The sequence below is a fragment of the Cryobacterium sp. PH31-AA6 genome (genome assembly GCF_030063195.1).
Lineage (GTDB): Bacteria > Actinomycetota > Actinomycetes > Actinomycetales > Microbacteriaceae > Cryobacterium.
This window is the reverse complement of sequence record NZ_JASISS010000007.1, coordinates 1-94278: the sequence shown is the minus strand read 5'-3', so window position 1 is coordinate 94278 and position 94278 is coordinate 1. Positions and strand designations below refer to the sequence as shown.

87 protein-coding genes and 1 pseudogene are annotated in these 94278 nt (G+C 68.0%); 24 read left to right on the top strand and 64 right to left on the bottom strand.

From position 1 onward, the window contains the following. The 8 genes and pseudogenes from QMG61_RS07580 to QMG61_RS07545 form a co-directional block, all read right to left on the bottom strand. Positions 1–421: pseudogene (locus QMG61_RS07580) on the bottom strand (hypothetical protein); the annotation flags it as partial. Continuing rightward, positions 418–1146, bottom strand: a complete 729-nt coding sequence (locus QMG61_RS07575; RefSeq protein ID WP_283493733.1) for a helix-hairpin-helix domain-containing protein — start codon at positions 1144–1146, stop codon at positions 418–420. The gene QMG61_RS07575 and the pseudogene QMG61_RS07580, both read right to left, overlap by 4 nt. Before the next feature lie 104 nt (positions 1147–1250). After that, complete coding sequence (gene leuS, locus QMG61_RS07570) at positions 1251–3833, bottom strand: leucine--tRNA ligase (RefSeq protein ID WP_283493732.1); 2583 nt, start codon at positions 3831–3833, stop codon at positions 1251–1253. A 71-nt stretch (positions 3834–3904) separates the two neighbouring features. Then, entirely contained in the window at positions 3905–5413 is a 1509-nt protein-coding gene (locus QMG61_RS07565; RefSeq protein WP_283493731.1) for an anthranilate synthase component I family protein, read from the bottom strand. Positions 5414–5462: 49 nt separating this feature from the next. After that, complete coding sequence (cydC, locus tag QMG61_RS07560) at positions 5463–7130, bottom strand: thiol reductant ABC exporter subunit CydC (protein ID WP_283493730.1); 1668 nt, start codon at positions 7128–7130, stop codon at positions 5463–5465. Continuing rightward, positions 7123–8766, bottom strand: coding sequence for a thiol reductant ABC exporter subunit CydD (gene cydD, locus QMG61_RS07555; protein ID WP_283493729.1), 1644 nt, complete (start codon positions 8764–8766; stop codon positions 7123–7125). Before cydD ends, cydC begins: the two co-directional genes overlap by 8 nt. 59 nt (positions 8767–8825) lie before the next feature. After that, on the bottom strand, positions 8826–9830 hold the full coding sequence (gene cydB / locus QMG61_RS07550; RefSeq protein WP_283493728.1) for a cytochrome d ubiquinol oxidase subunit II: 1005 nt from the start codon (positions 9828–9830) through the stop codon (positions 8826–8828). A 9-nt stretch (positions 9831–9839) separates the two neighbouring features. After that, positions 9840–11252: a cytochrome ubiquinol oxidase subunit I gene (locus QMG61_RS07545; RefSeq protein ID WP_283493727.1), complete on the bottom strand. Its 1413-nt coding sequence runs from the start codon at positions 11250–11252 to the stop codon at positions 9840–9842. A gap of 93 nt (positions 11253–11345) precedes the next feature. On the opposite strand from QMG61_RS07545, the gene QMG61_RS07540 reads away from it, so the two are divergent. Beyond that, complete coding sequence (locus QMG61_RS07540; RefSeq protein WP_283493726.1) at positions 11346–11741, top strand: BlaI/MecI/CopY family transcriptional regulator; 396 nt, start codon at positions 11346–11348, stop codon at positions 11739–11741. 16 nt (positions 11742–11757) lie between these two features. Next, the gene (locus QMG61_RS07535; RefSeq protein ID WP_283493725.1) at positions 11758–12705 is read left to right on the top strand and encodes a M56 family metallopeptidase; all 948 of its coding nucleotides are present in this window, start codon (positions 11758–11760) and stop codon (positions 12703–12705) included. 82 nt (positions 12706–12787) lie between these two features. Here QMG61_RS07535 and QMG61_RS07530 read toward each other — a convergent pair whose 3' ends face one another. The 5 genes from QMG61_RS07530 to QMG61_RS07510 form a co-directional block, all read right to left on the bottom strand. Beyond that, a complete protein-coding gene (locus QMG61_RS07530; RefSeq protein ID WP_283493724.1) occupies positions 12788–13714 on the bottom strand; it encodes an ABC transporter substrate-binding protein in 927 nt (308 codons plus the stop codon). Then, entirely contained in the window at positions 13714–14454 is a 741-nt protein-coding gene (locus tag QMG61_RS07525; RefSeq protein WP_283493723.1) for an ABC transporter permease, read from the bottom strand. Before QMG61_RS07525 ends, QMG61_RS07530 begins: the two co-directional genes overlap by 1 nt. Beyond that, the gene (locus QMG61_RS07520) at positions 14451–15113 is read right to left on the bottom strand and encodes an ABC transporter permease (RefSeq protein ID WP_283493722.1); all 663 of its coding nucleotides are present in this window, start codon (positions 15111–15113) and stop codon (positions 14451–14453) included. Before QMG61_RS07520 ends, QMG61_RS07525 begins: the two co-directional genes overlap by 4 nt. Beyond that, positions 15110–15955: an ABC transporter ATP-binding protein gene (locus QMG61_RS07515; protein WP_283493721.1), complete on the bottom strand. Its 846-nt coding sequence runs from the start codon at positions 15953–15955 to the stop codon at positions 15110–15112. The genes QMG61_RS07520 and QMG61_RS07515 overlap by 4 nt, the downstream gene beginning before the upstream one ends. A 141-nt stretch (positions 15956–16096) precedes the next feature. After that, positions 16097–16762, bottom strand: coding sequence for a TetR family transcriptional regulator (locus tag QMG61_RS07510; protein WP_283493720.1), 666 nt, complete (start codon positions 16760–16762; stop codon positions 16097–16099). A gap of 172 nt (positions 16763–16934) precedes the next feature. Here QMG61_RS07510 and QMG61_RS07505 point away from each other — a divergent pair, with 172 nt between their 5' ends. Continuing rightward, positions 16935–17966 (top strand): App1 family protein phosphatidate phosphatase, encoded by a 1032-nt coding sequence (locus tag QMG61_RS07505; RefSeq protein WP_283493782.1) that lies wholly within the window; start codon positions 16935–16937, stop codon positions 17964–17966. A gap of 21 nt (positions 17967–17987) precedes the next feature. On the opposite strand, the gene QMG61_RS07500 is transcribed toward QMG61_RS07505, so the two are convergent. Genes QMG61_RS07500 through hisD form a run of 3 tightly spaced genes read right to left on the bottom strand, consistent with a single transcriptional unit; the run spans position 17988 to position 20850 of the window. After that, positions 17988–19034: a quinone-dependent dihydroorotate dehydrogenase gene (locus tag QMG61_RS07500; protein ID WP_283493719.1), complete on the bottom strand. Its 1047-nt coding sequence runs from the start codon at positions 19032–19034 to the stop codon at positions 17988–17990. A gap of 3 nt (positions 19035–19037) precedes the next feature. Next, on the bottom strand, positions 19038–19520 hold the full coding sequence (gene nrdR, locus QMG61_RS07495; protein WP_283493718.1) for a transcriptional regulator NrdR: 483 nt from the start codon (positions 19518–19520) through the stop codon (positions 19038–19040). Between the two features lie 10 nt (positions 19521–19530). Beyond that, on the bottom strand, positions 19531–20850 hold the full coding sequence (gene hisD, locus QMG61_RS07490; RefSeq protein ID WP_283493717.1) for a histidinol dehydrogenase: 1320 nt from the start codon (positions 20848–20850) through the stop codon (positions 19531–19533). Between the two features lie 74 nt (positions 20851–20924). Here hisD and QMG61_RS07485 point away from each other — a divergent pair, with 74 nt between their 5' ends. After that, positions 20925–21470 (top strand): flavin reductase family protein, encoded by a 546-nt coding sequence (locus tag QMG61_RS07485; protein WP_283493716.1) that lies wholly within the window; start codon positions 20925–20927, stop codon positions 21468–21470. On the opposite strand, the gene QMG61_RS07480 is transcribed toward QMG61_RS07485, so the two are convergent. The 22 genes from QMG61_RS07480 to QMG61_RS07375 form a co-directional block, all read right to left on the bottom strand. Then, a complete protein-coding gene (locus tag QMG61_RS07480) occupies positions 21443–22225 on the bottom strand; it encodes a lysophospholipid acyltransferase family protein (protein WP_283493715.1) in 783 nt (260 codons plus the stop codon). The two genes, QMG61_RS07485 and QMG61_RS07480, sit on opposite strands and share 28 nt — an antisense overlap. A gap of 22 nt (positions 22226–22247) precedes the next feature. Beyond that, positions 22248–25715 (bottom strand): DNA polymerase III subunit alpha, encoded by a 3468-nt coding sequence (gene dnaE, locus QMG61_RS07475; RefSeq protein WP_502847019.1) that lies wholly within the window; start codon positions 25713–25715, stop codon positions 22248–22250. A gap of 106 nt (positions 25716–25821) precedes the next feature. Next, complete coding sequence (locus QMG61_RS07470; protein ID WP_283493713.1) at positions 25822–26742, bottom strand: RluA family pseudouridine synthase; 921 nt, start codon at positions 26740–26742, stop codon at positions 25822–25824. Positions 26743–26749: 7 nt separating this feature from the next. Beyond that, entirely contained in the window at positions 26750–27331 is a 582-nt protein-coding gene (lspA, locus tag QMG61_RS07465; RefSeq protein ID WP_283493712.1) for a signal peptidase II, read from the bottom strand. Beyond that, positions 27321–27977 (bottom strand): DivIVA domain-containing protein, encoded by a 657-nt coding sequence (locus tag QMG61_RS07460; RefSeq protein WP_283493711.1) that lies wholly within the window; start codon positions 27975–27977, stop codon positions 27321–27323. Before QMG61_RS07460 ends, lspA begins: the two co-directional genes overlap by 11 nt. Positions 27978–28117: 140 nt before the next feature. Beyond that, on the bottom strand, positions 28118–28420 hold the full coding sequence (locus QMG61_RS07455; protein ID WP_283493710.1) for a YggT family protein: 303 nt from the start codon (positions 28418–28420) through the stop codon (positions 28118–28120). An 8-nt stretch (positions 28421–28428) separates the two neighbouring features. Continuing rightward, the gene (locus tag QMG61_RS07450) at positions 28429–28968 is read right to left on the bottom strand and encodes a cell division protein SepF (RefSeq protein ID WP_283493709.1); all 540 of its coding nucleotides are present in this window, start codon (positions 28966–28968) and stop codon (positions 28429–28431) included. A 35-nt stretch (positions 28969–29003) separates the two neighbouring features. Further along, positions 29004–29711 (bottom strand): YggS family pyridoxal phosphate-dependent enzyme, encoded by a 708-nt coding sequence (locus QMG61_RS07445; protein WP_283493708.1) that lies wholly within the window; start codon positions 29709–29711, stop codon positions 29004–29006. A gap of 15 nt (positions 29712–29726) precedes the next feature. Next, positions 29727–30911 carry a cell division protein FtsZ gene (ftsZ, locus tag QMG61_RS07440; RefSeq protein ID WP_283493707.1) on the bottom strand — a complete coding sequence of 395 codons (1185 nt, stop codon included), beginning with the start codon at positions 30909–30911 and terminating at the stop codon, positions 29727–29729. A gap of 129 nt (positions 30912–31040) precedes the next feature. After that, the gene (locus QMG61_RS07435; RefSeq protein ID WP_283493706.1) at positions 31041–32102 is read right to left on the bottom strand and encodes a cell division protein FtsQ/DivIB; all 1062 of its coding nucleotides are present in this window, start codon (positions 32100–32102) and stop codon (positions 31041–31043) included. A gap of 13 nt (positions 32103–32115) precedes the next feature. Next, positions 32116–33513, bottom strand: coding sequence for a UDP-N-acetylmuramate--L-alanine ligase (gene murC / locus QMG61_RS07430; protein WP_283493705.1), 1398 nt, complete (start codon positions 33511–33513; stop codon positions 32116–32118). 92 nt (positions 33514–33605) lie between these two features. After that, positions 33606–34676 (bottom strand): UDP-N-acetylglucosamine--N-acetylmuramyl-(pentapeptide) pyrophosphoryl-undecaprenol N-acetylglucosamine transferase, encoded by a 1071-nt coding sequence (locus QMG61_RS07425; protein ID WP_283493704.1) that lies wholly within the window; start codon positions 34674–34676, stop codon positions 33606–33608. 4 nt (positions 34677–34680) lie between these two features. Next, positions 34681–35982, bottom strand: a complete 1302-nt coding sequence (ftsW, locus tag QMG61_RS07420; RefSeq protein WP_283493703.1) for a putative lipid II flippase FtsW — start codon at positions 35980–35982, stop codon at positions 34681–34683. Next, a complete protein-coding gene (murD, locus tag QMG61_RS07415; RefSeq protein WP_502847017.1) occupies positions 35951–37492 on the bottom strand; it encodes a UDP-N-acetylmuramoyl-L-alanine--D-glutamate ligase in 1542 nt (513 codons plus the stop codon). Before murD ends, ftsW begins: the two co-directional genes overlap by 32 nt. Continuing rightward, the gene (gene mraY, locus QMG61_RS07410) at positions 37468–38568 is read right to left on the bottom strand and encodes a phospho-N-acetylmuramoyl-pentapeptide-transferase (protein WP_283493701.1); all 1101 of its coding nucleotides are present in this window, start codon (positions 38566–38568) and stop codon (positions 37468–37470) included. The genes murD and mraY overlap by 25 nt, the downstream gene beginning before the upstream one ends. Then, complete coding sequence (locus tag QMG61_RS07405) at positions 38565–39977, bottom strand: UDP-N-acetylmuramoyl-tripeptide--D-alanyl-D-alanine ligase (RefSeq protein ID WP_283493700.1); 1413 nt, start codon at positions 39975–39977, stop codon at positions 38565–38567. The genes mraY and QMG61_RS07405 overlap by 4 nt, the downstream gene beginning before the upstream one ends. Continuing rightward, the gene (locus tag QMG61_RS07400) at positions 39978–41522 is read right to left on the bottom strand and encodes a Mur ligase family protein (protein WP_283493699.1); all 1545 of its coding nucleotides are present in this window, start codon (positions 41520–41522) and stop codon (positions 39978–39980) included. Positions 41523–41534: 12 nt separating this feature from the next. Next, entirely contained in the window at positions 41535–43313 is a 1779-nt protein-coding gene (locus QMG61_RS07395; RefSeq protein ID WP_283493698.1) for a peptidoglycan D,D-transpeptidase FtsI family protein, read from the bottom strand. Between the two features lie 70 nt (positions 43314–43383). After that, positions 43384–43986: a cell division protein FtsL gene (gene ftsL, locus QMG61_RS07390; RefSeq protein WP_283493697.1), complete on the bottom strand. Its 603-nt coding sequence runs from the start codon at positions 43984–43986 to the stop codon at positions 43384–43386. After that, positions 43983–44936: a 16S rRNA (cytosine(1402)-N(4))-methyltransferase RsmH gene (gene rsmH / locus QMG61_RS07385; protein WP_283493696.1), complete on the bottom strand. Its 954-nt coding sequence runs from the start codon at positions 44934–44936 to the stop codon at positions 43983–43985. Before rsmH ends, ftsL begins: the two co-directional genes overlap by 4 nt. A 101-nt stretch (positions 44937–45037) precedes the next feature. Next, positions 45038–45469: a division/cell wall cluster transcriptional repressor MraZ gene (mraZ, locus tag QMG61_RS07380; protein WP_283493695.1), complete on the bottom strand. Its 432-nt coding sequence runs from the start codon at positions 45467–45469 to the stop codon at positions 45038–45040. Positions 45470–45778: 309 nt separating this feature from the next. Beyond that, the gene (locus QMG61_RS07375) at positions 45779–46150 is read right to left on the bottom strand and encodes an SCO2097 family morphological protein (protein ID WP_283493694.1); all 372 of its coding nucleotides are present in this window, start codon (positions 46148–46150) and stop codon (positions 45779–45781) included. A 72-nt stretch (positions 46151–46222) separates the two neighbouring features. Between QMG61_RS07375 and QMG61_RS07370 the strand changes: the two genes are divergently transcribed. After that, positions 46223–47353 carry a polyprenyl synthetase family protein gene (locus tag QMG61_RS07370; RefSeq protein ID WP_283493693.1) on the top strand — a complete coding sequence of 377 codons (1131 nt, stop codon included), beginning with the start codon at positions 46223–46225 and terminating at the stop codon, positions 47351–47353. Positions 47354–47387: 34 nt separating this feature from the next. Here QMG61_RS07370 and QMG61_RS07365 read toward each other — a convergent pair whose 3' ends face one another. Further along, positions 47388–47747: an Rv2175c family DNA-binding protein gene (locus QMG61_RS07365; RefSeq protein WP_283493692.1), complete on the bottom strand. Its 360-nt coding sequence runs from the start codon at positions 47745–47747 to the stop codon at positions 47388–47390. A gap of 163 nt (positions 47748–47910) precedes the next feature. On the opposite strand from QMG61_RS07365, the gene QMG61_RS07360 reads away from it, so the two are divergent. Together QMG61_RS07360 and pknB are read left to right on the top strand one after the other, a co-directional pair. Continuing rightward, positions 47911–49233 (top strand): LysM peptidoglycan-binding domain-containing protein, encoded by a 1323-nt coding sequence (locus QMG61_RS07360; RefSeq protein WP_283493691.1) that lies wholly within the window; start codon positions 47911–47913, stop codon positions 49231–49233. A 67-nt stretch (positions 49234–49300) separates the two neighbouring features. Beyond that, entirely contained in the window at positions 49301–51241 is a 1941-nt protein-coding gene (pknB, locus tag QMG61_RS07355) for a Stk1 family PASTA domain-containing Ser/Thr kinase (protein ID WP_283493690.1), read from the top strand. Positions 51242–51319: 78 nt separating this feature from the next. On the opposite strand, the gene QMG61_RS07350 is transcribed toward pknB, so the two are convergent. The 3 genes from QMG61_RS07350 to QMG61_RS07340 all read right to left on the bottom strand — a co-directional run bounded on the left by QMG61_RS07350 (position 51320) and on the right by QMG61_RS07340 (position 54462). Beyond that, positions 51320–52648, bottom strand: a complete 1329-nt coding sequence (locus QMG61_RS07350) for a class II 3-deoxy-7-phosphoheptulonate synthase (RefSeq protein WP_283493689.1) — start codon at positions 52646–52648, stop codon at positions 51320–51322. 149 nt (positions 52649–52797) lie between these two features. Continuing rightward, positions 52798–53487 (bottom strand): lysophospholipid acyltransferase family protein, encoded by a 690-nt coding sequence (locus QMG61_RS07345; RefSeq protein ID WP_283493688.1) that lies wholly within the window; start codon positions 53485–53487, stop codon positions 52798–52800. 27 nt (positions 53488–53514) lie between these two features. Further along, positions 53515–54462 (bottom strand): ROK family glucokinase, encoded by a 948-nt coding sequence (locus QMG61_RS07340; protein ID WP_283493687.1) that lies wholly within the window; start codon positions 54460–54462, stop codon positions 53515–53517. Between the two features lie 176 nt (positions 54463–54638). On the opposite strand from QMG61_RS07340, the gene QMG61_RS07335 reads away from it, so the two are divergent. Then, positions 54639–56471 (top strand): AMP-dependent synthetase/ligase, encoded by a 1833-nt coding sequence (locus QMG61_RS07335; RefSeq protein ID WP_283493686.1) that lies wholly within the window; start codon positions 54639–54641, stop codon positions 56469–56471. Positions 56472–56484: 13 nt separating this feature from the next. On the opposite strand, the gene QMG61_RS07330 is transcribed toward QMG61_RS07335, so the two are convergent. The 3 genes from QMG61_RS07330 to QMG61_RS07320 all read right to left on the bottom strand — a co-directional run bounded on the left by QMG61_RS07330 (position 56485) and on the right by QMG61_RS07320 (position 61919). Continuing rightward, the gene (locus tag QMG61_RS07330; RefSeq protein ID WP_283493685.1) at positions 56485–56976 is read right to left on the bottom strand and encodes a peptide deformylase; all 492 of its coding nucleotides are present in this window, start codon (positions 56974–56976) and stop codon (positions 56485–56487) included. Between the two features lie 77 nt (positions 56977–57053). Continuing rightward, positions 57054–58478 (bottom strand): MinD/ParA family ATP-binding protein, encoded by a 1425-nt coding sequence (locus QMG61_RS07325; protein ID WP_283493684.1) that lies wholly within the window; start codon positions 58476–58478, stop codon positions 57054–57056. A 36-nt stretch (positions 58479–58514) separates the two neighbouring features. Further along, on the bottom strand, positions 58515–61919 hold the full coding sequence (locus QMG61_RS07320; RefSeq protein ID WP_283493683.1) for a pyruvate carboxylase: 3405 nt from the start codon (positions 61917–61919) through the stop codon (positions 58515–58517). A gap of 77 nt (positions 61920–61996) precedes the next feature. Here QMG61_RS07320 and QMG61_RS07315 point away from each other — a divergent pair, with 77 nt between their 5' ends. Further along, positions 61997–62803 carry a ParA family protein gene (locus QMG61_RS07315; RefSeq protein WP_283493682.1) on the top strand — a complete coding sequence of 269 codons (807 nt, stop codon included), beginning with the start codon at positions 61997–61999 and terminating at the stop codon, positions 62801–62803. Between the two features lie 57 nt (positions 62804–62860). Here QMG61_RS07315 and QMG61_RS07310 read toward each other — a convergent pair whose 3' ends face one another. The 5 genes from QMG61_RS07310 to ku all read right to left on the bottom strand — a co-directional run bounded on the left by QMG61_RS07310 (position 62861) and on the right by ku (position 66316). Beyond that, a complete protein-coding gene (locus QMG61_RS07310; protein WP_283493681.1) occupies positions 62861–63412 on the bottom strand; it encodes a MerR family transcriptional regulator in 552 nt (183 codons plus the stop codon). Between the two features lie 174 nt (positions 63413–63586). Beyond that, positions 63587–64285, bottom strand: a complete 699-nt coding sequence (gene ftsR, locus QMG61_RS07305; protein WP_283493680.1) for a transcriptional regulator FtsR — start codon at positions 64283–64285, stop codon at positions 63587–63589. Then, positions 64285–64698 (bottom strand): FHA domain-containing protein, encoded by a 414-nt coding sequence (locus QMG61_RS07300; RefSeq protein ID WP_283493781.1) that lies wholly within the window; start codon positions 64696–64698, stop codon positions 64285–64287. Before QMG61_RS07300 ends, ftsR begins: the two co-directional genes overlap by 1 nt. 85 nt (positions 64699–64783) lie before the next feature. Further along, positions 64784–65401: a CDP-alcohol phosphatidyltransferase family protein gene (locus tag QMG61_RS07295; protein WP_283493679.1), complete on the bottom strand. Its 618-nt coding sequence runs from the start codon at positions 65399–65401 to the stop codon at positions 64784–64786. 48 nt (positions 65402–65449) lie between these two features. After that, positions 65450–66316: a non-homologous end joining protein Ku gene (gene ku / locus QMG61_RS07290; RefSeq protein WP_283493678.1), complete on the bottom strand. Its 867-nt coding sequence runs from the start codon at positions 66314–66316 to the stop codon at positions 65450–65452. Positions 66317–66384: 68 nt separating this feature from the next. Between ku and QMG61_RS07285 the strand changes: the two genes are divergently transcribed. Further along, on the top strand, positions 66385–68865 hold the full coding sequence (locus tag QMG61_RS07285) for an ATP-dependent DNA ligase (protein WP_283493677.1): 2481 nt from the start codon (positions 66385–66387) through the stop codon (positions 68863–68865). Positions 68866–68875: 10 nt separating this feature from the next. Here the strand turns inward: QMG61_RS07285 and QMG61_RS07280 are convergent, their stop codons facing one another. The 9 genes from QMG61_RS07280 to QMG61_RS07240 form a co-directional block, all read right to left on the bottom strand. Next, positions 68876–69385: a hypothetical protein gene (locus QMG61_RS07280; protein WP_283493676.1), complete on the bottom strand. Its 510-nt coding sequence runs from the start codon at positions 69383–69385 to the stop codon at positions 68876–68878. Then, positions 69382–69870, bottom strand: coding sequence for an NUDIX domain-containing protein (locus tag QMG61_RS07275; protein ID WP_283493675.1), 489 nt, complete (start codon positions 69868–69870; stop codon positions 69382–69384). The genes QMG61_RS07280 and QMG61_RS07275 overlap by 4 nt, the downstream gene beginning before the upstream one ends. Before the next feature lie 69 nt (positions 69871–69939). After that, positions 69940–70197 (bottom strand): acyl carrier protein, encoded by a 258-nt coding sequence (locus QMG61_RS07270; protein ID WP_283493674.1) that lies wholly within the window; start codon positions 70195–70197, stop codon positions 69940–69942. Next, positions 70194–71615, bottom strand: coding sequence for a dihydrolipoamide acetyltransferase family protein (locus QMG61_RS07265; RefSeq protein ID WP_283493673.1), 1422 nt, complete (start codon positions 71613–71615; stop codon positions 70194–70196). Before QMG61_RS07265 ends, QMG61_RS07270 begins: the two co-directional genes overlap by 4 nt. After that, the gene (locus QMG61_RS07260; RefSeq protein ID WP_283493672.1) at positions 71608–72588 is read right to left on the bottom strand and encodes an alpha-ketoacid dehydrogenase subunit beta; all 981 of its coding nucleotides are present in this window, start codon (positions 72586–72588) and stop codon (positions 71608–71610) included. Before QMG61_RS07260 ends, QMG61_RS07265 begins: the two co-directional genes overlap by 8 nt. Beyond that, the gene (gene pdhA, locus QMG61_RS07255) at positions 72585–73553 is read right to left on the bottom strand and encodes a pyruvate dehydrogenase (acetyl-transferring) E1 component subunit alpha (RefSeq protein WP_283493671.1); all 969 of its coding nucleotides are present in this window, start codon (positions 73551–73553) and stop codon (positions 72585–72587) included. The genes QMG61_RS07260 and pdhA overlap by 4 nt, the downstream gene beginning before the upstream one ends. Then, positions 73550–75355, bottom strand: coding sequence for an acetate--CoA ligase (gene acsA, locus QMG61_RS07250; RefSeq protein WP_283493670.1), 1806 nt, complete (start codon positions 75353–75355; stop codon positions 73550–73552). The genes pdhA and acsA overlap by 4 nt, the downstream gene beginning before the upstream one ends. 101 nt (positions 75356–75456) lie before the next feature. Further along, positions 75457–75954 (bottom strand): hypothetical protein, encoded by a 498-nt coding sequence (locus QMG61_RS07245; protein ID WP_283493669.1) that lies wholly within the window; start codon positions 75952–75954, stop codon positions 75457–75459. Between the two features lie 133 nt (positions 75955–76087). Further along, the gene (locus QMG61_RS07240; protein WP_283493668.1) at positions 76088–76477 is read right to left on the bottom strand and encodes a hypothetical protein; all 390 of its coding nucleotides are present in this window, start codon (positions 76475–76477) and stop codon (positions 76088–76090) included. A gap of 56 nt (positions 76478–76533) precedes the next feature. Between QMG61_RS07240 and QMG61_RS07235 the strand changes: the two genes are divergently transcribed. Further along, positions 76534–77196, top strand: coding sequence for a thermonuclease family protein (locus tag QMG61_RS07235; RefSeq protein WP_283493667.1), 663 nt, complete (start codon positions 76534–76536; stop codon positions 77194–77196). 31 nt (positions 77197–77227) lie between these two features. Here the strand turns inward: QMG61_RS07235 and QMG61_RS07230 are convergent, their stop codons facing one another. Both QMG61_RS07230 and QMG61_RS07225 read right to left on the bottom strand, forming a co-directional pair. Next, complete coding sequence (locus QMG61_RS07230; protein WP_283493666.1) at positions 77228–77755, bottom strand: adenine phosphoribosyltransferase; 528 nt, start codon at positions 77753–77755, stop codon at positions 77228–77230. A gap of 4 nt (positions 77756–77759) precedes the next feature. After that, a complete protein-coding gene (locus tag QMG61_RS07225) occupies positions 77760–78317 on the bottom strand; it encodes a MarR family winged helix-turn-helix transcriptional regulator (protein ID WP_283493665.1) in 558 nt (185 codons plus the stop codon). A 92-nt stretch (positions 78318–78409) separates the two neighbouring features. On the opposite strand from QMG61_RS07225, the gene idi reads away from it, so the two are divergent. The 8 genes from idi to QMG61_RS07185 are packed head-to-tail and all read left to right on the top strand — an operon-like array spanning position 78410 to position 84510. Continuing rightward, positions 78410–78949, top strand: a complete 540-nt coding sequence (idi, locus tag QMG61_RS07220) for an isopentenyl-diphosphate Delta-isomerase (RefSeq protein ID WP_283493664.1) — start codon at positions 78410–78412, stop codon at positions 78947–78949. Continuing rightward, complete coding sequence (locus QMG61_RS07215) at positions 78942–79988, top strand: polyprenyl synthetase family protein (RefSeq protein ID WP_283493663.1); 1047 nt, start codon at positions 78942–78944, stop codon at positions 79986–79988. The genes idi and QMG61_RS07215 overlap by 8 nt, the downstream gene beginning before the upstream one ends. Further along, positions 79985–80878, top strand: a complete 894-nt coding sequence (locus QMG61_RS07210) for a phytoene/squalene synthase family protein (RefSeq protein WP_283493662.1) — start codon at positions 79985–79987, stop codon at positions 80876–80878. The genes QMG61_RS07215 and QMG61_RS07210 overlap by 4 nt, the downstream gene beginning before the upstream one ends. After that, complete coding sequence (gene crtI, locus QMG61_RS07205) at positions 80875–82533, top strand: phytoene desaturase family protein (RefSeq protein ID WP_283493661.1); 1659 nt, start codon at positions 80875–80877, stop codon at positions 82531–82533. The genes QMG61_RS07210 and crtI overlap by 4 nt, the downstream gene beginning before the upstream one ends. Continuing rightward, complete coding sequence (locus QMG61_RS07200; protein WP_283493660.1) at positions 82530–82868, top strand: lycopene cyclase domain-containing protein; 339 nt, start codon at positions 82530–82532, stop codon at positions 82866–82868. Before crtI ends, QMG61_RS07200 begins: the two co-directional genes overlap by 4 nt. Beyond that, positions 82865–83170 (top strand): lycopene cyclase domain-containing protein, encoded by a 306-nt coding sequence (locus tag QMG61_RS07195; RefSeq protein ID WP_283493659.1) that lies wholly within the window; start codon positions 82865–82867, stop codon positions 83168–83170. Before QMG61_RS07200 ends, QMG61_RS07195 begins: the two co-directional genes overlap by 4 nt. Then, on the top strand, positions 83163–84062 hold the full coding sequence (locus tag QMG61_RS07190) for a prenyltransferase (protein ID WP_283493658.1): 900 nt from the start codon (positions 83163–83165) through the stop codon (positions 84060–84062). Before QMG61_RS07195 ends, QMG61_RS07190 begins: the two co-directional genes overlap by 8 nt. A gap of 28 nt (positions 84063–84090) precedes the next feature. After that, complete coding sequence (locus tag QMG61_RS07185) at positions 84091–84510, top strand: RNA-binding S4 domain-containing protein (RefSeq protein WP_283493657.1); 420 nt, start codon at positions 84091–84093, stop codon at positions 84508–84510. A 27-nt stretch (positions 84511–84537) separates the two neighbouring features. On the opposite strand, the gene QMG61_RS07180 is transcribed toward QMG61_RS07185, so the two are convergent. The 3 genes from QMG61_RS07180 to QMG61_RS07170 form a co-directional block, all read right to left on the bottom strand. After that, positions 84538–85980 carry a phytoene desaturase family protein gene (locus QMG61_RS07180; protein ID WP_283493656.1) on the bottom strand — a complete coding sequence of 481 codons (1443 nt, stop codon included), beginning with the start codon at positions 85978–85980 and terminating at the stop codon, positions 84538–84540. After that, positions 85973–87412: a lipase maturation factor family protein gene (locus QMG61_RS07175; protein WP_283493655.1), complete on the bottom strand. Its 1440-nt coding sequence runs from the start codon at positions 87410–87412 to the stop codon at positions 85973–85975. The genes QMG61_RS07180 and QMG61_RS07175 overlap by 8 nt, the downstream gene beginning before the upstream one ends. A 96-nt stretch (positions 87413–87508) precedes the next feature. Further along, positions 87509–88504, bottom strand: a complete 996-nt coding sequence (locus tag QMG61_RS07170; RefSeq protein WP_283493654.1) for an LVIVD repeat-containing protein — start codon at positions 88502–88504, stop codon at positions 87509–87511. Positions 88505–88715: 211 nt separating this feature from the next. Between QMG61_RS07170 and QMG61_RS07165 the strand changes: the two genes are divergently transcribed. The 5 genes from QMG61_RS07165 (at position 88716) to QMG61_RS07145 (ending at position 93980) form a co-directional block, all read left to right on the top strand. Next, the gene (locus QMG61_RS07165; RefSeq protein WP_283493653.1) at positions 88716–89741 is read left to right on the top strand and encodes a LacI family DNA-binding transcriptional regulator; all 1026 of its coding nucleotides are present in this window, start codon (positions 88716–88718) and stop codon (positions 89739–89741) included. Between the two features lie 66 nt (positions 89742–89807). Further along, positions 89808–91112, top strand: a complete 1305-nt coding sequence (locus tag QMG61_RS07160; protein WP_283493652.1) for an extracellular solute-binding protein — start codon at positions 89808–89810, stop codon at positions 91110–91112. Between the two features lie 8 nt (positions 91113–91120). Next, positions 91121–92077, top strand: coding sequence for a carbohydrate ABC transporter permease (locus QMG61_RS07155; RefSeq protein ID WP_283493651.1), 957 nt, complete (start codon positions 91121–91123; stop codon positions 92075–92077). Then, positions 92074–92907: a carbohydrate ABC transporter permease gene (locus QMG61_RS07150; protein WP_283493650.1), complete on the top strand. Its 834-nt coding sequence runs from the start codon at positions 92074–92076 to the stop codon at positions 92905–92907. Before QMG61_RS07155 ends, QMG61_RS07150 begins: the two co-directional genes overlap by 4 nt. 2 nt (positions 92908–92909) lie before the next feature. Further along, positions 92910–93980 carry a glycoside hydrolase family 130 protein gene (locus QMG61_RS07145; protein WP_283493649.1) on the top strand — a complete coding sequence of 357 codons (1071 nt, stop codon included), beginning with the start codon at positions 92910–92912 and terminating at the stop codon, positions 93978–93980. The last annotated feature ends 298 nt before the right edge of the window (positions 93981–94278 follow it).

Below are 94278 nucleotides of genomic sequence, written 5' to 3'. Positions count from 1 at the left end.
CAGGCACGGCGAGCTCGGTGAGCGAGCCACGGAACCGCACCCGGCTGGAGCCGAGTTGCGAGCCGCCGCCGAACGAAGCGGTCTCCACCGGACTCGACAACACCGTGAGCGTCGCGGTGACCACGGCGTGCCTGGCCGCGGCGTCCCTAACTACGTCCGGCAGGCGTGCCGGCGCGGCCACGGCGACCGCGGCGGCCACGAGGGCCGCCCCGGCGCAGCACAGTGCCACCTGCGTCAGTGCACTCCGGGTCAGCGCGGATCCTCCGGACCGCCGCGGCAGGAGCGCGAGGGTGGCCAGAGCCGCTCCTGCGGGCCACAGCACCAGCTGGCTGACCGTCGACCAGTCCGGCGCGCCGCTCAGCAGCCAGGCAGCCGCCCAGGCCGACACCGCCGCACCGGCCAGACGCAGGTCGAGGATCATGTGGTGATCAGATCCTTGAGGCCGTCGAAGGTCTTGTCGCCGATCCCGGTGACGCTGCGCAGGTCGTCCACGGTCGCGAAGTGCCCGTTCGCCTCACGGAAATCAATGATCCGCTGGGCCATCATCGGCCCGATCCGCGGGAGGGTTTCCAATTCAGCAACGGTGGCGGTGTTCAGATTCACCTTCTGGCCAGAGGCGACGCCACTCCCCTGCCCTGATGCCTGCGGTGCGACGGGCGGCACCTCACCCAGCTGCGGGAGGTAGAGCTGTTCCCCGTCGCTGAGCCGCCTGGCCAGGTTGGCGCCGGCCGGGTCGGCCGCCTCGGTCAACCCGCCGGCCGCCGCAACGGCGTCGATCACCCGGGCACCGGCACCGAGTTCGAACAGCCCCGGTCGGCGAACCGCCCCAAGCACGTGCACGAGAATGATCGCGCCCGTCGACGAGGCCGGGTCGGACGAGGCCGGGTCGGACGAGGCCGGGTCGGTCCAGGCCGGGTCGGACGAGGCCGCGCCATTCGACGACGCCCCGAACCGGTCCGTCCCGCCCGGGGTGATCACCCGGTGAGTGGCCTGCCCGCCGACGGCCGAGAGCACAACGGCCGTGGCCAGGGCCGCGATGAGCAGCACCACCGCGGCGCCAACCCCGATCCGCATCCGGGCGCCCCGGCCGGGGCCCGCCGACCTGGACAGGCTCGCGAGCGCCGCTTCACCGGGATCAGGCTCCATCCGGGCAGGCTAGGTCGCCCGGAGCGGTTTCCCGGCGGGGCGAGACCCTATCGGTGCGCCGGGACGGGACCCGTCCGCTGTGGAGGTGAGGCGGCCCCGCCCGATCAGACCGGGCGCGTGACGATGCTGACCAGCTTCGGTGCCCGCACGATCACATTCACGATCTCCCGCGTTCCGATCGCTTTGACGACCGGCGCGGAGACTCGGGCCAGGCGTTCAAGGTCCTCGCCGGAGATCTTCGGCGAAATCTCGAGGCGTTCCCGTACCTTGCCGTCGACCTGCACTACCGCGGTCACGGACTCCTCCACAAGAAGGGTCTGGTCGGCCTTGCGCCACTGGGCGAGGGCCACACACGGTTGGTAGCCGAGCCGCTGCCACATGTCTTCCGCCGTGTACGGCGCGAACAGGTTCAGCGCCATCGCGGTGACCTCGGCGGCCTCCCGCACGGCGCCGTCGGCGGGACCGGCCCCCGTGTCGATGACCTTGCGGGTGGCGTTGACGAGTTCCATCAGCCGCGCGACGACCACGTTGAACTTGAACGCTTCGATCAGACCGGGCGCGTCGGCGAGGAACCGATGGGTGACCCGGCGCAGGCCGGCATCGCCCGACTTCCAGTCGATGTCGGGAGCGCTCGTGACGTCCCTGGCCACCCGCCAGGCCCGGGCGAGGAACTTCGCGGAGCCGACGGGCGAGACATCCGCCCAGTCGATGTCGTCCTCGGGCGGGCCGGCGAAGGCCATCGTCAGGCGCACGGCGTCGACGCCGAACCGGTCGACCTCCTCCGTGAAGTAGACCAGGTTTCCCTTGCTCTTGGACATCTTGGCGCCATCGAGGATGACCATGCCCTGGTTGAGCAGGGCGGTGAAGGGTTCCGTGAACGAGACGTAGCCGAGGTCGAAGAGCACCTTGGTCATGAACCGGGCGTAGAGCAGGTGCAGGATGGCGTGTTCGACGCCGCCGACATACTGGTCGACCGGCGCCCACTTCTCGGCGTCTTTCGGGTCGAACGCCCGCGTGTCGTCGTTCGGGTTGAGGAACCGGAGGAAGTACCAGGAGCTGTCGACGAAGGTGTCCATGGTGTCGGCGTCGCGGCGCGCCGGGGTTCCGTCGATCGGGTTGGGCACGTTGACCCAGTCGGTCGCGCCGCCCAGGGGCGAGGTTCCCTTGGGTTTGAGGTCGAGGCCGTCGGTCGGTGGCAGCAGCACGGGCAGCTGGTCTTCCGGAACCGGGATCTCGGTGCCGTCCGCACCGTGGATGATCGGGATCGGGGTGCCCCAATAGCGTTGGCGGGAGATCAGCCAGTCGCGGAGGCGGTAATTCTTGGCGGCCCGGCCGGTGCCGTCGGCGGTCAGCTGGTCGATGATGCGCTTGATTGCGGTGCTCTTGCTCAGCCCATCGAGGGCTCCCGAATTGATCAGGCGGCCCTCGCCGGCCAGGGCGACACCGGTGGTGGCCGGGTCGAGCGTGGGGAGCTCCTCGGTTCCGTCGATCATTTCCTGGGTGATCACGGGGATCATCCCCGTGACCGGCGCCGTGGTGTCGACGACGACGATCACGGGCAGGTCGAAGCGGCGCGCGAAGTCGAGGTCGCGCTGGTCGTGCGCGGGGACGGCCATCACGGCGCCGTGACCGTAGTCGGCGAGCACGTAGTCCGCGGCCCAGATCGGCAACCGTTCGCCGTTGACCGGGTTGATCGCGTAGCGCTCGAGGAACACACCGGTCTTCTCACGGTCCGTGGACTGGCGTTCGATCTCGGTGCTGTTCTGCACCTGGACCAGGTACTCCTGGAACCGGGCCTTCACCTCTGGCGAGGAGTCGGCGACCAGCTCGGCGGCCAGGTCTGCGTCGGGGGCGACAACCATGAAGGTCGCGCCGAAGAGGGTGTCCGGCCGGGTCGTGAACACACTGACCCGCTCCTCGCGACCCTCGATCACGAAGTCGACGTCGGCCCCGATCGAGCGGCCGATCCAGTTTCGCTGCATGTTCAGCACCTTGGCCGGCCAGGCGCCCTCGAGCTGGTTGAGGTCATCGAGCAGGCGGTCGGCGTAGTCGGTGATCTTGAAGTACCACTGGGTGAGCTTCTTCTTGACCACGACGGCGCCGCTGCGCTCCGACGTGCCGTCGGCGAGCACCTGCTCGTTGGCGAGCACGGTCTGGTCTACCGGGTCCCAGTTGACCCAGCTGTCCTTGCGGTAGGCCAGGCCCTTCTTGTAGAGCTGGAGGAACAGCCACTGGTTCCACTTGTAGTACTCGGGATCGCTCGTGTGCAGTTCGCGGGACCAGTCGAAGGAGGCCGCGTAGAGCTTCATGCTCTTCTTCTGCTGCGCGATGTTGTCGTAGGTCCAGCCGCGGGGGTCGATGCCGCGCTTGATCGCCGCGTTCTCGGCGGGCAGGCCGAAGGAGTCCCAGCCGATCGGGTGCAGCACGTTGAAGCCCTGCTGGCGCCAGTACCGGGCGACGATGTCGCCGAGGGCGTAGACCTCGGCGTGGCCCATGTGCAGGTCGCCGGAGGGATAGGGGAACATGTCGAGCACGTACTTGCGCGGTCGCTTGTCGTCGGGGTCGTCCGTGCGGAAGGGCTCGAGCTCTTCCCAGATCGGCTGCCATTTGGCCTGAATCGCGGCGAAATCGTAGATTTCTTCGTCGCGGTGGGCGCCGGTGGGCGTGTGGTCGTGCTCGTGTGCCACGTGACTCTCTTCGTTGCGGTGGGGGTGCGCCGTCTCAGGCCGCTGGGCGCCCGCAGGCGTCGTCCAGGCTTCTAGGTTACTAAACCCTGGCCGGCCGGCGTTGCGGGCGGAGTTTTCGAGGCCCAGAGCACGTCGAGCAGGGCCGCGGCCTTGATTCGGGTCTCCTCGAGTTCTTCGGCCGGGTCGGACAGGGCGGTGATGCCGCCGCCGGTGCCGATGGACGCGCCGTCCGCTCCGATCACGATGCTGCGGATGACCATGGCCAGGTCGACGGCGCCGTCGAAGCCGAAGTAGCCGAAGGCTCCCGAGTAGATCCCGCGTGGTCCGGCCTCGAGACGGTCGAGGATGCCCATGGCGCTCGGTTTGGGCACGCCGGTCATCGATCCGGCCGGGAAACAGGATTCCACGGCGTCTATTCCGGTCAGTCCGGCAGCGAGGCGGGCCTCCACCGTGCTGACCAGCTGGTGCACGTGGGCGTAGCTTTCCACGTCGAGCAGCTGGGTCACCGCCACGGAGCCGAGCCGGGCGATCCGGCCCAGATCGTTGCGCATCAAGTCGACGATCATCAGGTTCTCGGCGCGTTCCTTGCCGCTGGTCTCCAGCTCGAGGCGAAGCGCCAGGTCGCGGGCCACCCCGGTCGATCGGCGCCGGGTGCCCTTGATCGGCCGGGTGCTGACCCGGCCGGTGCGGGAGACGGTGAGGAACTGCTCCGGTGACGCGCTGAGCAGGGCGAGCTCGCCGAACCGGAGCAGGCCGCCGTGGTGGCTGGGGCTTCCCGCCCGGAGTTGGAGGTAGGCCTCGACCGGGTCAGGGTGCGCGGCGACGCGGATCTCGTTGGTGAGACACAGCTGGTAGGCGTCGCCCGCCGTAATCGACGACTGACAGCGCCGGATCAGGTCCACGTAGCCGGCCGGGTCGTGCCGCCAGCTCGCCGGGAGCCGTGGTTCCCCGGTCGGCGCCGAGGTCAGCAGGGGAACCGGGGCCGCGGATGCCTCGGCCGCCAGCAGGGCGGCGAGAACCTCGTCCGCCCACTCGGCGGTTTCCTGAGCGGACGTCCCCGGGGCTGCACGCTCGAGCAGGGTGACGGTGCGCGCGGCATGGTCGAATTCGATCGCCCGGTCGACCTGCAGGAGTGCGGCATCCGGGTACCGGGAGGCGTGTACCGGCGCGCCGACGGTCTGCGCGCCGAGTTCGTAGCCGAGCCAGCCGACCCAGCCGAGCCGGAAGCCGCCGGCGGCCGGGGCATCCGCGTCCCCGTCGGATTCCTCGTCCAGCCCAGCACCCTCGGCCGCCGCGAGGTCTTCCCTGAGGAACTCGAAGATCGTCTCCGGAATGGTCGTGATGCCCGCCGGCGCAGCGACATCGGCGCCGGGAAACGACACGGTGACGGTGCCATCCGGCACCGACGCGGTCACGAAACGGGAGCCGGCATCCGCGGCGCCGAGGTAGCTGAAGCCGTGCTCGGCGGCGACGCCGGCGTCCAGCCAGAACGAGTGGGTATTCGCCCGGTGGAGGGTGAGGTAGACGAAGGACGGGTCCCACCAGCCGGGCAGGGGGAAACGTCGGAGTGGTGCGGGCACGCCACCAGCCTAGGTGGGAAGGACGCCTGCGGCATGCCGCGGGCGGCGACTATCCCCCGAGGGTCACCCGTGCGGTGATCAGTGCGTCCGGCACACTCGTATGGGAGATGAGCAGTACCGCCCGGCCGTCCTCGGCGGCCGTGGTCAGGATGTCCCGGACGAGCCGGTCGCCCTGTTCCTCGTCTACGTTCGCGGTGGGCTCGTCGACCACGAGCACCGGGAAGTCAGCCAGGAGCGCCCTGGCCAGGGCGATTCGCTGGGCCTGCCCGCCCGAGACCAGCGCGCCTCGCTCGCCGACCCGCGCATCCAGTCCGCCCCGCGCCGTCGCCCACTCGGCCAGGCCGACGCGATCGATCACGGCCAACAGGTCCTCGTCGGTCGCGGTGTCCCTGGCGAAGAGCAGGTTCTGCCGGATGCTGTCGTCGAAGAGCCAGGGCCGCTGCTCGCAGAGCCCGACCACCGAGCGCACCTCCGTCTGGGGCAGCAGTCGCGCCTCGACCCCGCCGAGCGTGTACGACCCGGAGTAGTCGAGAAAACGCACCAGGGTCTGCGCCAGGGTGGTCTTGCCCGACCCGCTCGGCCCGGCCAGGTGAACCCGGTCGCCGGGGGCCAGACGCAGGGAGACGCCGGTGACCGCGGGGGCATCCGCTCCCGGCCAGCTTGCGCCGAGGTCGGTCAGTTCCAGGACGGTCGCGCCGTTCCGCGCGGCCGGGCGGTCGACGTGAATCTGATCGGGAATCTCAACCGGGATTTCGCCAGGGACCTCCGCCGGCACGGCCGTCGCAACGCGTTCGGCGCTGGATCGAACCTCACGCCAGGCGCCGAGGGCGGCCGGCACCGCGCCGAACACCTCGAAGACGGCCATCGGCACAAGCACGATCACGGCAAATGCGGGGCCTGCCAGTACCGGGATGCCGGCCACCAGGGCGGCAACCGTGGCGACGCCCGCGAACAGGGACAGCACGGCCCCCTGAACGCCGACGCCCAGGGACCGGCGAAGGGTCGCCCTCCGGAGCAGTTCGTCGGCCCGTCGGACGGCGGCCAGGCGGGCCGGCAACGCGCCGAACGCGGTGAGCACATCGAGGTTCTCGACGACCTCCAGCACCTGGCCGGTGAGGCTGCCGCGGAGTGGAGCGAGCTCGCGCTCTGCCCTGGCAGCGAGCAGCCCCGATCCGAGCGTGCCGAGCAGCCCGGCGACGACGAGGCTGAGCAGCAGGGTGAGTCCGGCCAGGGGCTGCACGCTCCACACGCCGATCACGCTCACGGCGGCGACGATGCCGGCGGTCGCCAACGGCTGGACGACCCGCAACGGCAGGTCCTGCAGGGCATCCACGTCACGTACGAGTCGGCTGAGCAGCTCGCCCCTGCCGGTGTCGGCGAGCCCCGCCGGAGCCAGCGGAACAATCCGGGAGAACACCCCGACGCGGAGGAGGGAAAGCTGACGGAAGGCGGCGTCATGGCTGGTCAGCCGGTCCAGGTACCGGAACGCGGACCGGCCGAGGGCGAACGCCCGGACGCCGACGACGGCCATCGACAGATAGAGGATGGGCGGCTGTTCCGCAGCCCGGGTGATCAGCCAGGCTGAGGTCGCCAGCAGCGCCACCGCACAGACCGCGCTGGCAACGCCGGCCGCGAGCCCGGGCAGAAACCAGCGCGCCCGCGGCTGCGCCAGTCGAAGGATCGCCAGGGTGGCGCGCCGGATACGGGCCTCAGACATGGGCCGCCTCGCCGAGGTCGACGACCTGGTCTGCGGCGCCCTGCAGCACGGGTCGGTGGCTCACCACGATCACGATGTGCCCCTCGGCGGCGAGTCGGCGAAGCCCGGAGACGAGGTGACCCTCGGCTTCGGGGTCCAGGGCGGAGCTGGGCTCGTCGAGCACGAGAACGTTGCAGCCGTGCAGCCGGGTTCGGTAGATTGCCCGCGCGGCCGCCACCCGTTGCGCCTGTCCTCCGGAAAGGCCGTCTCCGTTGACGCCGAGCCGGGTCTCCGGGTCCAGGTCGCCTGCGCCGGCATCCCTGAGCGAGAGGCGCACCAGTGCCGGGTCAGCGGCCGACTCCCCCAGGGCGATATTGTCGGCGATCGTGCCGGCCAGCAGGCCGGGGCGCTGACCCGCCCAGGCCAGCCAGGGGCGCGGGGTGCCGGCGGTGACCGTGCACTCGCCGAGGCTGATCGTGCCGTCGAACGGCACGAACCCCTGCAGCGCGGCGATCAGCGTCGACTTGCCGGCCCCGCTCGCACCACGGATGACCGTGAGCCGGCCGGGAGGGAAAACGGCCGAGAGCTCCGGGCCGGGCACGGCGGCCGGCCGGCGCACGCTGACCCGGTCGAAACGCAGTGCGGCCGTCGCGGCGATCGTGGCAGGGTCCGGGGCGGAGGCTACGGTGGTGCCGAACCCGCCTGGCTCCGCGTCGAGGATCGCGAAGACGTCCTCCGCGACGGCCAGCCCGTCGGCCGCAGCGTGGAACTGTGCGCCGACCTGCCGCACCGGGAGGAAGGCTTCCGGGGCGAGCAGCAGCACGAACAATCCGACGCCGAGTTGCAGGGAACCGTCGACCAGGCGCAGGCCGACCGACACCGCGACGAGGGCGACGGAGAGGCTGGCGCCGAGCTCGAGCACGAAACCGCTGAGGAACGAGACCCGCAGCACCTTCATTGTGCGGCCCCGGTAATCCTCCGTGATGGCGCGCAGCCGGTCGGACTGGCGCGACTCCCGGCCGAAGATCTTGAGCGTGGCGAGCCCGCCGACGAGATCGAGGAAGCCGACGCCGAGTCGCTGCAGCGCGTCCCACTGCGCACGTTGCACGGCCTGCGTCGCCTGGCCGATCAGCACCATGAACAGGGGGATGAAGGGCAGCACCACGATCACGGTGATCCCGCTCGGCAGGTCCTGCCAGAGCATCACCAGTACCAGGATCGGGGTGGCGATTCCGGCCAGGAGCAGCTGGGGCAGGTACCGTGCGAAGTAGTTGTCGAGGGCGTCGAGGCCCTGCCCGACCAGGGTGGCCACGCCGGCGCTCTGCCTGGCCGCCAGCCAGTCGGGGCCGCGCTCGGCGAGGCGCTCGAGCACCCGGGCGCGCAGCTGGCTCTTGACCGATGCGGCACCGCGGCTTGCGGCCACCTCAAGCAGCCAGACCAGAACCGCCCTGGCGACGATCACCGCGGCCAGGGCGCCGATCGTCGGCGCGAGCTCGGCCGGGTCCCGCCCCAGCACGGCGAGGCTGATCGTCTGGCTGAGCAGCCAGGCGAATGCCACGACGACGAGAGTCTGCGCGAGGCCGAGCACGGCCCCGACCAGCAGGAACCAGCGTGCGGCGGAGGCATAGCGGAGAAGCCGAGGGTCGAGGGGTCGCATTGACGATTCGTTGGTTTGGTCGGAGGCGGTTGGTTGGCGGCGGCTGGTCGGAGGCCGGGCTAGTGCGTGGCGGCTTCGATGGTGCCGCGGCTGACCCGCTTGCGCAACACCCAGTAGGTCCAGCCCTGGTAGAGGAAGATGACCGGGGCCGCGATCAGGGCGGTCCAGCTCATCACCTGCAGGGTGTACGGGGTCGACGAGGCGTTCGCGATCGTCAGACTGTTCGCCGGGTCGTTGCTGGCCGGCATCACGTCGGGGAACAGGGAGGCGAAGAGGGTGAGCACGGCCAGTCCGATCGTGACGGCCATCAGCGTGAACGCCCAGCCTTCCGAGCCCCGGAGGTTCATGAGGAACGATCCGATCAGGGCGACGGCGGCCAGCGCGGCGAACACTGCGGTGAACAGGCTGCCGAAGGCGAGCACCGTCCAGAGCAGGAACGAGGCCGCAACGACGATCGTGATGAGCCCTGACCGCACGGCGAGTTTCCTGGCCCGCTCGCGAATGTCCCCCTCGGTCTTCAGCGACACGAAGACGATCCCGTGGGTGAAGAAGAGCAGCAGGGTGGTGACCCCGCCGAGCAGGGCGTACGGGTTGAGCAGGTCGAAGAAGCTGCCGATGTAGTTGTGCGCGGCGTCGAGCCGCACGCCCTGCACGACGTTGGCGAAGGCGACGCCCCAGAGCAGGGCGGGCACGGCGCTGCCGACCACGATCATGCCGTCGAACCACTTCTTCCACTCGGATTCCGGCCGCTGGTGCCGGTATTCGAACGACACCCCGCGCACGATGAGTGCGAGCAGGATCAGGAGCAGGGCGAGGTAGAAACCGCTGAACATGGTCGCGTACCACTCGGGGAACGCCGCGAACAGGGAGGCTCCGGCCACGATCACCCAGGTCTCGTTGAGGTCCCAGACCGGTCCGATGGTGTTGATCAGCACCCGGCGGTCGGTGTCATCGCGGCCGAGGAAGGGAAGCGACATGCCGACACCGAAGTCGAACCCGTCGAGCACGAAATAGCCGATGAACATCGCCGCGATGATCCAGAACCAGAGGATGTTGAGTTCCATCAGATGCTCCTAGTAGATCGTGACACGTTGGGGGGTTTCACCGGTGAGCGGATCGGGTACCGGGGCATCCTCAGGGCCCTGCTGGACCGCGCGGAGGATCAGCCGGAACTCCACCACGGCGAGAACGCCGTAGATCAGGGTGAACGCGATCAGGGAGATCAGGATCTCGAGGCCGGAGACGTTCGGTGACACCCCGGACTCCGTCTTCAACAGCCCGAAGACGAGCCAGGGTTGCCGCCCCATCTCGGTGAAGATCCAGCCGACGCTCATCGACGCGAGCGAGAACGGGAAGGACCAGATCGCGACCTTCCAGACCCAGGTGGCCGTCGGGGTCCGACCGCCGCGGGTGAGCCAGAGGCCGACGACGGCGACGAGGATGTGCGCGATGCCGAGGCCGATCATCCAGCGGAACGCCCAGTAGGTGATCCAAATGGTCGGGGTGTAGTCGCCGGGGCCGTAGAGCCCCACATACTGCGCCTGGAGGTTGTTGATGCCTTCGACGGTGCCGTCGAGGGTGTGGGTCGACAGGAAGGACAACAGGTACGGGATCCGCACGGAGAACAGTTCGCTCACGCCATCCGGCGTGCCGAGGGTGAAGATCGAGAAGGATGCGTCCGCGCCGGTCGCCGTCTTGTACATCGCCTCGGCCGCGGCCATCTTCATCGGCTGGGCGGCGGTCATGGCCAGGCTCAGGGAATCGCCGAAGAAGGTGGTGAGCGCGCCGGAGATGACCATCATCCACATCCCGAACTTGAGCGCGGGGCGCATGGTGTCGGCGTGCTGCTTGCGGTACAGGTGCCAGGCCGCAACGGAGATGATCAGCCCTGCCGACACCATGAACGAGGCGAAGATCGTGTGCGGAAAGGACGCGAGCGCGATCGGGTTCGTCAGCAGCTCGCCGATGTCGGTGAGTTCTGCCCGTCCCCTGGTCTCATTGATTCGGAACGCGATCGGGTTCTGCATGAACGCATTGGCGGCGAGGATGAAGTAGGCCGACGCGATCGAACCCACCGCGGTGAGCCAGATCGTGGCGAGGTGCAGCCCCCGGGGAAGCTTGTCCCAGCCGAAGATCCAGAGTCCGATGAAGGTGGCCTCGAGGAAGAACGCCACAATGCCCTCGAAGGCGAGCGGCGCCCCGAAGACGTCGCCGACGAACCGCGAATAGGTGGACCAGTTCATGCCGAACTGGAACTCCTGCACGATCCCGGTCACGACGCCCATGGCGAAATTGATCAGGAAGATCTTGCCGAAGAAATGGGTGAGCTGAAGGTACCTTGCCTTGTCCGTGCGCACCCAGACGGACTGGAAGATCGCGACGGTCAGGGCGAGCCCGATGGTGAGCGGGACGAAGAGGAAGTGGTACACCGTCGTCAGGCCGAATTGCCACCTCGACAGGAGTAAGGGATCCAGCCATTCGTTCATGCGTCCTCCAGGCAACTGCTCTTCTACGGTACGTAGAAGACTACACTTCTACACAACGTAGAACATGTCGGTGAGCGGCGGTAAACTGCCGCCATGGGTAATCTCGGTGTGCTTGAGCGTTTGCTGATGGACGTGCTCTGGGAGTCCGGCCAGTCGCTGCCCGCGAACGAGTTGCGCGACCGTTTGCTCTCCCCGGCTGCCGCGGCGGCAAGCAGCAAGCCCCTGGCCACGACCACGGTGCTCACGGTGTTGTCCCGGCTCGAGAAGAAGGGCTTCGTCACCCGGGACCGCGACAGCCGTCCGCACCTGTACCGGGCGGTGACGACCCGGGCCGAACACACCGCGGAACTGATGCATGAGGCCCTCGGTTCCGCGCCGGACCGCCAGGCCGCGTTGGCCCGCTTCATCGGCAACGTCAGCCCGCAGGAGGCCGACAGCCTGCGTCGCCTGCTCAGCGTCTCAACAACCGGCGATCGATCGGGCTCGTGAGAACCCGACCAACGCGATGCCAGGCGCCGTGCCGGCGGCCGCGCTAGCCCTCTCGGCCCTGGCCGTCGCCCTGGCCTGGCCCCTGCCGATCCTGCTCTCCCGCGCCAGGTGGCCGGCCCGCTCCCCTGCGCTCGCGCTGGTTCTCTGGCAGTCGATCGCCCTGGCCGGAGGACTGTCGATGATCGGGGCGTTGCTCGGCTTCGGTCTGCTCGGCTTCGGGGCGAACCCGCTCGACGGCATCCGCTCCCTCACCGGCAACCTCGACGCTGCGGCGGTCCCGGCCCCGTTCGTGCACGTCTTCGCCCTGGCCGCAGCTCTGCTGCTCGCCGGGCACCTGCTGCTCAATCTGGCGGCCACCTTCCTCCGCGCCGAGGTGCAGCGGCGCCGTCACCACCACCTGGTCGCCCTGCTGAGCGAGCCCCTGGCCGATCGCCCCGGCACCCGCGTGATCGACAGTGCGGCCCCGGTGGCGTACTGCCTTCCCGGTGCGTTGACGTCGGCCACCGTGTTGTCCAGGGGGCTGCTCACGCTGCTCGACGCCGACCAGCTCCGGGCGGTGGTGGCCCACGAACGTGCGCATCTTCTGCAACGCCATCACCTCGTGCTGCTCGCGTTCAAATCCTGGCGCAGCGCACTGCCCTGGTTCCCGATCGCGACCCGCGCCGAAACCGCCGTGGGGCTCCTGGTGGAGATGCTCGCCGACGACCAGGCCAGGCGGCAGGTCGACGACCGCACCCTCGCGATGGCGATCGCGCTGGTCGGCTCGGCACCCGGTCCGACCGGTTCAGACGATGCCCCGGATGCCACCTCATTCGCCTGGCCCGATCATCCGTTCGACCTGCTGACCCCGCGCCTGCGCAGACTGGTCGTGGCCACCCCGAGGCTGGCCGCGCACCAGAGCCTCGGCGTTCTCGCGGCGGCGGCGGGTCTGCTCGCCCTGCCTACCCTGCTCCTGCTCGGCTGACCGCGCACGCAAACGGCGGACACTCCCCCGCGTCTGCTGGGAATGTCCGCCGTCGCTCATGCTGGTGCGGGACGAGCCTGGCCTAGAAGAGCTTGGCCTGTTCCAGCCAACCGGCCGCGATGGCCTTCGCGGATTTCTGGTCGTTGACGCTTTCCGCGTTGAGGCTGACGAGGTCCTCGGCACTCAGGGCCGCGCTGACCTTGTTGAGCACTGCGGCGGCCTTGTCGTCGACCTTCTCCGACACGACGGGAACGACGTTGTCGGGGAAGAACAGCCCGTCGGGGTCGGTCAGGGCAACGAGGTTGTCCGACTTGATGTTCGGGCTGGCGGTGTAGATGTTCGCCAGCTGGATGTCACCGTCGACGAGGGCCTTGACGGTGAGCGGCCCGCCGCCGTCCTCGACCGGCTTGAAGCCGACGACGTCGATGCCGTATTTCTCCTTGAGCGCGGTCGGCCCGTACGGCCGGGTCTCGAGTTCGGAGTTTCCGCCGACCGTGATCGGCTCGGTGACGTTCTTCAGCGACGCCACGTCGGTGAGGTTGTACTTGTCGGCGAACGCCTGCGTGACGGTCCAGGAGTTCTGGTCGGTCGCGGCCGCCCGGTCGAGGACGCGCAGCCCGGAGGGAAGAACCTTCTCCAGTTCGGCGTAGGTCTCGTCGGCGGTGCCCCCGGCAGCGGTCTTCTCAAGCGCCTGCAGGAGACTGCCCGTGTATTCGGGGAAGACGTCGATCTTGCCGCCCGTGATCTCGGGCAGGTAGACCTCGCGCTGGCCGATCCGGAACTGCCGGTCGACCGTGATGCCGTTGGCCTCGAGGGCCTGGGCGTAGATCTCGGCGATGATTTCGTTGGAGTAGTAGTCCTGGGACCCGACCACGATGGTCTGCGAGTCGGCCGACGACGTACTTCCGGTGTCCAGCGGATCACTGGACGCACACCCTGCAAGGGCTACGACGGCCCCAACCGCGACCGCGGCGATTGCCGCGAGCCGGCCTCTTTTCACTGTGAACATTAGCGGTTTCCTTTCGTGATGGCGGATTCCATCCCCGGGCGAGGTCTGGCTGACCTGGCCCGGTCGACTGGGAGGCGGCTCGTTGCGACGCCGCGGGGGACCACGATCCTCTGGATCATGGCGAAGATACCCTCGAGCGCGAGGGCGAGGACGACGACGAGAATCGAACCGCCGAGCATCTGGGCGTAGTCGCGGGTTTTCAGGCCGGAGAACAGGTAGCGGCCGAGGCCGAAGTCCGCCACATAGGCGGCGAGGGTGGCGGTCGCCACGACCTGCAGCGCTGCGGAGCGGAGTCCGCCGATCAGGAGCGGAAGACCCAGGGGAATCTCGACCTGGCCGAGAATCTGCGCCTCGGACATCCCCACCGCCCGCGCGGCGTCGATCGCACCCCGGTCGATGGCCTCGAACCCGGCGTACGCGCCGGCCAGGATCGGCGGGATCGCCAGCACGGTGAGGGCGACGTACGGCGCGCCGAGGCCGATGCCGATCCAGAGCGCAACCAGCGTCAACAGGCCGAGGGTCGGGATGGCGCGCAGTCCACCCGAGACGGCAACGGCCAGGCCGCGTCCCCGCCCGGTGTGCCCGATTGCGAAGCCGAACGGGATGGCGATGGCGGACGCCACCACCAGGGTCAGGAAGGTGAAGCCGAGGTGCTCAAGCACCCGCCCGGGGATGGCGCCGGCGCCGGTATAGTTCGCCGCGTCGAGGATCCAGGCGATCGCAGCACCGAAAATGGTCACGTGGCCGTCTCCACCTTGCTCGTCTTCCGCAGCCTGGTCCAGGGAAGCGCTATCCGTCCCGCGGCGACCAGCGCCCCGTCCAGGAGGAGTGCCAACAGCACGGTCGCGACGATCCCGGCAATGATCTCGGCCTGGATGCCGCGCTGGAAGCCGTCGGTGAAGAGCGAGCCGAGGCTCTGCGCCCCGATGACGGCGCCGACCGTGGCCAGGCTCACGGTGCTCACCGCGACGACTCGCAGCCCGGCGAGCAGCACCGGACCGGCGAGCGGGAGCTCCACCTGCCAGAAGTTGGTCCAGGTCGAGAATCCCACGGCGACCGCCGAGCGCTGCACGTCGACGTCAACGGATGCGAGTCCGTCGGCGACCACCCGCACCATCAGCGCAACGCCGTAGATGGTCAGGGCGATCACCAGGTTGAGCGGGGACCGGAGGGTGGTGCCGACGAGCGCGGGCAGCACGATGAACATCGGGAACGAGGGGATCGCATAGAGCAGTCCGCTCGCGGTGAGGATCACGCCCCGGCTGAGCCGGTAGCGGTTGGCGAGCCAGCCGAGCGGCAGGGCGATCACAAAGCTGAGAATAATCGGGGGCACGCTGAGGATGAGATGGTCAATGGTCCGGTCCCAGATCAGGTCCAGATTCGTCCAGGCCCAGTTCACGGGGTGACCCTCGCCTGCCCGGGGACGGCATCGCCGACGAGCACCCCGGCCAGGCGCCCGTCGCTGTCGACGAGAACGTCCCTGCCGTCGCTCCGTTCGACGTGCAGGGCACGCTTGCCGCGGTCGGCGCCGACGAAACTGGCCACGAAGTCGTTTGCCGGGTTGGCGAGGATATCGGCCGGCGAGCCGATCTGCGCGATCCGTCCGCCCTCCTGCAGGATGACGACCTGGTCGCCGAGCAGGAATGCCTCGTCGACATCATGGGTGACGAAGACCACGGTCTTGCCGAGCTCGGTCTGCAACCGGATGAGTTCCTGCTGCAGCTCCGCCCGCACGATCGGGTCCACGGCGCCGAACGGCTCGTCCATCAGCAGGATGTTCGGGTTGACCGCGAGGCCCCTCGCCACGCCGACGCGCTGCTGCTGCCCGCCGGAGAGCTGGCTCGGATACCTGTCGGCCAGCGCGCGGTCCAGGCCGACGGTGTCGAGCAGGGCCAGGGCGTCCGCCCTGGCCGTCTTCCGCGGCACGCCGCGCAGCAGGGGCACCGTCGCGACGTTGTCGACCACCTTCCGGTGCGGGAGCAGTCCGGAGTTCTGCATCACGTAGCCGATGCTGCGGCGCAACTTCACCGGTTCGAGGGACGCAATGTCGACGTCGTCGATCTCGATCGCCCCGGAGGTGGGATCCACCATCCGGTTGATCATCCGCAGCAGCGTCGTCTTACCCGATCCGGAGGACCCGACGAGTACCGTCGTCCGGTGCGAGGGAATCGTGAGGCTGAAGTCATCGACGGCCAGGGTGCCATCCGGGAACTGTTTGCTCACCGAGCGGAACTCAATCATAGAAGTGGCTCATTCCTCGCCTGAAGTCGGATCAACACGTGCCAGAGGCTTAACCCAATCATTCTTCGTCGCCGAACGGCGCATTGGAGTGAAGATAGTTATCCGCTGAGGGCGAAACGAGGCCGGGGGACGAACCCGGGATCACACCGCGACGACGCTCGGTCCGTAGTAGCCGACCAGGTAGTCGTGCATGACCCTGCGGCACTCCGCGATGAAGCGTTCGTCACCGTTCGGAGTGGTCTGGAATGCGCGCGAGAGGATCGAGTCCGCCATCTCGACGGCCACCTCGAGCCGGAATATCAGGTCGGCGCCGCCGGTCAGACCGAATTCCTCGGCGAGCACACCCGCCAGCTGACGGGCGAAGTACCCCGACTGGAGGTCCTCGCTGCCGCTGACCGGCGTGCGCTCCCGGTCGGCGAAGTGAACGATCCGAAAGCCGGCCTCCGAGCGGTAGAGGTCGACGAAGGCCGTGATGGCACAGTCAACGGCGTCCCACCACGTCTCAGGTCCGCTGGTTTTCAGCTGGTCGACCACGCGCTGACGGAACCGCATGACCGCGCGCTCGCGCAGGGCCTGCAACACCGCCACCCGGTCGGGGTAATACCGGTAAACGGTGCCGATTGACGCCCCCGCGCGTTCCGCAACCATCGCGGTCGTGATGCGGTCGAACCCCACCTCGTCCACGACGACGGCGGCTGCATCGAGCAGCCCTGACAGACGCGCCGTGCTGCGCTGCTGGGTGGGTTCGATCCGCGCCTGCTGGCCCAACACGACAGGATCCCCACCGAAAAGGTCACTAAGTGACACTTGTCCTCCTTGAAGTAAGCCCCAATTCTATGTTGCTGAGTCCGGCTCGAAATGCCAGCGACCGGCCTGATCCCCGGATTGGGGTCACTTCACGCCGCCGGTCCGGGCGCATGCCAGACTAGAGGCTGTGCCGAAGTCATCCCGTATACCGACCGCAGGCACCCCTGCGATGATGATGCATCGCGCCGCACGCATCGAGGACTGGCTGCACGGGACCCGTGAAGGGTTCGCCCGCAAGCGCGGCTACCTGCCGACCGTCATCCCGTACACCGGCTACGGCTCAACCGGATGGGTACGAATCCTCTGCCGCGTACTGCTGTCCAAACCGGCCAGGCCGGGCAAGTCGGTCGGCACCCGACGTCGTCGCTGGCGTTCCGAACGGCGCGACGCCGGCATCCGCGGCTGGCGCAGCTTCACGAGCGTGCCCGTCAACGACGTGACCGTGACCATTGAGATCAACGGGCAGGTGCACCGGGTGCAGGCGGACCGCGGCGGAGTCGTCGACACCGTCGTGCGGGTTGACCTGGCTCCCGGCTGGCAGGTGGCGCGGCTGCACACGGAGGCGTCGGCTCCGGTTGAGGCACCGCTCTTCATCGTCGCCCCGTCGGTTCACCACGGGATCATCTCCGACGTGGACGACACCGTCATGGTCACGACGCTCCCCCGCCCCCTGTTGGCCGCCTGGAACACATTCGTGCTCGACGAGCACGCCCGGGTACCCACCCCGGGAATGGCCGTGCTGCTCGACCGGCTGACGGCCACCGCCGACGGGGCCCCGATGATCTACCTCTCGACCGGCGCCTGGAACGTGGCTCCCACCCTGACCCGGTTCCTCTCCCGGAATCTCTATCCCGCCGGGGCGCTGCTGCTCACGGACTGGGGTCCGACCCACGACCGCTGGTTCCGGAGCGGGCGCGAACACAAGCGCGCCAACCTGCGCAGGCTCGCCCAGGAGTTCCCGGATATCCGCTGGATCCTGATCGGTGACGACGGCCAACACGATGAGGCCATTTACGGCGAATTTCAGCGAGACTTCCCTGGCAGCGTCGATACCGTCCTGATCAGGCAGCTCTCGCCCAGCGAGGCCGTCCTGGCCGGTCGCAGGGTCAAGGACGCCGTCGACGAGAGACACGATCCCCGTTGGATCTACGGGCCGGACGGGTCCAGTCTCGCCGCTCAGCTGGCCGCACAGGGCCGGCTCTAGCCGCCCAAGGGGCGATCGCCCTCAGGATCGTGCGGCGTCCCGTGAGCGGATCCGGTCGAGCCCGCGGTTGATCTGGCGAGCCCAGAGCGGGCCTCGGTAGAGGAACGCGGTGTAGCCCTGAACGAGCGTCGCCCCTTCCGCCAACCGCTCGGCGACCTGCTCGGCCGTCTCGACTCCGCCGACCGAGATCAGGCACAGTTCCCGGGGCACCGTGGCCCGGATCAGGCGCAGCACGGCGAGGGAACGCAGGTGCAGCGGAGCGCCGGACAACCCGCCGGCCCCGGCGGCGGCGACCGTCGCGGGATCGGTGACCAGTCCGTCGCGGGAGATGGTCGTGTTCGTCGCGATGATGCCGTCGAGGCCGAGCTCGACCACGAGCTCCGCGATCCGCGTCACCTCGTCGTCGCTCAGGTCGGGGGCGATCTTCACCAGCAGCGGCGTGCCCGCGGCCTCGGTCTTGACCGCGCGAAGCAGCGGCGCCAGCTGGTCGAGCTCCTGGAGTCCCCGCAGTCCCGGCGTGTTGGGAGAACTCACGTTGACGACCAGGTAGTCGGCCAGGGGCGCGAGGAGCGCGGCGCTGGCCAGGTAATCGGCGGTGGCATCCTCGACCGCCGTCACGCGGCTCTTGCCGATGTTGATCCCGAGCACGGGACGGCCCGGCACGGCGCGCACCCGGGCCAGGCGGACCTGGGCGGCCAGGGCTCCGTCGTTGTTGAACCCCATCCGGTTGATCACGGCACGGTCAGCGATCAGGCGGAAAAGCCGCGGTTTCGGATTTCCCGGTTGGGCGACGGCCGTGATCGTGCCGACCTCGACGTGGCCGAACCCGAGCTGGCCGAGACCGATCACGGCCTTACCGTCCTTGTCGAAACCGGCGGCAAGGCCGAACGGAGTGTCGAAGTGAAGGCCGAGAGTATCGACGCCCTGGTCCGTCGCCGGGGCGGTGAACCGGCGAACCAGACGCCCGAAGCCGAGGGCGGGCAATGCCCGAATCACGGTGAAGGCGAGGTGGTGCGCACGCTCGGGGTCGAGCCGGGAGAGAACGGCCGTGAAGAAGATGCGATACACGGGTCAGAGCTCCGCCTGGCCGGCCGACGCCGTGCCGTCGACGTGCCCGGTGCGCAGCTGGGCGATGGCGCTCTCGAAGTCTTCGAGCGAATCAAAGCCCTGGTAGACACTGGCGAAACGCAGGTAGGCGACCTCGTCGAGGTCGCGCAGCGGCGGCAGGATCGCCAGACCGATGTCGTTCGCGTCGACCTGCGATGCCCCGGTCTGCCGGATGGTCTCCTCCACCTTCTGGGCGAGCATGGCGAGGTCGGAATCCGTCACCGGCCGCCCCTGGCACGCCTTCCGCACGCCGGACACGATCTTGTCCCGGCTGAACGGCTCGACGACGCCGCTGCGCTTGATGATGTTGAGGCTCGCGGTCTCGGTGGTGCTGAACCTGCGCCCGCACTCCGGGCATTGGCGGCGACGGCGAATCGAGAGTCCGTCGTCGCTGGTGCGCGAGTCGATGACTCTGGAGTCCGGGTGGCGACAGAACGGGCAGAACATTTGGCCAAGCCTACCGTTCCGCGTCGGGGTGGAACCGGGCGATCACGGCGTCGCCGTGAGCGGGCAGCGCCTCGGCCGCCGACAGGGCAGCGATGTGTCCGGCGACGGCGAGCAGCGCCTCCCGGCTGTAGTCGATGACCTGCTGGGGACGGAGGAAGGTGTAGGCGCCCAGCCCCGAGGAGAAGCGAGCCTGGCCCCCGGTCGGCAGCACGTGGTTGGAGCCGGCCACGTAGTCGCCGAGGCTGACCGGGGAGTACGGGCCGAGAAAGATGGCTCCCGCGTTGTCGATGAGGGCGAGCACGGCCTGGGGGTCTTCGGTCTGGATCTCCAGGTGTTCCGGTCCGAACGCGTTGCTGAACGCGGCGGCCGCGGCCAGATCGTCGACGAGCACGATCGCGGACTGCCGCCCGGACAGCGAGGCGATCACCCGGGCGCTGTGTGTCGTCGTCGTCGCCAGTTCGGCCAGGCGCAGGGTCACGGCATCCGCCAACGCCACGGAGTCGGTGACGAGCACGGCCGCAGCCAGCTCATCGTGTTCGGCCTGGCTGACCAGGTCGGCCGCCACGAGCAGTGGGTCGGCCGCCGCATCCGCGATCACGAGGATGTCGGTCGGGCCGGCCTCAGAGTCGATCCCGGTCACGCCGCGAACAAGCCGTTTGGCGGCGGCGACGTAGACATTGCCGGGGCCGGTGACAAGCTGGACCGGGTCGAGTCCGAGCCCGGGGACCCCGTAGGCGAAGGCACCGATGGCCCCCGCGCCGCCCATCGCGTAGATTTCGTGCACGCCGAGCAGCCCGGCTACGGCGAGGATCGTGGGGTGCACCCGTCCACCGAAATCGCTCTGCGGCGGCGACGCGAGGGCGAGCGACGTCACTCCGGCAACCTGGGCCGGCACGACATTCATGACGACGCTGGACGGGTACACGGCCTTGCCGCCGGGAACATAGAGCCCGACACGGCTGACCGGCTGCCAGCGCTGGGTGATGACGGCGCCGTCGGCGATCGTGGTCGTCACCAGCGGCGGCACCTGCGCCGAACTGGCGATCCGCACCCGGCGGATGGTCTCTTCGATGGCCGCGCGCACGTCGGGGTCGAGCCCGGCCACCGCCTCGGCGATGTCGGTTGCCGGCACCCGCACGTGCGCGGGGCGGACCCGGTCGAGGCGTTCGGCCTGATCGAGCAGTGCGGCCTCTCCCCTGGCGCGCACGTCGTCGATCAGGGTGGCTGCGACATCGCTGGCGACGGTCACGCTGGTGAGGGCGCGCGGCACGGCGGCCAGCAAGTCGGCGGGGGTGGGCCTGGTGCCCCGAAGGTCAATTCTCTGGATCATGTCTGACCAGCCTAGCGATCAACGACAGCGTTCACGGGAATAGGCTGGTTGACGAGGAGCTTGATTCAAACAGCATGAACGACATCAACACACCAGAGACCACCGCCGCTCCAGCCCTGGAGGGCGACCCGAACGCGCCACAGGATCTCGCGGCCTTCAAACACGCGTTTCGACGCCACGCCGCCGGGGTCTCCGTGATCACGTCGCTTCGACCGGACGGCACCCCCGTCGGGTTCACCGCCACGTCCCTGGCCTCCCTCTCGTCGGTGCCGCCGCTGGCCACGTTCAACATGGCGCGTTCGGCCAGTACCTGGTCGGCCATCGCCGGGAACGACCGGGTGGTGATCCACCTGCTCGGGGCGCGCAACCGCGCCCTCGCGCAGAAGCTGTCAGGGCCGCAGGAGCAGAGATTCATCGGCGACCATTGGACGCCCGGCCCGCACGGTCTCCCGGTGCTCTCTGGTGTGACGTCCTGGATGGTCGGACGGATCGTCGAGCGTGTGCTCGTGCACAACAGTGCCGTCGTGATCGTGCAGATCGAGGAGGGCGGCATGGGCGAGAACGACGACGCGCTGCTCTACCATGAGCGCGCCTATCGGGTGCCGGGCGCCGAACTCTGATCGTCGCGGCGCCGTTGGCGTTCGGCCTCGACGATGGCGGCCTCCTCCGGTGTCGGAGCGCTGCCGCCGAGGTGCCTGGGCTGCCACCACGCGCCCGTGCCGTCCTCCGGGTAGCGCGCCTGGAGGCCATCGACGAGGGTCTGCAGGGTGGCGTGCAATTTCAGGGTGAGCTGCTGCGCGTCCACATCGGCCGACACGGCGATCGGCTCACCGATGGCGACCTCGATCGGCGCCCCGAACGCTTCCCGGAGGGTCGGCTTCCGGTTCTTGGTGAGCAGGCGATGCCCACCCCAGACCGCGATCGGCACGATGGGAACCCCGGCCTCCGCCGCCATCCGGATCGCCCCGGATTTCAGTGACCGCACCGTGAAGGATGCGTTCACGCCGCCCTCGGGGAACACCCCGAGCATCTCGCCGGCGCGCAGGGCGGCCACGGCCTGGACATACGCCTCGGCCCCGGCCTTCATGTCCACGGAGATGTGCCGCATCCCGCGTAACAGCCACCCGACGACGGGCTTGGCGAAGGCGCCCTTCTTGGCCAGGAAGCGGATGTGTCGCCGATTGTGCCGCCAGGTCATCCACTCGACCAGGGCGAAGTCGGCGTAACCGAAGTGGGTGATCGCCAGGACGGCTCCCCCGGTGTCGGGGAGATTGGCGAACCCGGTGACCGCCGGCTTGAGTCGCAGCAGACCGAAGACGGAACGCCCGACCGAGATGGCGGTGCTGTAGATCGGTTCTCTGGCTTGCCTTGTCATGGCTAAAGGCTACAACGCGGCGTCAGGTCAGGCAGTACGGTCCGAGCAGACTCTTCAATTCTCCGAACAGGTCGGCGCTGATCGTGATCCGGAACGGTAGCTCGAACACGCGAGCCGTCGTGCCCTTGACGAGTTTCAGCCGCACCTCGGAGCTGCCGCCGTGTCTGCCGAGCACCTCCCCGAGTGCGGTGACGGTGTCGGTCGTCGCCCGAGCCTCGGCCAGTGTGATGGCCAGCGGTCCGGATTCGGAGGCCTGGCCCAGCTCGGGAGCGAAAATGCTGTAGGCGTGCAGGTTCATCCCGTCGTCCCGCAGGCTCACCCGGCCGCGCACGACGACGATCGAGTCGCTGATCAGGTCGGGGGCGAACTCCTGGTAGGCCTTCCCCATGAACATGACGGCGATTTCCCCGCCGAAATCCTCGACCTGGATGATGCCGTACTGGTTGCCTGATTTCTTCGCGATCCGGTGCTGCACGCCCGTGATCAGACCCGCGACGGTGACGGTGTCCGCATCCTGGGTCTGGTCCGACGCCATCAGATCGACGATCGTGGTGCTGGCGTGCTTGGCCAGCGGGATCTCGAGTCCCGCCAGCGGGTGGTCGGAGACGTAGAGGCCGAGCATGTCGCGCTCGAAGGCGAGCTTCTCCTTCTTGCTCCACTCCGGCCGGTCGGGGACCTGCTCGGTCTCCTGCGGGTCGTCGAACAGGCTGTCGAAGTCAAAGCCGACCATGCCGTGCTCTTCGTCGCGTTTGATCTTCACGGCGGACTCCACGGCGGCCTCGTGGATTTCGACCATTCCACGCCTGGTCGCGCCGAGCGAGTCGAAAGCACCCGCCTTGATCAGAGATTCGACCGTGCGCTTGTTGGCGACGGGGATCGGCACCTTACGCAGGAAGTCGTGGAACGATTCGAACGCGCCCTTCTCCGTGCGGGCCGCGCGGATGGCGTCGACCACGTTGAAGCCGACGTTGCGCACGGCGCCCATTCCGAACCGGATGTCGGTGCCGACGGCGGCGAAGTAGCCGATCGACTCGTTCACGTCGGGCGGCAGCACCTGGATGCCCATCCGGCGGCACTCGTTGAGGTAGAGGGCGAGCTTGTCCCTGGAGTCGCCGACGCTGGTCAGCAGCGCGGCCATGTACTCGGCCGGGTACTTGGCCTTGAGGTACGCGGTCCAGTAGGACAGCACGCCGTAGGCGGCGGAGTGGGCCTTGTTGAAGGCGTAGTCGGAGAACGGCAGCAGGATGTCCCAGACGGTCTTCACGGCGTCCATGGAATACCCATTGGCGACCATTCCACCGGAGAAGCCCTCGAACTGCTTGTCCAGCTCGGATTTCTTCTTCTTGCCCATCGCTCGCCGGAGGAGGTCGGCCTGGCCGAGCGAGAACCCGGCCAGTTTCTGAGCGATCGACATGACCTGCTCCTGATACACGATCAGGCCGTAGGTGGTGCCGATGACGTCCCTCAGCGCCTCTTCCAGTTCCGGGTGGATCGGCACGATCTCCTGCTGCCCGGTCTTGCGCAGCGCGTAGTTGGTGTGCGAGTTGGCGCCCATGGGGCCGGGCCGGTACAGGGCGATGACCGCAGAGATGTCTTCGAAGTTGTCCGGTTTCATGAGTCGCAGCAGCGCCCGCATCGGTCCACCGTCGAGTTGGAAAACGCCGAGGGTGTCGCCGCGGGCGAGCAACTCGTAGGCTGCCGGGTCTTCCAGGCCGAGTTCTTCGAGCACGGGCCGGTGACCGCGGTTCACGGCGATGTTGTCGAGGGTGTCGTCGATGATGGTGAGGTTTCGCAGCCCCAGGAAGTCCATCTTGATCAGGCCGAGGGCCTCGGATGCCGGGTAGTCGAACTGGGTGACGACCTGCCCGTCGGCCTCGCGCTTCATGATCGGGATGATGTCGATCAAGGGGTCGGAGCTCATGATCACGCCGGCCGCGTGCACGCCCCACTGGCGTTTGAGGTTCTCGAGGCCGAGGGCGGTGTCGAAGACCGTGCGGGCTTCCGGGTCGGATTCGATCACCGCACGGAAGTCGGCCGCTTCGCGGTAGCGGGCGTGATCCTTGTCGAACATGCCCGTCAGGGGCACATCCTTGCCCATGATGGCCGGCGGCATGGCCTTGGTGAGCTTGTCACCCATGCCGAACGGGAATCCGAGCACCCGGGAGGCGTCCTTGAGGGCCTGCTTCGCCTTGATCGTGCCGTAGGTGACGATCTGCGCGACGCGCTCCTCGCCGTACTTCTCGGTGACGTAGTGAATGACCTCGCCGCGGCGGCGCTCATCGAAGTCCACATCGAAGTCGGGCATGGAGACACGGTCGGGGTTCAGGAACCGTTCGAAGATCAGTCCGTGCACGAGCGGATCGAGGTCGGTGATTCCCATCGCGTAGGCGACCATCGAGCCTGCGCCTGACCCACGGCCGGGCCCGACCCGGATCCCCTGTTTCTTGGCCCACATGATGAAGTCGGCCACGACCAGGAAGTAGCCGGGGAAGCCCATCTGGATGATGATCCCGATCTCGTAGTCGGCGCGCTTGCGCACGTCGTCCGGGATGCCGTTCGGGTAGCGCTTGGCCAGCCCGATCTCGTTCTCTTTGACGAACCAGCTCTCCTCGTTCTCCCCCTCCGGGCACGGGAACCGGGGCATGTAGTTCGCCTGGGTGTTGAACTCGACCTGGCAGCGTTCCGCGATCAGCAACGTGTTGTCGCACGATTCGGGATGGTCGCGGAAGAGGTGTCGCATCTGCGCGGCGGTCTTGAGGTAGAACTCGTTGGAGTCGAACTTGAACCGGTTCGGGTCGTCCAGGGTCGAGGCCGACTGCACGCAGAGCAGGGCGGCATGGGCCGTCGCGTCGTGGGCGTGGGTGTAGTGCAGGTCATTGCTCGCCACGAGCGGGAGGCCCAGTTCTCCGGCGAGCTTGAGCAGGTCCGTCATGGTGCGGCGCTCGATGTCGATGCCGTGGTCCATGATTTCGCAGAAGAAGTTCTCCTTGCCGAAAATGTCCTGGAAGTCGCCGGCGGCCTTTTTCGCTTCTTCGTACTGGCCGAGGCGGAGCCGGGTCTGCACCTCGCCGCCGACGCATCCGGTTGTGCCGATCAGGCCCCCGGAGAATTGCGACAGCAACTCCCGGTCCATCCGGGGTTTGAAGTAGTAGCCCTCCAGGCTGGCCTTGGACGAAAGCCGAAACAGGTTGTGCATGCCGGCCGTGGTCTCGGAGAGGAGGGTCATGTGCGTGTATGACCCGGCGCCGCCGACGTCGTCGCGATTCTGACCGTTGGTGCCCCAACGCACCCTGGTCTTGTCACGACGGTCGGTTCCCGGCGTGATGTACGCCTCGGTGCCGATGATCGGCTTGATCCCGGCCTCGGTCGCGGTGCGCCAGAAATCGAACGCCCCGAACATATTGCCGTGGTCGGTGATGGCGACCGCGGGCATCTCCTGCTCGATGGCGGCGTTGATCAGCGGTTTGACGCGCGCGGCACCATCGAGCATCGAATACTCGCTGTGCACGTGCAGGTGCACGAACGAATCCTTCGATCCACCCGACTTATTCTGAGGGGACAAAACGGCTCCGAGGTGTTGAAATGGGCGCTACAGGTCAGGCGTCACGCAGCACGTCGAGGGCGTGCGCGAGGTCGGCCGGGTAGTCGGCGTTGAAGGTGACCCACTCGCGTGAGTCGGGGTGGGAAAAAGCGAGTTGCTTCGCGTGCAGCCACTGCCTGGTCAGACCGAGCCTGGCGGTGATCGACGGGTCCGCGCCGTACATGGCGTCGCCGACGCACGGATGCCGCTGGGCGGCCATGTGTACCCGGATCTGGTGGGTGCGCCCGGTCTCCAGGTGCACCTCCAGCAGGGACGCCGACCGGAACGCCTCGAGGGTCTCATAGTGGGTGATGGAGTCCTTGCCACCGGCGACCACGGCGAATTTCCAGTCGGACCGAGGGTGACGGCCGAGAGGGGCGTCGATCGTTCCGGCAAGCGGGTCAGGGTGCCCCTGGACGACCGCGTGATAGATCTTCTCGACCTCCCGGTCGTGGAAGGCCCGTTTGAGGGCGGTGTACGCCGCTTCCGACTTGGCGACCACCATCAGTCCGCTGGTGCCGACGTCCAGGCGGTGCACGATGCCGGCCCGTTCCGCGGCGCCGGAGGTCGCGATCCGGTAACCGGCGGCCGAGAGGGCGCCGAGCACTGTCGGACCGGTCCAGCCGACGCTGGGGTGCGCGGCCACGCCGGACGGTTTGTTGACGACGACGATGCTCTCGTCATCGTGCACGATCGTGAGGTTCGGAACCGGGATCGGCACGATGGTGAGCGCCTCGCGCGGCTGCCAGTTGACCTCGAGCCAGGCTCCGCCGTGCAGGCGGTCCGACTTCCCGACGACGGCACCGTTCAGGGCCACCCCGCCGGCCTCGGCAACCTCGGCGGCGAAGCTGCGGGAGAAACCGAACAACTTGGCAATGCCGGCGTCGACGCGAACACCGTCGAGGCCGTCGGGAAGGGGAAGGGAGCGTGTTTCCATGGCTGAGTCAGGGTGCTAACTGGGTGGGGGTGGATGCCGGTGCGTCCGGGGTCTTCGGGGCGGCTGGATCTGGTGTGACCGCGCGACGACCGTCGAGACCGATTCCCCGGATGGTGAGCCACATGAAGATGATCATGCTCGTCACGATCGACATGTCCGCGACGTTGTAGATGGCCGGGATCAGCCAGGGGGTCGAGATGAAGTCGACCACGTGCCCGAGCCCGAAGGACGGCTCCCGAAGCAGGCGGTCCGTCAGGTTCCCGAGCACGCCGCCCAGCAGGAGTCCGAAGACCAGTCCCCAGGCGAGGGAACGGATGCGCCCGGCGAACCAGACGATGAACGCCACCACGGCGACCGCGATGATCGAGAAGATCCACGTCATCCCCGTTGCCAGGGAAAACGCCGCGCCCGGGTTCCGAACGAAGTGCCACTGGAGCACGTCATTCAGAACCCGGACGGTCACGCCCTCGGTGAGTCCGGAGACTACGAGGTACTTGCTGATTTGATCCAGCGCATAGATGCCCAGCGCGACAAGGGCCAAAACGATGAGCGCGCTGGAACGCTTCTTCGCTCGGTCCTTAGGCGCCAAAGCCCTGGAAGCTCGGCTTCGGTGCGTTGCCCGAGTCGCTGCCGGCGTTCGCGCCGACCGGGGAGGTGGCGTCGAGGTCGCGCAGCTGGCTCTCGATGTAGCTCTTCAGCTTGAGGCGGTATTCGCGTTCGAAGGTGCGCAGCTCGTCGATCTTGTTCTCGAGAACGGAGCGTTCCTTGTCGAGCACATTGAGCTGGGCGCGCTGCTTGGCCTCGGCCTCGGCGACCAGACGGGCCGCGGTGGCGTGTCCCTCGGCGATGAGTGCATCGCGCTTCTCGACACCCTCCTTGACGTGCTCCTCGTGCAGGCGGCGAGCCAGCTGGAGCAGGTTGGTGGTGCCAGCGGTCTCGTCGACCGGCTCGGCGATCGCGGAGGCGACCGGCGCTGCGACCGGCGCTGCGACGGGAGCCGGGGTGGGCTCTGGTGCAACTTCGGGTGCCTTGACGGCCTCGGCCAGGACAACGGGCTCAGCCGCTCCGCCACCGGCGGACACGCGAGCACGGAGCTCCTCGTTTTCCGCGGTCAGGCGACGCAATTCGACAACAACCTCATCGAGGAAGTCGTCTACTTCATCCTGATCGTATCCTTCGCGGAACTTCGTCGACTGAAACCGCTTGTTGACTACATCTTCCGGAGTTAGCGCCATGGCTTCCCACCCTTAAAACTTGAGTTTGCGAACATTCTGATGTCGTTCTACCAACGTACCAAGGACCGACCCATGTCGCTCCGCGTCGGCCCGGCACGTCACCGATCAAGAATACATGCCCCGACCGTGGCGAGCAGTATTTAGAGCCGGACGAGCGCCCCGGCGATCCACATTCCCACGATCACACAGAGCATCGTGAGGCTCCAGCCGAAATCGAAGGCGACGGGACCGAGTCGAAGCGGCGGCATGATCCGGCGGAAGAAACGCACCGGCGGGTCCGTGATCGAGTAGACGAACTCGACGAGCACGAGCAGGAACCCGGTCGGACGCCAGGCGCGATTGACGCTGCGAACGAGGTCGACGATGAAACGACCCCACATGACGAAGAAATACAACAGCAGTGCGTAATACGCGACCGTGCCAAGGAATGAAACGACGAACACGGGCGGGTCTACGACTGCGCGAAGAACGACGCCTCGGCGTCAGGCTCTTCACCCGCGTTGTCTCCGGAGACAACGACATGGGACGGGGAGAGCAGGAACACCTTTGCCGTGACGCGCTCAATCTTTCCGTACAGCCCCTGGGACAGGCCACTGGCGAAGTCGATCAGGCGCCGCGCATCCGCATCGCTCATCTGCGACAGGTTGATGATGACCGGAATGCCGTCGCGGAAGGACTCGGCGATCGCCTGAGCGTCCTTGTACTGGCGCGGGTGGACGGTGAGGATTTCATTCATTTCTGAGGCAGCCACATTCTTGGGAGCGGAGGTCTTGCGCAACGGCGTCACCGGTGCACGGCCGGCCGAGCCGTGGACGGCGCTGGAGTGCGTCGAACCGGAGGCGGCGGAGTGGGGTGCGGCGGTCTTCGGTGCGGCGGAGTGCGCCACAGCGGAGTTCGAATTGGCGACCGGGGCAGCCGCAGGCGCCTCGTATTCCAGTTCTTCGTCTGCCAGGCCCAGGTAAACCATGGTTTTCTTGAGCGGGTTGGACATCTCGACCTCCGTGTTGGTGATACTACGTGTTCAGATTAACCGAGTACCGGGCGATTCCCGGTGATTGCGGTGCCAATTCGTAGGTGTGTCGCCCCTTCGCGGATCGCCTCCGGGTAGTCCTGGGACATCCCCATCGACAGAAACGTCGCGCCGGGCGCGGTGAGCCTCGCGCGCTCGCCGAGCTCGCGCACCCGGCCGAACGCGCGGCGGGGTTCGACCCCGAGCGGAGCCACGGCCATCAGCCCGAGCAGCCGCAGCCCTTCGGTGGCCTGGACCCGTTCGACGAGGCCATCGAGGTCCTGGGGCTGCGCGCCGCCGCGGGCCGGATCGTCCGTCAGGTTCACCTGCACGAAGCAGTCGACCGTGGACTCCTCTGAGCGCAGGGCATCGGCCAGGCTCACCCTGTCCACGGAGTGGATGACCTGCGCGTACGCCCTCACCTGCCTGGCCTTCTTGCCCTGCACCTGGCCGACGAAGTGCCAGGTCAGGCCGAGCGAGGCCAGGGCCGCGGCCTTGGCCTGGGCCTCCTGATGCCGGTTCTCGCCGACATCGTGTACGCCGAGGGAGTGCAGCTCCTCGATCAGCGAGACCGGGTGGAACTTGGTCACGACGATCGTGGTGATGTCACCTGGCTCCCGGCCGGCCGAGGCCGCGGCCTCCGCGACCCGGCCCCGCACGAGTGCGAGGCGTTCCCGGAGGCCCGACGGGATCGGGCCCTCCTGGGCCGCGTCCGGGTCGTTCATCGCTCTGCAGTCGACTTACTTGAGGAAGTCGGGGATGTCCAGGTCGTCCGGGTCCTCCTCGAACGCCGGGTCGGCCACGGCTGCGCCGGGCTCGACGCCGGACCAGACAGAGGATCCGGCTGCGTCACCGACCTCGTACTGACCCGAGTCACTGCCGATGGATGCCCCGCCGGCCGCCCCGGACACGCCGGCCGCAACGCCGGCGGCAACGAGGTCCGCGCGGCGGACCTCGACCGCCTTGGCGCCCGGTTCGCCGCCGTCGAAGCCCGCGGCGATGACGGTGACCCGCACCTCGTCACCGAGGGTGTCGTCGATGACCGCACCGAAGATGATGTTGGCCTCGGGGTGCACAGCTTCCTGCACAAGCCGGGCGGCATCGTTGATCTCGAAGATGCCCAGGTTGGAGCCGCCCTGGATCGAGAGCAGCACGCCGTGTGCGCCGTCGATCGAGGCTTCCAGGAGCGGGGAGGCCACCGCGAGCTCCGCGGCCTTGATGGCGCGGTCGGCACCGCGGGAGGAACCGATGCCCATCAGAGCCGAGCCGGCACCCTGCATGACCGACTTGACGTCGGCGAAGTCGAGGTTGATCAGGCCGGGAGTGGTGATCAGGTCGGTGATGCCCTGAACGCCGGCGAGGAGAACCTGGTCAGCGGTCGCGAACGCCTCGAGCATGCTGATCCCGCGGTCGCTGATTTCCAGCAGACGATCGTTCGGGACGACGATGAGGGTGTCGACCTCGTTCTTGAGCGACGCCACGCCGGCCTCGGCCTGGGCCTGGCGACGCTTGCCCTCGAAACCGAAGGGCTTGGTGACGACACCGATGGTGAGCGCGCCGATCGACTTGGCGATCCGGGCCACGACGGGGGCGCCGCCGGTTCCGGTTCCACCGCCCTCGCCCGCAGTGACGAAGACCATGTCCGCGCCGGCCAGGGCCTCTTCGATCTCCTCGGCGTGATCCTCGGCGGCACGGCGGCCGACCTCGGGGTCCGCTCCGGCGCCGAGCCCGCGGGTGAGGTCGCGACCGACGTCGAGCTTGACGTCGGCGTCGCTCATCAGCAGTGCCTGGGCGTCCGTATTAATGGCGATGAACTCGACCCCACGGAGGCCAAGCTCGATCATGCGGTTGACGGCGTTGACACCGCCGCCACCGATTCCAACAACCTTGATGACTGCGAGGTAATTCTGATTTGTTGTTGACACGTCCGGCCTCCGGTGGAACTCTAAACCTTTACTCGAAGTTTAAAGTTATGCTGAGTATGCAATTCCTGATTTCGAAGTTATGCGCCAGTTCCCGCCGTTCGGGGAGGCGCGCCCGCGTGTCGCGAAAAGTCAGCGCAGAACGGCGCTGTCCGGCGAGGACACGTCGTATTCGCCGACGCTGCCGACCGGGTGGCTGACGACCAGCGCCGCCAGCACCACGGCCTTGTAATCCGATTTCTCTGCGCTGCCCCAGACGACGCGCGCGCCCCCGACCAGGGTGAGGGTGACGTCGTCCACCGTGGCCGCGGTCACGGTGTCCAGCTGACTGCGGATGCCCTCCGGCAGCGCGGTGACGACGGCCGCGGCGGCCCGGAAGCCCGGGCTCCCGGCTCCGGCCCGCGCCTGGATCGTGGCGTACCCCGCCGGGCGTTCGGCTCCACTCTGGATGACGACGCCGGCCGCGTCGACCAGGTCGAAGCCGGCCGGGGTGACGACGGCGCCGATCGGCTCACGTTCGATGATCCGCACCACCAGGGTTCCCGGGGGTCGGCTCTCGGTGACGTAGCTGCGAATCAGGGTGAACTGCGAGAGTTCAGTTTTGACCAGGGAGAAATCGACGAGCGGAAGCGGAGTGCCCAATTGTTCGCCGAGCGCGGCCTGGATCTGATCGGCCGGAACACGGCTGGCGCCGACGACCTCGATGGTCTTCAACGCCATCAGGGGCGAATACACGCCGACCAGGACGAACGCGGCCAGGGTCGCCGCCACTCCGAGGGAGGCGAACCAGATGTTGCGCCGACGGCGTGACCGCCAGGTGAACCGGCGCACCTCCTCGCGCTCGTAAAGCTTGCGGGCGCGGCGGGCGGCGCGGAACTTCCGACGTGCGCCGGCCGGGGTGAGCGGCGTCGCCGTGGCCGGAGTGTCGGCGGTGGCCGGAGTGTCGGGGGTGGCCGGCGCCTGGCGCGGAGGTCGCAGCGGCCGGACCGGTGCGATGGTGCTGGTGGTGGCCGTCTGAACGGCCGTGGGCAGCGCGATCGGCTCAGTCGAGGTGTCGTCAGGTCCACGGGTGGGAGCGGCCGACCTGGCCGAGCGGCGCCCGCCGCGGCCCGCCGGCTTTGCCGACTTTGCCGACGAACCGGCGGATTCCGGTGTCGGGGCCGTCGGCTGGTCGAAGCCCTGGGGACGCCTCATGCCGACGTGCGGGTCATCCGCGGGCCGCTTCGAGCGAGCCGAGCAGCTGGGGAACGATGCGGTACACGTCACCGCAGCCGAGGGTGACGACGAAGTCGCCGTCTCGTGCGATCGAGGCCACGTAGTCGGCCGCTTCCTGCCAGTCCGGTACGTAGGCCACGTGGGAGGGATCCTGGAATTTCTCGGAGACGAGCGCGCCGGTGACTCCCGGCTCGGGGTCTTCACGCGCCCCGTAGACGCCGAGCACGACGGTCTGGTCGGCGAACTTCTCGAGGGTGTCGGCGAATTCGCGGGCGAACAGGCGGGTGCGGCTGTACAGGTGCGGCTGGTGCACGGCGATGATGCGTCCCTCACCGACCACGGTGCGTGCGGCGGCGAGTGCCGCCGCCACCTCGGTGGGGTGGTGCGCGTAGTCGTCGTAGACGCTGACTCCGTTGACGGTGCCGTGCAGTTCGAAGCGGCGTTCGGTGCCGCCGAACTCGGAGATTGCCGCGAGGGAGGCCGCCGGCTCGAAGCCCAGGCCGACGAGCACCGCGAAGGCGCCTGCCGCGTTGACGGCATTGTGGCGTCCGGGGATCCGGAGCGCGGTGAAGTAGTCCAACCCGTCCCAGGCCACGCCGAAACTCACCGGACCGTCGGTGACCATGGAGTGCACCCGGACGTCGGCATCCGCGGCCTCGCCGAAGGTGATGATCCGCTTGCCCTCGAGCTTGCCGGTGACGCTGACGGCCCCGTCATCGTCCGAGGAGATGACGACGAAGTCCGTCGCATTCTGGGCGAATTCCACGAAGGCGGCCTCGAACGCCTCGAGGGAACCGTAGTGGTCGAGGTGATCAGGGTCGACGTTGGTGACGAGGGCGACGCCCGTGTTGTAGAGCAGGAATGACCCGTCCGATTCGTCCGCCTCGACGACGAAGAGGTCGTCGGTGCCGCTGGCCGCCGACACGCCGAGCGATTCGATCACTCCGCCGTTGACGAAGCTGGGGTGCCGGCCGATGCCGAGCAGCCCGGTCACGATCATGCCGGTGGAGGTGGTCTTGCCGTGCGCGCCGGCGACGGCGACCAGGCGGTGCTTCTGGACCAGCCAGGCGAGGGCCTGCGACCGGTGCAGCACCGGGAGCCCGCGTTCCCTGGCCAGCACGTACTCGGGGTTGTCCTGCCAGAGCGCCCCGGTGACCACCAGACTGTCCGCTGCACCGACGTTCTCGGCGGCATGGCCGATAGCGATGCGCGCGCCCAGGGCACGCAGGGCGAGGACGTTGGCCGACTCGCGGACATCCGACCCGGTCACGGTGTGGCCCGCGTCGATGAACAGGCGTGCGATCCCGCTCATCCCCGACCCGCCGATGCCCACGAAGTGCACCGTGCCGAGGTCCTGGGGAATGGTGAGGTTCAGGTCGGGCTTGATCACGATTGCTGCGCTCTTCTCGGTTGGAGACAAATGCTCGGTGTGCGGGAACTACGTTACGCGCCACCGCCGCCGAATGCCGGATTGACTGCGGTTCAGTGGAGGGCGGAGTGGATGAAGTCGACCATCCTGGCCGATCCGTCCCTGCCGCCGACGGATGCCGCGGCGACGCCCATCCGCGCGACTCGCGCGCGGTCCGTCAGGACGGTCAGCAGCTCTCCCCGCACCCACTCGGGGACGAAATCCGCGTCGTCGACGAGGATCCCTCCCCCGGCCTTGACGACGTCGGCCGCGTTGAAACGCTGCTCCCCGTTGCCGACCGGGTAGGGGACGTAGACCGCGGGGACCCCCAGGGCGCTGAGCTCGCAGACCGTGCCCGCCCCGGCCCGCGAGATCGCGAAGTCCGCCGCCGACAGGGCGAGGTCCATCCGGTCGCAGTAGGCGATCATCCGGTAGTGCTCCAGTCCCGGGTCGCTCACCTCGGACTTCTCCCCCGTGATGTGAAGCAGCTGCCAGCCTGCCTCGATCAGCGCGGGTGCCGTCTGGACGACCGTGTTGTTCAACCGCCGGGCGCCGAGCGAACCGCCGGTGACGAGGAGGGTGGGCCTGGCCGCATCAAGGCCGAAGAACTCCAGCGCCTCCACGCGTGATGCGCCCCGGTCGAGGTTCTCGATCTCCGGGCGCAGCGGCATGCCGACGACCTGGGCGTTGCGGATCCGGGTGCCGCGGAAGGCCACGCCGACGAAGCGGGTGAACCAGGCTCCGAGCCGGTTGGCCAGTCCCGCCCTGAAGTTGGCCTCGTGGATCACGATCGGCACGCCGGCCCGGCGTGCGGCCAGGTAGGCGGGGGTGGAGACGTAGCCGCCGAACCCGACGACCACGTCGACCTCGCGGGCGCGGATCAGGTCGGTCAGGGTGCCGACGGCGCGGTTCAGGCGGCCGAAAAAGGTCAGGGCCTGCCGGTTAGGGCGTCGAGGGAACGGCAGCCGCGGCACGATCACGAGCTCGTAGCCGCGGGCCGGGACCAGCCTGGACTCGAGGCCCTCGCTGGTTCCGAGCACGATCACGACGGCGTCGGGCTCCCGACTCCTGATCGTGTCCGCGACCGCGAGCAGCGGATTGACGTGGCCGGCTGTACCGCCGCCGGCGAGCAGATAGGTGGTCACCGGATCACTCGTTCTCTTCGATGTGGGCTGCGGCATGCTCGTGTTCACCGCGGGCGAACGAGAGCACGATCCCGATCGCGACGAGGGTCGACAGTAACGCCGTGCCGCCGGCTGAGACGAGGGGTAGCGGGACGCCCAGGACCGGGAAGACGCCGAGCACGACGCCGATGTTCACCATCGCCTGGCCGATCACCCAGACCATGACGGCCGCCGTGGAGACCCTGGCCTGCAGGGTCTGGCTGGTGTGCATGATCCGGATGAACGCGAAGGCCAGCAGGATGAACATGCACAGGACGACGATGGCCCCGATCAGGCCGAGCTCCTCGCCGATGATCGCGAAGATGTAGTCGTTGTCGGCTGCGGGCAGCCAGGACCATTTCGCCTTGGAGTTGCCGAGGCCGACGCCGAAGATCCCGCCGTTGGCCAGGGCCCAGGTGCCGTGCAGCGGCTGCCAGCAGGCCGCCGAAATAGTGCCGTCCGCGGCGTCGCAACCGGTGCCGAGGAAGCTCATGATCCGGGTCATCCGGTTCGAGCTCGAGATCGCGACGAGCACGGCCAGGAGCGCACCCACTCCGAGCGGGAGGGCCAGCATCCGCAGGCGCACCCCGGCGTAGAAGAGGGCGCCGAAGAGGATCCCAGCCATGATCATCACGGTGCCGAGGTCACCGCCGATCATCACCAGGAGCACGGCACCGCCGCCGACCCCGAACACCGGGATGTACACGTGCCGCCAGTCGTCGAGCCGGTCCTTCTTCTGGGACAGGATCATGCCCAGCCAGACCACGAGCGCCAGCTTGATCGCCTCGGACGGCTGGAACTGGATTCCGCCGAGGGACAGCCAGTTCGTGTTCCCGGCCACGGTGATGCCCAGCGGCGTGAAGACGACCAGGCACTGCATCAGGCCGGAGATCACGAGCATCGGCCAGGCGACCCGCTGCCAGAATTTCAGCGGCAGCCGACTGACGACGAGCAGCAGGGGCACCCCGATCAGGGCGAACCCGCCCTGGCGCAGCACGGTGCCGAAGAAGCCGGTGTTCTCGAGGTAGGAGTCGACCGACGAGGACGAGAGCACCATGACGAGCCCGAAGACGACCAGGAACAGCGTCGTGCCCAACAGCAGGAAGTAGCTCGGCGACTCGGCCTTGAAGACCCGGCCGAGGTGGATCCGGGCCGATGAACCCTGGCCTTCTGAACCCTGGCCTTCTGAACCCTGGCCTTCTGAACCCTGGCCTTCTGAACCCTGGCCGGGTTCGGCCGCCGAGGGTGCGACCGGCCTAGGCCCGCGGAGCCGAGGCGGATTCGTCACCCGCCTCACCTCCCAAATAGTCCCGTACGGCTTCTGCGAACAACCGGCCGCGCTGGGCGTAGTCGGTGAACTGGTCCATCGATGCCGCCGCCGGGGCGAGTAGCACGACGTCGCCGAGTTCGGCCACCTCGGCGGCCAGTCGCACGGCGTCCGGCATCACCTGACCAGTGTCCTGTGTCGTGATCTCGAAGACGCGCAGCCGGGGCGCGTGTCGCCGGAATGCCTCCCGCAGTGCCTCCCGGTCGGTGCCGATGATGATGGCGCCGCGGAGGTGGGCGACGTGGCCGGCGACCAGCTGGTCGATGTCGACACCCTTGAGCAGACCGCCGACCAGCCAGACCACCGATTCGAACGCCGCGAGGGAAGCGTCGGCGGCGTGCGGGTTGGTGGCCTTCGAATCGTCGATCCAGCGGATTCCGGCGGCCTCGGCGACGATCTCGATCCGGTGCGCGTCGAGACGGAAGCCCTCGAGGGCGTCGTGGATGACCGCGGGCAGCACGCCGAAGGATCGAGCGAGCGCGGCGGCGGCGAGGATGTCGGCGATGAGGTGGTGGGCGCCGAGTCCGTGTGCCCTGAGCTCGGCAACCGTGCTGATTTCAACCGCCGTCTCGAAACGGTCCTCGTGGAAGGCCCGGTCGCAGAGAATGCCGTCGACGATGCCGAAGTCGCTCGGGCCGGGCACGCCCAGGCCGAATCCGATCGCCCGGGCGCCGTCCTGCACCTCGGCTTCCTCGACCATCCGCATCGTGGCTGCGTCGGCCTTGTTGTAGACGCAGGCCACCCGCGTGTTCGCGTAGACGGTGGCCTTGGCGTCGCGGTAGGCCTCCGCCGACCCGTGCCAGTCGAGGTGGTCGTCGGCGATGTTGAGGCAGACGCTCGCCCAGGGCACGAGGGCTCCGGGGCCGGTCCGCGGAAGGTGGTGCAGCTGGTAGCTGGACAGTTCGACGACGAGCACGTCCCAGCCCTGCGGGTCGCGTACGGCGTCGAGCACGGGCACGCCGATGTTGCCGCATGGGGCAACCCGGAGGCCGGCGGCGGCGAGCATGGTCGCGGTCAGCTGCACGGTCGTCGTTTTGCCGTTGGTGCCGGTGACGAGGATCCACTCGGCCGGGGTACCGACCTTGTCGCGCAGCCGCCAGGCGAGTTCGATGTCGCCCCAGACCGGGATCTCGTTTCGTGCCGCCCAGAGCAGGAGTGGATGGTCGGGGTGGAAGCCGGGCGACACGATCAGCAGTTCCGGTCGGTGCTCGACCAGGTCGCCGATCGCCACGGGGTCGGCGGCCAGGTCGGCCTGCACCAGACGCGCCCCGATGACGCCGAGCAGCCGGGCGCGGTCTTCTGGTGCGGAGCCGGCCACGACGAGCACGTCGGCGCCCAATTCGGCCAGGGTGTCCGCGGCGGCGAATCCGGTGACGCCGAGTCCGAGGACCGCAACGCGCAGGCCTTGCCAGTCGGCGTGCCAGCTGGTCAGTTCGTCAAGACGGCTCAATTGGGCACCGCCGACAGCCATTCGAGGTAGAACGTGCCGACGCCGGCCGCCACGAGCAGACCACCGATGATCCAGAACCGCACGACCACGGTGACCTCGGCCCAGCCCTTGAGCTCGAAGTGGTGGTGGATGGGGCTCATCAGGAAGATGCGCTTGCCGCGGGTGACCTTGAAGTAGGCGCGCTGCACGATGACGGAGCCGGTTTCGATCACGAAGATGCCGCCGAGGAGCACGAGCAGGAGTTCCGTGCGGCTGAGGATCGCGAGGGCGGCAAGGGCGCCGCCGATCGCGAGCGAACCGGTGTCGCCGAGGAAGATCTTCGCCGGCGAGGTGTTCCACCACAGGAAGCCGATCAACCCGCCGACGATGGCAGCAGAAACAATCGCCAGGTCGAGCGGGTCCCTGGTGTCATACGAGCGGTAGACATCGGCGAGCTCTGCCCCGCCGAACCTGGCCTGGTTTGACTGCCAGAATCCGATCACGATGAAGGAGCCGATCGCGAGGATTGAGGAACCGGTGGCGAGCCCGTCGAGGCCGTCCGTCACGTTCACGCCGTTCGAGGTCGCCGCGACGATCAGGCAGATCCAGATGATGAAGACGGTGATCCCGACCACGGTGCCCAGCTGCATGAAATCGATCGGCAGGTCCCTGATGAACGAGATCCGGGTCGAGGCGGGGGTCAGACCGTGCCGGTTCGGGAACTGGAGGGAGAGGTAGGCGAACGTGCCGGCAACGATGACCTGGCCGGCGATCTTGGCCCAGCCGCCGAGGCCGAGGCTGCGCTGGTTCCGTGTCTTGAGGAAGTCGTCGAGGAAACCGACCAGACCGAGGCCCACCATCATGAACAAGACGAGCAGCGCGGAGGCCGGAATCCTCCGTTGGTCGATGAACATGGCCAGGAAGTAGCTGACCAGCGTGCCGACGATGATGATGATGCCGCCCATCGTGGCGGTGCCGCGCTTGGCGTGGTGGCTCTGCGGACCGTCGTCGCGGATGAACTGTCCCCAGCCGAGCTTCTTGAACAGCCGGATGAACAACGGGGTGAAGGCCAGGGTGAAGACGAGCGACATGGCTCCGGCGCTCAGCAGTGCAATCACGAGAAGAACTCCCCTAGTCTGTCGCCGAGGAATCGAAGTCCGGCCGAATTCGACGATTTGACCAGCACGATATCCCCCGGTCGCACGGTGGCGCAGAGCAGGGTGAAGGCGTCGTCGGCTGACTCGACGAACTCCGATTCGCCGTCCCACGACCCCTCGTTGATCGTGCTGATGTGCATCCGCCTGGCGGGGCGCCCCACCACGATGAGTTGGGAGATGTTCAGGCGAACGGCGAGAAGCCCGACCCGGTCGTGCTCTTCCCCGGCCAGTTCGCCGAGTTCGCTCATTTCACCGAGCACGGCAATGGTGCGCTGGTCGGGTCGGCGGATCTGCGCGAGGGTCTTCAGCGCGGCGGTCATCGAGTCGGGGCTCGCGTTGTAGGCGTCGTTGATGATGGTGACGCCGTCTCGGCCGCCCATGACCTCCATCCGCCAGCGTTCGGCGGTGTGCACCGATTCGAGGGCCGACACGATCAGGTCGATGTCGACGCCGAGAAGCTCGGCGGCGGCCGCGGCCGCCAGCGCGTTCATCACGTGGTGCTCGCCGAGCACCCGGAAGGCCACCGGGCGGCTGTCCCCCGATGCCAGGTGCAGCCGGAACGCGGTGCCTTCGGCGGAGACGACGACGTCGGTGGCGCGCACGCCGTCCGTGCCGTGCTGGCCGAACCAGGTGACCTGCGCGCTGGTGTGCGCGGCCATGCCGGCCACGCGGGGGTCGTCGGCGTTGAGCACGGCCACGTCCGTCTCGAGCAGGTCGGTGACCATCTCGGTTTTGGCGCGCACGGTCGCGTCGATGCCGCCGAATTCACCGGCGTGGGCGAGGCCGACCTTGAGGACGATTCCGATGTCCGGCCTGGCCATCCGCACGAGCCTGGCGATCTCGCCGACGGCACTTGCCCCCATCTCGGCGACCAGGAAGCGGCTGTCGAGGGTGAGGCCGAGCATCGTGAGCGGCGCGCCGACCTCGTTGTTGAAGGATTCCCGGGCGGCGATGGTCGGGCCGACCCGGTTCAGCACGGCCCGGAGCAGGTTTTTGGTGGTCGTCTTGCCGTTGGAGCCGGTGATGCCGATGATCTTGAGGTTGCCGGCCGCCCTGACCCTCGCGACGACGTCGGTCGCCAGGTCGCCGAGGGCGGTGACCGCGTCGGGAACCACGATCTGGGCGACGGGAAGGTCGAGCACGCGCTCCACGATGAGGAGAACGGCACCGCGCTCGACCGCCGCGGGCGCGAAGAGGTGCCCGTCGGTGACGTCACCCGGCTTGGCGACGAAGATCGCCCCTGCCCCGATCTCACGAGAGTCGGTATTGACGGCGCCGTCGACCAGGGAGTCCGCCGTGAGGCTGCTCCCGTGCAGGTGGAGCTCTCCGCCGACTGCCTGGGCGATCTGGCTGAGGCTGAGCGCGATCATTTACAACCACCCCGCTTCGCGCAGCGCCAGGCGGGAGTCATCCCGGGCGGAATAGGGAATTTTCACTCCGGCGACCTCGTGGTAGTTCTCGTGGCCGGGGCCGGCGTACAGGATCGCGTCGCCTTCCTCGGCGAGGGAGACCGCCTTGCGGAAGGCTGTGCGGGGATCGGGGACCTCGTAGAATTCTCCGGTCGGAACCGCCTCCCGTGCCGCGGCGAGGAGTGTCGCGCGAATGGCGGCCGGGTCCTCGAACCTCGGGTGGAAGTCGGTGACAACCACGACATCCGCGCCCCTCGCGGCGATGGCCCCCATATCCGCTCGTTTCGTGGTGTCACGGTCGCCGTCGGCGCCGAAGACCATGATCACGCGCCCGGGGGTGAACTTGCGGATCGCGGCGAGCGTGTTGAGGAAGGCGTCGGGGCTGTGACCGTAGTCAATGTAGACGAGCGGCCCACGGTCGGCGGAGATGCGCTCGGCCCGACCGGGAATGTAGACATCGATCCCGCCGTCGCGGTCGAGGGTGTGCGCAATCGCCTCGAGGTCGTAGCCGGATTCGACCAGGAGCAGGATGGCGAGGGCAGCATTGGCGGCCATGAACCAGCCGAGAAGAGGCACCCTGGTCTGCAGGCGGCGGCCCTCCGGCCCCTCCAGCAGGAACTCGGTGTAGAACGCGGATTCGTCGACGATGGTCATGTGCCAGTCGGCCTCGACGTCCGGCCGGCTGCTCAGGGTCGTCACCGGGATGCGGCACTCGTCGACGATACGGCGGCCCCAGTCCGAGTCGACGGTGACGACGCCGCGGCGGGAGCGGTCGGGCTGGAAGAGCTCGAGCTTGGCCTGGAAGTACTCGTCCAGCCCGGCATAGTCGTCGAGGTGGTCGTGACTGAGGTTCGTGAAACCGGCAACATCGAAGACGAGCCCGTCGACCCGGTGGCGGGTCAGCGCCTGGGCGGAGACCTCGATCGCGACGGCGCGCACCTCGGCCTCGCGCATGCGGGCCAGGAGAGCGTGCAGTTCGGTGGCTTCTGGCGTGGTCAGCGCGCTGACGACGGCGAGGTCGCCGATCCGGCGCTCCGCGGTCGAGGTGAGCCCGGACACGACGCCGAGCTGGTTCAGGATGGCGAAGAGCAGGTAGACGACGCTGGTCTTGCCGTTGGTGCCGGTGACGCCGAAGAGGGTCGCGGGGTTCTCGTCGGTGCGGTAGATCCACGCGGCGACGGCGCCGAGGGCGGCACGGGCATCCGGGGTGACCAGCACGGGCAGGCCGCTACCGGCGGCGAGGAGCGCACCGGCCTCGTCGGTCAGGATAGCGACGGCGCCGGCATCCCTTGCCGCTGCGGCGAAGGCCGCGCCGTGGCTGGCCCTCCCGGGGACTCCGACGTACAGGTCTCCGGGTTGGACCGTGCGTGAGCTCAGGCTCACACCGGTCACCTCCAGGCCGTCACTGTCTCCGCGCAGGAAGAGTTCAAACTCATCTACCAGGCCGGACAACGATCGCGGGACCGGATGCTGGGGGCGGAGAGCCGAGGGTGCCAATTCGGTCACGGGGTCGCTTTCTTACCAGGTGCCGGGAAGCGCAGGCGCGGCGGCGCCCGATGGGACTGCCCGGTACTTCTTCAGCACCTGGCTCATGACCTCTTGGAAGATCGGAGCAGATGCCGCAGAAGAGTTCAGTTTAACAGGATCTGCGAGGCTGACCGAAACGACGTACTCAGGATCGTCCGCCGGAGCGAAGCCGGAAACCGAGACCAGGTAGCCGTGGGTGTAGCCGCCGTGGCCGTCCGGCATCTGTGCGGTGCCCGTCTTGGCCGCGACCCGGTAGCCGGGGATGTTCCACTTCGTCGACAACCATGCCTTCTGGTACACCATCTCCAGCATGTCCGCGGTTTCGCGGGCGGCCGAGGCCGAAACGATTTGGGTTCCGGCGGTTGCCGGCACCTCGCTCATGGTGCCGTCCGCCTGGCGGCAGCCCTCGACCAGTTGCACGGGGAGCCGCACGCCGTTGTTGGCAATGGCCTGGTAGATGCTGGAAACCTGCAGAGCGGTGGTGGTCAGCCCCTGGCCGAACATGGTGGCGTATTTCGTCTGGTTGTCCCAGTTCTGCCAGTCGTGCAGGATGCCGCTGTCCTCGGCGGGGAACTGCACCTCGGTGGGCCTGCCCAGGCCGAATGCGGTCATGTAGTCATACCGCTGCTGGTCGCTGAGCAGCTCGCCGAACTTCGACATTCCGGTGTTGGAGGATTCGATCAGCACGCCGGTGAGGGTCAGGTTCAGGTCGGCGTGGCCCGAGCTGTCGTTGACGTTGGCCCCGTTCGGCGGCAGGTACCGGTAGGGCGCCACGATCTTACTGTCGGGCGTGGCGAGGCCGGCGTCGAGCACGGATGCCGCGGTGAGCGCCTTGAAGGTTGACCCCGGTTCGAAGGAGGCCGTGAAGGCCCGCGAACCGCGGTCCTCGGGGTTCGCTGTCCCGCCGACGTTGTTGGGGTCGACCGACGGGTAGTCAGCCACGGCCACGAGCTTGCCCGTCTTGACCTCCTGCACGACGACGGTGCCCCAGGCGGCACCGGTGGCCTGGGCCTGCTTGGCGAGCACCTGCTGCACGTACCAGTTGAGGTCGGAGTCGATGGTGGTGACGACGTCGCCGCCGTCCTCGGCCTGGCTGGTGGTGACGGTACTCTGCGGCAGGCGAACCCCGTCGGCGCCCTTTTCATAGGTCTCGACACCGTTCGTGCTGGCGAGGCAGGCATCCTGCCCCAGCTCGAGGCCGGCCTGGGCGTCTCCCCCTGACGAGACGAAGCCGATCAGGTTGCCGGCGACGGCCCCGTCCGGGTAGACCCGGCTCGGGTTCTTCTCGAAGTAGATCCAGGGGATTTCGAGTTTGTCGACCGCACGGAAGACGTCGACGTCGACGGCCTTCGCGACGAACGCGTAATCAGAGTTCTTGTCCTCGGCGAGGGCCGCCGAAATGATCGCGAGGATGGAGTCGCCGGTCTTGCCGGTGAGCGCGCCGACCTCTGCCGCGGCCTGGGCAACCGTCACGGTGACCTCGCCCCCGGCGGTGGTGCGGTCGAATTCCGCGGCGTTCCGCGGCGACAGGGTGATGTTGTAGCGCATCACCGTTCCGGCCAGCACGACGCCGTTGGTGTCGAGAATGTCACCGCGCGAGCCGTATACGGGTTGTTCGACGGACCGGTTGCCGAGCGATTCGGCGCTCAGGGTGTCTGCGCGGACGACCTGGATGTCGACGAGTTTGACCACGAAGAGCGCAATGATCGCGAACAGGACCACCATCGTCCCCGCGATGCGGCGCCTGCTTGACCGGGTGTTCGTCGCCACCGTCTGATCCTTACTGCGGCCGGGGCCACGGGGTTGGCGGGTGCTGAGGAGTTAGCGGGTTGCCGGGCAGTTAGCGGGTTGCCGGGGTGGGGATCCCGTTCGGTGCTGTCTTGGGTGTGACGGCGGCGGTCCTCGCCGACGTGTCTGCCGTTGAGCCCCCGACGCTGGCTCCCTGCCCGCTGCCCTGGGGCAGCTGCGTGACCAAAGGTACGCCGGCGAGCAGCGCATTCGGCACGAGACTCGCCGCGCCGCCCTGACTCCCGCTGGCCGAGGCAGGGGCCCCGAGCACGGCGCCGTCGGACAGCCGAAGGTAGACGGGGTTGGAATTGCTCACCATGCCCAGTGCCTCGGCGTTCGCGGCCAGGCTCTGTGGTGAGGAGATCCGGACGAGGTCTTCGGTCACGCTCTCGGCGGTGCGGCCGAGCTCGACCTGGCTGGCTTCCAGCCGGGACACCTCGTAGGCGCCCTGGGAGATCCCCACGCTGAGCAGCAGCTGGATGACGACGATGGTCGCCATGCCGGCGACGGCGGAGAGGGCGTAGACGATCCGGGGCCGCGCCTGGCGCTGGTCGCGGGTCGCGACGATCTCGATGTGGCGGGTGTCGTGCGCGGGGACCGAAGCCGGGGTGTTGTCCCAGTTCGGTCGCAGGACGCGTGCGAGATTGTCACTCATGCGGCTCTCCTCAGTCGCTCGGCGGCGCGAAGTCGGACTGACGTCGCGCGCGGATTACTCGCTTTTTCCTCTTCGGAGGCCAGTTCAGCGCCTCTGATGAGCAATTTGAATAGTGGTTTGTGTTCGGGCAGTTCGATCGGCAGTCCGGCGGGGGCGGTTGAGCCCGACGCTGCGGCGAGGAGCTTCTTGACGATCCGGTCCTCGAGTGACTGGTAGGCCATCACGACGATTCGCCCGCCGACCGTGACCGCGTCGAGCGCGGCCGGGATGGCGCGTTCGAGAACGGCCAGTTCCTGGTTGACCTCGATCCGGAGCGCCTGGAAGACCCTCTTCGCCGGGTGCCCCGTGCGCTGCACGGCGACCGGCGTGACCGCGGTGATCACCTGGACCAACTGGGCCGACCGGGTCATCGGCGTCGTCTCCCGGGACTCGGCGATGGCCTTCGCGTAGCGGGCGGCGAGTTTTTCTTCGCCATAGTCACGGAAGATCCGGCGCAGGTCCGCTTCGCTGTAGGTGGCGAGGATGACCTCGGCGGTGAGGTCGCTGGTGTTGTCCATCCGCATGTCCAGGGGCGCGTCCTTCGAATAGGAGAAGCCGCGCTCCACCCGGTCGAGCTGCAGTGACGACACGCCGAGGTCGAAGAGGATCCCGTTCACCTCGCGGATGCCGAGACCGTCGAGGGCCTCACGGATGCCGTCGTAGACGGTGTGCACGAGGTGTACGCGGTCGCGGAACGGTTTGAGCCGCTCCTCGGCGATGGCGAGGGCCTCGAGGTCGCGGTCGAGACCGACCAGCACGAGGTTGGGGAATCGCTGGAGGATGGCCTCCGCGTGCCCTGCCATGCCGAGGGTGGCATCGACGAGCACCGCGCCGGGCTGCTCGAGTGCCGGGGCGAGCAGTTCGACGCATCGGTCGAGCATGACGGGGGTGTGGATGTCGTTGATGGCCATATTGTTCCCGGGAGTAGTTCCTGGATCCTGATCCCCATCCATTCCTTCCTGGCACCGGGGAAGTGTGTCAGGGAGAACGGCTGGGAGTCAGGCGCCAGGTGCTAAATGAGTCCCGGAATCACCTCCTCCGAAGTGTTTGCGAATGAGGTTTCCTGTTCGGCGAGGTAGCGCTCCCACGCCGCGCTGTCCCAGATCTCGACCCGGGTTCCGGCGCCGATGACGGTGAGGTCACGGTCCAGCCCGGCGTAGCTGCGCAGGTTGGCCGGAATGGTCACCCGGTTCTGCTTGTCGGGGGTCTCGGCACTGGCACCGGAGAGGGTCATCCGCGCGTAGCTGCGGGCGGCCTTGTCGGAGAGCGGCGCCTGGCCGATCTTCTCGGCGAATGCCTCGAACTCACGGGTGGTGAAGACGTAGAGGCAGTTCTCCTGGCCACGGGTCATGACGATTCCCGGCGACAACTCGTCGCGGAATTTCGCGGGAAGGATGACGCGTCCTTTTTCGTCGAGCTTGGGGGCATAGGTCCCGAGGAACATTCATCACCCCTTCCGGCCAGGTTCAGGTGTTGCTCCACTTTACTCCACTTTGCCCCACCAACTAGTGAATATTTACCCCCTTTCGGGATTTATTCCCCCCAATCCCCCAAATTCACTGGCCATCGGTGGTGGAGGGAGAATCACCGCAATTGGCGAGCTCGGTCGATTTCGGGCACAAAAAAAGGGCCGATCGGATGATCGGCCCGGTTTGCGGGTGAAATGACGCTGTCAGGGGGCGGAAGGGGGGCGGGGCAGGAGGCTCCGCAAGCTCCGCGTCGGCGACGACTCGGGCGGGGACTCAGGCGGTGGTTACTGGCCGTCCTGCCGACGATCCCAGCGTTCGTTGAGACGGTCCATGAAGCCCTTGTCCTGGGAACGCTGCGCGGGGCGACCGAGGGGTGCTCCGCCGATCTTGCGTCCGGACTTGCCCGGCGTCGTGGCGATGAGCACGCCGGCGAACATCACGGTGAATCCGACGATGCCGATCCAGAGCTGCTGCACCGCGACACCGGCGATCAATCCGCCGATGCCGGCGACTGCGGCGAGAACGCCGATCGCGATCGAGCGGTAGTTGGGTCGGAGCGGTGAACCGCCAACGGTCGACACGAAGTCGGCGTCGTTGTGGTAAAGACCGCGCTCCATCTCTTCGAGGAGTCGCTGCTCTTGTTCCGAAAGCGGCATCTCATTCCTCCTACTAGGGACCGGCGGCTTGCCTCCCAATTCTAACCCCGCACGGATGGCTAGGCTAGGCACGTGGCTCAAAGCAATCAACTGGTCGAACTGGTTCATACACGCATCGACGAATTCATCGAGGCCCGTGAACCAATTGTGACCACTATCAGCCCGGACCTTACGCCACTGGTCGACTTCTCACGGCAGTTTCTCAGCGGTGGCAAGCGTTTTCGGGCCCTGTTCTGCTGGTGGGGTTGGCAGAGTGTGGGCGGAGTCGAACCCGGCCTCGACCCGATTGACGGTCCGGCGTCGGGCGCGGGGATTCCCGAGCGCCTGATCCCGGTGGTGTCCGCCGCCGCGGCCCTGGAGATCTTCCACGCCGCGGCGCTCGTGCACGACGACATCATCGACAACTCGGACACCCGGCGGGGCAAGGCCTCAGCCCACCGGCTCTTCGAGTCCCTGCACACCGCCGCCGGCTGGGCCGGAAACCGCCCGGAATTCGGCCGCGCCGCTGCCATTCTGCTCGGCGACCTGCTGCTCGGCTGGAGCGACGAGCTCCTCGATGAGGGATTGGCCGGTGTGGAGCAGAGCGCGGCACGCGCCGCCCGGGCCGAGTTCAACCGAATGCGCACCGAGGTCACGGCCGGTCAGTACCTGGACATCCTGGAGGAACGAGCCTGGCTCACCCAGCCCGAATCCGAGCTGCTCGACCGTGCCATGCGGGTGATCGTCTACAAGTCGGCGAAGTACAGCGTGCAGGCGCCGCTCGTGATCGGGGCGGCCCTTGCGGGCGCCGGTGCGGAGCACCTCGACGCCCTCCGGGCCTTCGGGCTGCCGCTCGGGATCGCCTACCAGTTGCGCGACGACCTCCTGGGCGTGTTTGGCGACGCGTCGGTGACGGGCAAGCCCAGTGGCGACGACCTCCGTGAGGGCAAGCGCACGGTGCTGGTCGCCCTCGCCAGGGAGACCCTCGGCGACGAGGCCCGCGACCAGCTCGACGCGCTGCTCGGGGATCCGTCGCTCACCGCGGAACAGATCACCGGGCTGCAGCGGCTGATCCTGGACAGCGGGGCCGTGCTCCGCGTCGAAGACCTGATCGCGTCCCAGGTCGCCGAAGCCCTGGCCGCACTGACCGAGTCGCCCATCGGCGCCGAGGTAACCGACGCGCTCGGCCTGCTCGCCGAGACCGTCACCCGCCGCGTCTTCTAGGACGGGGGCTTCGGTCAGAGCCGGAAGATTCCGGTCAGGCCAGCGCCTGCGCGACCCGGCGCACTTCGGCCTTGCGGCCGGCCAGCAGGGCGGTGATGGGCGGAACGCCCAGACTGTCGTCCACCTCGAGCAGCCAGCTCATCGCCTGCTCGTCGGTGAAACCGTCGTCCGCAAGCACGATGAGGGTTCCACGCAGCTCGGGAACGGGTGCGGCATCCCTGATGAAGGCGGCCGGAACCTGGAGCGGTCCGCCGCCGGGACGGATGGCCAGCAGCTGCTTGTCATCGATCAGCTGGCGAACCCTGCTCTGGCTCACGCCGAGGAGCTGGACGAGGTCGGGGATGGACAGCCACTGGTGATCTGAAAATTGTTGATCTGAAAACGAGTCGGTCACCTCTCCAGCATTCCATGATTCCCGGCCCTCGACAAACCCCTTCCCGTGTTTCCCGCGTGTTGGCACCGGTAAGAGTGAACCGACTGGTTGACTTTGTTCATTGTGCGTGTCAGCGTGAGCCGCTGGATGCCTGAAGTCGTAAGCAATCTGCACGGGGAGCGCCATGCCGGCAAAAGCCAGAATCGGAACCAAGACCCAGCCACCGGCAGACGGTGGTCGGCACAGCCGTGACCCGGCCGGGGAACGCCGGTCGTTCGGCCGACTGGCCACGATTCCCCTCGTTCTCATCAGCACGATCGCCATCGCCCTGAACCTGGCCTCTCCCGCGGACGCCGCGACCATCACGAAGAAGCCCCTGAAGAGCCGAAGTACGCTGCCCGGCGTGGCGCCCGCCACCGCCGCCCGCGGCCAGGTCGCGCGAGCGAGCGCCGAGGCAACGCCGACCCAGTACACGGTCGTCGATGGCGACACCGTCAGCGCGGTGGCCGGCCGGTTCGGCCTGTCCACGGCATCCGTGCTCGCCCTGAACGGGCTCGGCTGGTCCGCCGTGATCTTTCCCGGCCAGACTCTCACGCTCTCCGGCGGGACCGCGCCTGCCGTGGCCGCACCGACCCCGGTCGCGGCGGAAATCACCCGTTACACGATCGTCACCGGCGACACCATCAGCGGCATCGCCTCAGCCCACGGGCTGAGCGTCGGAGCCATCCTGAGCGCAAACGGTCTCGCCCACGACAGCATCATCTTCCCCGGCCAGGCCATCGTGCTTCCCGGCGCCGCCGCTCCGGCCGCCACGCCCGCGGCGGCGGCCCCACAGCCTGCCGCCGCCTCAGCAGGCACCCACACCATCGTCACCGGTGACACCATCGGGGCCATCGCGGCGGCCGCCGGGGTCTCCGTGCAGTCCGTGCTGGATGCCAACGGGCTCGGCTGGTCGAGCATCATCTACCCCGGCCAGGTCCTGGCCGTTCCGTCGCTCGCGATCTCCCAGGTCTCGTCGGTGTCGGCGGCACCCATCGACGCGTCGCCCCTCGACGCGGCGGTCTTCATCGAGCCGGTGGTCAGCGCCGGCTCGGTCACCCCGTTGACCGACGAGATGCGCCGGAACGCGCGCATCATCGTCTCCGTGGGGCGCGCCGCCGGCGTCGGCGATGCCGGGCTCGTCATCGCCCTGGCCGCGGCCGCCCAGGAATCCGGGCTGCGCAACGTGCACTACGGGGACCGGGATTCCCTCGGTCTGTTCCAGCAGCGGCCGAGCTCCGGCTGGGGTTCGGCCGAGCAGGTACTCGACCCCCTGCGCGCCAGCCGCGCGTTCTTCGGCGGCCCCGGCAACCCGAACCCCGGAATCACCCGCGGCCTGCTGGACATTCCCGGCTGGGAGCAGATGACCGTGACGCAGGCCGCCCAGGCCGTGCAGATCTCGGCGTTCCCCGACCACTACGCCAAGTGGGAGACCTCTGCGGCGGCGTGGCTCCCCGAGCTCGACTGACCGGGAATCCCCCGACTTCCGGGTGTCCTGTCACGGTGAACCTCCCATCCTTCCCTAGACTCGACTGGTGAGCGATACCCCTGCCGATCCGATGATCGGCCGTCTGATTGACGGCCGCTATCAGGTGCGCTCGCGGATTGCCCGCGGCGGCATGGCCACCGTCTACCTCGCGACCGACCTGCGGCTCGAGCGTCGGGTCGCGATCAAGATCATGCACGGCCACCTCGCCGACGACAACGCCTTCAAGGCCCGTTTCGTGCAGGAAGCCCGTTCGGCCGCCCGGCTCGCCCACCCGAACGTCGTGAATGTCTACGACCAGGGCCAGGACGCCGACATGGCCTACCTCGTGATGGAGTACCTGCCCGGGATCACACTGCGGGACCTGCTCAAGGACTACGGCCGCCTCACGAGCGAGCAAACCATGGACATCCTCGAGGCCGTGCTGTCGGGGCTCGCCGCCGCGCACAAGGCCGGGATCGTGCACCGCGACCTCAAGCCGGAGAACGTGCTGCTCGCCGACGACGGCCGGATCAAGATCGGCGACTTCGGGCTGGCCCGCGCGGTCAACAACAACACCGCGACCGGGCAGGCGCTGCTCGGCACAATCGCCTACCTCTCCCCCGAGCTCGTCACCCGCGGGATCGCCGATGCGCGCAGCGACATCTACGCGCTGGGCATCATGACCTACGAGATGCTCACCGGCGAGCAGCCCTACGTCGGCGAGGCTCCCATGCAGATCGCCTACCAGCACGCGAACGACACCGTGCCGATGCCGAGCGCCCGGGTGAGCACGATCCCGGCCGAACTCGACGAACTCGTCAGCTGGGCCACCGCGCGCGACCCGGAGAAGCGCCCCAGGGACGCCAGGGTCATGCTTGACCAGCTCCAGGACGTGGACAGGCTCGTGCGCTCGGCCGCCGTCGACAGGACCGGCCTGCAGCCCACCATGGTTCTCTCCGGGCTGCCGAACGCCATGGCCGACGCGGAAACGCAGATCCTCGGCGCGCAGCCACTTGCCACGGCGGCAGCCGGCACGACGCCGCCTGAGGAACCCGACAACGCCTCCGTACTCACCGAGAAGGCCCGCAGGCGCAAGCGCAAGGGCTACTGGCTGTTCGCGCTCGTCGTGCTGCTGGCCGCCCTGGCCGGGGGAACCGGCTGGTACTTCGGCACGGGCCCCGGCTCGCAGGTCATCGTGCCGGAACTGGTCTCGGTGTCCCCGGCGGAGGCGACCGCCCAACTCGCCAACCTGGGGTTGGAAGCCAAACTCGACACGCAGTACAGCACCACGATCGCGGCGGGCCTCGTCGCGAGCACCGATCCTGGCTCCACGGCGCGCGTCAACAAGGGCGCCACCGTGACCCTCCGGGTCTCCCAGGGCCCCCAGCCGATCACCCTGCCCGTGCTCGCCGGTCTCTCCCAGGCTGCCGCCGGCCAGGCGATCACCGACCTGAAGGCATCCGTCGGCTCCACCGATTCGATCTTCAACGGCGACGTCGCCGCGGACACCGTCATCTCGGCGAGCCGCGAGAGCGACGCGGGTGACGTTTCGCAGGGCGGCGACTACTTCGAGGGCATGAAGGTGAACCTGGTCGTCTCGCTCGGCGGCATCCCCGACGTGGCGGGCAAGTCGGTCGACGACGCCACCGCCACCCTCAAGGACAAGGGCCTGGTTGCCCAGCCGGGCGAGAACACCTACAGCGACACGGTTCCGGAGGGCAAGGTCATCTCGGCCGCACCCGCGGCCGAAGGGCCGGTGCGCGTCGGCGACACGTACACCCTGACGATCTCCCGCGGGCCAGAGCCCGTTGAGGTACCCGATGTGATCGGCATGTCCTGGAACGACGGCAAGAAGAAACTTACCGATCTGGGCTTCAAACTGAGCTATAACCCGGGCGCCGACGCCATCTCGGCCCTGCTCAAGGTACAGTCCACCGACCCGGCCGCCGGCGTCTCCGCGCCCAAGGGCAGCACCATCACGCTCAAACCGACCAACCCCTTCGGTTAGGGACGGCACGGCGGTTAACGCCGGATGGCCCGTTACACCAGACCAACTGGTGCAACGGGCCATCCCTGATCAGACCGGCTAACGCGCGGCGAGTTCCTCCGCGACCAGGAACGCGAGCTCGAGCGACTGCATGTGGTTCAGGCGCGGGTCGCAGAGCGACTCGTAACGGGTGGCCAGGGCCGCCTCATCGATGTGCTCCGAGCCGCCGAGGCACTCGGTGACGTCGTCGCCGGTGAGCTCGACGTGCACGCCGCCCGGGTGGGTGCCGACGCTGCGGTGCGCCTCGAAGAAGCCGCGCACCTCGTCGACCACGTCGTCGAACCGGCGGGTCTTGTAGCCCGTCGGGGTGGTGACGCCGTTGCCGTGCATCGGGTCGGTGACCCACAGCGGCTTCGCGTCGCTGGCCTTGACCGCCTCGAGCAGGGGCGGGAGGGCATCCCGCACCTTGCCGGCACCCATCCGGGTGATGAAGGTCAGACGACCGGGTTCGCGGTTCGGGTCGAGCTTGTCGACCAGGCGCAGCATGTCGTCGGCCGAGGTGCTCGGGCCGAGCTTGACGCCGATCGGGTTGCGCACCCGGGACAGGAAGTCCACGTGCGCACCGTCCAGCTCGCGGGTGCGTTCGCCGATCCAGATGAAGTGGGCCGAGGTGTTGTACGGCGTTCCGGTGCGGGAGTCGATCCGCGTCATCGGTCGTTCGTAGTCCATCAGCAGGCCCTCATGGCTGGTGTAGAACTCGGTGCGCCGCATGGCCTCGAAGTCGGCCCCGCAGGCGATCATGAACTTGATCGCGCGGTCGATCTCCTTCGCCACCTTCTCGTAGCGCTGGTTCGCCGGGTTCGCGGCAAAGCCCTGGTTCCAGCTGTGCACCTGGCGGAGGTCGGCAAAACCACCCTGGGTGAACGCACGGATGAGATTGAGGGTGGATGCCGCGGTGTGGTAACCCTTGACCAGTCGGGCCGGGTCCGCTTCGCGCGATTCAGGGGTGAAATCGTAGCCGTTGACGATGTCGCCACGGTAGGCCGGCAGCGTGACGTCGCCCCGGGTCTCGAAGTCGCTGGAGCGAGGCTTGGCGAACTGACCGGCCATCCGGCCCATCTTGATCACGGGCATCGACGCTCCGTAGGTGAGCACGACGGCCATCTGCAGCACGGTCTTGACCCGGTTACGGATCTGCTCTGCGGTCGCCCCACTGAACGTCTCGGCACAGTCACCGCCCTGCAGCAGGAAGGCCCCGCCGTTGGCGGCCTGGGCCAGCCGGTCGCGGAGGATGTCGACCTCACCGGCGAAGACGAGCGGCGGCTGCGAGGACAGTTCGGCGGATGCCGCGGCGACGGCCTCGGCATCCGGCCAGGTCGGCTGCTGCTTGATCGGAAGCGTGCGCCAATAGTCCAGGCCAGCGATCACAGATCGATCTGCGACAACGACTGGTTCGGTAGGGTCTACCACTGGGCTAGTCCTGTTTTCTCTTACGCGGCACACGGGAAGACCCGGTGCCGGGGATGATGGGTGGCCGGATCCGGCCTCGGAATCGGGGTGAAACCGATCACGCGATCTTATCGCGAAAGGTTCGCCCGCTTTTCTTTCACGCTGGTGGCGTAGACGTCCACGTACTCCTGCGTGCTCAGCTGCTGCAGCTCGTACATCAGCTCGTCGGTGATCGACCGCAGCACGAACCGGTCTCCCTCCATGCCGTCGAACCGGCTGAAGTCGAGCGGTGTGCCGATGATGACGCCGATTCGGCGGATTTTCGGGATGCGGGTTCCGGTCGGCATGGCCTTCTCGGTGTCGATCATGGCGACCGGGATCACCGGGACGCCCGCCTCGAGCACCATCCGGGCGACGCCGGTGCGGCCCCGGTACATCCGCGCGTCCGGGCTGCGGGTTCCCTCGGGGTAGATGCCGAGCACGCCACCGCCGGCGAGCACGCGCAGTCCGGTGTTGAGGGAGTCCTCGGAGGCCTTGCCGCCCGAGCGGTCGATCGGAAGCTGGCCGGTGGCCTTGAAGAACTGACGGGTGGCCCAGCCCTTGAGGCCCTTCCCGGTGAAATATTCGCTCTTGGCCAGGAACACGACGCGCCGCGGTACGACCAGGGGCAGGAATACGGAGTCGATGAAGGAGAGGTGGTTGCTGGCGAGGATCACGCCGCCCTCTCTGGGGATATTCTCCAGCCCGGTCACCCAGGGTCGGAAGATCCCGAGCACCAGCGGACCGATGACAATGTTTTTCATGAACCAATAAAACATTGGGCTCCCTCCGTTGGTGTCCTGAGCCTACTTCGTAAAAACGTGCTTCCGTGCGAGGTCGGCCGCGCCGACCACACCGGCGTCGTTCACGAGCTGGGCGATGGCGAACTCGGCCTCCGGGTGGAAGCCCCGTGCCGGGAGGTGCTCCAGATATGCGGCGCGGATCGGCTCCAGCAGCAACTCGCCGGCGTCGGCGACTCCCCCGCCGAAGACGAAGATCTGGGGGTCAAGAACGGCCGCGAGGCTGGCGCAGGCCTGGCCGAGCGAGCCGCCCAGCTCGCGGAGCGCGGCCAGCGCCCCACTGTCGCCCTCCTCGATCAGGCGGCCGACATCCTTGCCGGTGAGCTTGCCCTTTCCCTTTCGCGCCGTGGCGAGGCCCTGGCCGATTCCGCCGGCGTCGGCGAGTTCGTTCGCGATCCGGAGCAGGGCACGGCCCGAACCGTACTGCTCGATGCACCCCTTCGCACCACAACCGCAGGCCCGCCCGTCCGGGACGACCCGCAGGTGACCCAGCTCCGCTGCGCAGCCGAAGCCGCCGCGGAAGAGCCGGTTCTCGGAGATGATCGCGCCGCCGACGCCGGTGCCGATGGTGAGCATGACCATATCGCTGTAGAGCTGCCCGGCACCGAAGGAGAACTCGGCCCAGCCGGCCGCGTTCGCGTCGTTCTCGATCAGGATCGGCATGTCGAGCCGGGCCTCGAGCGTGTCCCGGAGCGGCTCGTGGCGCCAGTTGACGTTCGGACCGTAGTAGACGACCGACTGGGCTGCGTCGATGAACCCCGCCGCGGCGATCCCCGCCGCGATGACCTCCTCGCCCTCGGCGAGACCGGTGATCATTTCCACGACGGCATCCTCGATGCCGCGCGGGTCGCTCGCGGTGGTCGGGCGGCGATCGGAGCGGATGATCGTTCCGAATTCGTCGACCAGAGCTGCGGCGATCTTGGTGCCACCGATATCGATCCCAATCGCGTGCACAGCGGACTTCTTTCGTCGGTTTGGCCGGGCGGAAATGGCGCCGCCGGCCAGTCAGAGACGGTCGGGCGTGCCCTTTAGAGTGTAGTGAATCAGTACGCCGTCAGGCGAAACGTCCGCGACCGCCGTTTCACGCGGATAGAGTGGGCGCACAGCCCGTCGGTGCCAAAGGAGATACCGTGAAACAGTTTGACCAGCCCGCGATCGTCCCCGTAGACCCTGCAGCCAATGTCACAGACCTCTTGGCCGCTCGCGTTGCGGCCACGCCGGAGTCCGTTCTTTTCTCCCTTCCCGTCAACGGCCAATGGGCCCCGGTCACGACCGCGGAGTTCCATCGACAGGTGGTGGCGCTGGCGAAGGGATTCGTCGCTGCCGGCATCGAGCCCGGTGACAAGGTCGGCCTGATGTGCAAGACCCGGTACGAGTGGACGCTCATCGACTTCGCCGTGTGGTACGCCGGCGCCATCCTCGTTCCGGTCTACGAGACCAGTTCGCCCACCCAGATCCAATGGATCCTCGGCGACTCCGGCGCCAGCGCCGTGATCCTGGAAACCGCCGACCACTTCTCGCGGTTCGACGAGGTGCACCCTGACCTGCCGGGCATCAGCACCGTCTGGCAGATCGGTCTGGGTGACCTCGACAAGCTCGTCGCCGCCGGCTCCGACGTGACGGATGCCGAGATCGAACGCCGCCGAAACCTCGCCGTGGGCGACGACATGGCCACCCTCATCTACACGTCCGGTTCAACCGGTCGTCCGAAGGGTTGCGTGCTCACACACTCCAACTTCGTTGAGACGACCCGCAACGCCGCCGTCGCCCTCAAAGAGGTGCTCGAGGATGAGCACGGAGCCTCGACGCTGCTGTTCATCACGACCGCACACATCTTCGCCCGCTTCATCTCCGTGCTCTGCGTGCACGCCGGCGTCCGCGTCGGCCACCAGCCGGACACCCGCCAGCTGCTGCCCGCGCTCGGCTCGTTCAAACCGACGTTCCTGCTCGCCGTCCCCCGTGTCTTCGAGAAGGTCTACAACTCGGCCGAACAGAAGGCAGAGGCCGCCGGCCGCGGCAAGATCTTCGAGGCTGCGGCGCAGATCGCCGTTGACCACTCGATGGCCGTCGACCAGGGAAAACCGGTCCCCCTGATGATGAAGATCAAGTTCGCCATCTTCGACCGCCTCGTCTACAGCAAGCTGCGTGCCGCGATGGGCGGCAACGTCAAGTACGCCGTCTCCGGATCCGCACCGCTCGGGGCACACCTCGGCCACTTCTACCACAGCCTGGGAATCAAGATCCTCGAGGGCTACGGCCTCACCGAGACCACGGCACCGACGAGTGTCGGCCTCGCGACCAAGTTCAAGATCGGTACCGTCGGCCCGCCCCTGCCCGGCGTCTCCGTGCGGATCATGGACGACGGCGAGATCGAGGTGAAGGGCGTCAACGTCTTCAAGGAGTACTGGAAGAATCCGGAGGCGACGAACGCCGCCTTCGATGACGGATGGCTCCGCACCGGTGACATCGGTGACTTCGACGCAGAGGGTTTCGTCACCATCACCGGGCGCAAGAAGGAGATCATCGTCACGGCCGGCGGCAAGAACGTCGCCCCGGCCGCGCTGGAAGACCCGATCCGCTCCAATCCGTTGGTCGGGCAGGTCGTCGTCGTCGGCGACCGCAAGCCGTTCATCGCCGCCCTGATCACGCTCGACCCCGACATGCTCGCGGTCTGGCTGAACAACAACGGCGAGGACGCCGGCATGTCGCTGGCCCAGGCGGCCGTGAATCCGACGGTGATCGCCGAGGTGCAGCGCGCCGTCGACCACGCCAACGACCACGTCTCCCGCGCCGAGTCGATCCGCAAGTTCATCGTGCTCACCACCGAACTCACCGAGGAGAACGGGTATCTCACCCCGAAACTCAGCATCAAGCGGGAACTGATTCTCAAGGACTTCACCCACGCCATCGAGGGCATGTACGCGGGGGCTCCGATCACCGAGAGCAACCCGCTGCCCGGCTAAACCGCAGGCGGGCTCAGAACCAGGTGGACTCGCGGATCTCCTTCATGGCGGCCCGCCGGTTCTCCTTGTCCAGGCGGTCGAGGTAGACGAGCCCGTCGAGGTGATCGGTCTCGTGCTGGAGCGCCTGCGCCATGATGCCGGTCCCGGAAAGTTCGACCGGGTTTCCCTCGAGGTCGATTCCGGTGACCCTGGCGAACGGGAACCGTTTGGTCGGGTACCAGAGGCCGGGTACCGACAGGCAGCCCTCCTCCACCAGCTCGGGCTCACCGGTCACCTCGGTGAGGACCGGGTTGAGGATGTAGCCGATCACGCCATCGACGTTGTAGCTGAAGGCGCGCAGGTTGACGCCGATCTGGGACGCGGCGACGCCGGCCCGCCCCGGCAACCGGACGCTGTCGACCAGGTCGTCCACGAGGCCCCTGACCCGGGAATCGATGATCCCGATCGGGTCGGAAACGGTCTTGAGTACGGGATCTCCGAATAGACGGATCTGGCGCTCGGGCACAGGGATGACTCCAAACGGTTGGTGCGGTGATTGCGGTGGGTGAAAAGCGCCGGTTTGCGCGCGGTCAGTTCGTTCGGTCAGCTGGCACGGTTGGCCGGGAGACCCTCGACCACGAGCGCCGCGAGGGTTCGTGCCGCGAGTTGGGTGATCGGTTTGAGGTCCTGATAGGAGATGACGCTCCCGGCGGCAAGCTGCGGGTCGTACGGGATCCGCACGATCTCCCGCACCCGGGAGCGGAAGTGCGACTCAATCTCCTCGAGCTTGACCAGGTTGGTGCCCTGGGTGGCCGTATTGAGAGCGACGATGGCGTTGCGCACGAGGTCGCCGTAGCCGTTCGCCTCGAGCCAGGTCAGGGTCTCTGAGGCGAGCCTGGCCTCGTCGACGCTGCCGCCGGAGACGATGACGATCGAGTCGGCGCGCTGCAGGGTGGCCCGCATCACCGAGTGCACGATCCCGGTGCCGCAGTCGGTGAGCATGATCGAGTAGTAACGCGCCGCGAGGTCGGCGACGACGTTGTAGTCGTTCTCGTCGAAGGCCTCGGAAAGCAGCGGGTCGGTGTCCGAGGCGAGGATGTCCAGACGAGTGGCATCGCGGGAGACCAGCGCGGAAAAGTCGGTGAAGCCGCCGATTGACGCGGCCTTGGAGACCACATCGCGCACCGTCGACCTGGTCTGCTTGCTCACCCGTTCGGAGAGCGTTCCCCGGTCGGGGTTGGCATCCACTGCGATGATCCGGTCCTCGCGGGCATCGGCCAGCGCCATCCCGAGCAAGGCCGTGACGGTTGTCTTGCCGACTCCGCCCTTGCGGGTGAGGATCGGCACAAACCGGGTTCCGCCCTCGAAGTCGCGACGGATTCGCTCGTCCATCGCCTGGTGGGCGCGTACCTTCGCCGAATCGCCGAGGTTGACCAGGTGCAGCGTCGCCGCGTAGACGAAGCTGTTCCAGGTGCCGTGGGGCGGCGGCTTGGTCTTGCGGTTGACGGCGAGCAGACGATCCGAGGTGAGCATGGACGCCGATTCCGGCGCCGGTCCGCTCTCCGTGCGCAGGCGTTCACGGCGCGAGTGCAGCGCCGCGGCGTCGTTCGCGTTCCCCTGCTGCGCGGCCACGGCTCCGGTGGCGGGAGCCGACCTGGTCCCACGGGGAATTCCCGACGTGCTGATCTCGATCGTGTGCGTGGTCGGCTGCGCGTCAAGGTTCCTGGCCAGGCCGGCCGCGGCCGGACGCCCCGCCGCCGCCGGGCGGTCGGAGACGGAGGCATCCGTGCGCCCGTTCGGGTGTCGTGGGTTCGGGTTTCGGAGGTTCGGGTTCGTCAGGTTCGGGTTCGTCAGGTTCGGGTTCGTCAGGTTCGGGTTGCCTCCGCTGAGGCTCCCCGGAAGTGCCGCCGCGAGATTCGTAATCGTGTGCGGCGGCAATTCGCTGTGGTATTCGTCGTCCGGGATGCTGCCGGGTTCCAGGTCGGGCTCCTGGCCGGAGACCTCGCCGCCTGCGCGCTTATCTGACAAAAGATCAGTCCCTTCGTCGATAGATCGGCCCCAATCCTAGCGCGGTCGCACCACCACGAGCAGATCGCCCGCATCGACCTGCTGGGTCTTGGGAATGGCGACCCGGTCGATGACCCCGCTGATCGGAGAGGTGATGGCCGCTTCCATCTTCATCGCCTCAATCGAGGCCACGCTCTGCCCGGCCTCGATTGTGTCGCCTTCCTCGACCTGCAGGGTGACCACCCCGGAGAACGGGGCCGCAACCTGGCCCGGCAGATTCGCATCCGCTTTCTCCGCCGCCCTGGTGCTGACCGTGATGCTGCGGTCGCGGACGAAGACGGGGCGCAGCTGCCCGTTGAGGGTCGTCATGACCGTGCGCATGCCCTTGTCATCGGCCTCGCTGATGGCTTCGAGGCCCACGTACAGGCGCACTCCCCGCTCGATCTCCACGGCGTGCTCCGTGCCCTGCTGGAGGCCGTTGAGGTAGTCGACCGTGTCGAGTACCGACAGGTCCCCGAACAACTCGCGGATCTGCTCGTACTGGCGGGTCGGAGCGGGGAAGAGCAGTTGGTTGAGCATGGCCCGGCGGGTCAGACTGTCCTTGCCGAGCGCCTCGCGTTCCTCCGCGGTGAGCTCGGTCACCCCGACCCGGACGTTGCGCCCGGCCAGGACCTTGCTGCGGAAGGGTTCCGGCCAGCCGCCGGGCAGGTCGCCCAACTCGCCGGCCATGAATCCGATCACGGAGTCTGGCACGTCGTAGTTACCGGGGTTCTCCGCGAAGTCGGCCGGGTCGGCGCGCACAGCCGCGAGATAGAGCGCGAGGTCACCGACGACCTTGGACGACGGCGTGACCTTCGGCACGCGGCCGAGGATGTCGTTCGCCGCGGCATACATGTCCTCGATCAACTCGAAGTCGTCGGCCAGGCCGAGCGCGACCGCCTGGGTGCGCAGATTGGACAGCTGGCCGCCGGGGATCTCGTGGGTGTAGACCCGGCCGGTCGGGGCGCGGAGGCCCGATTCGAAGGGGTGGTAGACCCGGCGCACGTCTTCCCAGTAGGGCTCGAGGTCGCAGACGGCCTTGAGCGAGATGCCGGTGTCGCGTTCGGTGTGCTCGAGGGCGGCGACGAGCGACGATGCAGAGGGCTGGCTGGTGGTGCCGGCCATCGGGGCGCTCGCGACGTCGACCGCGTCGGCGCCCGCGCGCGCCGCGGCAAGCAGCGTCGCCAGTTGGCCGCCCGGCGTGTCGTGCGTGTGCACGTGCACCGGCAGGTCGAATCGGTCCCGGAGGGCGCCGACGAGCTTTTCGGCGGCCGCGGGGCGGAGCAGGCCGGCCATGTCCTTGATCGCCAGGATGTGCGCGCCGGACTCCACGATCTGCTCGGCGAGTCGCAGGTAGTAGTCGAGCGTGTAGAGGCTCTCGGCCGGGTCGAGCAGGTCGCCCGTGTAGCAGAGCGCCACTTCGGCGACACTCGTGCCGGTCGCGAGCACCGCGTCGATCGCGGGCCGCATCTGGGACACGTCGTTGAGCGCGTCGAAGATCCGGAAGATGTCCACGCCGGTGTCGGCGGCCTCGCGCACGAACGCGTGGGCCACTTCGACCGGGTACGGCGTGTAACCGACCGTGTTGCGCCCACGGAGCAGCATCTGCACGTTGATGTTCGGCAGGGCCTCTCGCAGCGACGCGAGGCGCTCCCACGGGTCTTCACCGAGGAAGCGGAGGGCAACGTCGTAGGTCGCACCGCCCCAGGCCTCGATCGAGAGGAGCTCGGGGGTCATCCGCGCCACGTACGGGGCAACGGCGACGAGGTCGCGTGTGCGCACCCGGGTCGCCAGCAGCGACTGGTGCGCGTCACGGAACGTCGTGTCGGTGACGGCGAGGGCCGTCTGCGCCCGCAGGTCGGCGGCGAAGCCGGCCGGGCCGAGCAACTGCAGGCGCTGGCGCGAGCCGGCGGGGGCCGGCACGGACAGGTCCAGCTTGGGCAGCTTCTCGGTCGGGTTCAGCAGCGTGATCGGCACGCCGTTCGGCTTGTTCACGGTGACGTCCGCGAGCCAGTTCAGGATCTTGGTGCCACGGTCCTTGGACGGCCGGCCCCGGAGCAGTTCCGGGCGTTCGTCGATGAAGGAGGTGCTCAGGTTGCCCGCGGCGAAGTCGGGGTCGTCGAGCACGGCCTGCAGGAAGGAGACGTTCGTCGACACGCCGCGGATGCGGAACTCGGCCAGGGCCCGCTTGGAGCGGGTCACCGCGGAGGTGAAGTCGCGGCCCCGGCAGGTGAGCTTGGCGAGCATCGAGTCGAAGTGCGGGCTGATCTGCGCGCCCGGGTTGATGGTTCCACCGTCCAGGCGAACACCGGCGCCGCCGGGCGAACGGTAGGTGGTGATCTTGCCGGTGTCCGGTCGGAAGCCCATGGTGGGGTCCTCGGTGGTGATCCGGCATTGCAGGGCCGCCCCGCGCAGCTGGATCTTGTCCTGGGTCAATCCGAGTTCGGAGAGCGTCTCCCCCGCGGCGATGCGGATCTGGGCGACGACGAGGTCGACATCCGTCACTTCCTCCGTGACGGTGTGCTCGACCTGGATCCGCGGGTTCATCTCGATGAACACGTGCTGCCCGGCCCGTTCGCCGACGGTGTCGAGCAGGAACTCGACGGTGCCGGCGTTGACGTAGCCGATCGACTTCGCGAAGGCGATCGCATCGGCGTACAGCCGTTCGCGGATCTCGTCCGAGAGGTTCGGCGCGGGGGCGATCTCGATGACCTTCTGGTGCCGCCGCTGCACGGAACAGTCGCGTTCGAACAGATGGACGGTGGCGCCCGTGGTGTCGGCGAGGATCTGGACCTCGATGTGGCGCGGCCGAAGCACGGCCTGCTCGAGGAACATGGTCGCGTCGCCGAAGGCGCTGCTGGCCTCCCGCATCGCCTCTTCGAGGGAGCCGCAGAGCTCACTCATCTTGGCGACACGGCGCATCCCGCGCCCGCCGCCGCCGGCGACGGCCTTCGCGAAGAGGGGAAAGCCGATCTCCTCGGCTGCGGCGATCAGTTCGTCGACGTCGAGGGACGGCGCGCTTGACCCCAGCACCGGCACGCCGGCAGCGATGGCGTGTTCCTTGGCGGTGACCTTGTTGCCGGCCATTTCGAGCACCTGCTCGCCCGGGCCGATGAAGGTGATGCCGGCGTCGCGGGCGGCGAGAGCCAGTTCCGGGTTCTCGGAGAGGAAACCGTAGCCGGGGTAGATGGCGTCGGCGCCGCTCTCCTTGGCCACCCGGATGATCTCACTCACGGTGAGGTAGGCGCGCACCGGATGCCCGGGCTCGCCGATCTGGTATGCCTCATCCGCCTTCAAACGGTGCAGCGAATTACGGTCCTCGAAGGGGAACACCGCGACCGTCTTTGCACCGAGTTCATAGGCCGCACGAAACGCGCGAATCGCGATTTCGCCGCGGTTGGCAACAAGAATTTTCGTGAACATACAGACCTTTCGAGCGTGGAGCCGCACACAGCTGACGGTTAGGTTCTCCCAGACTAGTGAAGGTAACGTATGTACTTGTGCACGTACTTAGCGTTAGTTCCCTCAAGGGAGGAGTAGGCAAGACCACGGTGACCCTTGGTCTGGCGTCTGCTGCCTTCGCCCGCGGCGTGCGAACCCTGGTTGTGGACATTGATCCCCAGTCGGATGTCTCGACCGGATTGGACATCGAGGTGAGCGGCCATCTCAACATTGCCGACGTGCTCGCGTCGCCCAAGGAGAAGGTCGTTCGGGCCGCCATTGTGCCCAGCGGGTGGACCCGCGGCAGGCAGGGCACCATCGACGTGATGATCGGCAGCCCGTCCGCGATCAACTTCGACGGGCCGCACCCCAGCATCCGGGACATCTGGAAGCTGGAAGAGGCGCTCTCCACGGTCGAGAAGGACTATGACCTGGTTCTGATCGACTGCGCCCCCTCACTCAACGCGCTCACCCGCACCGCCTGGGCCGCCAGTGACCGTGTCGCCGTGGTCACCGAGCCCGGACTGTTCTCCGTCGCGGCCGCCGACCGCGCCCTCCGCGCGATCGAGGAGATCCGCCGTGGCCTCAGCCCGCGCCTCCAGCCGCTCGGCATCATCGTCAACCGGGCCAGGACCGCCTCGCTCGAGCACCAGTTCCGGATCAAGGAACTCCGCGACATGTTCGGCCCGCTCGTGCTCAGTCCGCAGCTTCCGGAGCGCACGTCGCTCCAGCAGGCGCAGGGTGCCGCGAAGCCGCTGCACACCTGGCCGGGCGACAGCGCGCAGGAGATGGCGCGTTACTTCGACCAGTTGCTCGAACGGGTGCTGCGCACCGCGCGAATCGGCGAGTACGCCGAACAGCGCTAGACGCCGAGGACAGACCGTAGAGCCGCAGGCTCTCTCCCCGAACGTTTGGGGTGACGCTCAGGAGACCTTGCGGTTGGTCCGTCGCGCGGCGAGCTCGTCGGAGGGATCGACGGCCTGGGTGTCCAGTTCGACCAGGCTGGTCTCGACCTCACGCAGCACCTTACCGACGGCGATCCCGAAGACCCCCTGGCCCCGACTGACGAGATCAATGACCTCGTCGTTGGACGTGCACAGGTAGACGCTCGCGCCGTCGCTCATCAGGGTGGTCTGGGCGAGATCGTTCACGCCGGATTCGCGCAGCTGGTTGACGGCCGTGCGGATCTGCTGGAGCGAGATGCCGGTGTCGAGAAGGCGCTTGACCAGCTTGAGGACCAGGATGTCCCGGAACCCGTACAGACGCTGGGATCCTGAGCCTGCGGCGCCGCGCACCGTCGGCTGGACGAGTTCGGTGCGTGCCCAGTAGTCGAGCTGGCGATAGCTGATGCCTGCGGCCCGTGCGGCGACGGCACCACGGTAACCGGAGTGCTCATCGAGCTCCGGCATGCCGTCGGTGAAAAGGAGACCGAGTCCGTAACGGGAGGCGTCGTCACGTTGATTGAGCTCACTCATACGATCGCCTCTCGGGGGTGGTTGCGATACCGATGATCGCTGTGTCAACGCTACCGAGGCGAACGGCCCTGATCAATGACATCCGGCCGAACAAATCGGCGTGTCGGATGGAAGGAGGTTGAGGGCCCTGCCCCGCCGGACTCCGGGAGCCTGCGTCGCTCCCCAGTGTACGGCTTATTTGGTGAGGCGCCCGAGCGCGGACCGGATCAGGCTGCCGCGAATGACCTCGAGCTGGCCGGCGATCTCGACGGCCATTTCGGCGGCTTTTGCCCGGCTGGACGCGTCCTTGCGCCGTGCGAGCGGCACCAGGGCGCTCTCGATCAGGCCGAGTTCGCGTTCGGCCGCACCGCGGAAACCACGAAGGTGGCGCGGCTCGATGCCGCTGCGCTGCAGTTCGACGAGGGCACGCAGCACTCCGAGCGCGTCATCCCCGTAGACGTCCGCCGGGAGGATGATCGACGCGGAGACGGCGTCGTGCAGCAGACTTGCCGCCGCACCCGCCTCGCGCAGGAGTTCGTCCCGGCTCAGCCGACGAACCGTGGAGAGCATCGATGGGCCGGGGGTCACCCCGCCGGGGAGCGTGGGTGTCAGACCGTTGTCGAGGTCTACCAGGTAACCGCGGATGACCTTCAACGGCAGGTAGTGATCGCGCTGCATCGAGAGGATCAGCCGTAGGCGGTCCAGGTCCCCGGCGCAGAACTTGCGGTACCCGGATTCGGTTCGAGCCGGGGAGACCAGCTTCTGCTCCTCGAGGAAGCGCAGCTTGGATGGCGTGAGTTCGGGGAACTCGGGAGTCAACCGGGCGAGAACCTGCCCGATGCTGAGGAGTGACGTCGCGCCCGGTTGCCGTGCCTGGGCGGAGGACGCCGGCACTAGTCGCTCGCCAGTGGCGAAAGGTCGAGCCGCGAAGCGTAGAACGTGAGCCGGAACTTGCCGACCTGAACCTCGGCACCGTCGTGCAGCAACGCCGAGTCGATCCGCACACCGTCGAAGTAGGTGCCGTTGAGCGACACGAGGTCCTTCACCTCGAACTTCCGGCCGTGACGGAGGAATTCGGCGTGCCGCCTGGAGACGGTGACGTCGTCGAGGAAAATGTCGGCGTCGGGGTGACGCCCCGTGGTGGTCACGTCGGCGTCCAGCAGGAACCGTGCCCCGGAGTTCGGCCCGCGCCGCACCACCAACAGGGCCGAGCCGGACGGGAGGGCCGCGATGGCCTCCTGCTCCTCCGTCGTGACATCGCCGTCGAGTGCGGCCAACTGGGCCGCGAACTCCTGGCCGAACGTCATCGTCGTGTCGGTGTTGGAATAGTTTTCAGGCACGCCTTCGTGCTGGGGTTCATTCGTCTTTTTGGAATCAATCACCGGACACCTCCTAGTCCTCCAGCGTATCGGATCGGCCGGGCGATTTTGCCCCGGTAAGCCGAATCACCCTGACGGCTTCTATTGCGTAGATTATGCCCGCCCACCAGTAAAGAAAGGCTCCCCAGATCCCGAATGCCCAGCCAAGAGGATCCGACCACCAGGCCAGCATCGGGAAGGCCTGGCCGAGCATGATCATCGGCAGCGCGTAGAACAGGCAGAAGGTGGCCAGCTTGCCCAATTGGTGCACGGGGAGCGGCCCGAAACCGAAATTGGCGAGGACGACCCCGACGCCGAGCAGAAAGACGTCCCGGCCGACGACGACCAACACGATCCACCAGGGCACGAGGTCCCTCGAGGCCAGTCCGAGCAATGCCGCGAAAATGTACAGACGGTCCGCAGCCGGGTCGAGCAGCTGGCCGAGTCGGGTGACCTGGTCGTACCGTCTGGCGAGGAACCCGTCCAGGTAGTCGGAGACTGACGCCACGACGAGCACGAGCAGGGCCCAGCAATCCTCGCCTCGGATCAGCAGGACGAGGAAGACCGGAACAAGGACCAGTCTCAGCATGCTGAGGAGATTGGGCAGCGTGAGCACCCGCGAACTCACCTGTCGTTCCTCTGCCGTACTCACAAGTCCCGAGTCTAGCGAGGCGTCCCGTGATCCTGGCGCGGCGCCCCGTCAAAGCCCGGCCGTGCCGGTTCGGGCCTCCGCGCCGCCGCGACCGCGCCGCCCACTTTCGCCGGTTTCCGCCCTGGCCCGGCTGCGCTCCACGCTGCGCCGGAGGGCCTCCATCAGATCGAGTACTTCTCCGCCCTCGCTCTCCGCGTCTCCCGGACCATTTCCGAAGGTGACGCTGGTCTCGACCGCGTCACCCGCCGCGAGCCTGGCCTCGATCAGTTCCCGCAGCTGGTCCTGATACTCGTCCCGGAAATCGCCCGGCTCGAAGTCTGCGGCGAACGATTCGACCAGGGCGGCCGACAGTTCCAGCTCCTGCGCCGAGATCCGCACGTCCTCCTCGAGCGAGGGGAACTCCGCCGACCGGATCTCGTCCGCCCAGAGCAGGGACTGCAGCAGCAGCACATCGCCGCGCACGCGGAGAGCCCCGAGCCGGGTCTTCTGCCGCAGGGCGAAACGCACGATCGCGGTGCGGTCGGTGGCCTCCAGCGCGTGACGCAGCAGCACATAGGCCTTCGGGGATTTACCGTCCGGTTCGAGGTAGTAGCTGCGCTCGAAGATCATCGGGTCGATTTGTTCGCTCGGCACGAATTCGACCACGTCGATCTCCCGGCTCCGCTCGGCCGGGAGCGAGGCGAGGTCGGAGTCGGTGAGGATCACCGTGCTCTCGCCGTCGTCCCACGCCTTGTCGATGTGGGCGTAGTCAACGACCTGACCGCAGATCTCGCACCGGCGCTGATAACGGATGCGCCCGCCGTCCTGGTCATGCACCTGGTGCAGCGCGACGTCGTGGTCTTCCGTCGCGCTGTAAACCTTGACGGGCACATTGACGAGTCCGAAGGTGATCGCGCCCTTCCAGATCGATCTCATGCTCCCAGTGAACACCGCTTGGCGGCGGCGGGCTAGCCGGAAACCGGGCCTGCGGCCATGCTGGAGCCATGAACCAGCGCCCGGACCGCTCGGCCGCCGGCCAGGTCGTCACGGTCGGTGGCCACCGGATCACGCTCACCAGCCTCGACAAGGTGCTCTACCCGGAGACCGGCACCACCAAGGCGGACGTGCTCGGCTACTACGCGGCGGTCGCGGACGTGCTGATAGCCCATGCCGCCAACCGGCCGGCGACGAGGAAGCGATGGGTGCACGGTGTCGGCACCGCCGCGGAGCCCGGCCACTCGTTCTTCCAGAAGAATCTCGACTCGTCGACCCCGAGTTGGGTGGCCCGCAGATCGATCGCCCACTCCGACCACGAGAACGTGTATCCCCTCGTCAACGACCTGGCCACGCTGACCTGGCTCGGCCAGATCGCGGCGCTCGAGCTCCATGTTCCGCAATGGCAGTTCGGCAGGGACGGGCAGCCGCGGAATCCGGATCGGCTCGTGCTCGACCTCGACCCGGGCGAGGGCGTCACCCTCGCCGAGTGTGCGGACGTGGCGAGGCTGGCCAGGGCCATCCTCCGCGATATGGGACTCGAATCGTTCCCGGTGACCAGCGGGAGCAAGGGCATCCACCTCTATGCGGCCCTGGATCTCAGCCACACCTCCGACCAGGTGTCCGCGGTCGCGCATGAACTGGCGCGCGCGCTCGAGGCAGACCATCCCGGCCTCGTGGTCAGCGAGATGAGGAAGTCCAGGCGCGCGGGTCGGGTCTTCGTGGACTGGAGCCAGAACAACGCCGCGAAGACCACGATCGCGCCGTACTCCCTTCGCGGCACCCTGCTGCCGACGGTTGCCATGCCCCGCACCTGGAGCGAGCTGGCCTCCCCCGGCCTCAGCCAGGTCGACTACCGCCAGGCGATGCACCGGGTGGAGCGCAACGGCGACGCCTTGGCGGGCCTGCTCGCCGCCCACCCCGGCTTCCCCGCCGACGTCGGTGGCGACGCGGACCGGGGACGTGTCGGATCCGACCGTCTGGCCGACTACCGGAGCAAACGGGACGCCGCACGGACACCGGAACCGGTGCCCGCAGCGGTCACCGGGTCATCGGACGGCCGCAGCTTCGTGATCCACGAACACCATGCCCGAAACCTGCACTACGACCTGCGGCTTGAGCACGACGGGGTGTTGGTCTCCTGGGCGCTGCCACGGGGCGTTCCGACCGAGCCGACGAAGAACCGTCTCGCGGTGCGGACCGAGGACCACCCACTCGAGTACGGCGCGTTCGAGGGAGACATTCCGGCCGGGGAATACGGCGCCGGTACGGTCAGGATCTGGGACAGCGGCCGCTACGACCTCGAGAAGTGGCGCGACGATGAGGTGATCGCGACCCTGCATGGCGAGCCCGGCGGGGGTCTCGGTGCGCCCCGTCGATTCGCCTTGATCCACACCGGGGGTCCGGACCGGGCAGAGTCGAACTGGCTCATTCACCTGATGAAGGCGACGAGGACGCCCCGCCGGAACAGCTCCACGACCAGCTCCACGACCAGCTCCGCCGCCCGCCCCTCGACTCGGTACTCCCCCATGCTCGCCACGCTGGGCTCCGCGAACAATCTGATGGCCGGGGATGGCACGGCGGGAGATGGTTCGGCGGTAGATAGTACGGAATGGGCCTTCGAGATGAAGTGGGACGGCATCCGGTTGCTCGCCTACGTCACCGCCGGCGATCCCACACCGACGGTGCGCCTGGTCACCCGGAACGGCAATGACGTGACTGCTTCCTACCCCGACCTGGTGCGCGACCTCCCGGCCGCGATCACGGCCGATTCGGCGGTTCTCGACGGCGAGGTCGTCGTCCTCGATGACGCCGGTCGACCGAACTTCGGTCTGCTGCAGAATCGGTCTGGTGCGACGCCGGTGAGCTACCTTCTCTTCGACGTGCTCGAGCGGGATGGCCATGACCTGACCGGACAGCCCTATTCGGCCCGTCGTGGGATCCTCGACGAGGTGGTGCCAGGCGGCAACCGGATCCAGGTTCCGTCCGTATTCGACGGTGCCGCGCTGGCCGCGATCCGCTCCAGCCGGGAACTCGGTCTGGAAGGAATCGTGGCGAAACGACTCGACGGCGGCTACGAATCGGGACGCAGGTCCGCGTCCTGGGTCAAGATCAAGCACCATTCGACCCAGGATGTCGTGATCGGCGGGTGGCGTCCGGGAAAGGGAAACCGGGCCGGCACGATCGGCTCGCTGCTGGTCGGCATCCCGGATGCCGGCTCGCTGGCCTATATCGGACGGGTGGGCACCGGTTTCCGGGACCTGGACCTGGACCGGATCCTGGAGCGACTCCGGCCGCTGGACGCCACGGAGAGCCCCTTCGCCGATGTTCCCACGGTCGACTCCGCCGACGCTCACTGGGTGCGGCCGCTCCTGGTCGGCGAGGTTGAGTTCGCGGAGTGGACCGGCGCGGGCCGTCTCCGGCACCCCGTCTGGCGCGGCTGGCGCCCGGACAGGTCACCCGCCGACGTCGCCAGGGAAGTTTCCCGGTAGCGGGCGCCGGTCAGGTTCCGGACGCGGTCGTGATCGTTTTCGGAGGCCTAGGGAAGGCGTCCCTCATGTGATCCGACGAGAGGTAATCGCCGACCCCGATCAGGATCAGGCTGAACAGGATCTGCTCCGTGACCATCCAGAACGGGTAGAGGCCGGGGATCGCGGCCAGGACGAGGGTGATCACGGGAAAGATCTTACTGAACAGTCGCAGTCGCGAATATGCCCAGTAATAGCCCATCCGGGCTCGCCAGGCGAAGTAGAACAGGGTGAGTGTCATCGCGAGCACGACGAAGCTGCGCATCCAGACCGAGAACGGCAGCGCGGCACCGTCGAGGGCGAGCACGGCCGCCACGATCACGGCCGTCGCACCGAGCACCAGCTCGGCGCCGAGCAGCCAGGCGATCGCGACGAATGCGCGCCGGGTGCGTGGGTGGTCGCGCTTCTCAGGCGGGATCGTGTACTCGACGCTCCGGCCTCCCGCAACGCGGTCGACGGCGAGAAACATCGGTTCCAGATTCATGGTGCCTCCGGGACAACGCTAGCCGGTGCCCGGCCCGAGTCGAGCCGCAGCCGCAGCCCCGGCCAGCTCGCGGCAAATCCGGGGTGGAGGGGAAGCGCCTCGACTCTGTCGGACGGCACCCAGCGGAGCTCGATACTCTCCAGGTCGCTGATCACCGGTTCAAAGGCCTCAATCGCGAGCACGACCACGGTCGTGTACGACCAGAAGCCGAGATCGAGCACCGAACTGAACTGCACGCTGACGAGGTCGGCAGACACCCCGGCCTCCTCGCCTGCCTCGCGAAGGGCAGCCTCCAGCGCGGTCTCGTGCTCGTGCCGCGCCCCACCGGGCAGCCCCCAGGTGTCGCCCTGGTGGCTCCAAACCGCGCGGTGCTGCAGCAACACACCCAACTCCCGGTGGTGCACGAGCAATCCTGCAGCACCGAACCGGCCCCAAAATTTGCGGCCGTCGGGGCCATAGACCCAGGTGTCACCGTTACCGCTCATCCCACAAGCATGCGCCACCGAGCCGTGAATACGCACGGAGCAGAGGCGAACGCAGCAAATGCGCGCGGATCACTCGCCGGCCCCTCGGCCGTGGGCTGCGACGTAGTCGATCAGCCCCTTGACCGTGCCGACCTGGGCATAGTCACGCTCCGGCGTGTCCACCCCGGTGGTCTGGGCGATCGTTTCGATCAGGCGCAGAAAGTCCAGGGAGTCGAGCTCGAGGTCCTGGCGCAGCCTGGCGGTCTCCGCCTCCTCGTCGAGATCGACATCCGGTGCGACCTGGCCGATGGCCTGGCGGACCGCCGCTCGGGCATCCTGTTCGTTCATAGCTCCTCCGGTTTCTGCAAGAGTTCCTCCATTCGGGCAAGGAATCGCCCGCCGCGAAGCCCGTCGCTGACCCGGTGGTCGGCCGAGAGGGTGGCCGTGACGGCGGGGCGCACGCCGATCAACCCGTTGCGGGCAAAGGGTTGTTCCAGCACCCGGCCGAGGCCGACCAGCGCGACCTGTGGCGGGTAGATGACCCCGAACACGCTCTCCACTCCCAGGTCGCCGAGATTCGTGACCGTGATCGTCGGGTCGGCCATTTCGGCGCGTTGGAGCCGGCCGGCGCGGGCCCGACCGACGAGGTCGCGGAGTTGGTCCATCAGCACCTCGACGGGCAGGGTGTCCGCGTCGTGGATGGCCGGGGCGACGAGGCCACCGCGGCGGAGCGCGACGGCCACCCCGAGGTGCACTGCGCGGCTCGGGCGGAAGGTTTCGTCGGTGAAGAAGCCGTTGACCTCGGGGACCTCCTTCGCCGCCAGTGCGGCCGCCTTGAGCAACAGCGCGGCAGGGACGAGCCTGGCCGAGATCGGCCGGGCCTGGTTGACCTCCGCCATCCAGGCGAGGGCCGCGCCGAGGTCGAGGGTGGTGCTCAGGTAGTAGTGCGGGATTTCCCTCTTCGAACGGGTCATCAGGGTGCCGATGGCGCGGCGCAGGCTCTCCGCCCGATCGGCGGGCGCTGGGATTGGCGGTTCGGCGGCAGGTTCGGTGACCGGCGGTTTGGTGACCGGCGGTTCGGTGACCGGCGGTTCGGTGACGGCGGCGGGTTCGGCCTCCGCACTCGTTCCAGCCACCGCGCTCGTTCCCACCTCAGCGCTCGCGGAGCGGCGGACATCCGTCTCGGTGATGGCGCCCTTTAGGCCGGTCCCGCTCACCGCGGCCAGATCGACGCCGAGTTCCCCGGCGACCCGGCGGGCACGCGGCGAGGACCGCACCCGGTCGGCGTCCGGCTTCTCGGGTGCCGGAGCGGGTGCCGAGGCACGAGCCGCGGCCTCCACATCCGCCCGCGTCACCGCACCGTTCCGGCCCGTGCCGTGCAGGTCGCCCGTGTCGATGCCGAGGCTGTGGGCCAGGCGCCGCACCGGCGGGGAGACGGATCCGGAGGTCGCCGCCGCCGGCACCGGTACCGGTGCCGGCACTGGCACTGGCACTGGTGCCGTTCGGCCGGCCGGAGCAACGCCGGCCGCCGGGGTCTGGGTGATCCTGGCGAGCACGCCGCCGACCGGTACGGTCGTGCCGACCTCGACGAGCAACTCGGCGACAACGCCCTCCTCGAACGATTCCACGTCGATGTCGGCCTTGTCCGTGTCGATGACGGCAACCATGTCGCCGCGGTGCACGTAGTCACCGGGCTTGACCAGCCATTCGATCAGCTTGCCCTGCTCCATGTCCGCGCCGAGCGCCGGCATCCGGAATTCACCCATGGGTGCCCACCGCCTCCCTGGCCGCGGCGACGACACGGTCGACCGAAGGCAGCGCCGCCTGTTCGAGATGTCTGGCGTACGGCACGGGAACCTCGGCGCTGCACACCCGGCCGACGGGTGCGTCCAGGTCGTAGAAGGCGTGCTCGGTGATCCGCGCACTGATTTCGGCCGACAGGCTGCCGCTTCGCCAACCCTCGTCAACGATGACGGCCCGATGGGTCTTCGCGACCGTGGCGAGGATGGCCGCGTCGTCGAGCGGCCGGAGGGTGCGCAGGTCGAGCACCTCCGCATCGATGCCGTCCTCGGCCAGACGCTCGGCGGCCTCGAGCACGAGCCCGAGGGTGCCGCCGTAGGTGATCAGTGACACGTCGGCGCCCTCACGCCGAATCAGCGCGGTGTCGATGTCGACCGCACCGGCGTCGTCCGGGAGGTCCCCGGCTTGATTGTAGAGCGAGCCGTGCTCGAAGATCAGCACCGGGTCGGGGTTCTGAAGGGCGGTCCACAGCATCCCGCGGGCGTCCGCTATGGTCGCCGGGGTGAGGATGCGCAGGCCGGGGATGTGGGCGTACCACCCCTCGAGGCTGTGCGAGTGCTGGGCCGCGAGCTGGCGCCCGGCGCCGGTGGTCATTCGGATCACGAGCGGCACGTTGAATTGCCCGCCGGACATATGCGAGAGGGTCGCGGCGTTGTTCATGATCTGGTCCAGCGCGAGCAGGCTGAAGTTGACGGTCATGATCTCGACGATCGGGCGCATCCCGCCGAGGGCCGCGCCGATCCCGGCGCCGACGAACCCGGACTCGGACAGCGGGGTGTCCCGAATGCGTTCCGGGCCGAACTCCTCGAGGAGACCGAGGCTCACGGCGTAGCAGCCGCCGTAGCTGCCCACGTCCTCCCCCATCAGGAAGACCCGATCGTCACGCTGCATCGCGTCCCGGATTGCGGCCCGCGTGGCATCGCGGTACGTGGTCTTCATGTCGGATCCGCCTCGCTGTAGACGAAGCGGCCGAGTTCCTCGACCGGCTCGATTGTGCCGGCCTCCGCGAAGTCGACGGCCGCCTGGACCTCGGCGTCGACGTCGCCCTGGATGGACGTCCAGCTCTCGGCCGACAGTTCGCCGGCCGCCTCCAGGGCTGCGCGGAGCAGGTCGATCGGGTCGCGCTCGACCCAGTGGGCGACCTCGGCCTTGTCCCGATAGCGCTCGGGATCGTACATCGAGTGCGCCCGGAAGCGGTAGGTGCGAAGTTCGAGGAAATGCGGTCCGCCCCCGCCTCGGATGGCGTCGACCGCACGCCGGGCCGCTTCCTCGACGGCGAGCACGTCCATCCCGTCCACAGACCAGGCCGGGATCTCGTAGGCGGATGCCTTCAGCGCGATGTCCGTCTGGGACTCCGAGCGCCCCACCGCGGTGCCCATCGCGTAGAGGTTGTTCTCGCAGCAGAACAGCACGGGCAGCTGCCACAGCGCGGCCAGATTGACGCTCTCGTGGAACTCCCCCTCGGCGACCGCGCCCTCGCCGAAGAAACAGGCGGTGACGCGGTTGCGGCCGGACATCTTGTCCGCGAGGGCGAGGCCAACCGCGAGGGGCAGGCCGCCCGCGACGATCGCGTTGCCGCCATAGAAACGGGTGGCCGCATCGAAGAGGTGCATTGAGCCTCCCCGGCCGCGACAGCAGCCCTGCTCGAAGCCGTACATCTCGGCGAGGATGGCTCCCGCGGGCACGCCACGAAGGAGGGCGTGGCCGTGTTCACGGTAGGTCGCCAGAACGGCGTCGTCCGGGCCGAGTGTGCTGAGCACGCCGGCCGCGACCGCTTCCTCGCCGATGTAGACGTGCATGAACCCGCGGATCTTCGCCGCGCTGTAGAGCTCGACGCACTTCTCCTCGAATCGCCTGACCCTGAGCATCTCCGTGAGCAACCAGCGGGAGTGTTCCCCGTTCATCGGGGCACCTCCACGGTCGAGGTGTCGCCCTCCGGCAGACCGAGCTCGCGCGCCTTGAGCAGGCGGCGAAGGATCTTGCCGCTGCGGGTCTTCGGCAGCGACGTGGTGAACTCGAGTTCGCGGGGCGCCACGGCGGGTCCGAGTCGTTTGCGCGCGAAGCCGATGATCTCCAGGCGCAAGTGCTCGCCGGGTTCGAATCCCGGCTTCAGCTCGACGAAGGCCTTCACCACCTGCCCCGCTACCGGGTCGGGGATGCCGATGGCCGCGGCCTCGGCGACGGCCTCGTGCTCCATCAGGGAGCTCTCCACCTCGAACGGGCCGATCAGGTGGCCGGAGGACTTGATCACGTCGTCCCCGCGGCCGACGAACCAGTAGTAGCCGTCGGCATCCCGTTTGGCCAGGTCGCCGGTGAGATACCAGCCGCCGACGAAGCAACGGCGGTAGCGTTCCTCCTCGTTGAGGTAGCCGCGGAACATGGACGGCCAGCCGGGGCGTAACGCCAGCTCGCCCACGGTGTCCGGCTGGGTGACCAGCAGGGCCTCGTTGCCCCGCAGCACCGGGTTACCCTCGTCGTCGCGGGCGACCAGACCAGCCTCGACACCGGGCAGCGGCCGGCCCATCGAGCCGGGGCGGATCTCGGTCGCGACGAGGTTTGCGATCATGATCCCGCCGGTCTCGGTCTGCCACCAGTTGTCGTGCACCGGCAGTCCCAACGCCTCCTGGCCCCAGACGACGACCTCGGGGTTGAGCGGCTCTCCGACGCTGGCCACGAAGCGCAGGGCAGAGAGATCGTGGGCTGCCGCCCGTTCGGTGCCGGACTTCATCAGCATCCGCAGTGCGGTCGGCGCGGTGTACCAGACGGTGACCTTCTGCTCCTCGAGGATGCGGTACCAGCGGTCGGCGTCGAGCTCCTCCTCGTCGACGATGGCCGTCACTCCGTGGACGAGGGGCGCGATCACACCGTATGAGGTGCCGGTGACCCAGCCGGGATCCGCGGTGCACCAGTAGACGTCGTCCGGGTGCAGGTCGAGCGCAAACAGTCCGGTCGCATAGTGCGCGGTGACCGCGTCGTGCACGTGGATGGCGCCCTTCGGGGTTCCGGTGGTGCCGCTCGTGAAGTGCAGCAGGGCCATCTCCTCCGGCTGGGTGGCCGCGATCTCGCCGTAGGGCGGGGCATCCCTCATCAGAGCGGCCAGGTCGAGAGTGCCCGGCTCCGGGTCGCCGGCCGCGTCGACGAGGAACACGTGCTGCAACTCGGGCAGCGAGTCCCGCACCGGGGCGACCTTCTTGCGATAGAGCGCCCGGGTGGTGACCAGGGCCCGGCCCCCGCCCAGGTGCAGGCGTTGTCGCACCGGCTCCGGGCCGAACGCGGAGAACAACGGACAGAACACACTCGCGTTCTTGAACGTTCCCAGCACCGCAACGTACAGCTCGGGGACGCGCCCGATGAGCGAGAAGACCCGGTCGCCACGCCCGATGCCGAGCCCCCGCAGAACGCTCGCGAACCGGCTGCTCTCCTCGGCGAGCGCGGCATAACTGAGCGAATGGGTGGAGCCGTCCGCGCGAACGAAGCGCAGGGCCTCCCGGTCCGCATTCGGGCCGGCTGCGTGCCGGTCGACGGCCTCGTAGGCGATGTTGACGCCCCGGCCGCCCGGAAGCCCCGCCAGGGCGTGCCTGGCCGCATCCCAGCTGAAGGTGGCGCAGGTGGCGTCATAGTCGACCAGATTCGGACGCACCGGGAGACCGGCCACGTGCTTGCGGATCGTCTGCCAACGCGTGCTGGACTCTGTGTCTGCCGTCATGCCCCCATGGCACTCCACCCGGTGCGCCCGGCCTAGGGACTTAGGTCCCGTCACTCACCGCCCGGTGCGGATGACCACGGTGGCGTCGAGTGCCGTGGAAATCACCACGGGTACGGTTTGGGGATCTCATCCGCGTCGACGTAGTGGATTCCGGCCTCCGGGTCGAGTTGCAGGCCGGAGACGGAATCACGGCAGGATGCTTCCCAGACCTCCTGCCCGGACAGGGCATGGATCTCGCCATTCGTCACGACCCAGCCGCGCACGGCCTGGTAGGGAACGCCTCCCTCCGCTGAGAGGTACCGGGTGCCCAGCTCGACAGTGTGCAGCATGAGACTGAACGTGTCGGCGGCGCTGATCCGACAGGTGACGTAGTCGAGGAGTTCCGAGTAATCGAGGCTCGGGGTGGTGCGTCCCGTCGGGTCGGTGTGGAAGCTGGTGCGGCCGATCGCGCCCGCAGAGACCGTGAGCTCATGGCATCCGCTCCCGTGCCTGGTGCCGACGAGGGCGGCGACCAGGTGCTCCTGGTTCTCGTGGCGAACGGCGGTTCCGGGGCACCCGGTGCAGCCCGCCAGACGGCAATACGGGCAGGTGATGTTCAAGGCTGGATCCCCCCGGCTGCGGCAGCGTTTTCGTCCCTTTCACGCGGGATCGTCTACCGGGCGACCGAGGTCGTCTGCCGTCAAGCTAGCAGCTACCCCGGTCCGCCGCAGTCGGCCGGAAGGGGGACAACGTTCACAGAAAACGGAGCAATAGGACCGGAAGATTGGTCAGGATTGTCCAGGCGGCAACGACGATCCCGATGACGGCCGGCACGGTCCCACCGCCTCGTCCGAGCCGGCGGGCGCGGAAGCCGAACCAGATCGCGGAAACTGTCGGGGCGAGCAACAGCAGGAGGGCGGGGATGCCCGCCAGCAGGACTGCCCTGAGCGGGGCGTCCTGCCCGCTGCCGGAGTCGAAGCCCTGCAGGCTCAGCAGGGACTCGCCCAGGACCATCGCGAGGACGAACGCGACGGGCATCGCGGCCACGGAGATCCAGGCGGCCCGGAGGGCCCGGAGGCCGCGGTGGTCAGAGACGAACGGTGCGGGCGTGGTTTCGTCGACCGGCTTGCCTGAGGTGACCATGGTCGCTCCGTTCTGCCCCCACGCACGCGCCGGCAGGCCTGCCGTACTCTCAAGACATGATCAGGACGATGATTCGCGGTCTTGGACTGCTCGTGGCTGTACTTGTCGTCGGGATGCTCGGGTTCTCTGCCTTCCAGCCGGGAGGGCTTCCGGGCTCTCTGATTGATCTCCAGGGCAACGGCACGACCTCCGATGACGCGACCGTCCGAATCGACGCGGACGGCACGACCGGGTCTGTTCCGGGCGGGTCTGTTCCGGGCGGGTCTGTTCCGGGCGGGGTGCCGGCGCGGCCGGTCAACGCCGTGGCCATGACCGTCGAGCACGTGCACGACGGGGACACGCTCTTCCTCCGGGCCGCACAGCCCAATTCCCCGGCCGGGTCGACGGACGCCGTCAAGGTGCGCCTGATCGGGATCGACACCCCGGAGATCGGCGACCAGGCGGAGTGCTTCGGCGACGAGGCCACGCGGGCGCTGCGCGCCCTGGCACCCGACGAGAGCACGGTGTGGATCACCGCCGACCGGGAGCCGGCCGACAGGTATGGTCGCAGCCTGTTCTACCTGTGGACCGACGACGGACGGTTCGTCAACTACGAGCTGATCGCGGCCGGGGCCGCCGAGTCACTGAACATTGCCCCGAACGACGCCTACTACCCGCTGCTTCGCGCCACCGAGGATGCCGCGACGAAGGCGGGAACCGGCATGTGGGGCGCTTGCTGACGCATGACGACCGGCCCCGCTCAGGCGGAATTCAGAGCGCGACGATGGTGTGCACCGCGGCGTCGCCGAGCCGGCTGCGGCCGGCGAGCTCGGTGAGCTCGAGCACCACGCCCACCCCGGCCAGGGCGTAGCCGGCGCGCTCGATCAGGCGAGAGGTCGCCGCGATCGTGCCGCCCGTGGCCAGCACGTCGTCCAGGACGAGGACCCGGGAGCCGGGCGCGAGCTGCCCGATCTCGAGTTCGAGGCTGGCCGACCCGTATTCCAGGTCGTAGTCCTCGGTCAGGACGGCACCGGGAAGCTTGCCGCCCTTGCGCACGGCGAGCACGGCGACGTCGGCCGCGTAACCGACGGCCGCGGCGAGCAGGAACCCGCGCGCCTCAATGCCGGCGACGGCGTCGAACTCCCCCGCGAACCGGCCGACGAGTTCATCGATCAGGGAGCGGAAGGCCGCGGCATCGGCGAAGACCGGGTTGAGGTCTCGGAACAGGATGCCCGGCTGCGGGAAGTCCGGGTAGGAGGCGAGGAGGGTGTTGACATGGACTGCTGCGGGAGTTGGCACTGATTCAGCGTAGGGGATTCCGGCCGGGCGACCGAGACGAGCCTTCGGTCCGAGGCTGCTCGACGACGGACATGGCCGCACCCATCCCGTCCAGAAAACTCACGACGGCGCGTCGATCGGCGACGCTGAGGCCCTCGGCGATCGCCAGCATCCGCTGGTGCACGTCACCCAGCACCCGCCTGACCTCCAGGTGGGCCCGCGGTGTCGCGTGCACCACCTGAGCGCGTCGATCGACGGCGTGGGGCTCACGGCGGACGTGACCGGTCCTGGTCAGCCTGGACAGGAGCTTCGCCGTGGCGGCAGAGCTGATCCCGAGACAGGCGCTGAGGTCCTTCGGTCCCATCGACTGCCCTGCCCGCTCCGCACGGATCAGCTGGCGGATGGCCAGCAGATCGGTGTCGTTGATCTTGAGGGCGGCCTGGGTTCGCCGGCGCATGGCCACATCGATCCTCCGGAAGTCGCGGACCGCCTTCAACACCGCCGTGGCCGTGTCCGTGGCCTCGTCCTCGAAGCCGTCCCAGTAGGTGCCGGGAGTGGACGGATCGGCGATTGGTTGAGACATTGCTCCATGCTAGCCTCACAACTAGCTAACCTAGTTAGGTAAATTTCCGGCTATGGTGGCTGAATACACTGAGCACACAGAAAGGCGCGGTCATGGCACAGATCGAACTGATCGAGGAGCGCGTGGTCCTCGTCGATGATTCGGGTCTGGCCATCGGCACGGCTCCCAAAGCGACCGTTCACGACGCCGACACCCTGCTCCACCTCGCGTTTTCCTGCTACGTGTTCAACTCGCTCGGAGAGGTTCTGGTCAGTCGCCGGTCGCTGGCCAAGAAGACCTGGCCCGGAGTGTGGACCAATTCGTTTTGCGGCCATCCGCTCCCGGGCGAATCCATTCCGGACGCGATTGTTCGCCGGGCCCACTTCGAGCTCGGCCTCGAACTCGAGGACATTCGGGTGACCCTGCCCGATTTCCGTTACCGTGCGGTCGACAGCAGTGGAATCGTCGAGAACGAGATCTGCCCGGTCTACCTCGCGACCACGGCGGCGGAGCCGCTACCGAACTCAGACGAGGTCGCAGAATTCGCCTGGGCAGACCCGGCGACACTCCGACGCTCGGTACTCGATCACCCGTGGGCCTTCAGTCCCTGGCTGGGGCTGCAAATCAAGGAGCTGACCGACTTTGATGCCTGAGACCGTGACCATCGGGGTCGAGACCGAACTGGAACGTTTCTTTGCCGCCGGCCGGCTCAGGGCGAGCGACCATGGGGACCATTACGTCGCTCTCTGGGATTGTCTCGAGCAGGCCGGGAGCGGCGGAAAGCGACTGCGACCGGCGCTGGTGCTGGCCGCGTTCACCGGCTTCGGCGGTACCGACCTCAGCCTCGCCACGCCGGTCGCCGTCAGCTTCGAATTGCTGCACACCGCCTTCGTCATCCATGACGATGTGATCGATCGCGACCTCGCCCGCCGTGGCGTGGCCAATGTCGCCGGCCGATTCACGGAACGCGCGCTCGCCCATGGGGCGGTCGGCGCCCAGGCGGATGTCTGGGCCGCCGCCGCCGCCATCCTCGCCGGCGACCTTGCCCTCAGTGAGGCCCACCGAGCCCTGGCGATGCTACCCATCGAGCGGGAACTCCGGGGTCGATTGCTCGACCTGCTCGATCGGGCCGTGTTCGTCAGCGCGGCCGGCGAGCTGGCCGACGTGACCAACACCGCGTCGAAAATGCCCCTCTCGGTCGCCCAGGTGATCGCCACCCTCGAACACAAGACGGCCGTCTACTCCTTCGAGGCTCCCCTGCAGGCCGGCGCCATGCTGGCCGGGGCATCCGTGGAGGCCATCCGCGTCCTCGGTCTCTTCGGCCGGTTGGTCGGCGTGGCGTTCCAGGTGACCGACGACATCCTCGGCGTTTTCGGCGACCCGGCGCGAACAGGCAAGAGCGTCGTCTCCGATCTGCGGGAGGGAAAGCAGACCGCACTGATCGCACATGCCGGCTCCACGACGGCCTGGTCCGAAATCGCGCCGTTGATCGGCAAGGCCGACCTCACCGAGGAGGAGGGAGCAGTCGTGAAGGAACGGTTGCGAGAGTGTGGCGCGCTCGACGCCGCAGAGGATCTGGCGCACAGCCACGCCCGGCAGGCCGTGGAGGCCCTGGACACGCCGGTCATCCCCGAAATATTGCGCGGTCAACTCACCACCTTGGCCGGCACCGCCGTGAATCGAACTCGATGAGCCGTCGGAACACCGCAGCAAAAACCGAGATCGGCACCTACAACCGCGCGGCCATCGCGAGTTCGGCGACCGTGATCGGCCATTATTCGACCTCGTTCGGGCTGGCCACCCGACTGCTCGAGTCACGCGTGCGCAGCCAGGTCAGGACGATCTATGCCCTGGTGCGAATCGCCGACGAGATCGTCGACGGCGCGGCCAGCCAGGCGGGCCTGAGCATCGACGAACAGCGGGCGATGCTCGACGGCCTCGAACGGGAGACGACGGAGGCCATCCTTCGTGGCTTCAGCACCAATCTGGTCGTGCACGCGTTTGCGGCCACCGCCAGGGAGACCGGGATCGACGCCGGCCTCACGGCCCCGTTCTTCGCCTCGATGCGCCGGGACCTCGACCCCGCCCCGTTCGACGCGGCCGGCGTGGCCGAGTATATCTACGGCTCGGCCGAGGTGATCGGGCTGATGTGCCTGCGCTGTTTCATCCAGGACACGCCGCGAACGCCTGCGGACCTGGTGAAGCTGGAGACCGGCGCCCGCAGCCTCGGCGCCGCCTTCCAGAAGGTGAACTTCCTCCGTGACCTGGCCGCCGACCGCGACGACCTCGGGCGCAACTACTTCCCGGGTGTGAGCCTTCTCACCATGACCGACGAGGAGAAGAATGCCATCCTCGACGACATGGACGCCGACCTCAGCGCTGCCGAGCGGGTGCTCCCGCTGATTCCCGCGGGCAGCCGGCGCGCGGTCACCGCGGCCCACGACCTGTTCGCCCGCCTGTCTGCAAAGCTACGGGCAACCCCCGCACGAGAACTGATGAGCGCCCGGGTTCGGGTGCCGGATCCGGAGAAGATCATGATTGCCCTCGGCGCTTCATTCGGTCCCAAGGCGTGGAAACGATGACCACGGGCAGCCCCCGCACCGTCGTCATCGGCGGTGGCATCGCGGGGCTCGCCAGCGCTGCCCTCCTCGCCCGCGACGGCCACGTCGTCACGCTGCTGGAGGCGCAGGATGAGCTCGGCGGCCGCGCCGGCTCCTGGAACGTCGACGGCTTCCGGTTCGAGACCGGACCGAGCTGGTATTTGATGCCGGAGGTGTTCGACCACTTCTTCCGGCTATTCGGCACGAGTACGGCCGAGCAATTCACTCTCACCCGGCTCGACCCCGGTTACCGCGTCTATTTCGAGGGCGAGACGGAGCCGGTGGACATCGCCGCCGACCGCGCCGACAACATCCGTCTCTTCGAACGTCTGGAGCCCGGCGCGGGCGCGGCGCTCGACCGGTACCTCGTCTCGGCGAAGGACACCTACGAGATGGCCGTGAAACGCTTCCTGTACACGAGCTTCGCGTCGTTCCGGCCCCTGCTGGTACCCGACGTCCTCGCGCGGCTCGGCCGACTCGCCCGGCTCCTCCTCCAGCCGCTCGACAAGTTCGCGGCCGGCTACGTGAAGGACCCGCGGCTGAGGCAGATCCTCGGCTATCCGGCCGTGTTCCTCGGCTCCTCCCCCGACCAGACCCCGTCGATGTACCACCTGATGAGCCACCTCGACCTGGCCGACGGGGTGCTCTACCCGCAGGGCGGGTTCACCAGACTGATCGACAGCATCGCCGACATTGCCGTCGCGGAGGGCGTGCAGGTGATTACGGGAGCGCGGGTGACCCGGATCCGCACCACGGAGGGTGCTCACAGCGCCGTGGCCGGGGTCAGCTACCGCACCGAAGACGGCACCACCGTCGAGCTCGACGCCGACCGGGTGGTCTCCGCCGCCGACCTGCACCACACCGAGACCGAGCTGGTGCCGGAGGGAAAGCAGACCTACCCCGAGCGCTGGTGGCAGAAGCGGATGTCAGGGCCGGGCGCCGTGCTGGTGATGTTGGGTATCCGGGGCGACCTGCCCCAGCTTGAGCACCACACCCTGTTCTTCACCAGGGACTGGGGCGAGAACTTCGGCCGCATCTTCGGCAAGAAGCCGAGCGTTGCGTCGCCGGCCTCCTTCTACGCCTGCCAGCCCAGCGTGACCGACCCCGGGGTTGCCCCGGAGGGATACTCGAACATGTTCCTCCTGGTGCCGATTCCCGCCGACACCGGCCTCGGCCGCGGCGGCATCGACGGTGCCGGTTCGGCGGCGATCGAGAAGATCGCCGACGACGCGATCGCCCAGCTCTCCGAGTGGGCCGGGATTCCCGATCTCGCCGAGCGGATCGTGGTGCGGCGCACGGTCGGCCCGGCCGACTTCGCCGGGGACCTCAACTCCTGGCGCGGCGGGGCCCTCGGCCCGGCGCACACCCTGCGCCAGAGCGCGTTCCTGCGTGGATCGAACGCGTCGTCGAAGATCGACGGACTGTTCTACGCCGGTGGAACGACGATTCCCGGGATCGGCCTGCCGATGTGCCTGATCAGCGCCGAGATCCTGCTCAAGCGGGTTCGGGCGGACACCAGCACGGGGCCTCTGCCCGAACCGTTGCCCCACCCGGCACCGAAGCCACAGCCTCCGCGGCCTTCACCGCCCCACCCACAGCCCCAATCACGGCCGCAATCACAGCCGCGACCGCTGTGACCTTCGCCTACCTGGCTACCCTGCTGCTGTCCCTCGGCGCGATGGTGCTGCTCGACCGTCGATTCCGCCTCTTCTTCTGGCGCGGGCCGGCGCGGGCCGCGATCGTGCTCGGTGCCGGGCTGGTGTTGTTCCTGGCCTGGGACCTGGCCGGCATCGGTCTCGGCATCTTCTACCGCGGCGAAACAACGCTGATGACGGGCCTGCAACTGGCGCCAGAGCTGCCGATCGAGGAGTTCTTCTTCCTCGCCTTCCTCAGCTACCTCACCATGAACGCCGTACACGGCGCCCGACTCCTGCTCGCCACACGCAGCCGGAAGGCCGGGCCGGCCCGGTGACCTACCTGCTCCTGAACACCGTGTTCCTGGTCGTTGCCGGAGGAATCACCGTCGTCGCCCTGTGGCTCCGACCGGGGTTCCGGCACCATCTGCCCGCCATCGGGGTCGCCCTCGTCGCCGTGCTCGTGCTCACGGCCCTCTTCGACAACGTGATGATCGGGATCGGCCTGGTCGACTACGATCCGAACAGGATCAACGGGCTGCGCCTCGGCCTCGCCCCGATCGAAGATTTCGCCTATCCGGTGGCCGCAGCGCTTCTGCTGCCCGCACTCTGGGCATTATTGGGGAGAACGGATGACTGAGATGGCCACGTCGACGCTGTGGAAGACCCGGCAGGTGCTGCTGTCATCGCGCCCCTTGAGCTGGATCAACACCGCGTTCCCGTTCGCGGCCGCCTATGTCGTGTCGACCGGTCGGGTGGACGCGCTTCTCGTGGCCGGCACGCTGTTCTTCCTCATCCCGTACAACCTGCTGATGTACGGGATCAACGACGTCTTCGACTACGAATCCGACCTGCGCAACCCCCGCAAGGGCGGGGTCGAGGGGGCCATGCTCGACCCGGGCCTGCATCGGACGGTGCTTGCGTCCGGGGTGCTGTCGGCGGTGCCCGTGCTTGGCGCGATGCTCGTGTTCGGGGGCACCGGGCATCCGTGGTCCTGGCTCGTGCTGGCGATCAGCCTCTTCGCGGTGGTGGCCTACTCTGTGCCCGGACTGCGGTTCAAGGAACGCCCGTTCGTCGATTCGATGACCTCGAGCACCCACTTCGTCAGCCCGGCGGTCTACGGCCTCTTCGTCGCCGGCGCCACGCTCACCCCGGGTCTGGTCGCCCTCCTCGTGGCCTTCTTCTTCTGGGGCATGGCCAGCCACGCCTTCGGGGCCGTGCAGGATGTGGTTCCGGACCGGGAGGGCGGGATCGCGTCGATCGCCACCGCGCTCGGCGCGGCGCGCACCGTGCGACTCGCGATCGCACTCTGGGCGGTCTCCGGGCTACTGATGCTCGCCACCGGCTGGCCGGGAGCGCTGGCCGTGGTGCTCGCCCTCCCGTACATCGCCGCGGCCTGGCCGTTCCGGTCGATCGCGGATGAGCGTGCGGAGGCCGCCAATGCCGGCTGGAAGCGTTTTCTCTGGCTGAACTTCGTCACCGGGTTCCTCGTCACGATGCTGCTCATCGGCTGGGTGCTGCTCCGCTCCTGAGCCGGGCGCGAGGTCGTAGAGTCGAGGGATGGACCCTCTGATGACCGCGCGCGTCGACAGCTGGACCTGGGCGGTGCGTATGTACAAGACCCGCTCCTCTGCCACTGCGGCCTGCCGGGCCGGGCACGTGCGCGTGAACGGCGACCGGGCCAAGTCGGCCCAGCCGGTGCGGATCGGCGACGAGGTGCGGGTGCGCAGCAACGGTTTCGACCGCATCCTGATCGTCTCGAGGATCGTGGTCAAGCGGGTCGGTGCCACCGTGGCGGCCGAATGCTTCGTCGACAAGACTCCCCCGCCGCCGCCCCGAGAAGAGGTGGCCCTGGTGCCGATGCGTGACCGCGGCGCCGGGCGGCCGACGAAGCGGGAGCGGCGCGATATCGACAAGTTGCGCGCGACCGTGCGCGGTGAGCCGGGCGACGGCTCCTGGCTACCCGACGTGGACGACTGAGCCGTTGGAACGGACCCGGCCCGATGCTCAGGGCGCCAACGTGGGCGGCTCCCGTATGCCGAATTCATCGCGCAGCACGAGGGTGGCCGCGTGCCAGCCGTTCATTCCGTGCACGGCCGGCCCGGGCGGCGTCGAGGCCGAGCAGAGGTAGAGGCCCGGCACGGGGGTCTTCCACGGCCGGGTTGACACCACGGGCCGCTTGACGAGCTGCCGCAGGGTGACCTGCCCGCCAAGGATGTCCCCGCCGACGAGGTTCGGGTCGACCTGGCTCATCCCCTGCGCGGTGCAGGATGCGGTGGCCAGGATGGTGTCCCGGAACCCGGGCGCGAACTCCTCGATCCGGCTCACGATGGCCTCGGTCCGGTCGACGTTCGACCCGAGCGGCACGTGCGTGTAGGCCCACAGCACCTGCCGGCCATTCGGAGCCCTGGTCGGATCGAGCACGCTCGGCTGGCTGAGCAGCACGAACGGATGCTCCGGCAGGCGACCAGCGGCCACCTCCCGCTGCGCAAAGATCACCTCCGCCCGGGTGCCGCCGAGGTGAACGGTGGGGGCAAGGGCCGTCTCGTTGTGTGACCACGGCACCGGGCCGGACAGGGCGAAGTCGACCTTCGCGACCCCGGTCCCGTAGCGGAAGCGTGCGAGTGCCCGCCGGTACCGCGACGGGAGCGCGTCGCCGGCGAACCGGTCGAGGAAGACGGGCGAGGTGTCGAGCAGCGTCACCCTGGCCGGCTCAAGATCGCCGGGCCGTCGCACCTCCCTGCCGAAGCTGAACCTGCCGCCGTGGGCCACGATGTCCGCGACCATGGCGTCGGCCACCGCCTGCGCACCGCCGACCGGGTAGCCCCAGCCGTCCCCGTGGGCGTAGGCGGCCAGCAACACCCCGGTGCCGGCGGTGGCCAGCGACGGCTGGCGTGCCGGCGTGTGCGCGGCCACTCCCGCGAACAGGGCCCGGGCCGCTTCGCCGCGGAGGATCCCGACCTGCAGCGCGGAGCCGAGGCCGAGCACCCGCAGGCCGTAGACGAGGGCGGCGACCGGGTCGTCCGGCCAGCGCAGGAGCTGGTTCCCGGTCAGGGCGACGACGCCGTCGAGACGGTTGAGGACAGGCTGGAACAGCCGCAACCAGGCTTGTCCATCGCGCCCGAGGCCGTCCGCCGTGCGGTCCAGGCTCCGATAGGCGACGGCCGCCCGCGTGCGGTCGAGGGGATGCGCGTACGACACCTCCGGGATGATGAACGGCACCCGTGAGGTGAGCCCGAACGCCCGGAAGAACGGTGACGCGAGTGCGGCCGGGTGTACCGCCGAGCCGACATCGTGTCGAAAACCGGGCAGGGTCAGCTCTTCGGTCCGGAGCGCTCCGCCGGCGGCGCCGGCCAGCTCGGTGACCTGCACCGACAGGCCCGCCCTCGCCAACACCACCGCCGCGGCCAGCCCGTTGGGGCCTGCACCGACGACGTTGACGTCAGGCACGTGCCCGCCCGGCGAGCGACACCGGGGCGACGAGCAGGCCCACTTCCGAGCGAATCCACCAGACGTGGGCGGCCCGGCGTTCCGCGTGGGTCGAGAATCGGTAGAGGAAGACGCGGGCACGAATGTGCCGGGGCGGGGCGCCCGGGAAGGGGTTGACGCGCAGCAACCGCAGGGTGGGGCGGTCGCCCTCGAGCAACCGGACCAGGAAGACCTCGAACCACCGAGTGTCCCTCGCGCCGAGGGCGAGGAACCACATCAGCCAGTCCAGACGCAGGTGATACGGGGCGGCCTGGCGCGGCAGCCGCCCCGGATCGCCCGGCTTGCCCCGGAACTCGTAGGCGAGCCAACCGGTCTCGTCGCGCGGGTCATCCGCGTTGCTGCCCTCGACGACCACCTCGAAGCGCTCCTTGGTGACGGTGCCGAACGCGCCGTACGCGTTGACCAGGTGATAGCGGTTGAAACTCGCGTTCATCAGCTGTCGACGCGCGAACAGGTTCGCGAGCGGCCGGTAGCTGAGCACGAGCAGCAACACCATGGCGGCCAGCACCACCACAACGAACCAGATCGGCGCGGCCGGGGACGGCCCCGCGGCCGGGAGCCAGGGCAACACGGCCCGGAAGGCGGCGTCGTCGATCGCCGAGAAGGCGAGCACGATCGTGATCCAGTTCAGCCAGGCGAAGTTGCCGGTGAACACGAGCCAGAACTGGGTCGCCACGATGACGGCAGCGGCGACGGAGGCCACCGGCTGAGGTGCGAACAGGAAGAACGGCACCACGAGCTGCGCAAAATGGTTTCCGACGACCTCACCGCGGTGGAACCACCTCGGCAGGTGATGCACGAACCAACTCAGAGGGTTGGGCATCGGCTGCGTCTCGTGGTGGTAGAAGAGTGCGGTCAGGTCCCGCCATTCCCGCCCGCCGCGGATCTTGATCATCCCGGCGCCGAATTCCAGCCGGAACAGCAGCCAACGGCAGAAGAGGATCACGGCGATCGGCGGGGCCACCTCCTGTGAGCCGAGGAACGCGACCACGAAACCAGCCTCCAGCAGCAGGCTCTCCCACCCGAATGAGTAGAACGTTTGCCCGACATTGACGATGGACAGGTAGCCGGCCCAGAGCAGCAGGAAGGCCGCCATCGGCAGCCACGGCGGCCCGAGCTGCGGCAGCCCGGCCACCAGCGCCGCGGCCAGGGCCGCGCCGGACCAGGCCAGGACCAGCAGCATCCGGTCGGTGTACCGCCAGTGGAACAGGCTCGGCGATTGCCGGAACCGCACCCGGGAGACGAAGGCCGGCACGGGAAGCAGACCATGTTCCCCGAGCAGAGCCGGGAACTGGTTGACCGCCGAGACGAAGCCGATCAGGTAGCACGCGGCAACGCCGCGCTGCAGCACCTGCCGCGCGATCTCGTAGTCTCCCGCATTGAACCAGTCCATGGTGGAGTCACCATAGGCCCGCCCGCACCGGCCTTCAATGGGTTCCCGGGCCCGGGCGGGTCGAGGGCGTACTCCACTGTTCCCGGCAGACCCGCCCTACCTTTGGACGCGCACGATCTCGTAGGCCACGGCGTCTGTGCCCGGGGTTCCGAACCGCGCGTTGACGGCGTACAGGTCGCCGCGCGGCCCGAAGTCAATGGTGGTCGGGACGTCGAAGTCCGGGTCCGTCAGGGTGCGCACGAACGTCGCCTCCGTTCCGTCTGAGGACAGTCGCAGCTGGGCGATGCTGTTCTCGCGGTTCTGAACGACGTAGAGCGTGCGGCCTTTGAGCAGCAGCCCGTCGGCGGCGGTCACGTCACCACCCGTGATCGTGATCCGGGTGGCCTCACCGCTGGACACGTCGACCAGATACAGGGCGCTGCCCGAGCCGTCCGGATCGGCCGACTGCCCCAGGATGAGAGTGCCGGCATCGAACGCGGCGATGCCGTTCCCGTTGAACGAGCCTGGAGGTGCGAGCACGAAGTCACCGCCGAGCGGGATCTCCCGCGGCTCGCCGACGGTGTCACCGTCCACCGGGAGCGCATAGATCACGGCCCGCTGGGAGTCGGTGAAGTAGGCGGTGTCGCCGACGACGGTGAGGTCGTTCACGAAGCCGGCTCCCGTGATGTCGCGAACCGCGACCTCCGCGCCGGACCGGCGATCGTACGCGCGGAGTTCGCCTGAGGGCCCGCCGGCGACGAGGAGTAGACGACCTGCGATCTTGAGGCCGACCGCCGGGTCGCCGTCGGCCGCGACCAGGGGTGCGGTGTGCCCGGTTCGGAGGTTCACGGTGACGATCGTGCCGTCGACCAGGGAGCCGGCATAGGCCGTGTTCCCCTTCACCACGATTCCCTCCGGCTGGAAGCCGAGATCGCCGGCGACTGCGTCGTTCGGCGGGGTGATGGTTTCGGGAAAGCGCGTCTGGCGGTCGTTCGAATCGTCGGCCAGTGCCGGGGCCGCGACGGCGACGGTGAGCCCGAACGCGGCCGCGGCGATCGCAATGCGGCCGGGCGTGGATCGATGTATCGGGTGAGAGCGAAGAGCGGTTTTCATCTTGACTCCTGAGGTTCGGATTGGATGGAAGAACCGTGACAGCTGCCCATGAAAACAAGCTGAGAAATCATCGGAATCGCTCAAGGGACAGCCTGTGGGCCGGGACTGCCGGAGACCTTCTTGACGTCGTCAACTAAACCGGTATAGTTAACTAAACCGGTTCAGTCAGCCGTTGCGATCCGCGGCGGCTGGCGATCAACGAGGAGACCCAGTGAGTACTGAGAAGGTGACCATCGCCGACGTGGCCAAAACGGCGGGCGTCAGCAAGGGCCTCGTGTCATTCGCCCTGAACAATCGGCCCGGTGTCGGCGCGGAAACCCGCGTGCGGATCCTGCAGATCGCCCAGGACCTGGGCTGGAAGCCGTCACTTCGCGCGCGCTCCCTGTCGACCCAGCGGTCCTACGCGTTGGGCCTGGTGATAGCCCGCAACCCGGACGTTCTCGCCTCCGACCCGTTCTTCCCCTCCTTCATCGCCGGCGTCGAGTCGATCCTCGCCGCCGAACGACGTGCCCTCGTGCTCAGCGTGGTGCCCGACGAGGATACCGAGCTGCAGACCTACCGGTCGCTGGTGGCCGACGGCCGCGTCGACGGAGTCTTCCTCAGTGACCTGCGACACAACGACGCACGCATCCCGCTCCTGACCGAGCTCGGCCTTCCCGCCGTCACCCTCGGCCGGCCGGACGGCGACAGCCCGTTCCCCGCGGTCACGGTCGATGACACCCCCGGAATCACGGCATCCGTGCGCCACCTCGCCGAGCTCGGCCACAGCCGGATCGCGCACGTCGCCGGGAGCCCCGATCTGCTGCACGGCACGCGCCGCCGGGAGGCCTTCGCCGCGGCGATGGCGGCCGCCGGCCTTCCGGAAGGGCAAACCGTGGAGACGGACTTCTCCGTCGGTGCCGGCTCGGACGCCACCCGGCGCCTGCTCGACCAGGCGATCCGGCCGACCGCCATCGTCTACGCCAACGACCCGATGGCCATCGCCGGTCTCGGCGTGGCACACGAGCTCGGCATCCGGGTTCCCGACGACCTCTCGATCACCGGCTTCGACGACATCGACTTCTGCCGCTACGTGTTCCCGCCGCTGACCACGGTCAGCGCGGCGCCCGCGGTCTGGGGGCGTGCCGCGGCCCAGACCCTGCTTCGGCTGATGGAGCACGGCAGCGCCGAGGACGTCGATCTTCCGGCGGCCAGGCTGATCATCCGCGGCTCGACCGCCCCGCCGCGTCAGGTCTGACCGGCCCACTTTTTTCCCATATTTACCCGCAGCAGGGCTGCTGCTTCCTAGGAAATGGAGAACGAAATGCACAGCAAGGGATTGACCAGGCGAATCCTCGCCGTCACGGCTGCTTCGGCCACCGTGGTTCTGGCGCTCGGCGCCTGCGCCTCCGGCGGCACGAGCGGTGGCGACGCCGCGACGGCCCGCGGCCCGATCACGATCTGGTATTCCAACAACTCAAGCGAGATCGCCTGGGGCAAGCAGATGGTGACGGCATGGAACGCCGACCACCCCGATGAAAAGGTCAAGGCGCAGGAGATTCCCGCGGGCAAGAGCAGCGAGGAAGTGATCGGCGCGGCCATCACCGCCGGAAACGCCCCCTGCCTGATTTACAACACCGCCCCCGTTGCCGTGCCGCAGTTCGAGAAGCAGGGTGGACTCGTCGACCTGAGCAGCTTCAAGGACGGCGCCTCCTACATTGAGGACCGCACCGGCGAGAACGCCACGCAGTACCAGAACGCGGATGGCAAGTATTTCCAGATGCCGTGGAAGTCCAACCCCGTGATGATCTTCTACAACAAGGACATCTTCACCAAGGCTGGCCTCGACGCCGAGAACCCCTCGCTGGCCAGCTATGACGAGTTCCTCGCCACCGCCCGCACCCTGGTCTCCAGCGGCGCCGTCAAGAACGCGATCTTCCCGTCGCCGACGAGCGAGTTCTACCAGAGCTGGTTCGACTTCTACCCGCTGTACGCTGCGGAAAGCGGCGGAACGCAGCTGGTTGAAGACGGCAAGGCCACCTTCGATGACGCCGACGGCGTGAAGGTCGCCGAATTCTGGAAGACCCTGTACACCGAGGGTCTCTCGAGCAAGGAGAAGTACTCCAGCGACGCGTTCGCCGATGGCGTTTCCGCCATGTCGATCGTCGGCCCGTGGGCCATACCGGTCTACAAGGACAAGGTCAACTGGGCAGCCGTTCCCGTTCCCACCAGCGCGGGCACCACGGCGGACAAGACCTTCACCTTCAGCGATGCCAAGAACGTCGGCATGTACACCGCCTGCAAGAACCAGGCCACCGCCTGGGACGTGCTGAAGTTCTCGACCAGCAAGGCACAGGACGGCCAGCTCCTCGAGCTGACCGGCCAGATGCCGATGCGCGCCAACCTCCCCACCGAGTACCCGGACTACTTCGCGGCCAACCCCGCTTACCTGCAGTTCGGCGACCAGGCCAGTCGCACGGTCGAGGTTCCGAGTGTGTCCAACTCGGTCGAGGTGTGGCAGGACTTCCGCAACGCCTACTCCAAGTCGGTCATCTTCGGCGAGGGTGACGTGAAGACCTCGCTTGCCGGCGCCGCCGAGAAGATCAACCAGTTGGTCGGGACGAAGTAGCGTCTGCCATGACCACCACCGCAACAGCGAACCCGCCCGCCGGCAGATCCACCCGATCTCCCGGCGGGCGGGCCCCCCGCCGCCGCCGCCAGTTCCTGGGCAAGAACCCCATCGGCTTGCTGCTGAGCGCGCCCTACCTCATCTTCGTCATCGCCGTCTTCGCGTATCCGCTGGTTTTCGCGGTGTACATGGCGTTCCACGACTACTTCTTCGCCGCCCCCGGCGCCCAGGTTGATCGTCCGTTCGTCGGTCTCGCCAACTTCCAGGAGGTGTTCTCCGACCCGGCCGTGATCCGTTCGTTCGGCAACGTCGGCATCTTCCTGCTGATCAACGTGCCCCTGACGGTCGTGCTCTCCCTCGTGCTCGCGACGGCTCTGAACAAGGCGGTCCGCGCCCGAACCTTCCTGCGCGTGGCCTACTACGTGCCCTACGTGACCGCGAGCGTCGCGGTCGTCGGCGTCTGGCTGTTCCTGTTCAGTGGGAGCGGACTGGTCAACCAGCTGCTCGGCCCGCTCGCCCCCAAACCGTCCTGGCTGATCAGCCCGACTTGGGCAATGCCCACGATCGCGCTGTTCGTCACCTGGAAACAGCTCGGCTTCTACATCCTGCTCTACCTGGCCGCGCTGCAGAGCGTGTCGAAGGAGCTCTACGAGGCTGCGTCGACCGACGGCGCCGGCGCCGTGCGCAGCTTCTTCTCGGTCACGATCCCCGGCGTGCGTCCCGCGACCGTGCTCGTACTCCTGCTCTCGACCGTGACCGGTGCGAATCTCTTCACCGAGCCGTATCTGCTCACCGGTGGTGGGGGGCCCAACGGGGCATCCACCTCCCCCGTGCTGCTGATGTACCAGAAGGGAATTGAGCAGGGTCACCCCGGCACAGCCTCGGCGATTGGAATCGCGCTCGTGATCGGAGTGCTCATCATCGCGTTCGTCCAGCGCAAGCTCGCGGGAGGTGACGAATCATGACCCGTCGCCAGAGTGTTCTCCGCGGCATCGTCCTCGCGGTCGGCGCCGTCGCGTTCCTCTTCCCCTTCTACTACATGATCATCGGTTCGCTGCAGACCTCGCCCGACTCGACCCCGGGCGGCGCATTCCCGAACCCGGGCAACCTGACGTTCGAGAACTACACGGACATCAACAGCCGGATCAACCTCATGCGGGGCCTGCTCAACTCGGGAATCTTCACCGGCGGCGTCATCGTCGGCACCCTCGTCTTCGGAGTGCTCGTCGGTTATGCGCTGGCCCAGCTGCAGTGGCGCGGACGCGGGGTCACCTTCGCCCTCGCACTGCTGGTGCAGGTCGTGCCGTTCCAGCTTCTGATGATCCCCCTCTACGTCATGATCGCCAGGGACTACGGCCTCGCCGACAACTACCTCGGCATGATCCTCCCGTTTGCGATCAATTCCACCGCCGTGATCATCTTCCGCCAGTACTTCCTGCAGGTGCCACGGGATCTGTTTGATGCGGCGAGGATCGACGGCGCCGGCGAACTCACCGTGCTGCGGAAGATCGCCCTCCCGCTCGTTCGCCCCGCGATCCTGACCGTGGTGTTGTTGACCTTCATCGGACCGTGGAACGAGTTTCTCTGGCCATTCCTCGTCACCAAGGAGGCCTCGATGCAACCCCTGGCAGTGGCGCTGGCCAACTACATCAGCAACGTGGCCGCAACCGCGGCCAATCCCTTCGGGGCCGTGCTCGCCGGAGCCTGCGTACTCGCAGCCCCGGCAGTCCTGCTCTTCATCGTTTTCCAGCGACACTTTGTCTCCACCGATATCGGCTCAGGCGTGAAAGGTTAGAAATGTCTACCCCCACCGAATTCCCGTACACGCTCACCAGAATGGGCGTCATCATGACGCCCGAAGAGGGCAACGACCTCGAGGCGGAAGGCGTACTCAACCCGGGTAGCGGCCACACGCCCGACGGCACCCTGTACCTCCTCCCCCGTCTCGTTGCCACCGGCAACGTCTCCCGCGTTGGCCTGGCCAGGGTCATCATCACCGACGGCGTGCCCACCGGCGTCGAACGTGAGGGCGTCGTGCTCGAACCGGACCAGGGCTGGGAGCGTGGCGCGAACAACGCCGGCGTCGAAGACCCCCGGGTGACCTTCATCCCGCGCCTCGGCCTGCACGTCATGACCTACGTCGCCTACGGGCCCCTCGGTCCGCGCACGGCCGTTGCCGTTTCCAGCGACCTGCGTGAGTGGCGCCGCCTCGGTCCGGTGCTCTTCGCCTATGACGAAGCCCTCGACATGGACCTGAACCTGTTCCACAACAAGGACACGGTCTTCTTCCCTGAGCCCGTCACCGGACCGAACGGCGTCGAGAGTTTCGCCGTGCTGCACCGCCCGATGTGGGACCTCGGCGAGGTCAAGCCGGGCGAGGGCATCCGGGTTCCGGCCGGTGTCACCGACACCAGGCAGAGCATCTGGATCAGCTACCTGCCGGTCACGGAGGTCCTGGCCGACATCACGAAATTGACGTTCTGGAGCGGTCACCGGTTCCTCGTCGGGCCGCAGTTCCCGTTCGAAGAGCTCAAGATCGGCGGCGGGCCCGCCCCGCTGCGCGTGCCGGAGGGCTGGTTGCTCATGCACCACGGCGTGACCGGCACCATCGACGGAGCGTTCTCGCAACAGCAGAAGGTGAACTATGCGGCCGGCGCGATGATCCTCGACGCCGACGACCCCACCATCGTGCTGGCGCGCACGAAGGAACCGCTGCTCAAGGCGGAGACGCCGGACGAGATCAGCGGAATCGTCCCGAACGTGGTCTTCCCGACCGCGATCGAGGAGATCGACGGTCAGCGCTTCGTCTTCTACGGAATGGCCGACTCAAAGATCGGCGTGGCACGTCTGGACCACACCCCGGCCTGATCCCCGGCGCCGACGGTCGAGCCCGCGCCGGCGGTCGAGCCGGCGCCGACGGTCGAGCCTGCACCGGTGGTCGAGCCTGCACCGGTGGTCGAGCCTGCACCGGTGGTCGAGCCTGCACCGGTGGTCGAGCCTGCACCGGTGGTCGAGCCTGTCGAGACCCGGGTCACCGGATCTCGATGCTCCTATTGATGTCAAGCGGCGATTTGGGTTGGGGTGTGGCGTTGTTGGATGGCGTTGAGGATGGGGAAGATTTCTCGGGCGAGGTAGCGTTTGAGTAGGCGCATGGCGTCGCGTTTGG

Bases quoted from the DNA above. Each gene is read 5' to 3' on its own strand.
- QMG61_RS07445 (WP_283493708.1), bottom strand. From the start codon at position 29,711: ATGAACGACCCGGACGCGGCCCAGGAGGGCCCGATCCCGTCGGGCCTC.
- QMG61_RS07540 (WP_283493726.1), top strand. From the start codon at position 11,346: ATGGGTAATCTCGGTGTGCTTGAGCGTTTGCTGATGGACGTGCTCTGG.
- hisD (WP_283493717.1), bottom strand. From the start codon at position 20,850: ATGATCCAGAGAATTGACCTTCGGGGCACCAGGCCCACCCCCGCCGAC.
- QMG61_RS07535 (WP_283493725.1), top strand. From the start codon at position 11,758: ATGCCAGGCGCCGTGCCGGCGGCCGCGCTAGCCCTCTCGGCCCTGGCC.
- QMG61_RS07275 (WP_283493675.1), bottom strand. From the start codon at position 69,870: ATGAGCGGTAACGGTGACACCTGGGTCTATGGCCCCGACGGCCGCAAA.
- QMG61_RS07185 (WP_283493657.1), top strand. From the start codon at position 84,091: ATGGACCCTCTGATGACCGCGCGCGTCGACAGCTGGACCTGGGCGGTG.
- QMG61_RS07310 (WP_283493681.1), bottom strand. From the start codon at position 63,412: ATGAGTGAGCTCAATCAACGTGACGACGCCTCCCGTTACGGACTCGGT.
- ftsL (WP_283493697.1), bottom strand. From the start codon at position 43,986: ATGAGTGACAATCTCGCACGCGTCCTGCGACCGAACTGGGACAACACC.
- crtI (WP_283493661.1), top strand. From the start codon at position 80,875: ATGACCACGGGCAGCCCCCGCACCGTCGTCATCGGCGGTGGCATCGCG.
- acsA (WP_283493670.1), bottom strand. From the start codon at position 75,355: ATGACGGCAGACACAGAGTCCAGCACGCGTTGGCAGACGATCCGCAAG.
- cydD (WP_283493729.1), bottom strand. From the start codon at position 8,766: ATGCGACCCCTCGACCCTCGGCTTCTCCGCTATGCCTCCGCCGCACGC.
- QMG61_RS07270 (WP_283493674.1), bottom strand. From the start codon at position 70,197: ATGAACGAACAGGATGCCCGAGCGGCGGTCCGCCAGGCCATCGGCCAG.
- QMG61_RS07210 (WP_283493662.1), top strand. From the start codon at position 79,985: ATGAGCCGTCGGAACACCGCAGCAAAAACCGAGATCGGCACCTACAAC.
- QMG61_RS07485 (WP_283493716.1), top strand. From the start codon at position 20,925: ATGAACGACATCAACACACCAGAGACCACCGCCGCTCCAGCCCTGGAG.
- cydB (WP_283493728.1), bottom strand. From the start codon at position 9,830: ATGGAACTCAACATCCTCTGGTTCTGGATCATCGCGGCGATGTTCATC.
- QMG61_RS07175 (WP_283493655.1), bottom strand. From the start codon at position 87,412: ATGGACTGGTTCAATGCGGGAGACTACGAGATCGCGCGGCAGGTGCTG.
- QMG61_RS07225 (WP_283493665.1), bottom strand. From the start codon at position 78,317: ATGTCTCAACCAATCGCCGATCCGTCCACTCCCGGCACCTACTGGGAC.
- QMG61_RS07545 (WP_283493727.1), bottom strand. From the start codon at position 11,252: ATGAACGAATGGCTGGATCCCTTACTCCTGTCGAGGTGGCAATTCGGC.
- QMG61_RS07160 (WP_283493652.1), top strand. From the start codon at position 89,808: ATGCACAGCAAGGGATTGACCAGGCGAATCCTCGCCGTCACGGCTGCT.
- QMG61_RS07575 (WP_283493733.1), bottom strand. From the start codon at position 1,146: ATGGAGCCTGATCCCGGTGAAGCGGCGCTCGCGAGCCTGTCCAGGTCG.
- mraZ (WP_283493695.1), bottom strand. From the start codon at position 45,469: ATGTTCCTCGGGACCTATGCCCCCAAGCTCGACGAAAAAGGACGCGTC.
- murD (WP_502847017.1), bottom strand. From the start codon at position 37,492: ATGGCTGTCGGCGGTGCCCAATTGAGCCGTCTTGACGAACTGACCAGC.
- QMG61_RS07260 (WP_283493672.1), bottom strand. From the start codon at position 72,588: ATGAAGACCACGTACCGCGATGCCACGCGGGCCGCAATCCGGGACGCG.
- QMG61_RS07145 (WP_283493649.1), top strand. From the start codon at position 92,910: ATGTCTACCCCCACCGAATTCCCGTACACGCTCACCAGAATGGGCGTC.
- QMG61_RS07450 (WP_283493709.1), bottom strand. From the start codon at position 28,968: ATGTCCAACCCGCTCAAGAAAACCATGGTTTACCTGGGCCTGGCAGAC.
- nrdR (WP_283493718.1), bottom strand. From the start codon at position 19,520: ATGTTCTGCCCGTTCTGTCGCCACCCGGACTCCAGAGTCATCGACTCG.
- QMG61_RS07235 (WP_283493667.1), top strand. From the start codon at position 76,534: ATGATCAGGACGATGATTCGCGGTCTTGGACTGCTCGTGGCTGTACTT.
- QMG61_RS07435 (WP_283493706.1), bottom strand. From the start codon at position 32,102: ATGAGGCGTCCCCAGGGCTTCGACCAGCCGACGGCCCCGACACCGGAA.
- dnaE (WP_502847019.1), bottom strand. From the start codon at position 25,715: ATGCTCGATGGTGCCGCGCGCGTCAAACCGCTGATCAACGCCGCCATC.
- QMG61_RS07240 (WP_283493668.1), bottom strand. From the start codon at position 76,477: ATGGTCACCTCAGGCAAGCCGGTCGACGAAACCACGCCCGCACCGTTC.
- QMG61_RS07530 (WP_283493724.1), bottom strand. From the start codon at position 13,714: ATGTTCACAGTGAAAAGAGGCCGGCTCGCGGCAATCGCCGCGGTCGCG.
- QMG61_RS07190 (WP_283493658.1), top strand. From the start codon at position 83,163: ATGACTGAGATGGCCACGTCGACGCTGTGGAAGACCCGGCAGGTGCTG.
- pdhA (WP_283493671.1), bottom strand. From the start codon at position 73,553: ATGAACGGGGAACACTCCCGCTGGTTGCTCACGGAGATGCTCAGGGTC.
- QMG61_RS07375 (WP_283493694.1), bottom strand. From the start codon at position 46,150: ATGCCGCTTTCGGAACAAGAGCAGCGACTCCTCGAAGAGATGGAGCGC.
- QMG61_RS07155 (WP_283493651.1), top strand. From the start codon at position 91,121: ATGACCACCACCGCAACAGCGAACCCGCCCGCCGGCAGATCCACCCGA.
- QMG61_RS07265 (WP_283493673.1), bottom strand. From the start codon at position 71,615: ATGGGTGAATTCCGGATGCCGGCGCTCGGCGCGGACATGGAGCAGGGC.
- cydC (WP_283493730.1), bottom strand. From the start codon at position 7,130: ATGTCTGAGGCCCGTATCCGGCGCGCCACCCTGGCGATCCTTCGACTG.
- QMG61_RS07515 (WP_283493721.1), bottom strand. From the start codon at position 15,955: ATGATTGAGTTCCGCTCGGTGAGCAAACAGTTCCCGGATGGCACCCTG.
- ku (WP_283493678.1), bottom strand. From the start codon at position 66,316: ATGAGATCGATCTGGAAGGGCGCGATCACCTTCGGACTCGTCAATGTG.
- QMG61_RS07460 (WP_283493711.1), bottom strand. From the start codon at position 27,977: ATGGCGCTAACTCCGGAAGATGTAGTCAACAAGCGGTTTCAGTCGACG.
- QMG61_RS07285 (WP_283493677.1), top strand. From the start codon at position 66,385: ATGAACCAGCGCCCGGACCGCTCGGCCGCCGGCCAGGTCGTCACGGTC.
- QMG61_RS07345 (WP_283493688.1), bottom strand. From the start codon at position 53,487: ATGTTTTATTGGTTCATGAAAAACATTGTCATCGGTCCGCTGGTGCTC.
- QMG61_RS07405 (WP_283493700.1), bottom strand. From the start codon at position 39,977: ATGATCGCGCTCAGCCTCAGCCAGATCGCCCAGGCAGTCGGCGGAGAG.
- QMG61_RS07215 (WP_283493663.1), top strand. From the start codon at position 78,942: ATGCCTGAGACCGTGACCATCGGGGTCGAGACCGAACTGGAACGTTTC.
- rsmH (WP_283493696.1), bottom strand. From the start codon at position 44,936: ATGGCCATCAACGACATCCACACCCCCGTCATGCTCGACCGATGCGTC.
- QMG61_RS07320 (WP_283493683.1), bottom strand. From the start codon at position 61,919: ATGTTCACGAAAATTCTTGTTGCCAACCGCGGCGAAATCGCGATTCGC.
- idi (WP_283493664.1), top strand. From the start codon at position 78,410: ATGGCACAGATCGAACTGATCGAGGAGCGCGTGGTCCTCGTCGATGAT.
- QMG61_RS07170 (WP_283493654.1), bottom strand. From the start codon at position 88,504: ATGAAAACCGCTCTTCGCTCTCACCCGATACATCGATCCACGCCCGGC.
- QMG61_RS07360 (WP_283493691.1), top strand. From the start codon at position 47,911: ATGCCGGCAAAAGCCAGAATCGGAACCAAGACCCAGCCACCGGCAGAC.
- QMG61_RS07480 (WP_283493715.1), bottom strand. From the start codon at position 22,225: ATGACAAGGCAAGCCAGAGAACCGATCTACAGCACCGCCATCTCGGTC.
- QMG61_RS07470 (WP_283493713.1), bottom strand. From the start codon at position 26,742: ATGGAAACACGCTCCCTTCCCCTTCCCGACGGCCTCGACGGTGTTCGC.
- QMG61_RS07150 (WP_283493650.1), top strand. From the start codon at position 92,074: ATGACCCGTCGCCAGAGTGTTCTCCGCGGCATCGTCCTCGCGGTCGGC.
- QMG61_RS07505 (WP_283493782.1), top strand. From the start codon at position 16,935: ATGATGCATCGCGCCGCACGCATCGAGGACTGGCTGCACGGGACCCGT.
- QMG61_RS07280 (WP_283493676.1), bottom strand. From the start codon at position 69,385: ATGAATCTGGAACCGATGTTTCTCGCCGTCGACCGCGTTGCGGGAGGC.
- QMG61_RS07300 (WP_283493781.1), bottom strand. From the start codon at position 64,698: ATGACGTTCGGCCAGGAGTTCGCGGCCCAGTTGGCCGCACTCGACGGC.